The sequence below is a fragment of the Sphingomonas sp. NPDC079357 genome, assembly GCF_044901155.1.
Taxonomy (GTDB): domain Bacteria; phylum Pseudomonadota; class Alphaproteobacteria; order Sphingomonadales; family Sphingomonadaceae; genus Sphingomonas.
In genome coordinates this window covers 1-93,984 of sequence record NZ_JBJDOM010000010.1, presented here as the reverse complement: position 1 = coordinate 93,984, position 93,984 = coordinate 1, and the positions used below count along the sequence as shown (strand labels likewise).

Here is a 93,984-nt window from a genome sequence, read left to right as displayed (position 1 = left end):
CGGGCCGCGTCCGCATGCCACGCACATGAAGGTCGGCGACCATTATTATTTCGATGCGGTGCGCGGTTACGGGGCGCGGCACCGGGTCAAGCCGGGTATTACCGGTCTGGCGCAGGTGCGCGGGCTGCGCGGCGAGATCCAGACGATCGACCGCGCGAAGCGACGCGTCGAGCTCGATCGCTACTACATCGACAATTGGTCGTTGATGCTCGACCTGCGCATCATGGTCGAGACCGTCGTCAATCTGGCGTTCGACAAGAATGCCTATTGAGCCCGTGCCGGCCGGACGCCGCGCCTTCATCGGCATCGACTTCGACCCGCTCGACACCGACGCGGCGGTCGCGTGGCTCATGCGAATCACTTCTGAAACGCCGTTTCGGTATGTCGTGACGCCGAATGTCGACCATCTCGTCAGGCTGGAGTCGCTGGGCGAGCAGGAGCCGTTGGGGCGCGAATTGTGGCAGGCCTATCGTGGGGCGGCGCTGACCCTGTGCGACAGCCGGGTTCTGGCACGACTCGCACGATACTATGGCATCGCGTTGCCGCTGGCACCGGGCAGCGACCTGACAGTGCGCCTGTTCGCCGAGGTGGCGCAGCCTAGCGATCGGATCGCGATCATCGGTGGAGACGCGGCGTTGCTGGCGGCGTTGCGCGCGCGTTATCCAGGACTCGACCTGATTCAGCATATTCCGCCGATGGGGATGTTGCAGAATCCGACCGCGATCGAGGCAGCGGTGACGTTCGGGCGAGACTCGCGAGCGCGCTTCCTGCTGCTGGCCGTAGGGTCGCCACAGCAGGAGGTGCTAGCGGCGCGGATCGCGCAGGCGGGCGGCGCGTACGGGTGCGCGCTGTGCATCGGCGCGTCGCTCGACTTCATCACCGGGCGGCAACGTCGTGCGCCGCTTGCCGTGCAGCGGCTCGGTCTCGAATGGGCACACCGGCTCGCCTCGCAGCCCGGACGTCTTTGGCGGCGATATCTAATTGACGGGCCGCGCATTTTTCGGCTCGCGCACCGCTGGCACCGGGAGCGGTGAGCCCGCGCTGGACACCGGGGATCGGTGATCCGGGCGCGATCGGGTGGGTGACGGTCGCGCTATACCTGATCGCTGCGGTGACGTGCGCAGCGGCGGCGAGTCGCGAGCAACGCGAGGGACACAGGGGATGGCGGCTCTGGACGGTCATCGCCGTGGCGATGTTCGCGCTTGGCATCAACAAGCAGCTTGATCTGCAATCCTTGTTCACGCAGCTGCTGCGCGATAATGCGCTACGTCACGGCTGGTTTGCCGAGCGCCGCGTGCTTCAGCTTGCGTTCATCGCCGGTGCCGCCGCTTTTGGAATAATATTGGCGACATTGGTGTGGCGCCATTTGTCCGTGCTGCGGCGCAACATGCGATCGGCGGCGTGGGGCGTTTGCTTAATCTATACTTATGTCATCATTCGTGCAGCTTCGTTTCATCATGTCGACCGCTTCATAAGTTCGTCTCTATTTGGCGCCAGGTGGAACTGGATCTTGGAGATCGGCGGGGTCTCGATCGTCGCCAAAGCCGCTGCTGGATCGCTGTTCACCCGCTCGCGCTGACTGCCGGACCGCTACGAAAACCGGCGACAATCCTGCATCCTAGCCGTAGCCGACATTCCGCCGTCCCATCTGCTTCATTCGTCCCAAAACTGGACTGCGTCGTCGATGTTGCGACGCATCCAAACGGCGTAGAAGCATGTTTATCAGGCCGTATCGCTAGGTGTCGCCTTCCCGGCAGTGCAAAATCAGCACAGGGCAAGGAAAGCGGGGTCTCGATAAAAAGATGATGGTTTTCGCGTCGTTAAGGTGCGATACATCGAATCATCAGGTGGCCGGTCAGAACGGTTCATCGCCGCCATCATATCGGCGGGTCGCGTGAGTGGTACGGACGGACGTCAACAGGGTGTAAGGGGAGTTTCAAGCATGAAGAAGATTTTTGCGACCGCCATCGTCGCGGCAGCAGTGGCATCGACGCCGGCAATGGCAGCGACGTTGGTCAATGAGCCGATCTCGCTTTCGCCCACGTCGCCGGGCGTGTGGACCGGTACGTTCGGCAACACGGTAACCACGGCGGACATCAACGCCGCGAAGTTCTACACCGACACCTACCAGTTCGTCGTTCCGACGATGGGCAAGGTCGGCGCCAGCGCCGTTACCCTGACCTTCGACGGCACGCTGACCTTCACCGAGATCCTGCTCAACGGGACCGCGCTGAAGATCAACCAGGTGCTGGACGGCAACAACAACGTCGTCGGCTATTCGGCGATCTCGCCGCTGGGCGGCCTGTCGTCGGCGACCAACCCGCAGAAGCTGTCGATCAAGGGTCAGCTCACGGGCGACGCCGGCACCTACACCGGCAACGTTCGCTTCGAGAGCGCCGTTCCGGAGCCGGGCACCTGGGCGCTGATGATCCTGGGCTTCGGCATCGTGGGTTACGCGATGCGCCGTCGCCCGTCGGTCCGGTTCGCGCAGGCGATCTGATCGCGGCATCGCACCGGCGCTTCCGCGCCGTGGCGGTGACGATCTGAAAAGCGGCGGCGTACCTTCGCAGGTACGTCGCCGTTTTTCTATGGCGCTTGCCGCGCTACGTGAGCTGTCGAATCGACCTGGGCGGTAGGGTAACGTTAGGATGGCGCTGCTATCCCGCCGCTGTGACCGGAGCCTGTCCCCTGACGAAACACCCGATCATCGGTTTCGTGATCCTGTCGCATCGCGATCCCGCACAGCTGCTGCGACTCGTCGGGACCCTGAATCGGCTGTACGACGATCCGCCGATCGCCTGCCATCACGATCACGCACAATGTCCGATCGATGTGAGCGCCTTTCCCGGCAATGTGCGCTTCGTCGAGCCGTCGATCCGAACCGGCTGGGCCAAATGGTCCGTGGTGCGCGGCTTTTTTGCGGCGCTGCGGCTGTTGTACGATCATGCCGCGCCTGACTGGTTCGTCCTGATGAGCGCATCCGACTATCCGATCCGCCGGGCGGAGGCGGTTCGCGACGAGCTGGTGAAACTCGGCGCCGACGCGCTGATCGACTATCGCCAGATCGGCGACACGGCCGACAGCGCCACCGCGCGCTTCGGCCCCCGCAATCCCGAACTGGACCAGTTCGAATCGGACGGCAATCGCCGCCTCAAGCGCAGTCATTATGAGGGCGCGGAAATCTGGTTGCCGATGCTTCGCTTCAACGACGGCGGACGGCGGGTGCGGCCGGGGCGCTTCACGGTGCATTTGCCGTTTGCAACGCCCTTCGGTCCGTTTTCGCGTTCCTTCCCGTGTTTCTATGGCGACCATTGGTTCACCGGCAATGCGCGGGTCGCGCGATTGTTGCTTCATCCAACGCCGCAACATCTGAAGCTGCAACAGCATCTGACGATGCGTAGTTGCCCCGATGAATGTTACTTCCAGACCGTGCTCTGCAATGAACCGGACCTCACGCTGGTGCGTGACAATCGCCGCTACGCGCAGTGGAATGGTGGGGGCGCGCATCCGCAATTGCTGACCGAGGGCGACCTTGGCGCGATATGCGCGTCCAATGGTCATTTCGCGCGCAAATTCGCGCACGGCGCGCCGGTGCTCGACCGGATCGACGCCATGCTGTTCGACTGAGTTGCTCCGCGCCGCGATGGGACGATGGCGCCAGTTGCTCGGTTGGCCGCCGCCGCGCCGCGCTTCGGTGCCGGCGGGGATGCGCGTCTATGCGGTGGGAGACGTCCACGGCCGCGCCGACCTTCTGCAGCCACTGCTGGGCTGGATCTCAGAAGATCATGCCAAGCGCGGCGGTGCGGCGACGCTGCATATCGTCTTTATCGGTGACCTGATCGATCGTGGAGCCGGGTCCGCCAAGGTGATCGACCTGCTGACCACCGGGGATCGCAGCGGCGCGCAATATCACGTTCTTAGCGGCAATCACGAGGAAATGCTGCTCGCGATCCTGGCGGGGGAAAGCGACGGGGTGGTGGGCTGGCTCGATCATGGTGGCGCCGAAACGCTGGAGAGTTACGGCGTCGATCCGGCGCGCTTCTGGGACGATCCAGAGGCACTGCCGCGCGTCCTTCGCTCGGCGATCCCGTCGCGCCACCTAGCGTTCCTTCGCGCGATGCTGGATCAGGTACGGATCGGCGACTATCTGTTCGTGCATGCCGGCATCCGCCCCGGCGTGCCGATCGAGGAGCAGGCGGCGCGGGACCTGCGCTGGATTCGCAAGGACTTCCTGACCAGCACCGTCGATCACGGGGTGGTGGTGGTGCATGGGCACACGATCGTGCCCAAGGTCGAGTACCGTCACAATCGCATCGCGATCGACACCGGCGCCTATCGCACCGGGCGCCTGACAGCGCTCGGGCTGGAGCGCGAGGCGCGCTGGACGCTGACCAGCCGGCTCGACCGGGCGTGACGGGTGCTTTTCTCACGGGCCATTCGCGCCTAGCGCGGCGCGCATGATCATCTTCGTTCTCGCGCGCGCAGACAATGGCGTCATCGGCATCGACGGCCGACTGCCGTGGCGGCTGCCGCAGGATCTCAGGCGGTTCAAGACGCTGACGATGGGCACGCCGATGGTAATGGGGCGCAAGACCTTCGAGAGCTTTCCCGCACCCTTACCGGGGCGGCGGCACATCGTATTAACGCGCGATCGCGGTTGGTCCGCCGGCGGGGCCGAGGTGGCGCACGACGTCGAGGGAGCGTTGGCGCTCGCTGGCGAGGGCGACGTGACGGTCGTCGGGGGCGCGGAAATCTTTGCGTTGCTGCTCGACCGTGCCGACCGGATCGAACTGACCGAGGTGCATTGCGCACCCGAGGGCGATACGGTGGTGCCGGCCTTCACCGGCTGGCGCGAGGTGGCGCGCGTCGCGCATCCGGCGGACGGCGAGCGCCCGGGCTATGATTTCGTGACGCTGGTACGGTGACGGTGCAGGCGCTAAGGGCGGCCGATGCAGCGGCTTGACGGCGGCGCGGCGGTGCCTGACGCCCTGGCGGGCGCGATCGTTGCGCTGGGCAATTTCGATGGTTTTCACCTGGGGCATCAGGCGGTCGTCGCGCGGGCGGTCGATCGCGCGCGCGCGGAGGGGCGGCCGGCGCTGGTCGCGACCTTCGATCCGCATCCGGTCCGCCACTTCCGCCCCGACGCCGAACCGTTCCGGCTGACGACGCTCGACCAGCGTGCGCGACTGTTCGCCGGGGCGGGGGCGGACGGCATGGTGGTTTTCCACTTCGACGCCGCGCTCGCCGCGCTGCCCGCCGACGTCTTCATCGCCGAGCGGTTGATCGGGGCGTTGCGGATCGGGGGCGTGGTGACCGGCGAGGATTTCACCTTTGGCCACGCCAAGAGCGGCAACATCGCGACGCTGCGCGCAGCGGGCGAGCGTGCGGGCTTTTCGGTCGATACGGTCGGCGCGGTGCTGCTTGATGGCGAGCCGGTGTCGTCGACGCGCATCCGTGCGGCGCTGAAGGGTGGCGATCCCCGCGGTGCGGCACGGTTGCTGACGCGGCCGTTCGCGATCGAGGGTGTCGTCCAGCACGGCGACAAGCTGGGGCGGACGATCGGCTATCCGACCGCGAACCTTGATATGGGGCCGTATCTGCGACCGGCGTACGGGATTTATGCGGTGCGGGGACGGCTTTCGGACGGCCGTGTGCTCAAAGGCGCAGCGAATTTGGGCGTTCGGCCCACGTTCGACCCGCCCAAGGAGCTGCTGGAGCCGTATTTCTTCGACTTCTCCGATGACCTGTACGGTCAGGTGATCGAGGTCGAGCTGATCGAGTGGCTGCGTGCCGAGGCGAAGTTCGACAGCCTCGACGCGCTGGTCACACAGATGGACCTGGACTGCGCCCGCGCGCGCGAGTTGCTGGCGGACTGACCCGCCGTTAAGGCTAATAGACACATGGCCGACGTATCCGACACCCCGCGCGACTGGCGCGACACCGTATTCCTGCCGCAGACCGGCTTTCCGATGAAGGCCGGGCTGGCGCAGAAGGAACCCGCGATCCTCGACCGCTGGAAGCGGATCGGGCTGTACCAGCAGCTGCGCGAGCAGCGGCTGGGGCGCGAGCGGTTCATCCTCCACGACGGCCCGCCCTACGCGAACGGCGACATCCACATGGGTCACGCCATGAACAAGGTGCTGAAGGACGTGATCGTCCGCAGCCGCTCGCTGATGGGCTATGACGCGCCCTACGTGCCGGGCTGGGACTGCCACGGCCTGCCGATCGAGTGGAAGGTCGAGGAAGCGTACCGCGCCAAGAAGCTCGACAAGGATCAGGTGCCGGTCGCGCAGTTCCGCGCCGAATGCCGCGCCTATGCCGAGAAGTGGGTGGCGGTGCAGCGCGACGAGTTCGAGCGGCTGGGCGTGATGGGTGATTGGGACGATCCCTATCTGACCATGAAGTTCGCGGCCGAAGCGACGATCGCGGGCGAGCTGCTCAAGTTCGCCGAGAGTGGCCAGCTGTATCGCGGTGCGAAGCCGGTGATGTGGAGCCCCGTCGAGAAGACCGCGCTGGCCGAGGCCGAGGTCGAGTATGAGGACGTCGTCTCGACGCAGATCGACGTCGGCTTCGAGGTGCTCGACTGCCCCGAATATCCGGGGCTGGCCGGCACGCTGGCGGTGATCTGGACGACCACGCCGTGGACGATCCCGGTCAATCAGGCGCTCGCCTACGGATCGGCGATCGATTACCTGCAGTTCGAGCATGACGGGCGGCGCTATCTGGTCGCCGAGCCGCTGATGCCGGCCTTCACCAAGCGCACCGGCATCCCGATGGGCAAGATCATCGCGCTCATCAAGGGCCCGGTGCTGGAAGGCGCGACCGCGCGCCACCCGATGCACCAGCTCGGCGGCTTCTTCGCGACGCCGCGTCCGTTCCTCGAGGGCGAGTTCGTCACCACCGACGCTGGGACCGGGCTCGTCCATATGGCGCCCGACCATGGCGAGGACGACTTCCTGCTGTGCAAGGCGCACGGGATCGAGCCGGTGTTCGCGGTCGACGGCGCGGGGATGTATCGCGCTGACTGGGCGTGGCTCGGCGGGCAGGGCAGCGTCATCAACAAGAAGTTCGTCAGCGCCGAGGGGCCGATCTGTTCGGACCTGCGCGCGGCGGGCGGGCTGCTGGCGGCGAGCGACGATTTCGCGCACAGCTATCCGCATTCGTGGCGGTCGAAGGCGAAGGTGATCTTCCGCGCGACCCCGCAATGGTTCATTCCGATGGACGATAAGCCCTCTCCCCTGCGGGGAGAGGGTTTGGGTGAGGGGTTGGAGCCTCGCAGAGAAACCGGTCTCGGTGAGACTCCGGCCCCTCACCCAACCCTCTCCCCGCAGGGGAGAGGGTTTGACGGCAACGCCGCCACCCTCCGCGAACTCGCGCTCGACGCGATCGCCCGTACGCAATGGGTGCCGACCCGCGCCGAGAACCGCATCCGCGCGATGGTCGAGGGGCGCCCGGACTGGGTGATCAGCCGCCAGCGCGCATGGGGCGTGCCGATCGCGCTCTACGTGCATCGCCAGAGCGGGCAGTATCTCAACGATCCGGCCGTCAACGCGCGGATCATCGCCGCCTTCCGCCAGAGCGGGGCGGACGCGTGGTTCACCGCCGACCATCAGGCGCTGCTCGGCGACACATATGATCTCGCCGATTACGAGCCGGTCAACGACATCCTCGACGTGTGGTTCGACTCGGGCTCGACGCACGCGTTCGTCGTCGAGGCGCGCTATGGCGAGGGCACGCGCGCGAACCTGTATGTCGAGGGCTCGGACCAGCATCGCGGCTGGTTCCAGTCGTCGCTGCTGGAAAGCTGCGGCACGCGCGGGCGCGCGCCGTACGACGCGGTGCTGACGCATGGCTTCGCGCTCGACGGGCAGGGGCGCAAGATGTCCAAGTCGCTCGGCAATGTCGTCGATCCGCTCAAGGTGATCGGCGAATCGGGCGCGGACATCCTGCGGCTGTGGGCGGTGTCGACCGATTATTTCGACGACGTGCGGATCGGTAAGGAAGTGCTGGCGACCTCCTCGGACGCCTATCGCAAGCTGCGCAACACCTTCCGCTACCTGCTCGGCGCGCTCGACGGCTTCACCGATGACGAGCGGGTGCCGGTCGCCGAGATGCCGGAGCTGGAGCGCTATATGCTCCACCTGCTCCACGCGCTCGACCGCGAGCTGAAGGACGCGGCGACCGGCTATGAGTTCAACCGGTACGTCCGGCGGCTGACCGACTTCTGCAACGAGGATCTGTCGGCGTTCTTCTTCGACGTGCGCAAGGACTCGCTCTATTGCGATGCGCCGGGTGACGTGAAGCGCCGTGCCTATCGCACGATGCTCGACGTGCTGTTCCATGCCTTGGTGCGCTACGCCGCGCCGGTGCTGGTCTTCACCGCCGAGGAAGTGTGGCAGGCGCGCTTCCCGGCCGACGACAGTTCGGTGCACTTCCTCGAATGGCCGACACTGCCCGACGAGGCCGGTGAGGATGTTGCACCGCGCTGGCTGAAGGTCCGCGCGCTGCGCGAGCGCGTGACCGAGGCGATCGAGCCGCTGCGCCGCGAGAAGACGATCCGCTCCAGCCTGGAGGCGGAAGTGACCGTTCCCGAACTGCCGCTGCCGGCCGACGCTTTGGCGGAGCTGTTCATCGTCGCCAAGGTGGGCGAGGCGGCGACCGTCGACGTTGCGCGCACCGACTACCACAAGTGCGGACGCTGCTGGCGGCATTTGCCGGAGGTGACCAGCGACGGTGACCTTTGCGCGCGCTGTGCCGATGTGACGGGAACGGCAGCGTGATCCCGCGTGCGGGATTGCTGCTGGCCGGCTTGGTGTTTGCGGTCGACCAGTTCGTCAAATGGCTGGTCACCGGGCCGCTGCGGATCGATTTTCTCGGCGCCTATCGTACGTTGCTGCCGATCTTCGACCTTCGCTTCACCAAGAACGAGGGCGTGTCGCTTGGGATGCTGCGCGCCGAGACCGACACGACGCGCTGGCTGCTGGTCGCGTTCACCGCCGCGATCGCGATCGCGGTGGCGGTGTGGATGTTCCGCGAGCGCAAGCGCGCCGACCAGCTCGCGCTCGGGCTGGTGCTGGGCGGCGCGCTCGGCAATATCGTCGACCGCGTGCGGCTGGGCTATGTCGTCGATTTCGCCGATCTGCACTTCGGCGAGTGGCGGCCGTTCCTGGTCTTCAACGTCGCCGATGCCGCGATCACGGTCGGCGTGCTGATTCTGCTGGTGCGCGCGCTCCTGATCCGCGAGAAGCGCGACGATGTTTCGGAGAATGTCCATGCGTAAGTCTGTGGTGGTGGTGGCCGGGATGGCGGCGCTGGGGCTGCTCGCCGGCTGCGGCAAGCGCGGCTACGACCGCGCCCGCCCCGACGAGTTCGCGGTGGCGCGGCAGGCGCCGCTGATTATCCCGCCCGATTTCGCGCTGGTGCCGCCGCAGCCGGGCGCCGCGCGCACGCAGGGCAACAACCCGCAGGCGCAGGCAATCGAGGCGCTGTTCGGCGGCCCGGCGGCGCGCAGCGCTGGCGAGGCGGGCGTGGTCGAGCAGGCCGGCGGGGCGAGCGCGTCGACGCCGGGCATCCGCTCGGGCGTCGGTGATCCAGCGACCAACGTCATCGACAAGGGGCAGACCACCAGCGACATCGTCGCCGCGCCGCAGGGCGACGGGCAGGATGCACGCGCGGCGGCTGGCGGGACGGCGGCTCCGGCGCAGCCGACGCCGGCGCAGCCCACGCCGCAGCAGTAAGCTCCCCGTCGCTCCTGCGAAGGCAGAGGCCCATGTCTGTTTCGTCCTATCGGGCCATCTGACACAAGCGCGTTGCGCCGTGTGTCAGATGGCTCGGTTGCATTCGGCAGACATGGGTCCCTGCCTGCGCAGGGATGACGGTGGCTCTGTCCGAGCCGCGCCGTCCGGATCAGGTTCGGGGCGACGGCTCGACTGGCCGCTCCGCGCCCGGCCAACTCCGCACATAGATGTCGCGCTGTGCGAACGGCATGCCGATGCCGGCGTCGCGGAACATCGTCCACAAGCGGTTGAGCACATCCGACCGGACATTGCCGACGCCGCTCTCCGGATCGCTGATCCATGCGAGGATCTCATGCTCCGCGCCATCGGTGCCGAAGCCGGTCAACCACACGTTCGGCTTGGGCGAGTCGAGCACACGCGGCGATTCGCGAGCGGCGCGGAGCATTAGCGCCTGCGCCGCCTGCAGATCGCAGTCATACGGCACGCGCACCGGGATGCGGACGCGGACGTTGCGGTCGGAATAGGACCAGTTCTCGACCTCGCGGGTCATCAGATCCTCGTTCGGGATCAGATGCTCCTTGCCGTCGCGGGTGACCACCGACACCGCGCGGACGCCGATCTTGTTCACCCAGCCGAAGCTGGTGCCGACCGCGATCACGTCGCCGGGCTTGATCGAGCGGTCGAGCAGCAGGATGATCCCGGCGATCAGGTTACCGATCGTCTTTTGCATCCCGAAGCCGACCGCGAGCCCGAACGCGCCGGAGAAGACGGCGAAGGCGGTTAGGTCGATCCCGAGCAGGTCGATCCCGAACAGGAAGGCGAACACGACAACCGCGATCCCGGCGATCTTCTGCGCCAGCACCTTCTGCGTCGGATCGAGCGCGCGGGCGTGCGCGATGGTGTGCGCAGTCAAGCGGTTGGCGACACGTACCGCCGCCATCAGCGCGACGACGATGACCAGCACCTCGATCAGCGAGAGCAGTGACAGCCGGCGGCTGCCGACCCGCACGCCGATCGCGTCCAGCGTGGTGGTGAGCGGCTCCAGCCCGCCGACCGCATGACTGAAGATCGCGGTGAACACGACCAGCTCGACGATATAGGCGGCCCAGCGCGGGATACCGACGCCGCGCATCAGCTGGTGCGCGGTGAGCGTCCCCGCCGCCGCCATCGCGAAGCCGATTGCGGCGGCGGGCAACGGCCCCCACGGCCACACGGCGTAGATCAGCGCGAGCAGCAGCGCGGCGCTGCCGTGTCGGATGATCGTCGCGATGCGCGGGCCGAGCCCCTCGACATGCGCCCCGACGCGCGCGCGCCACCAGGCGGCGGTACGGGCGCCGACGATTCGCTGCGCCATTACGCCCAGCGCCAGCGCCGCAATCACCAGCGCACCGGCCGCCGCCAGCTCGATCAGGTCGGCCTGCGCCGGCACCATCTCGAGCAGGGCGCCGACATCGGTCACGCCTGCGCCGCGCGCCACGCCGCCAGCCCGCGTTCGAGGTCGGCGATCAGGTCGTCGGGGTCTTCGAGCCCGATCTGCAACCGCACCAGCGGCCCGGCGAAGGCGGGGGTGGTGGCGGTACGGTGGCGCTGCGGGTCGATCGGCACCGCGAGGCTCTCGAACCCGCCCCAGCTATAGCCGATCCCGAAAAGGTCGAGCGTGTCGATGAACGCGGTACGCGCCGCATCGTCACCGCCCGCCAAAACGAACGCGAACAGCCCCGCGGCGCCCCTGAAGTCGCGCCGCCACAGGTCGTGACCGGGACAGGAGGCGAGCGCAGGATGCAGGACACGCGCGACTTCGGGACGGGCCGCCAGCCATTCGGCGATGCGCAGCGCGCTCGCCTCGTGCCGGTCTAGTCGCACGCCCATGGTGCGCAGGCCGCGGCTGGCGAGATAAGCGTCGTCGGCGCTCACCACCTGCCCAAGCTGGAAGCTGGTGTCGCGCAACGCCGCGAAGCAGCCCGGCCCGGCGGTGACCGAGCCCATCATCACGTCGGAATGGCCGCCGATATATTTGGTGCAGGCGAGGATGGAATAATCGACACCCCGTTCGATGACCGGGAACAGCAGGGGTGTCGCCCAGGTGTTGTCGATAACGGTCGCGACCCCGCGCGCCTTTGCGGCGGCGACGATCGCGGGCACGTCCTGCACCTCGAAGGTCAGGCTGCCGGGACTTTCCATGAAGATCACGCGCGTGCGCTCGCCGATCAGGTCGGCGATGCCTCCGCCGATCAGCGGGTCATAATAGCGCGTCGTCACCCCCATCCGGGCGAGCAGCTTGTCGGCGAGCGCGCGCGTCGGGTCATAGGCGCTGTCGACCAGCAGTAGCTCGTCGCCGGGCGACAACAGCGTTAGCAGGCACGCCGAAACCGCCGCGACGCCCGACGGGTAGAGGAACGTGCCCTCCGCGCCCGGCTCCAGCTCGGTCAGCGCGTCGGCGAGGCTCCATTGCGTCGGCGTGCCGCGGCGACCGTAGAACAGCCGGTGGTGGGTGTCGCGGGCGCCGGTCGCGCGCAGATGCGCGACATCGTCGTAAAGGATCGTCGAGGCGCGCCATACCGGCGTGTTGACCACGCCAGCGGTCCACTCCTTGCGCCGTCCGCCAGTGACCAGCCGGGTTGCCGGTCGAATGTCATCACGCGCGCTCATGCGTCCCCCGTCGCCTTGGGCGTGGCAGGATCGCCGCCCCATTCGGTCCAACTGCCGTCATAGACCGCCGCCTCGCGGCCAAGCAGGTGCGCGCCGAACGCGAGCACGCTGGCGGTGATCCCGGAGCCGCAGGTCATCGCCAGCGGGCGGTCGAGATCGACCCCCGCGGCGGTGAAGGCGGCGGCGAGCGCGTCGCCCTGTTTCCACGTTCCGTCGGCGTTGAAAAGCTGCGGATAGGGCAGGTTTCGCGATCCCGGGATGTGGCCGGGCGCGACGCCGGGGCGCGGATCGGGCTCCGCGCCGGTGAAGCGCGCCGCCGACCGCGCGTCGACGATCTGTGCGCTGCCGTCCTGCTGGAGCGCGCGCATCGCGGCGAGATCGAGCAGGCCGATCCCCGAAGTGGGCACGTCGATCGTGGTCGACACTGGCGTCAATGCACCCTGCGTCAACGGACGCTCCTCCACCCTCCACTTCGCCAGACCGCCGTCGAGGAGCGCGACATCGGTGAATCCAAACGCGCGCAGCATCACCCAGGCGCGTGCTGCGGTGCGGTGCGGCGCGTCGTCATAGAGCACAATCCGAGCGTCGCGCCGCAGCCCGAGCCGCGCTGCCAGATTTGCGAAATGCGCTGGCGCCGGCATCGTGGAGGGGAGCGGCGCACCCGGTTCGGCGAAGGCGGCGAGGTCCATGAAGGTCGCGCCGGGGATGTGCGCCGCGTTGAATTCGGCGGCGGCGTCGCGCGGCGGCTCGCCGGGCAAGCCTATGTGATAGCTGGCATCAAGGATGCGCAGCCCCGGTGTCTCGATGTTTGCGGAGAGCCATTCGGTGGAGACGAGAGCGGTCATGCCCCTCTCCATAGCGCCAGCGCGCCGGCTTGGAACAGGTCGCAATTACCCACGCTGCGCCTTATGTGCGCACGCATGACCCCGATGCATCTTGGCCAGTCCAGCACGTTGCCCGCTTCCCCGGACGAAGCGGTGCTCGATTACGTTCCTAATCCGCGCCCGGCGCAGACCTATCTGGTGCGCTTCACGCAGCCCGAATTCACCTCGCTCTGCCCGGTGACCGGCCAGCCCGACTTCGCGCACCTCGTGATCGACTATGCGCCGGGCGAGACGATCGTCGAATCCAAGTCGCTGAAGCTGTTCCTCGGCTCGTTCCGCAACCACGCGGCCTTCCACGAGGATTGCACGGTCGGGATCGGCGAGCGGCTGTTCCGCGAGATGCAGCCGCAATGGCTGCGGATCGGCGGCTATTGGTATCCGCGCGGCGGAATGCCGATCGACGTCTTCTGGCAATCGGGGGCTGCACCGGCGGGGTTGTGGCTCCCCGATCAGGGCGTCGCACCCTATCGCGGTCGCGGCTGATTGATCGCGATCAGTCCGTTGGGCTATGCTGCAATGCAGAATTCCAGCAACCTTTCGTCTGAATAACGGTTCACCATTTCGAACACGCGCGCATTGGGCGCCGTATCCATCGGCAGAGGCAAGGGGATGAAGCAGTCGACCGGAGCGCTGAACGTCGGGCACATTGCGCTGATCGGTAATTTCCTGCCGCGAAAGTGCGGGATCGCGACCTTCACGACCGATACCTATCAGGCATTGCGGGCCCGCTTTCCGGACATGCAGGTCGACGTCTATGCGATGGACGACCATCCCGGTCGCTACGGTTATCCCGAGGCGGTGGTCGGTACGATCCCGCAGCACGACCGTGACGCCTATGTCGCCACCGCGCGCGCGATCGAGAACAGCGGCGCCCAGGTGCTGTGGCTTCAACATGAATATGGCATTTTCGGCGGTGAGGCGGGCGGGCACATCCTCGCATTGCTTGACCGCGTGTCGCTGCCGCTGATCGTCACGCTTCATACCGTTCTCGAAAAGCCGAGCGCCGCCGAGCGGACCGTGCTCGAGGGACTGTTGCGCCGCGCCGCGAAGGTGATCGTGATGGCCGAGCGCGGGCGCGAGATCCTTGAGCGCGTCTATGGCGCCAACCCGAAGCAGATCGCGACCATCCCGCACGGCGTCCCCGACCGCCCGTTCGCGGACCCGGACACGTTCAAGGCGCGGTTCGGCTGGGACGGTCGCCGCGTGATCCTGACCTTCGGGCTGCTCGCGCCCGGCAAGGGCATCGAGACGATCATCGAGGCGATGCCTTCGGTGGTAGAGCGTCATCCCGAGGCGATGTATGTCGTGCTGGGTGCCACGCACCCCAATCTCGTCGCGCATGAAGGCGAGAAGTATCGCGATTCGCTCAAGGCGCGTGCCGAGGAACTGGGCGTCGGCGCGAACGTCGCGTTCATCGACGCGTTCGTCGACCATGACGATCTGATCGACTATCTACAGGCGGCGGACATCTATGCCACCCCCTATCTGAACCCCGCACAGATCACGAGTGGGACGCTCAGCTATGCGGTCGGCGTCGGCAAGGCGGTGGTCTCCACCCCCTACGTCCATGCCACCGAAATCCTTGCCGATGGACACGGCGTACTGGTCGATTTCCGCGACCCGGCCGCGTTCGCACGCGAGATCAACGACCTGCTCGGCAGCGCGCGCAATCTCGCGCGGCTGTCGGCCCGGGCTTATGCGCGGGGCAGGACGATGATCTGGCCGCGCGTGGTGGAGAAGGCAATGGATGAACTGACGGCCAGTCTGTCGACACGGACGCAACGGCTTCCTCATCCCGGCAAGGCCGACAAACAGGTGTTGGCTCCCGACATCTCGGCCGTCGAGCGAATGAGCGATGCCACGGGGATGCTCCAGCATTCGATCTTCTCGGTGCCGGATCGCCGCCACGGCTACTGCATCGACGACAATGCGCGTGCGCTGATGCTGATGAGCGCAGTCGAGGACCTCGACGCTGACACACGCGACAAGTGGACGACGATCTATGCATCGTTCGTGCAGTTTGCGTGGAATCCGGAGGCGCGGCGTTTCCGCAACTTCATGAACTTCGACCGGACATGGTGCGAGGACGTCGGGTCGGAGGATTCGAATGGTCGCGCGCTCTGGGCGCTGGGCGTCACTGCGCGTGACGCGCACGAGCCCAAGCATCGCGATTGGGCGACGGCGATGTTCGACAATACCGCCAGCCTGGCGCTCGACCTCGGCAGCCCGCGTGCGCAGGCCTTCGCGATGCTCGGCGCGGCGGCGATGCTGGAGGCATCTCCCGGGCATGAAATGGCACTGCAGATCCTGCGGCGCTTTCCCGACGAGCATCTCGCCTTACTCGACGCGGCGCGGCGACCGGAATGGTGCTGGTTCGAGATCGTGCTGGCTTATGACAATGCGCGGCTGCCCGAGGCAATGCTGCGCGCCGGGCTGGCGCTCAACCGCGCCGATCTGATCGCGTGCGGGCTCGATACGCTCGACTGGATCGTCGCGCGCCAGACCGCGCCGGAGGGGCATTTCCGCGCGGTCGGGTCGGAGAGCTTCGGGCGCGTCTATGCCGATCCGCTGCCGTTCGATCAGCAGCCGCTTGAGGCTCAAGCGACGATCGACGCCTGTGCCGCCGCCTTCGACGCCACCGGCGATTCGCGTTGGTATGCCGAGGCGAAACGGGCATACGACTGGTACTTGGGGGTCAATGATCTGGACCTGCCGCTGGCGACGCAGCGTGACGGTGGCTGTTTCGACGGGCTGATGCCGACCGGCCTCAACCGTAATCAGGGTGCCGAGTCGATCCTAGCGTTACAAATGGCGTCCTGCGCGATTTCGGGGCTTTCAAAGCGCGTCGGAAAAGTGGCAGGGACGATGCGCGTCTCCGCCTGACGGCGACGACGCGCACGTTCGACGTCCCTAAAGACGAGGCTGGTCCTTGGAGCTGTTCAACCACCGGCTGCGTTTGCATGCCGATCCGTCGCGCGTCGTGGTGCGCCCCTTCCATATCGGCTGGATCGCCAATGCCAATGGCGTCAGCCGTTCGCAGCGGCTGATCAGCGAGGTCATGGACATGTCGCCGCAGGAGGCGCGTGACCAGCTTGACCTCGTGCTGAAGGATTTCGAGGCGCGCCACTGGCAGACGCGTCGCGTCTTCATGACCCGCTATGATGAAATCGCGGCGGCGCACGATCTCGACGGCAGCCGCATCTCGGACGAAAAACGGCAGCTGATCGGCGCCTATTTCTGTCACGAATACAGTTATGCCGCCGCCGCACTGATGAATCCCAGCGCAGTGCCGCATCCCGATCAGTCGGGCATGGAGGATGGCGCGCAACGCATCGTCATGTCGCTGCGCGCCGTGGGTGAGGGGCATATCTCTTCGGTCGCCTTTCGCGAGGGGATCATCACCAGCGACAACGAACTGAAGCTGGCTCCCGAGCCGCCATTCGCGACCGCCACCGACGCGACCGGCACAGACGAGGAAGCGCCGCCGAGCGGGCCGGTGACGGTCTACCGCCATCGCGACAGCACCTTGTCGGGCACGGTGATCTTCCCGATTACCGATGCGCAGTCCAAGGGCCTAGAAGACTTGCGGCTCGTACATTTCACGCACGATGACGGGACACAGGAATGGTTGGGGACCTATACCGCCTATAACGGCGCGACGATCCAGTCGGAGCTGCTGCGGACACGTGACTTCCGCGCGTTCGACCTGATCCCGATGACCGGCAGCGCGGCGCGCAACAAGGGCATCGCCTTGTTTCCGCGCAAGGTCGGCGGCGAGTATCTGTCGATCGGGCGGCAGGACGGCGAGAACCTCTATCTGCTCCGCACCAGCGACCTGACGCACTGGGATGACGGCGAGCTGATCCTCAAGCCGGTGTTTCCATGGGAGTTCGTCCAGATCGGCAATTGTGGTCCGCCGATCGAGATCGACGAGGGCTGGCTGTTGCTGACGCATGGCGTCGGGGCGATGCGGAAATACTCGATCGGCGCGGCCTTGCTCGACAAGGACAATCCGGCGCGCGTCATTGGTCGCACGCGCTCACCGATTTTGGCGGCGGCGGATCAGGATCGCGAGGGCTATGTCCCCAACGTCGTCTACACGTGCGGCGCGATGAAGCATGGCGACAAGCTGTTCATGCCGTACGGGATTGCCGACAGTTCGGTCGGGTTCGCATTCGTGTCGATCAAGGAATTGCTGGGGAAGATGTGACCGGTCGCCGTCGCGGCGACGCCCGCGGCGGTGTGCGGCCAAGGGGCCGCGTAACGACCGGTCCGGCCGGCGAGTCGGCGTAGTCGAACTCGTCCGACGTCATGCCGGCGGCTTGGCCGTCGGCGTTGTTCGCCATCGTCATTGCGAGCGTAGCGACGCAATCCCGTAACGGACCACGACGCCCTGGATTGCTTCGCTACGCTCGCAATGACGGTATTGGGGGACGTTTTGCCGTTTACTCTTTCGCCGCCGTCTTCTTGACGGCGATCTTTTTGGCAGGCGCCTTCTTTGCCGCGGGCTTCTTCTCCGTGGCGGGCTTCTTCGCCGCAGCCTTCTTGGCCGGTGCCTTCTTCTTCGTCTTGCCCGCCGGCGCTGCCGCCGCGCGGTCATCGATCAGTTGCGCGGCTTCCTCCAGCGTCAGCTGGTCGGGCGCGATCGTTTTGGGCAGCGTCGCATTGGTCGTGCCGTCAGTGACATAGGGGCCGTAGCGGCCTTCCATCAGCTTGATCTCCGCCTCGGTACGCGGATGCGCGCCGAGTACCTTGAGCGGGGCGCGGGCCGCACCGCGTGCCGGGCGCCCGCCGCCCGCCGCCGCTTCGGCGAGCTTGACCACGGCGGCGTTCATGCCGGTCTCGAACACCTCCGATGTTGACGAAAGTCGCGCATATTTGCCGTCGTGCACGAGGTACGGCCCATAGCGGCCGATGCTGGCGTTGATGGGGAGACCGGTTTCCGGATGTTGCCCGATGGTGCGAGGAAGGTTCAGCAAACGCAGCGCCATCTCAAGGTCGAGTTCGCCGATGTCCTTCGGGATCGACGCGCGCTTCGCCTCCTTGCCCTCGCCGAGCTGGATGTACGGGCCGAACCGCCCGCTCTTGCGCTCGACCGGCAACCCGGTCTCGGGATCCTGCCCGAGCGTTTCCGGCCCGGCATCCTCCGCCGCCGCGTCGCCGCCCTGCGCGAAGCGGCGCGTGAACTTGCAGTCGGGATAGTTGCTGCACGCGATGAACGCGCCGAACTTGCCGCCGCGCAACGCGAGCTGCCCCGCGTGGCAGGCCGGGCACAGCCGCGGATCGCTGCCATCGGCCTTTTCGGGGAACAGGTACGGCGCGAGGAACTGGTCGAGCGCGGCGGTGACCTCGCTCGGCTTCTGCTCCATTACCTCGGCGGTGCGCGGCTTGAAGTCGCGCCAGAACGCCTCGAGCACTGCCTGCCATTGCGCGCGGCCGCCGGACACGTCGTCCAGCTCCTCTTCCAGCTCGGCGGTGAAGTCGAAGCCGACATATTTCTCGAAGAAGCGTTCGAGGAACGCCGTCACCAGCCGCCCGCTCTCCTCGGCGAAGAAGCGATTCTTCTCGACGCGCACATAGGCGCGGTCCTTGAGCGTCTTGATGATCGAGGCATAGGTCGACGGCCGACCGATCCCCAGTTCCTCCATGCGCTTGACCAGCGATGCCTCGGAGAAGCGCGGCGGCGGCTGGGTGAAGTGCTGCTCTGCGAGCACGTCCTTCTTGGCCGGGCTGTCGCCCTCGCGCATCCGCGGCAGACGCTTTGCATCCTCATCCTGGGAGTCGTCTTGCCCTTCCTCGTAGAGCGCGAGATAGCCGGGGAAGAGCACGACCTGGCCGGTCGCGCGCAGCACGTTGCGCCCGGTGCCGTCGGCCAGCTCGATCGTGGTCCGCTCCATCCGCGCCGACGCCATCTGCGATGCGAGCGCGCGCTTCCAGACGAGGTCGTAGAGCCGGGCGTGGTCGCCCGAGCCGACGCGGTCTTTCGTAAAATCGGTCGGGCGGATCGCCTCGTGCGCTTCCTGCGCGTTCTTGGCCTTGGTCTGATACTGCCGCGGCTTGTCGGGGACGTAGCCGCCGTCATAGCGATCGGCGATCGCGGCGCGCGCGGCGGAGATGGCGCTGCCGTCCATCTGCACGCCGTCGGTCCGCATATAGGTGATCGCGCCATCCTCGTAGAGCTGCTGCGCGATCCGCATCGTGTGATCGGCGGAGAAGCCGAGCTTGCGCGCCGCCTCCTGCTGAAGCGTCGAGGTGGTGAACGGCGGCGGCGGGTTGCGCGTCGCGGGCTTGGTCTCGACCGACTGGACCGAGAAATTGCCGGCCTCGACGTCCGCCTTCGCCTTGAGCGCGTCGCCTTCGTTGCCGATCGACAGGCGGTCGAGCTTCTTGCCCTGCCATTGCACCAGCCGCGCGGCGAACGGCGTGCCGTCCTGCTCCATGCTCGCGATGACCGACCAATATTCCTGCGCGCGGAACGCCTCGATCTCGCGCTCGCGATCGACGATCAGCCGCAGCGCGACCGACTGGACGCGCCCCGCCGACTTGGCGCCGGGCAGCTTGCGCCACAGCACCGGCGACAGAGTGAAGCCGACCAGATAATCGAGCGCGCGGCGCGCCCGGTACGCGTCGATTAGATCGGTATCGAGATCGCGCGGCGCCTGCATCGCCTGCGTCACCGCCTGTTTGGTGATCGCGTTGAAGGTGACGCGCTGCACGTCCTTGGGCAGCGCCTTGCGCTTGGCCAGCACCTCCTGAACATGCCACGAAATCGCCTCGCCCTCGCGATCGGGGTCGGTGGCGAGAATCAGGCGGTCGGCGGTCTTGGCGAGATCAGCGATCGCTTTCAGCTGCTTGGTCTTGTCGGCGTAGTTTTCCCACTCCATCGCGAACCCCTCGTCGGGGTTCACCGAGCCGTCGCGCGGCGGCAGGTCGCGGACGTGGCCGTAGCTGGCGAGGACGCGATAGTCCGAGCCGAGATACTTCTCGATGGTTTTGGCCTTGGCGGGCGATTCGACGATAACGAGCTGCATTGTGCCTAACTAGGAAGCCTCATACGTACGCACGAGGGTGGTTGGCGTTCAAAGAAGCGTCAAGCGCTTCGGCAGTGGGGGGCGATCATGTTCAGGATATTGGTGGCTGTTGTCGCGCTGGCGACGGGGAGCGTAGCGCTGCCGCAGGCAAGCGACACGGGATGGCAGGGCGAATTTCTTGCGCCGACTGCCAATGCTGGAATGGTGCTCGGGTGGATCAACCCGCGCGACCCGACCATGCGCGAATTTGTTGCTCGTGGAGAAACCGTCAAGGACTGGACCCGGATGTTGACCGTGCAGACCTTGCCGTGGCGGATGGGTCTCACGCCGACGGGCGTATTGAGGATGGTCGCGAACGGGATGGAAGCGGCTTGCGGTGGAGCAACGTCCTCGCCGATTGACGCGGCGACTCTGGACGGACGTGACGGTGCGACGATCCGGGTCGATTGCCCACGCAACCCGCAGACCGGCAAGGCGGAGACGATGTTCGCGCGCGCCGTACAGGGGGATCGTTCGATCACCATGGTGCAGGCAGCGGTACGGCGGGCACCGGCCGCGGAAGATGTCGCCTGGGCGACGCAGGTGCTGTCGTCGCTTACCTTCTGCGGTGAAGCCGATCAAAGCGGGCGATGTGGAACGCTGCGGAGCGGGCAGGTCGGCAAGCCTCTTTAGCGTCACTGCAGACTGACCCGGCCACCGGCGTGGCGTTCGAGGCGGGCGGCGAGTTCGAGTTCCAGCAGCACCATCTGCACCACCGCCGGGGCGCAGCCGGATTGCCGCACCAGTTCGTCGACCGCGACCGGAACCGGGCCGAGCAGCGACTCGATCCGTGCGCGCTCGGCATCGCTGGCGTCCTCGGGCGGGGGGGCACCCCAGCCACCGTTGGGCGCGCGAACCGCGGCACGCGCGTCGATCGGGCGGACCTGTTCGAGCGCGTCGGCGGCGGTCTGGATCAGCGTCGCGCCGTCGCGGATCAAGGTGTTGCAGCCCTGCGCACGCGGATCGGACGGGTGGCCAGGCACCGCCATCACCTCGCGCCCCTGCTCGCCGGCCAGCCGCGCGGTGATGAGCGAGCCGGATTTCGGCGCGGCCTCGATCACGACGGTGCCGAGCGCCAGCCCGGCGATGATGCGGTTGCGGTGCGGAAAGTGGCGCGCGCGCGGCTCGGTGCCCGGCGGCATCTCGGCGATCAACAGCGCGTGGGTGGCGATTCGGTCCTGAAGTGTTTGGTTCTCGGGCGGATAGACGACGTCGATCCCGCCCGCGATCACCGCAATCGTCGCGCTGCCCGCGCCCTCGTGCGCGGCGGTGTCGATGCCGCGCGCCAGTCCGGAGACGACGCTCGCCCCCTCGGCGGCAAGGTCCTGCGCCAGCCCGCGCGCGAAGCGGCACGCCGCCGCCGAGGCGTTGCGCGCGCCTACCAAAGCCACCGGCGTGCGCCGCACCAGCGACAGGTCGCCGCGCACCGTCAGCACCGCCGGCGCGTTGTCGATCTCGGCAAGCAGAGCGGGGTATTCGGCGTCGCCTAGGAAGAGCAGCCGCGCGCCGAGCCGCTCGACGTGCTGCCGCTCGCGCTCGACCGCCGCGATCGGGGGTGGCGCGGGGACCCGGCCGCCACCGCGTCGGGCAAGATCGGGGAGTGCGTCGAGCGCCGCTGCGGCAGTGCCGAAGCGCGCCAGCAATTGCCGGTAGCTGACAGGCCCGATCGACGGCGTCCGGATCAACCGCAGCCGTGCGGTCGTGTCATCCACCGGCGTCCTCGCCCGTCGCCTCGGAATCGGTCGGCGCGGCCTTGCTGCCGCCAATGCGCGGCTCGGTGCCGTCGATCAGCCGCGCGATGTTTGCGCGATGCTTCCACAGCACGATCGCCGCCAGTGCGAGCAGCAGCGGCACGAGGTCGAAATCGCCGAGGATCGCGGCGGTGACGGGCGTGCTGATCGCCGCCGCCATCCCGGCCAGCGACGAGACGCGCGTGATCGCCAGCAGCCCGAGCCACAGGATCGCGAACACCAGCCCGAGCGGCCAGCCGAGCCCCAGCGCGACGCCCATCAACGTCGCGACGCCCTTGCCGCCGCGAAAGCGCAGCCACACCGGATAGCAATGCCCGATCATCGCACCCGCGGCGGCGAGCGGCTGCTCGCCGGGCCACAGCCAGGCGACCAGCAGGACCGCGACCAGTCCCTTGGCGAGATCGAGCAGCAACGTCGCCGCCGCCAGACCCTTGCGCCCGGTGCGCAGCACGTTGGTGGCGCCGATGTTGCCAGAGCCGATCTGTCGCAGGTCGCCCGCGCCCGTCATCCGCGTCAGCACGACGCCGAACGGAATCGAGCCGAGCAGATAGCCGATCAGCAATGCCGCGGCCGGCGAAATCCATATGATGTCGGTCGGCAGTGTTCGATCCCCCTCGAGCGTGAGCTTTAGCCGAAACATTTCGGGTACGCCACCGGCAGCGTTGCCCTGCATCATCGATACGGACTAGGTGGCGGTGTGATGGACTCCGGACCGATCCTGTTCTTCGATTCCGGTGTCGGCGGGCTGTCGGTGGTCGCGCCGACGCGTGCGCTGCTGCCGCGCGCGCCGATCGTCTACGCCGCCGATTCGGCGGGCTTCCCCTACGGCACGCGGAGCGAGGCGGAGATCGCGGCGCGGGTGCCGGCGTTGCTGGGCCGGCTGGTCGAGCGGTATCGACCCCGCTTGGTGGTGATCGCGTGCAACACCGCCTCGACGATCGCGCTGGCGGCGGTGCGGGCGGCGCTCGACGTCGCGGTGGTGGGAACGGTGCCGGCGATCAAGCCGGCGGCGGCAATGAGCCGGTCGCGGGTGATCGGCGTGTTGGGCACCGCGGCGACAGTGCGCCAGCCCTATGTCGACGATCTGGCGGCGCGGTTCGCGCGCGACTGCACGGTCCTGCGCTATGGCTCGGCGGCGCTGGTCGAGATGGCGGAGGCGAAGCTGGCGGGAGACGCGCCCGACCCGGCGGCGCTGGCGCGCGAGCTGGACGGGCTGTTCGCGCAAGCCGGCGGGGCGGCGATCGACGTGATCGTCAATGCCTGCACCCACTTTCCGTTGCTGGAGGCGGAAATGGCGGCGGTCGCGCCGGCGGGGGTGCGATTCGTCGACGGGGGGCCGGGGATCGCGCGACGGGTCGCGCATCTGACCGCCGGGCAGCTGTGGCCGGCGCAGGCGGAAGATGTGCTGGTGTTCACAAGGCTTGGTGATGCCGAGCGGCGGCTGGCGGCGGCGCTGGGCTTTGCGCGGATCGAGGCGCTCTAGTCGCGAAAGCGTGGGGGTAGGGCAATTTGTCCACCCTTTTCGATTAGTGAGAATGCGGTTCTGCGCTGGCCATTGCCGGTCGGAGGGAGTAATCGCGAGCGCCATGAAGACGGAGAGCATCGAAGCGCGCGGCGTCGATTATTCGCGTGTGTTCACCCAGGCGATCGACCGGCTTCATGCCGAAGGCCGGTATCGCGTGTTCATCGACATCCTGCGCAACAAGGGCATGTTCCCCAATGCGCGGTGCTTTGCCGGACATAACGGGCCGAAGCCGATCACCGTCTGGTGCTCGAACGACTATCTCGCGATGGGCCAGCATCCCAAGGTGATCGCGGCGATGGAGGAAGCGCTCCACGACGTCGGCGCCGGGTCGGGCGGCACGCGCAACATCGGTGGCAACACGCATTATCACGTTGATCTCGAAGGGGAGCTGGCCGACCTGCACGGCAAGCAGGCAGCGTTGCTGTTCACCTCCGGCTATGTCTCGAACGAGGCGACGCTGTCGACGCTCGCCAAGGTGCTGCCGGGCTGCATCATCTATTCCGACGAGCTGAACCACGCCTCCATGATCGCGGGAATCCGCAATTCCGGGTGCGAGAAGCGCGTGTTCCGGCACAACGACCTTGCGCATCTCGAGGAATTGCTCGCTGCCGACGACGCGGCGGTGCCGAAGCTGATTGCGTTCGAAAGCGTCTATTCAATGGAAGGCGATGTCGCGCCGATCGGTGCGATCTGCGACCTGGCCGACAAGTATAATGCGCTGACCTATCTCGATGAGGTCCACGCGGTGGGAATGTATGGCCCGCGCGGGGGCGGCATTTCGGAACGGGACGGCGTCGCGGACCGGCTGACGATTATCGAGGGGACGCTCGGCAAGGCGTTCGGGGTGATGGGCGGCTATATCGCGGCCGACCGCACGATCGTCGACGTGATCCGCTCCTATGCGCCGGGGTTCATCTTCACGACCTCGCTGTCACCGGTGCTGGTCGCGGGGGTGCTGGCGAGCGTGCGGCACCTGAAGCAGTCGAGCGCCGAGCGCGACGGGCAGCAGGCGGCAGCGGCGACGCTGAAGGCGATGCTGCGCGACGCCGGGCTGCCGGTGATGGCGGGCGAGACGCATATCGTGCCGGTGATGGTTGGCGACCCGGTGAAGGCCAAGAAGATCAGCGACATCCTGCTCGCCGAATATGGCGTGTACGTGCAGCCGATCAATTATCCGACCGTGCCACGCGGCGCCGAGCGGCTGCGTTTCACACCGGGGCCGGCGCATAGCGAGGCAATGATGCGCGAGCTGGTTGCGGCGCTGGTCGAGATCTGGGACCGGCTGGAGCTGCGCGCGGCGGCGTAAGGGGCGACGTCATTGCGAATGTAGCGCGGCAATCAAGGGCGTCGCTGCGCTCGCACTGACGGGTCTAATTTCGTTACCCCGGACTTGATCCGGGCTCAAGCTTCCGGTCGCGGGTTGAGGACGAAGAAGCGGGGTCCCGGGTCAAGCCCGGGATGATGGGTTGGTTACTTGAGGTTCTCATCCCTTCTAGCCAGCAGCGGTGGCTGATACGGCGTCGGCGCGTTCATGGGCATCGTCGCCAGCTCCCGCTCGATCGCGCCGGCACGATCCTTCGCCGAGGGGTGGGTGCGGCTGTGGAACATGCCGCCGTCGATCTTGCTGCCGTACTCGCGCCAGAACCGCACTGCGAGCTGCGGATCCCAGCCGGCGTTGCGGAGCAGATACGCGCCGAGCAGATCGGCTTCGGTCTCCGTCTGACGGAACAGCCGCGCGTTGCGGCCGAATTCGGAGAGCAGCCCCCATTTGACCCCTGCCGCCTCCAGCCGGACGCGGTGGCGGAGAATCGCATGCGCCAGTTCGTGCGCGACGACGACCGCGATCTGATCGTCGCCGAAGCGCTCGAACAGCGCGCCGCCGACCTGCACGACATGGCCGTCCGAGGAAGCGCCGAGCTTGCTGCCGGTGAGCACCTCGAACTCGACGCGGCAGCCGGCGCGCGGCTGGACCGTCACCTTGCGGATCGCGCCGTCGCGACGCAGCGTCAGCGCGATCGGTGCGGTGACCGGCAGCGCCGCGAGCCGCACCTGTGCGGCGTCGCGGGTCGCGCTGGTCATCGCGTCGCCGGTGGTCGCGGGCGGGAGTGGCTGCTCATCGATCGCGGTGACGCCGTCGTTGGCCAGCACCCCGGCCTGCGCGGCGGGCGCGTCGGCCACGACCAGCTCGACCGCGACCGGCGCGGCGAAGGCGCTGCGCAATTCCGCCGGATATTGGTCGGCGGCGTGGAGCGTCGCGCCAATCACCGGTTGTTGCTCGCGGCAAAGGGGCGCGTTGGCAGTGGTCAGCCGCCACGCAATCGCCGCCAGCCGCTGGTCAACCTCAAGCAGAGTGGGCGCGGCGGCGGCGGGCACCGCGACAAACGCGAGCAGAACGGCCAGGGAACGGGACAACATACGCTTTACTCGGGCTGGCGGGCGGTTGGGCGGAAGGCGGCGGGCTCGATGCCGTGGCGCTGCATCCGGTCGTACAGGCTGCGGCGCGGCAACTGCAACTCCGCCGCCGCCGCGCCGACATCGCCGCGTACGCGCTCCAGCGTGGCGCGGATCGCCGCCGCCTCGAAACGGTCGACGCGTTCCGACAGCGGCAGCTGGTCGGCGGGCTGGGTCGCACCGCCGTCGACGCCGAGCACGACCCGCGTGGCGAAATTGCGCAATTCACGGACATTGCCTGCCCAGTCATCGCTGACCAGTCGCGCCTCGACCGCCGCGTCGATCATCGGCCGCTCGCGTCCGAACCGCTCGGCGGCTTCGCCGAGAAAATACGCGAACAGCAGCGGGACGTCAGCGCGGCGCTCGCGCAAGGGCGGGATGCGCAGCCGGACGGTTTCCAGCCGATAGAGCAGGTCGGCGCGGAAGCGGCCCTCCGCGGCGGCGACCGACAGATCGGTCTTGGCCGCGGCGACGACGCGCAGGTTGACGACGCGCGGTGCCGCGCCGGGTTGCGGCAGTTCGCGTTCCTCGACGACACGCAGCAACTTGCCCTGCAACGCCGGGGACATGCTGTCGATCTCGTCGAGGAACAGCGTGCCCCGATCGGCGTCGGCGATCCGTCCTGCCTGCGTGCGGTTGCCGAACAACGCCTCGTCCGCGATCGCGTCGGGCAGCGCCGCGCAATCGACCGCCACGAACTGCCGCGTGCGGCGGTGGCTCCAGCGATGGAGCAGCAGCGCGACCAGCTCCTTGCCGGTGCCGGTCTCGCCCTCGATCAGCACGTCGACATCGACATCGGCCAATTGCCGGATCGTCTCGCGCAGTCGCACCATCACCGGCGTGAACCTGGGTACGCCGGCGGCGAACATCACCAACAAGCTGACGCTGCAACAGGGCTTTGGCGAGGTGATGGGCCGGATCGGCGGGGTCGAGGTCGGCGTGCGCGGCGGGCGGCAGGAGTTTTCGGACGGTCCGAATTTGCTGACGTCGGTCCGCGACGATCCCACGCTGCATTTCGTGCTGGACGGCGTGCGCGGTTATGCGCGCGGCAAGCGCGTCCGTGCGGACGTCTTCGACCTGCGCTACGTCAATTACGGTAGCGAGGGGCTGGGCGACGATCGCACCGACGGATCGCGGCGCTTCAGCGGCGTGACGCTCGGTTACGCCATCCCCAGCGACTTCCTCGGCACGTCGAAGCTGTTCTTCGATCCGTTCGTCTGGCGGCTGCGCAACCGCAGCACGACCTGGGGACGGCAGACCGCGCGCGAGGAGCGGATGTTCTACGGCCTGCACCTGTATGGCGACGTCGATCGCGCGACGATCGACTGGACGGTCAACTATCAGGGCGGCGACTTCAACGATCGCAAGATCAGCGCGTGGCAGGCGTTCTTCGCGCAGACCTGGCGCGTCGCGAAGGCCGCGAGCGCACCCCGTGTCGGCGTGCACGTCGATTACGGCAGCGGCGGCGGCGGGGTGAGCGGGCAGGGCGACCTGCGCACCGCCAGCGGGCTGTACGGCAACAACATCTATTACAGCTACCAGTTGTTCCTGACCCCGACCAACCTGCTGGCCATTTCTCCGAACGTGACGGTGCAGCCGGTCAAGAACCTGCGCGTCACCGGCGAATATACGATGGCCTATCGCCCGAACGAGAACGAGGCGGTGTATCGCGCGTCGGGTGCGGCATTCGCCAATACGCAGAACGTCGCGGGCAAGCATATCGCCGACCTGATCCGCCTGCAGGCGGTGTGGGCGCTCACCCCGCGTATCTCGCTGACCGGACGCTATGAGCATATGATGGTCAAGGACGCGCTGGCCAATGCCGGCTTCAAGAACTCGGACTTCCTGGCCGGCTGGGTCAGTTTCCGGTTCTGACGATTACGAGGAGAAGAGGAATGGCGGGAACGCCGACGACCGACAATCGACTGAAATCCATCATCGGAGGGTCGACCGGCAATCTGGTCGAATGGTTCGATTGGTACGTCTATTCGGCGTTCACGCTGTATTTTGCGCCGCACTTCTTCCCGTCGGGCGACCAGACCGCACAATTGCTGAGCGCCGCCGCGGTGTTCGCGGTTGGCTTCGTGATGCGACCGATCGGCGCGTGGATCATGGGGATCTACGCCGATCGCAAGGGGCGCAAGGCCGGGCTCACGCTATCGGTGACGCTGATGTGCGCCGGCTCGCTGATCATCGCCTGCACGCCGGGCTACGAAACGATCGGGCTCGCCGCGCCCGCGCTGCTGGTGCTCGCGCGGTTGATGCAGGGGCTGTCGGTCGGCGGCGAATATGGCGCGAGCGCGACCTATCTGTCGGAGATGGCAGGCAAGGAGCGGCGCGGCTTCTACTCGGCCTTCCAGTATGTCACGCTGATCTCCGGGCAGCTGCTCGCGATCATGGTGCTGCTGATCCTGCAATCGGTGATGCCGAAGCCCGAGCTGGAGGCGTGGGGCTGGCGCATTCCGTTCGTGGTCGGCGCGTTTCTCGCGGTCGTCGTCTTCTATCTGCGCCGCGGGCTGGCCGAGACGCAGAGTTTCAAGAATGCCCATGCCAACGCGGCACCCAAGTCGGGCTTCGTCGCGCTGTTGAAGAACCACCCACGTGAGACGGCGCTGGTGATGCTGCTGACCGCCGGCGGTACGCTCGCCTTCTACGCTTACTCGATCTACATGCAGAAGTTCCTGGTCAACACCTCGGGCTTCTCCAAGGAAGTCGCGACGCAGATCAACGCCGTCACGCTGTTCGTCTTCATGCTGCTCCAGCCGGTCGCGGGCGGACTGTCGGACCGGATCGGGCGCAAGCCGCTGATGGTCGCGTTCGGGGTCGCGGGGGTGCTGTTCACCTACCCGATCTTCTCGGCGCTGGAGGCGACGCGGAGCCCGATTACGGCCGGGCTGCTGGTGATGGCGTCGCTCATCATCGTCACCGGCTATACCTCGATCAACGCGGTGGTGAAGGCGGAGCTGTTCCCCGCGCATATCCGCGCGCTGGGCGTTGCGCTGCCCTATGCGCTGGCCAACACGCTGTTCGGCGGCACCGCCGAATATGTCGCGCTCAGCTTCAAGAGCCACGGGTGGGAGCAGGGCTTCTACTGGTATGTCACGGTGATGATCGGCATTTCGCTGCTGGTGTACCTGCGGATGCGCGATACCGGTCGGAACAGCCTGATCAGCGAGGATTAATCGTCCTCGCCGCCCCTGCGGAGGCAGGGGCCCATGGCTGTCGAATGTTGCGGAACGGCTGACACACGGTCGTCATCACTGTGTCAAACCACTCGACGTCCGACAGAGACATCGGTCCCTGCCAGCGCAGGGACGACGGTGATTGCGGCGGGCGGGTGGTTCCCCTTGCGCCAGCGGATCGCTACATCGGCGCGCATGACCGATACGCTGCTCGACCCGCTCGTCCTCCCCGATTTCGCCGCACTGACCCCGGAGGCGATCGCCCCCGCACTCGATGCCGCGATCGCGCGCCATGCCGAGGCGGTCGAGGTCGTCACGCGCGACCGGCCGACGACGTTCGATCACGCGTGGCTGCCGCTCGAACGCGCCGAGGCGGGGGTCGATGCGCTCTGGTCGGCGGTGTCGCACCTGCGCGGGGTGGCGGACACACCCGAGTTGCGCGCCGCACATGCCGCGGGGCAGGAGAAGCTCGTTCAGCATTTCATGGCGGTGGCGCAGAACCGCGACCTGTACGACGTGCTGACCGCGCTGGAGGCGTCGCCGGCCTTCGCCGAATTGCCGCAGGCCGATCGCGTCGCGGTCGAACATGCGATCCGCGACTTCCGGCTGGCGGGCGTCGCGCTCGACTCGGTGGAGCGTGAGCGGTTCGCGGCGGTGTCGGTCGAGCTGTCCGCGCTGTCGACCGAGTTCGGCAGCGCGGTGCTCGACGCGACGGATGCGTGGACCTGCCACATCACCGACGAGGCGCGGCTGGCGGGGATCTCCGCGCCCGACAAGGCGATGTTCGCCGCGGCCGCGCAGGCCAAGGGGCTGGACGGCTGGCTGGTCACGCTCCAGCAGCCGAGCGTCAATGCGGTGCTGACCTTCGCCGAGGATCGCGACCTGCGCGCCGACGTGTACCGCGCCTATGGCACGCGCGCGTCGGATCAGGGGCCGAACGCCGGCACGCACGACAACGGCCCGCGGATCGCACGCATCCTCGAACTGCGACGCGAGGCGGCGGCACTGCTCGGCTTCACCGATCCGGTCGCGCTGTCGCTGGAAACCAAGATGGCGCCGAATGCGGGCGAAGTGCTCGCCTTCCTGCGCGATCTCGGCCAGCGCGCGAAACCGGCCGCGCAGCGCGACCTCGACGCGCTGCGCGCCTTTGCGGCGGAGGAGCTGGGGATTGCCGACCTCCAGCCGTGGGACGCGGGGTTCGCCGCCAACCGGCTGCGGCAGGCGCGCTATACGGTCGATGAGCAGGAGGTGCGCGGTTACTTCCCGGTCGAGCGCGTCACTGCGGGCTGGCAGGCGCTGCTCGGGCAATTGTTCGGGCTACGGCTCACCCGGCGCGACGACGTGCCGCTCTACCACCCCGACGCGCATTACTATGACGTCGCCGATGACAGCGGCACGGTGTTCGCTGGCCTGTATCTCGATCTCCATGCGCGCGCCGGCAAGCGCGGCGGGGCGTGGATGGCGCAGGCGCGGCCAAGGCTGCGCGACGGCAACAACGTGCGGGTGCCGGTCGCCTATCTGGTCTGCAATTTCGCGCCGAAGGGCGACGGGCAGCCGTCGCTGCTGAGCCACAGCGATGTCGTGACGCTGCTCCACGAGACCGGCCATTGCCTCCACCATCTGTTCACGCGCGTCGACCGGCCGTCGATTGCGGGAACCAGCGGGTTCGAATGGGACGCGGTCGAGCTGCCCAGCCAGCTGATGGAGGATTTTGCCTGGGATCGCGAGGTATTGACCGCGATGTCGGGTCATTACGAAAGCGGCGCACCGTTGCCGCCCGACCTGTTCGACCGGATGGTCGCGGCGCGGCGCTTCCAGTCCGGGATGTTCATCGTCCGCCAGCTCGAATTCGCGCTGTTCGACCTGCTGCTTCACCTCGGCACGATGGGCAGCGATCCGATGGAGGTGATCGAGGCGGTGCGCGACGAGGTGTCGGTGCTGCGTCCGCCGGCATGGCATCGCTTCCCGCATGCGTTCAGCCATGTCTTCGCGGGCGGCTATGCCGCGGGCTATTACAGCTATCTGTGGGCCGAGGTGCTCGCAGCCGACGGCTTCGGCCGGTTTGCGGAAAACGGGCTGGTCGACCGCGCGACCGGCACCGCGCTGCGCGAGGAAGTGCTGTCGCGCGGTGCGACGCGCCCGGCGGCGGAGAGCTTCCGTGCGTTTCGCGGTCGCGACGCTGATCCGGTCGCGATGCTGGTCCGTCACGGGCTGCTGGAGGATGCGCAGTGAGCGTGCTGATCCTCACCACCGGCGGGACGATCGACAAACTCTATTTCGATGCGCTCAGCGAATATCAGATCGGCGAAAGCGTGGTCGACCGGTTGCTCAAGACCGGGCGCGTCGCTTTGCCGTTTCGGGTGCACGAACTGCTCCGCAAGGACAGTCTGGAGCTCACCGATGACGACCGGGCGCTCATCTTGAGGGCTATTTTGGACGCGGATGAGACACGGATCGTCATTACACATGGCACCGACACGATGACCGACACCGCCCGCGTGCTGGCGGGTCGGACCGACAAGACGATCGTGCTGGTCGGCGCACTCGCCCCCGCACGCTTCGCGGAGAGCGACGCGTCGTTCAATCTCGGCATGGCCTTCGCCACCGCGCAGGTCGCCGGCCCCGGCGTCTGGATCGCGATGAACGGGACGATCTTCGACGGGACGAAAGTGCGAAAGGATCGTTCGATCAACAGCTTCGTCGCCGCGGAATGACGCGCGACTGGCTGGCGGAGGCGGTCCGGCGGATCGAGGCGGATTACAACCGCAGCGCCGACACGCACCTGATTCAGGTCGATCTGCCGCACCACGACGGCATCCAGCTGTACCTGAAGGACGAGAGCAGCCACCCGACCGGCAGCCTCAAACACCGGCTGGCGCGCTCGCTGTTCCTCTACGCCTTGTGCAACGAGTGGATCGGGCCCGAAACCTGCGTGATCGAGGCGTCGTCGGGGTCGACCGCGGTCAGCGAGGCGTATTTCGCGAAGATGCTGGGGCTGCGCTTCATCGCGGTCGTGCCGGCGGCGACCGCCGCGCCCAAGCTCGACGCGATCCGCTTCCACGGCGGCGAGATCCACGCTGTCGACGATCCACGCACCGTCTACGACGTCGCACAGCGGCTCGCGCGCGAGACGGGCGGGCATTATCTCGACCAGTTCACCTATGCCGAGCGCGCAACCGACTGGCGCGGCAACAACAATATCGCCGAGAGCATCTTCGCGCAGATGGCGGAGGAGGAGCATCCGGTGCCGTCGTGGATCGTTTGTGGCGCGGGGACCGGCGGCACCTCGGCGACGATCGGGCGCTTCATCCGCTATCGCCGTCACGCGACGCGGCTGTGCGTCGCCGATCCGGTCCATTCGATCTTCCACCGTCATTATGCGGACCGGGCGGCGGTGGCGCTGCCCGAAGGATGCGCGTCGCGGATCGAGGGGATCGGGCGGCCGCGCGTCGAGCCGAGCTTCGTGCCGGGGGTGATCGACCGGATGATCGCGGTCGAGGACGGCGACAGCATCGGTGCGATGCGCGCGCTGGGGCAGGTGCTGGGGCGGCGCGTCGGCGGATCAACGGGGACGAACCTGTGGGCGTGCGCGCACTTGATCCGCGAGATGGCGGCGCACGGCGAGCGCGGGAGCATCGTGACACTGCTGTGCGACGGCGGCGATCGCTACGGGTGTACGTATCACGATCCGGCGTGGCTGGCGGAGAGCGGGCTGGCGTGGGAGCGGGCGGAGGCGGAGATGGCGGGGTTGCTCGCCTGACTTCGTCGTTCCCGCCTGTTTGGGAGGGGCGGATGGGGGAAGGTGAAACTTCGACCCACATCAACCACGGGCCTTTACCGCTTCCCCGCGCCCGCCCCATCGGTTAACAGCCCTGCCATGACGGCGGTAGATCAACCCGCGCAGGGACGTTTCGAGGGGAACAGCCACCTCTTCGCACTGCGCGTCTACTTCGAAGACACCGATTTGTCGGGCGTGGTCTATCACGCCAATTACCTGCGCTATCTGGAACGCGCGCGCTCGGACATGCTGCGCGTCGGCGGGATTGACCAGCGCGCGACCTTCGAGAGCGGCGGCGGTGCCTATGCGATCACCGATCTGACGATCAAATATCGCGCGCCCGCAAAGCTCGACGACGCATTGCTGATCGAAAGCCGCGTGACCCGCATCCGCGGCGCGAGCGTCGTCATTCATCAGACAGTCAGGCGCGGCGCGGAAATGCTGGCGGACGCCACGGTGACCGCGGCGCTGGTCGGCCCCGACGGGCGTCCGCGTCGCCAGCCCGCCGCCTGGGTCGACACATTCCGGCGCCTCGCGTCATTGGGGGAAGAGACACCGTGAATCCGATTTTGCAGACCGAAGCGGCCACGCTGTCGCCGATCGCGCTGTTCATGGAAGCCGATTGGGTGGTCAAGGCGGTGATGCTGGGGCTGCTGCTCGCCAGCATCTGGACCTGGGCGATCATCATCGGCTTCTGGCTGAAGCTGGGCCGGACGCGCCAGCGCACCGAGGCGTTCGAGCGCGATTTCTGGAAGGCCGAGGATATCGACGCCTTCTACAAGTCGCAGACGCACACCGATCTGCCCTCCGCGCGCGTGCTGAACGCCGGTGTCACCGAATGGCGGCGTTCGACGCAGGGGCAGAAGATCGACCGCGAGGGCACGCGTGAGCGGCTCGCGACCGTGATGGGCTCGGCGGTGGCGCGCGAGATCGACCAGCTCTCCGACCGGCTCAACGTGCTGGCGACGGTCGGCTCGGTCGCGCCGTTCGTCGGGCTGTTCGGCACCGTCTGGGGGATCATGCGCAGCTTCACCGCGATCGCCAGTCAGCAGAACACCAGCCTGTCGGTGGTCGCGCCGGGTATCGCCGAGGCGCTGTTCGCGACCGCGATCGGGCTGTTCGCGGCGATCCCGGCGGTGATCGCGTACAATCGCTTCAGCCACGCGATCAATCGTATCGAGGCGCGGCTCAACCGCTTCGCCGACGGTTTCCACGCCACGCTGTCACGTCAGCTCGACGGCGAACGCTGATGGCGATGAACCTGCCTTCCGCGCGGGGGAAAGGCCGCCGCGCGCCGATGGCCGACATCAACGTCACGCCGCTGGTCGACGTGATGCTGGTGCTGCTGATCATCTTCATGGTCACCGCGCCGTTGCTGACACAGGGCGTGCCGGTGAACCTGCCCGACAGCCGCGCCAAGCCGCTCGACCAGGAGCAGCAGCCGACCGAGATCTCGCTCGACGAACAGGGGCGGATCTTCATCGCCAAGGAAGAGGTCGCCGCCGACGCGTTGCCGGCGCGGCTCGCCACGATCGCCGAAACCGCGAAGGGGAACGAGCCGCCGCAGGTTTTCCTGCGCGCCGATCGCGGGCTGGATTACGGGCGCGTGATGCGCGTGATGGGCGAGCTGAACCGCGCGGGGCTGAACCGCGTCGCGTTGGTGACGGTCGGCGAGGACTAAGTGGAGCGCGGTGAGAAGATCGGGCTGGGGCTGGCCGTTGCGGGACACGTCCTGCTGTTCGGCGTGCTGTCGGTCGGGTTTCTCGCCACGCCCAATCCGGCCAAGCTGAAGCAGAATCCGGTCGAGGTCAGCCTCGTCAAGGATGTCGCGCTGGAAGCCGCCGCCCCGCAGCAGACCGAGGCGCCGTCGCAGGCGGTCGCGCCCGATGTCGGCGAGCCCGAGGAAGCGCCGCCACCCGCCGAGGCACCGCCACAGCCGGTGCCCGCGCCGGTCCCCGACCCCGCGCCGCAGCCTGAGCCGAAGCCGGTCGCCAAGCCTGCGCCGCCCAAGCCGGCGCCGCCGAAACCTGCGCCCAAGCCTGCCCCCGCGCCAAAGCCAGTCCCGAAGCCGCAGCCGAAGCCCAAGCCCGCGCCACCCGCCGCGGAGAAGGCACCGGCCAAGCCCGTGCCGACCAAGCAGCAGAGCGCCGCAGCGTCGAGCAAGTCCTCGGCGGCGCCCGCCGCGTCGAAGGGCAAGGGAAAAACCGAGAACGCCAAGGGCGAGAAGCCGCGCGGCAGCCGGCTGGGCAGCGATTTTCTCAAGGGGCTGACTGCCGAGAAGAGCGATGCCAAGCCCAATGACGCGCCGCCCTCCGCCGCGCGCGTCGACGGCAAGGCGCTCGCGGCGATCCAGCAGGCGATCGCGCGGCAGATCCAGCCGTGCGCCGACCGGCAGGTCGATCCCGGCCCCGGCGCGAACCAGATCGTCACCACGCTCAACCTGCGACTCAACCGCGACGGCACGCTGTCGGCGACGCCGACCGTGGTGCGGCAGAACGGCGTCGACGACGACAACCGCCGCTACGCACGGCGCGTCGTCGATCTGGGGATTGCCGCCTTTAAGGGCTGTTCGCCGTTGAAATTGCCGGCAGAATATTATTCCACCGCCAATGGGGGGTGGAGCAACATCAACTATAATTGGAAACTGCGGTGATGCGACTCCGGCTGCTCCTCCTCGCCACGCTCGTCTCCAGCCCTGCGCTGGCGCAGCAGGTGCCCGCGCCTGCCATTCCCGATGCGGCGGCACCGGCCGGGCAGACCCCGCCGCCGCTGGAGGTCGACGTCACCGGCGGCATTTCCGCGCCGATGCCGATCGCGATCCCGCCGATGCCGACGCAGGCGGTGGTGCAGACCGCGGCGGGCTCGACCGACCAGCTGGGGCGACAATTGGCGGAGATCGTCAGCAACGACCTGCGCAATTCCGGGCTGTTCAACCCGCTCGCGCCCGGCCGGATGCGAGCGATCGGCTTTCCGGAAGTGACCGCGCCGGCGTTCGATTACTGGGCGGGCTCGGGCGCACAAGCGTTGGTGCAGGGCTATATCCGCGCCAACGGCGACGGCACGCTGACGGTCGGTTGCTACCTGTACGACGTGTCGGCGCAGACGCAGCTGACGCGTCAGGGGTTCGTGGTGCCGCCGTCCGACTGGCGGCGCGCGGGGCACAAATGCGCCGACATGGTCTACACCCGGCTGACCGGCGAGGGCGCCTATTTTGACAGCCGCGTCGTTTACGTCAGCGAAACGGGGCCGAAGGCGAACCGCATCAAGCGGCTGGCGATCATGGACCAGGACGGCGCGAATAGCCGTTTCCTGACCACTGGATCGTCGATCGTGCTGACCCCGCGCTTCGCGCCGAACCAGCAGTCGATCGTCTATATGAGCTATGTCGGGAAGACGCCGGCGATCTACGTCTACGATCTCGGTTCCGGGCGGCAGCGGCTGGTTGTGCAGAATGTCGCGACGACCTTCGCGCCGCGCTTCTCGCCGGATGGTCGCTATATCCTGTTCTCGATGGCGCAGGCCGGCAACACCGATCTGTACCGCGTGTCCGCGTCGGGCGGCACGCCCCAGCGGCTGACCACCTCGCCGGGGATCGACACCGGCGGCAGCTATTCGCCGGACGGATCGAGAATCGTGTTCGAGAGCGATCGCTCGGGCGGGCAGCAGCTCTACGTCATGAACGCCGACGGATCGAACCAGCAGCGGATCAGCTTCGGCGGCGGGCGTTACGCCACCCCGGTGTGGAGCCCGCGCGGCGACCTGATCGCCTTCACCAAGATCCAGGGCGCGTTCCGGATCGGGATCATGAGCCCGAGCGGGCAGGGCGAGAAGTTACTCACTAACAGCTGGCAGGACGAAGGTCCCTCTTGGAGCCCGAACGGTCGTGTGCTCATGTTCTTCCGTCAGGGACGCGGCAACGCCGGCAAGGCCGATCTGTGGTCGGTCGATCTGACCGGGGTCAACGAACGCCGCGTGCCCACCCCGCTCGACGGATCGGACCCCGCCTGGGGTCCGTTGCGTCCATAAGTTTCACGAACGACCATAGAGGAGACACCCGATGGCCCGTCTGACCACCACCCTGTTGATGGCGACCGCGCTGGTTGCGACCGCCGCCTGCTCCAAGAAGCGCCCCGAGGTGCTGCCGCCCGCGCCGGGCGCTGCCCCCGCGCAGCCGACCCCGACCGGCCCGGTCGATCCCAATGGCGGCGTCACGCCTGGCTCGGCAGCCGATTTCAAGCGCTCGACGCAGGGCGACACTGTGCTGTTCGGGCTCGACCAATATGACATCGACGCGACCGCGCGCGGGATTCTCGATTCGCAGGCCGAATGGTTGCAGCGCTACAACAACGTGACGATCACGATCGAAGGCCATGCCGACGAGCGCGGCACGCGTGAGTATAACCTGGCGCTTGGCGACCGTCGCGCCAATGCCGCGAAGAACTACCTTGCCGCGCGCGGGATCGCCCCGTCGCGGATCACCACCATCAGCTATGGCAAGGAACGTCCGGTCGCGCTGGGTTCGGACGAGCAGAGCTGGGCGCAGAACCGCCGTGCGGTGACAGTGGTCGTCGGAGGTTAAGGCTTATTGCTCCCTCTCCCCCTCGGGGAGAGGGCGTGTCGGGCCGTCCATGCTCCCGCATGGACGGCCCGACACTGGTGAGGGGTTGGAGCCTGGCAGAGAGGTCCGTCTCGGTAAGACATTGGCCCCTCATCCAACCAGTTCCGGGTCGAATGTGCCGGGGGCACATTCGATCCGGAATTCCCCGGAGGAGAGAGGGCTAGCACACTATCTCAAGCCGGCGTGATCGGCGGGTGCTCCATTTCGGCCTTGATCTCGGCGATCAGATCCTTGCGGCTCAGCTTGCCGATCATCGTCTTGGGCATCGTCGCGCGCACCACCACGCGGTCGACGCGTTCGTGCTTGCCCAGTTGCGGATTGAGCCACGCCGCCAGCGCCGCGCCGTCCGCCGCTACGCCCTCATTGAGCGTGACATAGGCGCGCGGCACTTCGCCGCGATATGGATCGGGCAGCCCGATCACCAACGCCTCGCGTACCGCTTCGTGATGGTAGAGGATCGCCTCGATCTGGCTGGGGAAGACCTTGAACCCGCCGACCGAGATCATGTCCTTCAGCCGGTCGACGATCGCGATAAAGCCGTCGTCGTCGATCGTGCCTACGTCCCCGGTCCGCAGCCAGCGCCGTCCCTCCGCATCGACCGCGAAGGTCGTCTCGTCGGCTTCGGGGCGGTTCCAGTATCCGGCCATGATCTGCGGGCCCATAGCGACGATCTCGCCGGGTTGTCCCTCTGGTGCCGGGCGCGTGGCGTCTTCCTTGTCGACCAGCCGCAGCCATGTCGCGGGAATGGGTTGACCGATCGTTCCGGCTTTCTGCCCGCCCTCGTACGGGTTGGTGGTCAGCACGCCGGTGCTCTCCGACAGGCCATAGCCCTCGATCAGCGTCGAGTGCGTCGCCGCCTCCCAGCGCGTTTTCAGCTCGGCATTGAGCGGCGCGCCGCCGGAGATGCAGACGCGCAGCGAGGCAAAGTCGGTCTGCGCCAACTTCGGATGGTCAAGCAACGCCTGATACATGGTCGGAACGCCGGGAAGCGAGGTCGGCTTGGTGCGCGTGATCGTCGCCAGTGCCTGCGCGGCGTCGAAGCGTGGCAGCAGCACCATCTCGCCGCCGGTGACGATCGTGCGGTTCATCACGCAAGTGTTGGCGAAAACGTGGAACAGCGGCAGCACGCCGAGAATGCGGTCGCATGCCTCCGGGTGCGGATCGAGCTGAGCGACCTGCCGCGCATTGGCGCTGACATTGGCGTGGGTGAGCATCGCGCCTTTCGGCACGCCGGTGGTGCCGCCGGTGTACTGGATCAGCGCGACGTCGCGCTCGGGATCGATTGCGGGAGGGGGAAGCGCGCCGTCGTTGGCGATCAGTTTCGAGAAGGCGATGACGCGGGGATCGTCAGGGCGCTGCGTGGTCTCGGCGCGCTTGAACAGGCGATAGGCGATCGACTTGGCGGGGGGCAGGACGCCGGCGACCGATCCGACCACCAGTCGTTCAAGCCCGCTTTTCTCCAGCACCTTGAGCGCGTTCGGCAGCAACGCGCTGGCAGAGACGGTGAACAGTACGCGAGCCCCCGAGTCCTCGACCTGATGGCACAGTTCCTCGACCGAGTAGAGCGGCGAGAAATTGACCACCGTCGCGCCGAGCCACAGCGCGCCGTGATAGGCGGCAAGGTAATGCGGGACGTTGGGGAGGAACAGCCCGATGCGGTCACCCTTGCCGTAACCGAGCGCCGCCAGCCCGGTCGCGACGCGGCGTACGCCATCGGCGAGTTGTGCATAGCTGTAACGGCGGCCGAGGAAATCGATCGCGGGCCGATCGGCGTAGTGCGCCGCGGCGGCGTCGAACAACGCCGGCATCGATAGCGGCGGGTAATCGGTATCCCATGGCACGGGATGGCGATAGGCGGTGCGCCAGGCATGCTCTCCAGTCATTGACATGGTTGTAAGCAACAAACCGGGGCGCGCAAGCGGTCAGCGCTGAAGCAGCGTCCCGAGCACGGTCGCCACCTGTCCAATCCCGGCGATTACCAGCGCCAACGGGGGAGACCATTCGGCGTCGATCTGCGCGGTTTGATGATCGAGTGAGATCGAGAGCGTCCCGATCATCGGAGTACGATGGCCGGCGCAGACCAGCATCAGCGCCCCCAGCGCGACCAGGGCGGCGCGGCGACGGCGGTAATCCGGCGGTTTCGGCATGATGGCGTTCCTCTCCAAGGCAGCCACGATCTTACCATGGATGAGGACTGGGAGACAGCCAGTCCGGGATCGATAAATTGCGGCAGACGTAGGTTTTATGCCGCCTCGGCCCAGCGCAGGCGGTCGCGGCCGGCACGCTTGGCGGCGAACAGGGCATCGTCAGCGCGGCGGTATAGCAGCTTCCAGGCCGCCTCGTCGGCGATCGCGCCGCGCTCACTGCCCAGCGATGCCGTGACCGCGAGATCGAACGGCATCGGCGTGGCGCGGATCTGCGTGAGGATCCTCTCGGGCATCGTGGTCGCCGAGGCAGGGGCGAGCACCGCAAATTCCTCGCCACCAATCCGCGCGAGCAACGCCTCCGCCGGCACCGCCTGACGTAACGCGTCGGCAAAGACGCGCAGCACCTGATCGCCGCCGTCGTGGCCAAGCGTTTCGTTGACACGCTTGAAATGATCGATGTCGACCAGCACCAGCACGTGCGGCTCGACACGCCCAATCGTCTCGCGCAGGAAGCTGCGGCGGTTCATCAACCCGGTGAGCGGATCGCTGTCGGCCAGCAGCCGCGCCAGCATCTCCTGTTCGCGCGCCTGATCGCAGTCTTCGTTGAGTTGCTTGATCCGCCACGCAATCGCCAGTGCGCTGCACCCCGCTTCCAGCGCCATCGCGATCAGCGTCGAATTGTCGATCCAGAAACTCCATTGCAGCACGCCCAGCGCCTGCAGCACGCGCGCGGTGGCGGTGAGCAGCGGCAGCCCCCAGGCGAACGCGAACACCCGCGCGTAGCGATCCTCGGCGTGCCAGCCGCGCCACAGCAGCGGCAGCGTGAGCAGCAAGGTCGCGAAGAAGCTGAGCGACATCACCCGGTCGAGCAGCCGCACGTGAAGCGGCATGAACACCACATAGGCCAGCGAGGCGGCGAGCAGGGCGATGGTGGCGATGTCGATCGCCGGGCGCAGCCAGCCGCGCGTGACCTGCGGCGTGAAAAAGCGGCGCGCGAACATCATCGCGCTGCACAAGGTGACGGCGAGCAGGAACACGTTGAGCCGCAGCCGCAGATTGTTGTCGAGCTCCAGCATCTGCCCCGCCAGCCCCGAACTGCTGCCGGCATAGCCGATCAGGAACAGCACCATCGCGCAATAGGGCAGGTGGAAGCGCTGCCGCAGCGCGGCGCCAAGCGCGATATTGAAGATCAGCAGCGCCACCGCAAGCCCGACGAACCCGGCGTAGAAGGCGGTCAGTTGCAGGGAGTAGCGTTGCGAGACGTCGGGCGAGAGCAATTGTGGTTGCAGCACCAGACCCCGCAGGTTCGCCGCGCCGCGAACGTGCCACAGCAACTGAACGGGGCGTGCGGAGCCGGGCGGCAGCGGAAGCTCGAACGCAGCACCGAGTTGCAGGTAGCGCCATGCACTCGCGCTGGTGAAGCCCAGTGAGCGGATCGAGCCATCGGCATAGCGGACATAGAGTGTCAGACTGTCCTGCCACAGGCTGCCCGAACGCACCGCCACTCCGGGTCCAGAAGGTGGAAGTAATTGCGATCGCACCCAGTAATCGCCGGGCGGCGCGGCGCGCTGCGCACGGGTACAATCAAAATCGCCGCCGCTGCCAAACAGCCGTTCGGCCCGATCGTCGTCTGCCGCAGGGCGGAAGCAGGTATGCAGAAGCAAGTTGGTGCTGGCGGAGGCCGCGGGCGAGAGCGCCAACGCCATCAGGGTCACGACCAACGCCGCAACGATCCGATCGATGAGCCTCCCAAACATGCCAGGAGGCTAAATAGAAATAGCAAACAGAAGGTTAACGGAGGCGGCGGAAGCGTAAACGCGACTGGCGCGCGGTTCAGGCTCGTGGTCGGAGCGGAAGGGGGGAAAGCGACGTTCTTCCGCGACTTGCCGTACCGCGGATGCGCGCTTGAGGAAGGATCAACGTGTTACGGGCCGAGGACAACAAGCCCCGGCCCGTTAACAGGTTAGTCGGCGGCAGCAGGGGCCGTTTTGCCCTTCTTGCCCGACTTCTTCGGTGCCGCGGGCTCGATCGCGAACGTCAACGCGCCGTCCTTGAGATTGACGGTCACTTCGCCACCATGGACCAGCTTGCCGAACAGCAGTTCCTCGGCGAGCGGCTGCTTGATCTTCTCCTGAATCAGCCGGCCCATCGGGCGCGCGCCGTAGAGCTTGTCGTAGCCCTTTTCGGTCAGCCACTTCTTCGACTCGTCGCTCAGCTTGATGTGAACGTCGCGATCGGCGAGCTGCAGTTCGAGCTGGAGGATGAACTTGTCGACGACGCGCGCCACCACCTCGGTCGGCAGATAACCGAACGGCACGATCGCATCGAGCCGGTTGCGGAACTCCGGCGTGAACATCTTCTGCACCGCCTGCTCGTCCTCGCCCTCGCGGGTGAGATTGCCGAAGCCGACTGTCTCACGCGCCATGTCCGACGCGCCCGCGTTGGTCGTCATGATGAGGATGACGTTGCGGAAGTCGACGGTCTTGCCGTGCTGGTCGGTCAGGCGGCCGTTGTCCATCACCTGCAACAGGATGTTGAACAGGTCAGGATGTGCCTTCTCGATTTCGTCGAGCAGCAGCACGCAATGCGGGTTCTGGTCGACCGCATCGGTCAGCAGCCCGCCCTGATCGAACCCGACATAGCCCGGGGGCGCACCGATCAGCCGGCTGACCGAGTGGCGCTCCATATATTCGCTCATGTCGAAGCGCTGGAGCGGGATGCCGAGGATCGTCGAGAGCTGCTTGGCGACCTCGGTCTTGCCGACACCCGTCGGGCCGGTGAACAGGTAATTGCCGATCGGCTTCTCCGGCTCGCGCAACCCCGCGCGCGCCAGCTTGATCGCCGACGACAGCTTCTCAATCGCCGCATTCTGCCCGAATACGACGCGCTTCAGATCGGTTTCGAGCGTTTCGAGCTGCTTCTTGTCGTCGCTCGACACGCTCTTCGGCGGGATGCGCGCCATCGTCGCGATCACCGCCTCGATCTCCTTCGCCGTGATCGTTTTCTTGCGCTTGTTTGGCGCCACCAGCATCTGCATCGCGCCGACCTCGTCGATGACGTCGATCGCCTTGTCGGGCAGCTTGCGATCATTGATGTAGCGCGCGGACAGCTCAACCGCCGACTTGATCGCCTCGGGCGTATACTTGACCGAGTGATGCTCCTCGAAGGCCGAGCGCAGGCCAGCAAGGATCTTGATCGTATCCTCGATCGTCGGCTCGTTGACGTCGATCTTCTGGAAGCGCCGCAGCAAGGCGCGGTCCTTCTCGAAGTGGTTGCGGAACTCCTTGTAGGTGGTCGAGCCGATGCAGCGGATCGTGCCCCCCGACAGCGCCGGCTTGAGCAGGTTAGACGCGTCCATCGCGCCGCCGCTGGTCGCACCGGCACCGATCACGGTGTGGATCTCGTCGATGAACAGCACCGCGTCGGGCAGCTTTTCCAGCTCGTTGACGACCGCCTTCAGCCGCTCCTCGAAATCGCCGCGATAGCGGGTGCCGGCAAGCAGCGCGCCCATGTCGAGCGAGTAGATCACTGCCGGCTTCAGTACGTCGGGCACGTCGCCCTCGACGATCTTACGTGCCAGACCTTCCGCGATCGCGGTCTTGCCGACGCCGGGATCACCGACATAGAGCGGGTTGTTCTTCGAGCGGCGGCACAGGATCTGCACGGTGCGATCGACCTCGGCCGAACGCCCGATCAGCGGGTCGACCTTGCCGATCTTGGCCTTTTCGTTGAGGTCGACGGTGAACTGCTTGAGCGCGCTTTCCCCCTTCTTGCCCGGCGCCTCGGCCTTTTCCTTTTTCTCTTCCTCGGGCGCGCCCTTGGCGCTGGTCGCCTCGGGGGTGGCTGCGCCCTTGCCGACGCCGTGGCTGATGAAGCTCACCGCATCCAACCGGCTCATGTCCTGCTGCTGGAGGAAATAGACCGCATAGCTCTCGCGCTCGGAGAACAAGGCGACCAGCACGTTGGCGCCGGTCACTTCGTCTCGGCCCGAGGACTGGACGTGCAGGATCGCGCGCTGAACGACGCGCTGGAAGCCGCTGGTGGGCGAGGGATCGGTCGCGGCATCGACCTTGAGCGCGCCCAGTTCGGTATCGAGATAGTGCGCGACGGTGGTCTTCAACTCGCCCAGGTCGACGCCGCACGCGGACATCACCTGTCCGGCGTGTTCGTCGTCGATCAGCGCAAGCAACAGATGTTCGAGCGTCGCATATTCGTGGCGGCGCGACGAGGCGGCCTCGAGTGCCTTGTGCAGCGTGGTCTCGAGAGCGCTGGCAAATGACGGCATCAGGTTACTCCTTGCAGGCCGCGTGAAGCCACGCGACCTCTTGCCACGAATGTCGTGATGATGGGGCTCCGCATCAAGCGGCCCTTCTCATCACCATCTCGATCCTACACCCATAACCCTGTGACCCGCGGTAAGGTGCCGGTCTTATTTTCTGAATATCGCGTCGGCACTTGCGCGATGGTTAACGGCGCCTTCGATCTTCTTGCGCGTACGGGCGATCTCGCCCTCCAGCGCCTTTACCCGCGCCTCAAGCTCGACGACTGACAGGCGATCGAGATCCTCGCGCAGCAGCGCGGTCAGCGGGTCGTCGGGGCGTGCGCCGAGGATGTCGTCCAAGTCCACGGGGAGCATCGTTGACGCTGGGGGACACGGAGTCAATATGGTCACTGACCGCAAGACAGGGCTTTCCGACACGATGACCGACGTCCCCGATACGATGCTCGCGATCGACCCTGCCGAGGCGGGTGGCCCCGAGGTGCTGATCCCGGTGCGCTGCGCTGTCCCGGTACCGGGCGACGGCGAGCTGCTGGTGCGCGTCGCCGCCGCGGGCGTAAATCGGCCGGACGTGATGCAGCGGCAGGGGTTGTACCCGCCGCCGCCCGGTGCGCCCTCGACGCTGGGGCTTGAGATTGCGGGCGAGGTGGTCGCGCTTGGCGAAGGCGTCGATCCCGACATGCTGGGGCAGCGCGTTTGCGCGCTGATCGCGGGCGGGGGGTATGCCGAATATGCGGTCGCTCCGGCGGAGCAATGCCTGCCGGTGCCGGATGCGCTGACACTGGAGGAGGCGGCGGCGCTGCCCGAGACGTTATTTACGGTGTGGACGAACCTGTTCGAGCGCGCCTTCGCGGTCGAGGGCGATACGGTGCTGGTGCATGGCGGCACGAGCGGGATCGGGACGATGGCGATCACGCTCGGCAATCTGTTCGGGCTGGAGGTGATCGTGACGGTCGGCTCGCCGGAGAAGCAGGCCGCCGCGCTGCGGCTCGGGGCGGATCATGCAATCGACTATAAGAAGGAGGATTTCGTCGCGCGGGTGAAGGAGATCACCGGCGGGCGCGGCTGCGCGGCGGTGCTCGACATGGTCGGGGGCGATTATGTGCCACGCAACCTGCAATGCCTTGGCGAGGACGGCCGGCACGTCTCGATCGCGGTGCAGCGCGGCGCATCGGCAACGGTGCCGCTGTTCGAGATCATGAAGCGGCGGCTGACGCTGACCGGCTCGACGTTGCGCGCGCGTGATGCGGGGTTCAAGGCGCTGGTGACCGAGGAGATCGCGCGGACGGTGTGGCCGTTCGCGGCGGCGGGCAAGCTGAAGCCGGTAATGGACCGCAGCTTCCCGTTCGCGCAGGCGGCGGACGCACACCGGCGGATGGAAGAGGGCAGCCATGTCGGCAAGATCGTGCTGACGATGGGATAATTTTCAAATCGTCATTGTGAGCGTAGCGCTGCCACTTAGGGTCGGATCAGGACGCCCGGGATTGCTTCGCTACGCTCGCAATGACGTGGGTCACCGCCGCTCGTACGCCTTGGGCAGCGCGCTCTCCGTCGGTGTCAGGTAGCGGTCGCGCAGCTCGGTCTGGCGCGAGCGCATTGGCTGCGAGACACCGTCGATCCACGTCGCGACCGGCACCGAGGACAGTTCCAGCGGATCGCCGTCCCAGATCACCACGTCCGCGCGACGTCCCGCGCGCAACGATCCGATCTCGCCGCCCATGCCGATCGCCTCGGCCGGGCCGCTGGTGATCGACGCGAACGCCTGCCCCCAGTCGAGCCCGGTCGCGCCGGGGATGCGCGCAATCGCGACGAGATTGCCCGCGAACTGCCGCAGCACATGGTCGCCGCCCGATGCACCGGTCGAGGCGAGCGCCACCGGCACCCCGGCGGCGCGCAGCCGCCCGACGTTCGACTCGGTTGCCGCCAGATTCTCGAATTGTGCGGGCAAATCGGCGAGCGCCGCCGCGATCACGGGCACCTTCGCCGCCGCGATCTCGCGCGCGACCAGCCAGCCCTCGGTCACGCCGACCAGCACCAGCCTGAGCTTCGGATAATCTCGCGGCAGCGCCAGCACGTTGCGGATATCCGCCGCACGCTCGACATGGACCAGCAGCGGCACCTGCCCGTCGAGCACGCGCAACAACGCCTCGGCATCGGCGCGCGTCACCAAGGCGTCGCGCGAGCGGCCGTCGAACGCGGCGGGATTTCGGCGGAAGTCCTGCGCCTGCGCGAAGGCGTCCCGAAGTAGCGCATAGGCCGCCGGGCGACTGCCGCCCGCCAGCTTGCCGCCGCCTTCGCCCAGTTCGACGAACTGGAAGGCGCGCGGGCGGGTCACCGCATCCGGGTCCGCGCCGAGGTCGATGATCGCGCCCTGCCCGGCGAAGATCGAGCCTTCGGCGCTCGGCGTCACGATCGCGCGGGTCACGCCGCCCAGCCGCTCGTTGGCGACCTTCACCGCTGCCGGGTTGACCCCCAGCGACACGTCGATCGCGGCCTTGAACGGCGAGTTGCGTGCACCGGCGTCATTGCTTTCCTGCACGCCGTCGGCGTCGACCAGCGAGAGGTCGGTCAGTGCCGAGACGACCCCCGCCGACACCCATTTGCCGGCCGCGTCGATCACCTGCGCGCCGGCCGGCACCGCGACGCCGCGCCCGGCGGCGACGATGCGACCGTTCGCGATCACGACCGTGCCGCCCTCGATCGGCGCGGAGCCGTCGCCGATTGCGACCGTGCCTCCGGTGATCGCGACGGTCTGCGCGACAGCGGGGGTCGCCAGCATGGTGGCGAGGAGGAGCAGCGCGCGCTTCACTTGACGTCTCCCGAGCCGGGCTGGCCGAGTTCGAAGTCGCTCACCGGGCGACGTTTCGGATCGTTGGCGTCGTAGAGCAACGCGCCGTCGATCCAGACTTTCTCGGGACGCGTGTAGACGCTGAACGGATTGCCGTTCCACATCACCACATCCGCCATCTTGCCCGGCTTCAGGCTGCCAGTCTGCGCGTCGATACCGAGCGCCTTGGCCGGCGCGAGCGACAGCCACTTCCACGCCGCCGCATCGCTGATCTTGATGCCCGAGTGGCGAGCCGACGACAGCACCTTGGCGACTTCCTGGTTAAGTCGCTGGATGCCGTTCTCGTCATCGGAATGGATCATCGCACACGCACCGGCATTTTCGAGGATTGCGAGGTTCTCACCGATCCCGTCATAGCTTTCCATCTTGAAGCCGTACCAGTCCGCCCACACCGCCGCGCAGGTGCCGCTCGCCTTGAGCAAGTCGGCGATCTTGTACGCCTCGACCGCGTGGTGGAAGGCGGTGACGTGGTAGCCGAACTCCTTGGCCATATCGAGGACGATCGCCATTTCGTCGGCGCGGTAGCAATGGTTCTGGACCATGATCTCGCCCGACAGCACGCCACGCAGCGTGTCCATGCCGATGTCGCGATCGGGAGCGTCGCCGCCCTCGGCCTCGTATTTGTCCCACTTGCGCTTGTAAGCGACCGCCTTCGCCCAGGTCTGGCGATCGACGGCGACATTGCCCATCCGCGTCGAGGGTTCGCGGTTCTTGCTGCCGTAAACGCGTTTCGGGTTCTCGCCGCACGCCATCTTCAGGCCATAGGGCGCACCGGGGAATTTCATGGCCTGCATCGTGCGCGCATAGACGTTCTTGAGCACCACGCTGCGCCCGCCCATCAGGTTTGCCGAGCCGGGCAGGATTTGCAACGTCGTCACGCCGCCGTTCGCCAGCGCGCGGCCGAAGCCGGGATCCTGCGGCCAGACGCTGTGTTCGGCCCAGACGTCGGCGGTAATCGGCGCGGTCGCTTCGTTGCCGTCCGAATGCGCCTGCACCGACGGTGTCGGGTAATCGCCAAGGTGGCTGTGGATGTCGACAATCCCGGGGGTTATGTACTTGCCCTGCCCATCGATCACCGTCGCGCCGGCCGGGGCGTCGAGCGTCTGCCCGACCGCAACCACTTTGCCGTCGGCGAACAGCACTGCGCCCCCGTCAATCCTGTTGCCCTCACCGTCGAACACCGTGACGTTGCGCACCAGCGTCGGCGTCCCCGAATAGGCGTGATAGGTGGAAGGGTAAGGATCGCGTGCATAGCGAACCGGTGGCGCCTTCTTTGCGGCCGTCGCGGGCTTATCGTTGGCGGTAGCGCAGGCCGATAGCGGCAGCGCCAGCATTGCGGCCGATAGCAAAGCACGCCGGGCGTGGTGCGTATTCATGGCGAGACCCCTTTTTTATTCACTCTTTAGTTGTCCCGATCATGGACGCGGTCTTGCGCTGCGGTCAAGCGAGCGTCGCGTCATTCGGGTTGCAAAGCGGAGCAGGGAAAAGGTTCCTCGCCGATATTTGATTACGCAAATAGATACATGTTGATTTCATTTAAGGGACGCGTTGACCTGTATGAAAACCCTGTCTAGTGCGAGGCACGTAAATAAGGGAGCGCCCCATGTCCGAAGATACCATGACCGCCAACGCTGTTGAGCTTGCCACCGAACTGACCATCGCGTGGCTCGCCAATCCCAACACCCGCGCTTCGGGTGAGGATGTCCCGGCGTTTCTGCGCACGATGCATGATGCGGTGACGAACCTGTCATCGTCGACTGCGCCCCCCGCCCCGGAAGAGCCCGCTGCAGAGTATACGCCGGCGGTGTCGGTGCGGAAGTCGCTCGCGTCGAAGGATCATCTGATCTCGCTGATCGACGGCAAGCCGTACAAGACGCTGCGCCGCCATCTGGCCGGCCATGGTCTTACCCCGGACGACTATCGTCAGCGTTATGGCCTGAAGCCCGACTATCCGATGGTCGCCGAAAGCTATTCGGAAGCACGTCGTGACATGGCCAAGAAGATCGGCCTCGGCCGCAAGCCCGGCGCCCGCCGTGGCGAGACTACGGCTGCTGCCGAGCCGACGACCGGTGGACGTGGCCGCCGCAAGACGACGCAGGCGGAGGGCTGATCGCCCGCTCCGCACGGGACGGCCCGCCGATGTCGATCGTCGATCCGATGATCGCCCCGGCGGTTGACCGCGCCCGTGCGTCGCTAGCGCAAGCGTTGCGTGAGATGGTGGGCAGCGGCGAGCTGGATCTCGCCCGCCCGCCCGGCGACCGCGGGTTGATCGCTGATACGTCGCCGGCGTGGCGGGTACATGGCGACTTCTCCGCGATGATGATCGGCGGCATTTCCGCCTTGCTGCTCCAGATGCTGCACCCGGCCGCACTTGCGGGAGTCTGGGATCACAGTGACTTCCGCCGTGACCGGCTCGGCCGCTTGCGGCGCACCGCACAATTCATCGCGGTCACCACTTATGGTCCGACCGATCTGGCCGAGCGCACGATCGCGCATGTCCGCGCCATCCACGATCGCATCCACGGACAATTGCCCGACGGCACGTCATACGATGCGAATGATCCCGCGTTGCTGACGTGGGTGCACGTTGCCGAAACCGACAGCTTCCTTCGCGGCTATCTACGCTATCGCGACCCGTCGTTGTCGCCTGCGGAGCAGGATCGTTACGTCGCGGACGTCGCCATCGTCGCCGAGCGGCTGGGCGCGCGCGACGTGCCTCAATCGCGCGCCGACATTGCCGCTTACTACCGCGTCGTCCGTCCGCAGTTGCGCGGCGATCACCGCGTGCGCGAGGTCGCCGATGCGTTGCTCGCTCCTGGCCCGGATCGTGCGCAGGCGGCCGGGCTGGCGGTGGCGGCTGCGGCGGCGCTCGATCTGCTGCCCGACTGGGCAGCGGCGCTTCACGACCGGCGTCCGCCGCCGCTTGCGCGGCCGGCGATCCGGGCAGGGGCGGACGGTATGAGCCGCGTCCTCCGCTGGGCGTTGCGCGCGCCCTGAACCGTTCGGCATGATGGCTCGTTCTGCAAGGAAAGGAGCCGGGACAATGCCGCTTACCACCGATGCCGAGATCAGGACGTTGCTGGAAGAGGTGCGCACGATCGCGCTGGTGGGTGCGTCGGATCGCCCGACGCGACCGTCGAATGGCGTGATGGCGACGTTGCAGGGGCACGGCTATCGCGTCATCCCGGTCAACCCGCAGATCACGGGCACGCATGTTCACGGTGAGTTCGTGTTTCGCGATCTCGAACAGCTGGGCGACCGGATCGACATGGTCGATATTTTCCGCCGCTCGTCGGAGGCCGGCGCGGTGGTCGATCAGGCCATCGCGATCGGTGCCGGGGCGGTGTGGATGCAACTCGGCGTCGTCGACGAGGCCGCCGCCGCGCGGGCCGAGGCGGCGGGATTGAAGGTGGTCATGGATCGCTGTCCGGCAATCGAGATACCGCGGTTGGCGGTTGGCGGTTGGCCCCGTCGGTGACTGACGGCGGCAGCGCCATCGCGATAACGATCCGCACGACACGGTGTGTACCAGAGCCTCCCCAATAATTGTCGCAACTGTTACATCCCCTTTCCAACGCCACAAAAAAGGGGAGTGCATGTCCAGTCTATTCCGGCGCAAGCCGATCGCCGTCGATCATGGCGACGGGCACGTCCTCGCCCGGACGCTGTCGTGGCCACATCTGGTTGCGTTGGGCGTCGGCGCGATTGTCGGGACCGGGATCCTGACGCTGATCGGCGTCGGTGCGGATCGCGCCGGGCCGGCGGTGATGCTCAGCTTCGTCATCGCGGGGGCGATCTGCGCCTGTGCAGCGCTCGCCTATGCCGAAATGTCGACGATGATCCCGGCATCGGGCAGTGCATACACGTACAGCTATGTCGTGCTCGGCGAGGTCATCGCCTGGGTGATCGGCTGGTCGCTGATCCTCGAATATTCGCTGGTCGTCTCGACCGTTGCGGTTGGCTGGTCGGGCTATGCCTCGGCGTTGCTGACACCGCTCGGCTTCCCGGTCACGCTGACCAACGGACCGGAACTGGGCGGAATCGTCAACGTACCCGCGGTGTTCATCATCGCGGTCGTCGCCGGGCTGCTGTGCTTCGGCACCAAGGAGAGCGCGACGCTCAACGCGGTGCTGGTGGCGGTTAAGCTCGTTGCGCTGACGGTGTTCGTGTTCGTCGCGCTGCCGCATTTCGACGCCGCCAACCTCCACCCGTTCATGCCGCACGGCTTCACTGCTTCGGTTGACGCCGACGGCAAGGAGCGCGGGGTGATGGCCGCGGCGGCGATCATCTTCTTCGCTTTCTACGGGTTCGACGCAATCTCGACCGCGGCGGAGGAGACCAAGGACCCGGGGCGCGACCTGTCGATCGGAATCATCGGGTCGATGTTCGGGTGCATCATCATCTACGTCGGCGTGGCGATCGCGGCGGTCGGCGCGCTCAGTTATACGCAGTTTGCGGGTTCGCCCGAGCCGCTGGCGCTGATCCTGCGCGATATCGGGCGGCCGGGGTTCGCGACCTTTCTCGCCGCCAGCGCCGTGATCGCGCTCCCGACGGTATTGCTCGGCTTCCTCTTTGGGCAAAGCCGAATATTCTTCGTGATGGCGCGTGACGGACTATTGCCGGCGGGGTTGGCGAAGGTGTCGCCACGCGGTGCGCCGGTGCGGATTACACTGATGACCGCGGCGCTGGTTGCGGTGATCGCGGGGGTGATGCCGATCGACGCGATTGCCGCGCTCGCCAATGCCGGGACGCTGGCGGCTTTCGTCGCGGTATGTGTGTGCATGATGGTGATGCGCCGCCGTGCGCCCGATGCCGAGCGGACATTCCGCGCGCCACTGGCGCCGCTGGTCGGGACGTTGGGCGTGCTGGGCTGCATCTATCTGTTCTTCAGTTTGCCGCTGAAGACGCAGGAGTATTTCCTGCTTTGGAACGTCGTCGGGCTGGCGCTGTACTTCGTGTACGGGCGCAAGCGCGCGGCGGTGGCTTGAGTGTAGCCGTCATCCCCGTCGCTGCGGGGATGACGGTGGAACGTCAGCGTTTCTTCACGAACTCCGCGCGCAGGACCAATCCCTTGATCCCATCGAAGCGGCAGTCGATTTCCTGCGGGTCGCCGGTCAGCCGGATCGACTTGATCGCGGTGCCGCGCTTGAGCGTCTGGCTGGTGCCCTTGACCTTCAGGTCCTTGATGAGCGTCACCGCATCGCCGTCGGCGAGCAGATTGCCGACCGCGTCGCGGACCTCCATCCCCTCGGTCGTCGGTGCAGCGGCGCTGACCTCGCCTGCCGGCACCCATTCGCCGGTCGCCTCGTCGTAAACGTATTCCTCGCTCAACCCCGTGTTCCCCCCAAAAGCAGAAAGGGAGGACCAGCGGCCCTCCCTTCCCGAAATCATCCTGATCGTCGCAACTTACGCAGCGAGGTTCCGCAACACGTACTGCAGGATGCCACCGTTCAGGAAATATTCCAGCTCGTTGACCGTATCGATCCGGCAGCGGGTCTGGAACTGCTCGGTCGACCCATCCTGGCGCTTCAGCGTGACGGTCACGTCCTGACGCGGACGGAGGTCGGCGACGTGGTGGATGGTGAACGTCTCGTCGCCAGTCAGCTTGAGCGTTTCGCGGGTCACGCCGTCGGCGAACTGGAGCGGGAGGACGCCCATACCGACGAGGTTCGAGCGGTGGATGCGTTCGAAGCTCTCGGTGATAACCGCCCGCACGCCCAACAGGTTAGTGCCCTTCGCCGCCCAGTCGCGCGACGAGCCGGTGCCATATTCCTTGCCGGCGATGATGACGAGCGGGGTGCCGTCGGCCTTGTGACGCATCGCGGCGTCGTAGATCGGCATCACCTGACCCTCGTAACGGCTCATGCCGCCCTCAACCCCCGGCACCATCCCGTTTTTAATACGGATGTTGGCGAAGGTGCCGCGCATCATGACCTCGTGATGGCCACGACGCGCGCCATAGCTGTTGAAGTCGGCGCGGCTGACCTGATGCTCCTGCAACCACGTCCCGGCCGGGCTGTCGGCCTTGATGCTGCCGGCCGGCGAAATGTGGTCGGTGGTGATCGAATCACCGAGGATCGCCAAAGGCTTGGCCTCGATGATGTCGGTCACCGGCGCCGGGGTCATCTCCATACCCTCGAAGTACGGCGGGTTGGCGACATAGGTCGAGCCGGCGCGCCAGGCGTAGGTGTCCGAGCCGGTCACGTCGATCGCCTGCCACTTCGAGTCGCCGGCATAGACGTTGCCGTAGCGGGCGCGGAACATACCGTCGTCGATGTTGGCGGCCATGAGGTCCGAAACCTCCTGGTTGGTGGGCCAGATGTCGCGGAGGTACACATCCGTGCCATCGGTGCCCTGACCGATCGGCGTCTCGTTCATGTCGGTCGTCACGGTGCCCTTCAGCGCATAGGCGACGACCAGCGGCGGCGAGGCGAGGAAGTTGGCGCGCACGTCGGGTGAGACGCGGCCCTCGAAGTTGCGGTTGCCCGACAGCACCGAGGCGGCGACGAGATCGTTCTCGTTGATCGCCTTGCTGATCGGCGCGGCGAGCGGGCCCGAATTGCCGATGCAGGTGGTGCAGCCGTAGCCGACGAGGTTGAAGCCGATCGCGTCGAGATCTGCCGACAGCCCGGCCTTGTCGAGATAGTCGGTGACGACCTGCGACCCCGGCGCGAGCGAGGTCTTCACCCACGGCTTCGGCTTGAGCCCCAGCGCATTGGCCTTGCGCGCGACCAGACCGGCGGCGACCAGCACCGACGGGTTCGAGGTGTTGGTGCAGCTGGTGATCGCGGCGATCACGACGTCGCCATCGCCGATGTCATGCCCGCGCTCGTCGACTGCGACGCGCTGCGGCTTTTCGCGATGGTAGAGCTTGAACAGGTCGCCGTTGAACACCTCGTCGACGGTGTCGAGGCTGACCTTGTCCTGCGGGCGCTTCGGGCCGGCGAGCGAGGGCACCACCGTGCCCATGTCCAGCTCGAGCGTGTCGGTGAAGACGGGATCGGGCGCGTCGGCATAGCGCCACATGCCCTGCGCCTTGGCATAGGCCTCGGTCAGCGCGACGACCTCGTCGGGACGGCCGGTGAGGCGCATGTAGTCGAGCGTCTTGTCGTCGACCGGGAAGAAGCCGCAGGTCGCGCCATATTCGGGCGCCATGTTGGCGATCGTCGCGCGATCGGCGAGCGTCATCTGGTCGAGACCCGGGCCGTAGAACTCGACGAAGCGGCCGACGACGCCCTTGGCGCGCAGCATCTGCGTGACGGTGAGCACGAGATCGGTGGCGGTGATGCCCTCGCGCAGCGCGCCGGTCAGCTTGAAGCCGACGACCTCGGGGATCAGCATCGACACCGGCTGGCCGAGCATCGCGGCCTCGGCCTCGATCCCGCCGACGCCCCAGCCGAGCACGCCGAGACCGTTGATCATCGTCGTGTGGCTGTCGGTGCCGACCAGCGTATCCGGATAGGCGATCGTCGCGCCGCCATTGGCGTGGTCGCCCGTCTCCTGCGATGCCCAGACCGCATGGCCGATATATTCGAGGTTCACCTGGTGGCAGATGCCGGTGCCCGGCGGCACGACCTTGAAATTGTCGAGCGCCTTGCTGCCCCACTTCAGGAACTCGTACCGCTCGGCGTTGCGGGCATATTCGAGATCGACGTTATCCTCGAACGCCTTGGGCGTGCCGAATTCGTCGACCATCACCGAGTGATCGATGACCAGGTGGACGGGCACCTGCGGATTGATCTTCGCCGCGTCGCCGCCCAGCTTGGTGATCGCATCGCGCATCGCGGCGAGATCGACCACGCACGGCACGCCGGTGAAATCCTGCATCAGCACGCGCGCGGGGCGATACTGGATCTCGCGGTCACTGCGGCGCTCCTGCTGCCAGTCGACGATCGCCTTCACGTCCGCCTCGGTGACGGTCACGCCGTCCTCGAAACGCAGCATGTTTTCGAGCAGCACCTTCATCGAGAAGGGCAGGCGGCTGATGTCGCCGAACTTCTCCTCGGCGGTCTTCAGCGAGAAATAGTCGTAGGACTTGCCCCCGGCCTGCAGCGTCTGGCGGGCGTTGAGCGTATCCTGGCCGATGGCCGTCATGGGCAAAGTCCTTTCTTCAAGGGCCGTCGAGCGGCAGCGCGCAAATAGGCGCGCGCGGGCGCAGCGACGGGAGCGAAACTCTCGGTCGCCGCGGGCGATAGCAGCCGTGCCGCATGTGCGAAAGGGGGGAGGGATGTTGCTAATATGGCGAAATTGGCGGATCGCTGTTTCGGGTGCTGCAGGGGAATGTGCGAGTAATCGCTGTCGCCAAGAACGCAGAAATGGGCGCGCCGGCAGGCGCACCCATCCTTGTTCTGCTTCAGTGGTACGGTTCAGACGAGGCTGACGCGCACGGCGCGACGCTGCCGACGCAGCGCGGCACCCGCCACGCCGATCCCGACGATCATCATCGCCCAGGTCGAGGGTTCGGGCACAGCCGGCGCTGCCGTCACCTTCAGCGACTTTAGCTGCATGTAATCATAGCCGCCGTATGCCAGCAACGTGAACGTCCGCGCCGCCGAAGGCGCGTTCTTGGTGGCATCGGCCTTCAAGACCGGATTGAAGGTGAGATCGCCGGCGAACTCACCGCTGTGGGGCTGGCCGAAGAAATGATCGGCATCGACGCGCTGCCCGACCAGATCCTTGCTGAGATCGAGCGCCGTGGGAAGGTAGAAGGTGAGATCGTTGAAGTCGGCGGTGGTGAACGTGCCGTTGCCCCATTTCGCGCCGGTCACGGTCATGACGAGGTTGCTGACCGCAGACCATTTGGCCTTTGTCAGATAGTTGGTCGATGTATTCAGCCGGGCGAGTTCGTCATCGGCAATATCGAAGGAACCGGTGGCCTGCGCATCGCTGCCCAGGATGCCGCCGTAGACGAAGTCCAGCGTGGCGGCATGCGCCGATGCCCCGAGCAGCGAGAGCGAACAAAAGGCGGCGAGGCCGGCAAATTTCTTGAAAAGTGTCATTGCTGCAATCCCCTTGCTTGTTCGTCGTCGAACGAAGGGACGATATGAAGTCTTGAAAAATCGTCGCAAATGTCGAGCTCGTTCCCGTTGTTCAATTTTGGTACTGACACCAGGGTCAATAATGCTAAATTGTTGTACTTGCTAAAATTATAAATCGCCAATTTGGGTCGGTCATGAAAACGTCTTCAAATAATCATCTAAACCAAGGTCTCAAGCTACCTTTTTTCCGCTCGTGGAGATGGTTTCGCCACTAATGATGCACACGGAGTGCTCCACGGACGTTACGTCGAGCAGCGATTCGTTTAAGCGAAAATAGCATTGATCGGGTGTCAAGAGTGCACCCCGGCGACGGTCGGCGCAGCGTCACGCCGTCGACCAAATCGCGTCTCACTGCGCGAACGAGGGGTACTAACAGAGCAAGCCGGGGCAATCCCCGATTCAACCCGCTCGCTTTATCAGCACGAATCGTCTCGCAACGGCTGGCGGGAGTGGGTCCACGGGCAAGGTCTGTCTGTTTAATCAACCGAGGTCGTGCCAGACAGACGCCCGGTCACGCCGGACCGGGCGAACCAACATCCCGCGATCGCTGCGACAATGATCCGGTACGAGCGGCAACGGGACGATTACATTGATGGAGGCTTGCGGGACTCGTTTTCCGAACCCGTTCCCGATCGTTCATTTCCGATAATGCGCTCGAGAGGCGGAGAAGCGGGACCGCCACGCGGGCTCGCGCTGTCCTGCATCTGCCAATCTGCGGTACTTGTCAGCAGAGCGGCGTGGCGGATCGCAGATGGATGGTGAAACGAACAACGAGGGCGCCGACCGTAAGGCAGCGTTCCGGTATCGGCAGGACGGGTGGACGCCGATGTGGCAGGTGGCGTTCCTGCGCGCGACCGCGTGCGTGCGTGCGCGATGCGTGCGCGCAGGTCGGGCTGAGTTCGCGACGTCCGCCTATCGCGTCAAGCGACGTCTCCCCGAGTTCGGCGCGCCGTGGGATGCGGTGTTCGCCTGTCAATTACCGGCGCTGGAGCGTGCGGCTTATGCGCGCGTGGTCGAGGGGTGGCTGGAGGCGAACGTCTACAAGGGCGAGATGGTGGCGCATCGGCGGCGCAATTCGGACGCGATGCTGCGGCTGTTGTTGCAGCGCGAGGATGCGCGCCCGATCCCGGTCGGGGTGAAGGCGAGCGGCGGGCGGCTGGTAACGTCGGGGCAGGAAGCATTAGGAGAGCTATGAGCGGCGCGGGGCGACTTTTGTCGACCGTCTCTTTCCTTCCGTCATCCCGGACTTGATCCGGGATCCCGCTTCTTTCTTACGTAGCGGAAGCAGCGGGGTCCCGGATCAAGTCCGGGGCGACGAACGAGGAGATGTTCGGATCAAACCATCGGCCACGCTGCAGCGACGCCCGACATGTCGATCGCGCCTATAGCGTCGCGATCATCCCGGTCAGCACTTCGAGGCAGGCGACGCCGAGCGCCTTCGAGCGTTCGGCGCTCCACCCGAACGCCGGATCGGGGTTGGCGTCGTGATCCTTGAACGGCATCTCCAGTGTCACCGATACCGCGCCGAACCGCTCGGCGAGCTGGTTGGTCGACATCGACAGATTGGCGTTGCCGGGGGCGGACTTCTCATAGCCGAGCTGGGTCTGGAAGTCGCGGGTGTGCGCCGCGAGCCGCCGGCCGAATTCCGTGAAGCTGTCGCCGCGCGCGTTGGTCCACGACGGAATGCCCTCGAACCCGGCGATGAAATTGGCGGCGATCGCCTCGTCGCCGTGGACGTCGATCGCGAAGGTGACGCCGGTCGCGTCCATCTCGCGCAGGACGCACAGCACTTCGGGGCTGCGCTCAGGCGTGGGGGCGTGCCATTCACGGTTGAGGTTCACGCCCGCCGCATTGGTGCGCAGATGCCCGCGGCGCGTGCCGTCGGGGTTCATGTTGGGGACGACGTGGACGGTCGCCGCGCGCAGCAGCGGCGCGGCGGCGGGGCTGGTCAGCCAGTCGAGCGCGCCCTCCATCCACCATTCCGTCATCGACTCGCCCGGATGCTGGCGCGCGTAGAGCCACACCTGCTTCGCGCCGGTGCCGAGGCGGAAATAGTCGATCGCCTGTCCGTCGAGTGTCTCGCCGAGCTGGCGGTGCGTGACCCCGGGGCGCGCGGCGATGCGCGCGACCAGCCGCGCGTGCATCTCCATCGTATAAGGCGCGAAATAGGCGAACCACGCCAGATCGGTCTGCCCGGTCCAATCGAAGCTGAGCACGCCGCCGTCGTAGCGTGTGTCGATCATCCTCCACTGGTCGAGATCGGCCGAGGCGCGCGTCTTGTAGCCAGGCCAGCCGAACGGATAGGCCGAATCGCCGGCGTTCAGGATGCGGAAATTAACGCGCTTGCCGCGCAACCCGGCGGCGCGGAAATAGAACCACTGGAAAAACTCGGACTGGTGATCGCGGACGATCTCCAGATCGCAGCGCCAGTCGTCGCCCGCGCCGTCGATGGCGACGACCTTGATGTTGCCGCCGTCGAAGGCAGCGTTGATGTCCAGCGTCATTTTACCTCGATCGTCCGTCCCGAATCGCCGGGGAAGTTCTTGAAGAGCGCACCGGCGAGCCGGCCGGCGACCGTGGCGGCGTCGGCATCGGGCGCGCTGGTGTCGGTCAGCGACTGCGCCTGTCCCTCCCAGATCGCGTCGCCGCCGTGGCGGATGCGGACCGCCAGCTCGGTGACGAGCCCGAGCCGACCGCCCGAATCACCGCCAACCGGGAAGCTAACGCCGCCGCCCAGTCCGGTGCCGCCGCGCCAGCCGCCCGAATAGCCGCCACCCCCGATTCCGATCTGGACCGGCGAACGCCGCGGCGGCAGTCCGCGCTCGGTGCGGGTGAAGCCGACGGTGGCGATGAACTCCGGCCTGGTGCCCGGCGGCGCGCTGGTGAAGCCGTTGCGGAGCAGCTCGGCCTCGACCGCGGCGGCATAGGTCTTGTATTCGAGGCTGGGCGAGGAAGGGCCGGGCAGCGGCTCGACCGCGATCGTTCCCCGCTGTGCCACCGCGTCATAATGGAAGCGCGTCGCCTGTACCGGGAAATGCTGCGGCCCGGTGGTGCAGGCGGCCAGCGGCGCCAGCGAAAGAGCCAGAAGAATCGCGCGACGCATGACACACCCTCGATAAGATCGTTGCGACATAACAACGCACGCTTGCGGTGCAAGCTCCCGCTCGGTTGACTTTCGCGGCCGTGCTCTCTAGGCGGCGCGCTTCCCAGTTTTCGAAGAAGCGCAGCCATGAAGATCCGCAACAGCCTGAAGTCGCTCAAGGACCGTCATCGCGATAATCGCGTGATCCGCCGTCGCGGCCGGACCTATGTTATCAACAAGACGAATCGCCGGTTCAAGGCCCGCCAGGGCTGATAACGGCCATGTCGCCGACGTCGGTCATCTTCGACGTCGGACACGTCCTGTACGACTGGAACCCGCGGGTCCTGTACGAGCGTCTGTTCGATGACGAACAGGCGCTCGACGTGTTCCTGAACGAGGTCGCCACGCGCGAGTGGCACTTCCAGCACGACGCCGGTCGTCCGTTTGCGGAGACCAGCGCGGAGCTTGGTGCGCGATTCCCGGAACATGCGGCAATGATCGCGTTGTGGGGGCCGCGCTTTGGCGAGCAGATCCCGGGACCGGTTCCCGGCATGATCGCGATCGTCGAGGAACTGGACGCGGCGGGCGTGCCGCTGTTCGCGATCACCAATTTCAGCCATGAATTCTTTCCGCCGTTCCGCGCGCGCGAGGCGGCGGTGTTCGACCGTTTCCGCGACATTGTCGTCTCGGGCGACGAGCGGCTGGTGAAGCCGGATGCGGCGATCTACCGGCTGGCGCTCGACCGATTCGGGCTGGCAGCGGACGAGGCGTTCTTCATCGACGACAATGCCGCCAATATCGCCGGCGCGCAGGCGTTGGGCATCCACGCGCATCTGTTCACCGACGCCGCGACGCTGCGGCCTGCGCTGGTCGAGGCGGGCCTGCTGCGCTGACGCGCGGCGGAACGATCGGGGGCATCACGGCTTTCTGGCTCTGACGTTATTCGGAGAGAGCCATGGAAGACGATCGCGTATGGGCGTTCGAGGAAAGCCTGTGGACCGGCGGCGCGGACCACTACCGCGAATCGATCGACGAATCGGCGCTGATGGTCGTGCCGCAGCCGCCCTATATTCTCGAAAGCCAGGCCGCGGTCGACGCCGTGTCGCAGACGCCGCGCTGGGAAAAGGTGACGTTCAAGGACGGCCGGATCGTGCGGCCGCAAGAGGGGCTGATCGTGATCGGCTATGGCGTGGAGGCGATCAAGGGCGACGAGCGCTACGTCGCGCATTGCACCTCCACCTACCGCCGGCTGGAACATGAGGTCTGGAAGGTCGTCCAGCATCAACAGACACCGCCGCTGACCGCGGAGGTGCGCGCAGCCGACGGATAACGGTCGCGAGGCGGCGGCCTAAGACGGGCTGCTAACGCCCGCGCTGAGATGTCTTTGATTGCGCGACCGAACGGACGGCGAACGAGGCTGCGCCCTGATGCAATTGTTCTTCCAGTTCGGAAATGTAGTCGCTCAACATGGTGATCGACAACGGATCGTTGATCATGCCGCGCGCGCGTCGCGCGGTCGCCAGATCGATTAGCAGATTTTTCTCGGCAGCAGCCCGCAGCATCTTCGTCTTACCCCACACCCGCGGCGGGCCATGGCCGATCGGTTGAAAGCCTGATTGTACAACTAGGTCAGGCTCTCGACCGAAACTTCCAATTTCACATGCTTTGCGATGAAGTGTTGCCAAACGTGACGGACCGTTGCGGCGCCCCATGGGAAACGTGGGGCATGTCGGAGTCGTAACCGGCTGCTGGATGTGAAAAGAGCCGGCACGCCGGGAAAAAATCCCAGGCCTGCCGGCTCCCGGTTTCGCATATCGCAGCGTTGCGGACGTGCAAGGCCGTTCCGCGTTACTGCGCGCTGGGCCCGCGATAGTCCTTCAACTCGTCGCCGACGATCTGCACGACGTGCAGCACGTTGGTCGAGCCCGGTGTGCGGAACGGCACGCCCGCCATCACGATCACGCGATCACCGGCCTTGGCGATGCCCTGGCGCAGCGCGATGCGCTTGGCCTTGGCGACCATTTCCTCGAACGACTCAACGTCGCGCGTATTGACGTTGTGCGTGCCCCACAGCAGCCCCAGCCGCCGCGCGGTATCGGTGCTCGGCGTCAGCACGAGGATCGGCACCGACGGGCGCTCACGCGCGATGCGGCGCGCGGTCGATCCGGACATGGTGAAGCAGATGATCGCCGACGCCGAGACGGTGTCGGCGATGTTCTTCGCCGCCTCGGCCAGCGCGTCGGCGGTGGTCGGATCGGGGCGGGTAACGGTGAAGTGGATGCGGTCGCCGTGCATCGGGTCGCGCTCCACCGCGTCGCCGATCGCGTTCATCATCGCGACCGATTCGACCGGCCACTGGCCCGCGGCGCTTTCCGCCGAGAGCATGATCGCATCGGCACCGTCGTAGATCGCGGTCGCGACGTCCGACACTTCGGCGCGGGTCGGCGACGGGCTCTGGATCATCGATTCGAGCATCTGCGTCGCAACGACGACCGGGCGCCCCATGCGGCGCGCGGTCTCGACGATGCGCTTCTGGAGCGGCGGCACCGACTGCGGCGGCAGCTCCACGCCAAGATCGCCGCGCGCGACCATCACGCCGTCGCACGCCTCGACGATTTCTTCGAGTCGCTCGATCGCGGCAGGCTTCTCGATCTTGGCGAGCAACGCCGCCTTGCCACCGATCAGCTTGCGCGCTTCCCACAGATCCTCCGGGCGCTGCACGAACGACAGCGCGATCCAGTCGACCCCCTGATCGATCGCGAAGGCGAGGTCGGAACGATCCTTTTCAGTGAGCGCGGCCATCGGGATCACGACGTCGGGGACATTGAGCCCCTTGTTGTCGGATAGCGGACCGCCGACTTCGACGATGGTGACGATCCGGTTCTCGTCATGGTCGGTAACGCGCAGCACCAGCTTGCCGTCGTCGAGCAACAATCGCGCGCCTGGTTCGATCGCGGCGAAAATCTCCTTGTGCGGCAACCGCACGCGCGACGCATTGCCCGGCGCCGGATCGTGATCGAGCACGAAGGTGCTGCCATGTTCGAGCACGACGCGGCCGCCGTCGAACTTGCCGACGCGCAGCTTCGGGCCCTGGAGATCGGCGAGGATCGTCGTCGGACGCTTGAACCGCTCCTCCATCGAGCGGATCGCCTGGATGACCGCAATCTTCGATTGCTGGTCGCCGTGGCTCATGTTGACGCGGAACGCATCTGCGCCCGCCTGAAAAAGGGTGGTGATCATCTCCAGCGTGTTGCTGGCCGGGCCGAGCGTCGCGAGCACGCGAACCTTGCGCGAGCGCGGAGCGATATGATTCGGGTTCAGGGTCATGCGCCTTCCTGCTTTGCCGGCACGGCCTTAGCGAGTAACGCGCTAGGATCAAATGACGGAGACAGTATGGATCGGCTCGATACGCTCGACGATGCCGCGGCAGCGGCGGCTTTCCGGCGGCTGGTCAGGCACTTGCGCCACCGCACCGACGCGCAGAACGTCGACCTGATGGGGCTGGCGGGTTTTTGCCGCAACTGCCTGTCCGACTGGGTGGGCGAGGCCGGCGGGCTGGACAAGGAAACGGCGCGAGAGACGATTTACGGCATGCCCTATGCGACATGGAAAGCGCAGCATCAGGGTGACGCCACCCCCGAACAGCTCGCGCGCATGGCGGAGAGTGTGAAGAAGAACGCGTGAGCGCGACCGGCACCGCCCTTGAGCATCGGCGCGCGCGGGCGTAGACGCGCCGCCGCACCCAATCAGGGTATCCACCACGCCGTCCCCGCCCGCGCGATTCGCGCCGGCGCCGCGGACGGCGTCGTTTTTTCTGGGGAAGTAAGATGGCGGAAGAGCGTGGCGAAGGCATGGGCGGCGGTTCGGTGGCAGCCGACGAGCTGCGGCTGCTGATCGAGCGGGCCGAGCGCCTGGAAGAAGAGAAGAAGGGCATCGCCGACGACATCAAGGACGTGATGGCCGAGGCCAAAAGCCGTGGCTACGACGCCAAGGCGATCCGCAAGATCCTGCAGATCCGCAAGAAGAAGCGCGAGGAATATCAAGAAGAACAGTCGATTCTTGAAGTCTATATGCAAGCACTTGGCATGATCTAGATCATATAACGCGCTCACAGAGCGGCGTTAAGATTATCTTTGCTCCCCACGCCGTATACGGTTCTGACGATCTTGGTGTGGGGGAAGACGCCCGGTGCTTGCGGCTTTACAGACCGGCTTCCGACCACGGGAGGAGCGGATCACCGTGCTCGTCCCGTCGCGGATGCGGCTGGAGTCGGCGTGGGTCGATATCGTGATCCACAATGTCTCGTCGCGCGGGCTGATGGCAGGTTGCGATCAGCCGCCGGCGGTGGGCAGCTACGTCGAGATCCGGCGCGGGACGCTCGTGATCGTCGGGCGCGTGCAGTGGAACAAGGGGCGCTTCTTCGGGATGCGCTCGCAGGACCGTCTGTCGGTCAAGGCGCTGATCGACGAGCCGCGCCTCGCCGGTCGACCGGCGCGCGGCGATGCGACGCCGGATAGCGACCGCCGCGCGGAACGCCGGCTGGCGCACGAAGCGCAGATGGCACGCAAGGTGGAGCGATCGCGCAGCTTCGCCTCGATATTCCAGTTTCTGGTGATCGTGGCAGTCGGCGTGGCGATGGCCGGGATCGCCGCGCATACCGTCTACACAATGCTCTCCGCACCGGCCGCGCAGATCGAGAATGCGCTGAAAGTGCAGTGAGGGTTGTGCGGGTTCAGGCGCTGATCGTCGGCGATGGAACGATGCCTCGCCCCTCGGTTCGTCCCGATCCGGCCCTGGATTGCTTCGCTACGCTCGTAATGACGGAGGAAGCGCCCTCATCCGTTGTTCCGGATCAAGTCTGGGGCAACGGCAAATCGGCAGGGCAACAGGGGCGGGGCGCTACGCCGCCTCGGCCGGGGCGGTCGTCCAGCCGAGATGCGGGATCGTGATCGAGCGCTTGCCGCCCATGTCGGTGCGGGTCACGAACAGGTCGCGCCCCTCGATATAGCCGATCAGCCGCTTGACCCGTCCGATCGAGCTGGTCCCATAGGTGTTCGCGATCGCCACGTCAGACGGGCAGGGCGCGCCGTCACGCGCCGCCTTCGCGACCAGCAGGAACGCGCCGAGCATGTCGTCGGGCAGTCCGCCGGCCAGCGCGAGCACGCTTGCCCATTCCTCGGCCTGCGGATCGAAGATGCCGGCGCGCGCGCACGACAGCCGGCGGCTGAACGCGGCGAGGTCGAGCGCCGGTTTGGCGATGCCGGCCATCCGGCACCGCACCTGAAAATCCTGAAAGAGCACCGCGGCCGGACGACCGCTGCTTTCGTCGTCGGTGACGATCGCGCGCAGCACCTCGGCATAGACCGCCTCGACCTCTTCCTCGTTGCGGTCGGGCAGCGAGGGGGCGGGGATCGTCGGCGTCGGTGCCTCGATATCGGACAGCAATTCGTCGGCGGGCACGCGCCGCGGGCGCGGGTCGAAGGTCATCGGCAGCGTCGGTGCGGCGTCGGGCGTGACGTCGAGCAGGCTCTGCAGATCGACCGAATCGGCCTGCGGCAGCGGCACCAGCTTGGGGCTGCCGCTGCGCGCCTGCGTCTCGACCGTGCCGATCCGCACCGTGATCGGCCGCCGCGACACCGCCGGTCCCAGCGCCATGAAGGTGCCGCGCGCCAGATCGCGAATCGATTCGGCCTGCCGCCGCTCCATGCCGAGCAGATCGGCGGCGCGCGCCATGTCGATGTCGAGGAAGGTGCGCCCCATCAGGAAGTTGCTCGCCTCGGCGGCGACATTCTTGGCGAGCTTCGCCAGCCGCTGTGTCGCGATCACGCCCGCGAGGCCGCGCTTGCGCCCGCGGCACATCAGATTGGTCATCGCCGACAGTGAGGCGCGGCGGACCTCCTCGGCGACCTCGCCCCCGGTGGTCGGCGCGAACAATTGCGCCTCGTCGACCACCACCAGCGCCGGATACCAATGTTCGCGCGGCGCATCGAACAAGGCGTTGAGGAAGCCGGCGGCGCAGCGCATCTGCCCCTCCGCCTCCAGCCCCTCGAGGCTCAGCACCACGCTCGCGCGGTGTTCGCGCAGCCGGGCGGCGATTCGCGCCAGTTCGCGCTCGGCATAGTCCGCGCCCTCGATCACGACATGGCCGTAGCGTTCGGAGAGCGTGACGAAATCGCCCTCGGGGTCGATCACCACCTGTTGCACCTGCCCGGCGCTTTTCTCCAGCAGCCGACGCAGCAGGTGCGACTTGCCGGACCCGGAATTGCCCTGGACGAGCAATCGGGTGGCGAGCAGTTCTTCGAGGTCCATGGTCACGGGCGCGCCGCGCTCGTCGCTGCCCATGTCTACGCTGACGGTCATGATCGCGCACCGTTTGGCCGATCATGCCCCGGTTGGGCAAGCGCTTTGCGCGCCCGCGGCACACGGCTACGGGGACGCGTCACGAAGGGGAACATTGATGGCGCACCGTCCACCGATCGCCGATCTCGCGCTGCGCATCATCGGCAAGCCGCGCCATTCGCTGGATGCCGAGGAACGCCGCGTCCTCGACAGCATGGATGCGGGGACTTTGGTCAGCCGCGACGCCGCCGACGAGGCCGATCTGCGCGCCAGCTTCGGCGACCGGCTGGCCGACAAGGTCGCGGCGGTCGGCGGGTCGTGGGGGTTCATCATCGCCTTCACGGTGGTGCTGATCGGGTGGATGCTGCTCAATACCGACGTGCTCCGCTATTTCGGGATGCAGTTCGACCCCTATCCGTACATCTTCCTCAACCTGATGCTGTCGACGCTCGCCGCGGTGCAGGCGCCCGTCATCATGATGAGCCAGAACCGGCAGGCGGCGAAGGACCGGCTTGCGGCCAGCCTTGATTACGAAACCAATCTGCGCGCCGAGCTGGAGATCCTGCGGCTGCATGAAAAGATCGACGGGCTGGTGGTCGAGCGGCTGGCGGCGCTGGAGGCGAAGATAGACGGGTTGGCGAATGGGGCTCCGCGCGCGTAAAGGCACGGGATTATCCGTCAGAGGCGATCATGGCAGGCCATTCCAAGTTCAAGAACATCATGCACCGCAAGGGCGCGCAGGATAAGAAGCGCTCCGGCATGTTCTCCAAGCTCAGCCGCGAAATTACCGTCGCGGCGAAGATGGGGCTCCCAGATCCCGACATGAACCCGCGGCTGCGCGCCGCGATCAACGCCGCCAAGGCGCAGTCGATGCCCAAGGACAATATCCAGCGCGCGATCGACAAGGCGAGCAAGGGCGATACCGAGAATTACGAGGAAATCCGCTACGAGGGCTTCGGCCCCGGCGGCGTGAGCCTGATTATCGAGGCACTGTCCGACAACCGTAACCGCACCGCGACCAACGTGCGCACCGCGGTGTCGAAGAACGGCGGCAACCTCGGCGCGAGCGGTTCGGTGAGCCACGGCTTCGACCGGATGGGGCTGATCAACTATCCGGCGAGCGCGGGGGATGCCGAGAAGGTGTTCGAGGCGGCGCTGGAGGCCGGGGCCGAGGACGTGACCTCGTCCGAGGAAGGCCATGAGATCTGGACCGAGCAGGGTTCGTTGCACGAGGTCGCCAAGGCGTTGGAGCCGGTGCTGGGCGAGGCCGAGGGCGCGAAGCTGGCGTGGCGCCCGCAGACGATGGTCGAAGTGACCGAGGCGGATGCGGCGACGCTGTTCAAGCTGATCGACGCGCTGGACGATGACGACGACGTGCAGACGGTGTGGGGCAATTACGAGGTGTCCGACGAGGTGATGGTAAAGCTGGGGTGATCATCCTCGGCCTCGATCCGGGGCTCGGCACGACCGGCTGGGGGGTGATCCGGGCCGAGGGAAACCGGCTGAGCCATGTCGGCAACGGCCAGATCCGCACCGATCCGTCGATGCCGCTGCCGCGTCGGCTCGCGAACCTGTACGCCGCGCTGATCGACGTGATCCGCGCCGAGCGGCCCGACGAGGCGGCGGTCGAGGAGGTGCTGGGCAACACCAATGCGCAATCGACGCTCAAGCTGGGGCAGGCGCGCGGGGTCGTGCTGTTGGCGGCGAGCGGCGCGGGGCTGACGATCGGGGAATATCACCCCTCGACGGTCAAGAAGGCGGTGGTCGGCACCGGCGGCGCGGAGAAGCGGCAGATTCAGGCAATGATGGCGGTGCTGCTGCCCGGCGCCAAGCTGGCCGGGCCGGATGCCGCCGACGCACTGGCGGTCGCGATCTGCCACGCGCATCATGTCGCGAGCGCGCAGGGGATGATGCGGCGGGCGCGGGCGGGGGCGTGATCTCGCCGCTCCGTCATTCCCGCGCAGGCGCGAATCCAGACGCGCGGGTCTGTCGATAGAAGCGAAGCGTCAGAGGTTCTGGATTCCCGCCTTCGCGGGAATGACGGAGTTGTTGGCTAGCGGCTATTGGGCGACCAGCCGTCGAGGTCGAAGAAATCTTTCCACTCGAACGCTGGATCGTGAGCGCCGGCCAAGTCTGGAACCAGCATATGCGCCGGTGCGTGGCTGCCCCTGCGGGGAACGCCATCGATCAGGTCATATGCGGCGTCGAAACCGAGATATTGCCTGTTGCCATGGGGGCGCGGCCCACCGTCCGGGCTGGGCGGCGTCCAACCTTTCGCGGTGACATCCTCCGTCGCGGCGACGTTCTCAAGGCCATCGGTGCCGCCATTCCATGGCAACCACCAAAATGTCTTGCCGGACTTTCGATTGTGGACCGCAGGGCAAGGCCGCTGGGCCACTCCGGTCCGCTATCGATGACGCGGAAACGAGCCGACCACTCAGGATGATGGCGCAATGTATAGTTGGCCCGTTCAACGGGACATTGCGTGACCGAAGAGGCGGCCAGCGCGAGCAGGGCAAGCATGGTCGGGACTCATTGTTGCCTTCCAAGTCTGCTCGAGATCACGATCTCCGTGAGGTCCAGACTGACCCGATTAGGCCGCCCCCCCCCGTCACCTCAGCGCGCAATACCCCCCGCCGCCAGCACCGCCAGCGTGACCAGATCGCCCGCAGTGGACGTCATCGGCGCGATCTGGACCGGCTTTTCCATGCCGACCAGCATCGGGCCGATCATGTCGTCGCCGCCCAGTTCGCGCAGCAGCTTCGCCGAGATGTTCGCCGATTGCAGCCCCGGCATCACCAGCACATTGGCCGGGCCCGACAGCCGCGCGAACGGGAAGTTCTTGAGCTGGCGCGGGTTGAGCGCGACGTCGGGGGCCATCTCGCCCTCATATTCGAAGCTCACCTTGCGGTCGTCGAGCACCTTTACCGCGCCGCGAATGTTGTCGAGCCACTGGCCGTTCGGGTTGCCGAAGGTCGAATAGCTGAGGAACGCGACACGTGGTTCCTGCCCAAGCCGGCGCGCGACCGCAGCGGTCTGTTCGGCGATATCGGCGAGTTCCTCGGCGGTCGGGCGCTCGTTGACCGTCGTGTCGGCGATGAAGACGGTGTGCGACTGGCCGACCAGCACATGGATGCCGAAGGCGGTGCGGCCGGGGGCGGGGTCGATCACGCGCTTGATCTCGCGCATCGACTGCGCGAACGGGCGCGTCACACCGGTGATCATCGCATCCGCCTCGCCGAGCTGCAACAGCACCGAGCCGAAGATGTTGCGATCCTGGTTGATCATGCGCTCGACTTCGCGGCGCAGGAAGCCGCGGCGTTGCAGGCGCGCGTAGAGGAAGTCGACCATCTTGGGCACCAGCGGCGAGACGCGGCTGTTGTGCAGCTCATATTCTTCCGGGTTGGCGATGCCGAGCGCGCGCAGCCGGTCGTAGACGTCCTCGCGCCCGACCAGCACCGGCGTGCCATAGCCGCCTTCCTTGAACGCGATCGCCGCGCGCAGCACGACTTCCTCCTCGCCCTCGGCGAACAGCACGCGCTTCGGATTGGCCTTCGCGCCTTCATAGGCGAGGCTGAGCACCGAGGTGGTCGGGTTGAGCCGCGCGCGCAGCGCCGCGGCATAAGCGGTCATGTCGAGGATCGGCTTGGTCGCGACGCCCGAATCCATCGCCGCCTTGGCGACCGCGGCTGGGACGATCTCCATCAGCCGCGGATCGAACGGCGACGGGATGATGTATTCGGGGCCGAAGCTGTGCTGGACGCCGTAAGCGATCGCGACCTCTTCCGGCACGCGCTGCCGCGCCAGTTCCGCGATCGCATTGGCGGCGGCGATCTTCATCGCGTCGTTGATGCCGGTCGCGCGCACATCGAGCGCGCCGCGGAAGATGAAGGGGAAACAGATCACGTTGTTGACCTGGTTTGGATAATCCGACCGCCCGGTCGCGACGATCGCATCGGGGCGCGCCGCCTTGGCGAGTTCGGGGCGGATCTCCGGCTCCGGGTTGGCCATCGCGAAGATGATCGGGGCGGGGGCCATGTCGACCACCATTTCCGGCTTCAGCGCGCCGGCCGCCGACAGGCCGAGGAACACGTCGGCGCCGTGCAATGCCTCGGTCAGCGTGCGGCGGTCGGTGTTGGCAGCGTGCGCCGACTGCCACTGGTTCACGCCGTCGCGACCCTGATAGATCACGCCGGTGCGATCGCAGATCAGCACATTGTCGTGCCGCACGCCCATCGCCTTGATCAGTTCGGTACAGGCGATCGCCGCCGCACCCGCGCCGTTCACGACGACCTTGATCTCGGAGAGCTGGCGCCCGGTGAGCAGGCAGGCGTTGATGACACCGGCGGCGCAGATGATCGCGGTGCCGTGCTGATCGTCATGGAAGACCGGGATGTTCATCCGTTCGCGCAGCGTCTGCTCGATGATGAAACATTCGGGGGCCTTGATGTCCTCGAGATTGATGCCGCCGAAGGTCGGCTCCATCAGTTCGACCGCGTCGATGATCCGGTCGACGTCCTCGGTCTTCAGCTCGATGTCGATCGAATCGACGTCGGCGAAGCGCTTGAAGAGCACCGCCTTGCCTTCCATCACCGGCTTGCCGGCGAGCGCACCGAGATTGCCCATGCCAAGGATCGCGGTGCCGTTCGAGATGACGGCCACCAGATTGCCTTTCGCGGTGTAATCATAAGCGGTTGCGGGATCGTCGGCGATCGCCTGCACCGGGATCGCGACGCCGGGCGAATAGGCGAGCGCGAGGTCGCGCTGCGACGCCATCGGCTTCGACGGTACGATCTCGATCTTGCCGGGGCGGCCCTCCGAGTGAAACAATAATGCTTCGCGCTCGAATTGGACGTTGCGCTCTTCGGCCTGGGTGCGATCGTCGGTCATGACGACAGCCCTTACGGAATGCGGGCGCGGTTGGGAATATCTCCTAGCGTTGCTCAAGCGCGAGCAGATGTTGCTTCGCCGCCAGCCCGCCCGCGAAGCCGGTCAACGCGCCCGAGCGGCCGATCACGCGGTGGCAGGGGGTGACGATAGAGATCGGGTTGCGCCCGTTCGCCGCGCCGACCGCGCGGGTGGCGGCCGGGCGGCCGATCGCCTGCGCGATGTCGGCATAGCTGCGCGTCTCGCCATAGGGAATGGCGTCGAGCGCGCGCCACACGTCGCGCTGAAAGGCGGTGCCGCGCGGGGCGAGTGGGAGGTCGAAAACGGTGCGCGTACCGGCGAAATAGTCGGTGAGTTGCGTCGCGGCGGCGGCGAGCACCGGATGGTCGGGGGTTTCGGCGGTCGCCTCCAGCCGCACGCGCCCCGGTCGATCGTCGGGCCAGAGGATCGCGACGAGCGCGGTGTCGTCGGCGACCAGCGTCAGGTCGCCGAGCGGGGAGGGGAGGGTGGCGTGGTGGAGCATGGCGATGCTTGTACCGGCTTCCGCTTGCGGTCGCATCCCGCGGCTTGCGGTCAAAGTGGCGGGTGGCCGCGGCCCGGCGGCCCGCCTATGCTTCCTGCATGGTTACGCGTCGCATCATCGAGGATTATCACCGATGGATGAACCGTGACGATGCCGCACTCGCCGCAGACCTCGCCCGCGCCGAAGCCGACGTCGCGGCGGGACGCGTTCATTTGCACGAGGTCGTCGGCGAATGGCTGAAGACGTGGGGCAAGCCTGGACGGCTGCCGTTCAAGGAGTGGCTTGCGCGCCGTGATGGCTGACGGCATCGCGATGCGACGTGCGCATCCCTGACCCGCCACGCGACTCTCGGACTTCTTCCATGACCACCACCCCCGCCCCGACGCCGATGATGGCGCAATATCTCGCGCTCAAGGCCGAGTCCGAGGATTGCCTGCTCTTCTACCGGATGGGCGACTTCTTTGAGCTGTTCTTCGACGATGCGCGGGTTGCGGCGCAGGTGCTCGACATCGCGCTGACGTCGCGCGGCGAACATGCCGGCGAGAAGATCCCGATGTGCGGCGTGCCGGTCCATGCCGCGACCGCGTATCTGCAACGGCTCATCAAGGCCGGGCACCGCGTCGCGATCGCCGAGCAGACCGAAAGCCCCGAGGCGGCGCGCAAGGCACGTGGGTCGAAGGCGCTGGTCAACCGGGCGATCGTCCGCGTCGTCACCGCCGGCACGCTGACCGAGGAGACGTTGCTCGACGCGCGCGCCGCCAATTGGTGCGTCGCGATCGGCGAGGCCGGGAGCGAGGTCGCGGTGGCGGCGGCGGACGTGTCGACCGGCCGGTTCGAGGTGATCGCCTGCGACCGCGCCTCGCTGGGGGCCGAGCTGGCACGGCTCGGCGCGGCGGAGGTGGTCGCGGCCGAGGGCGGCGACGCGCCCGCGACCGTGTGGCGCCCGCGCGCCGAGTTCGACAGCGCGCGCGCCGAGGAGCGGTTGAAGCGGCTGTTCGCGGTCGCGACGCTCGACGGCTTCGGCCAGTTCGGGCGCGCCGGGCTGGCGGCGGCGGGCGGGCTGGTCGCGTATCTCGACCATACCGCCAAGGGGCAATTGCCTTTCCTGCGCCCGCCGGTGCTCGCCGCCGCGCGCGACACGATGGCAATCGACGCCGCGACGCGCGAGAGCCTCGAGATCACCTGCACCGCGCAGGGGCAGCGCAAGGGCAGCCTGCTCGACGCGGTCGACCGGACGGTAACGGGGGCGGGCGCGCGATTGCTCGCCGCCGATCTTGGCGCGCCGCTGATGGACCGCGCGGACATCGAGGCGCGGCTCGATCTGGTGCGGCTGTTCCACGACGATGCGGCATTGCGCGACCGCATCCGCGCGGCGCTGCGCGCGTTGCCCGATATCGGCCGCGCGCTGGGGCGGCTGGCGGCGGGGCGCGGAAGCCCGCGCGATCTCGGGCAATTGCGCGACGGGCTCGACGGCGCATGGGCGATCGGCGACCGGCTCGGCAAGCTGGGCGAGGGGCCGACGCTGCTCGCGCAGCTCGCGCCGCGATTGCGCGGGCATGGCGAGCTGATCGACCTGCTCAAGCGCGCGCTCGTGCCCTCGCCGCCGATCGAGGCGAGCGACGGCGGCTATATCGCGGCGGGCTATGACCCGGCGCTTGACGCGCTGCGCGACACCGGCAGCGGCGGGCGGCGCGCGATCGCCGCGCTGGAGGCGACGTTCCGCGCGAAGACCGGGATCGCCGCGCTCAAGATCCGCCACAATGGCGTGCTCGGCTACCACATCGAGGTGCCGGCGCGCGCCGCCGATCCGTTGATGGCGGCGGATTCGGGGTTCACGCATCGCCAGACGCTGGCGGGGGTGGTGCGCTTCAACGCGCCGGAGCTGCACGAGGTCGCCGCGAGCGTGACGCAGGCCGGCGCGCACGCCCTCGCCGCCGAGGCTGCGCATCTTGAGGACCTGACCGCACAGGCGCTGGCCGGGCGGCTGGCGATCGCCGCGACCGCCGACGCGCTGGCACGGCTCGACGTCGCCGCCGCGCTGGCGGAGCGCGCGGTGGAGGGCGGGTGGTCGCGTCCCGCCTTCGTCGATCACGGCTGTTTCGAGGTCACCGGCGGACGGCATCCGGTGGTCGAGGCGGCGCTGGCGAAGAGCGGCGACCGGTTCGTCGCCAATGACTGCGTGCTCGGCGAGCGTTCGCGGCTGTGGCTCGTCACCGGGCCGAACATGGGCGGCAAGTCGACCTTCCTGCGCCAGAATGCGCTGATCGCGGTGCTGGCGCAGGCCGGCGCCTATGTGCCCGCCGCATCGGCGCGGCTCGGCCTGGTCGACCGCCTTTTCAGCCGCGTCGGCGCGTCGGACAATCTCGCGCGCGGGCGCTCGACGTTCATGGTCGAGATGGTCGAGACCGCTGCGATCCTGGCCCAAGCGACCGAGCGCAGCTTCGTGATCCTCGACGAGGTCGGGCGTGGCACCTCGACCTATGACGGTCTCGCGATCGCTTGGGCGGTGGTCGAGGCGATCCACGAGGACAATCGCTGCCGCTGCCTCTTCGCGACGCATTACCACGAGCTGACGCGGCTGGCGGAGCGCTGCGACGCGCTGTCGCTCCACCACGTCCGCGCGCGCGAGTGGAAGGGCGAACTGGTGCTGCTCCATGAACTCGCCGACGGGCCGGCGGATCGCAGCTATGGCCTCGCGGTCGCGCGGCTGGCGGGGATGCCGCCCGCGACGGTGTCGCGCGCCAAGGCGGTGCTCGCGAAGCTGGAGGCGGGGCGGGCCAAGACCGGCGGGCTGGCGGCGGGGCTCGACGACCTGCCGCTGTTCGCCGCCGCCATGCAGGCCGAGGAGGAGAAATGCGACGCCATCCGCGCCGAGGTCGAGGCGCTGGATGTCGACGCGCTGACGCCGCGCGAGGCGCTGGATACGCTGTATCGGCTGAAGGCGCTGGCGCGGGAGGGGTGAGGGAGGCGGCGCGCGGGCATCTGCGGGGGCGCTCCCGGCTTTCGTCCGTGACAAGCAATCCTACGGATGCTCTCTCACTTTCATTCGACAACCACGCTTCGATAATGTGGGGATTTCGGTGGTTAGCTGCCGAAGCGGTTAAGCAAGCGCATAAGCCAACCTGGCTGTTGCTCGATGATCTCACCCGTGCCCCAGACAGGGTTCGCATGCTCGCGATCAAGATAGCCATTGATGCGAATAAGGATTGGGCCATTCTTACGACCCTTCCAGTCGGCATCCCACGTCACGGCCATGTAAGGGCCTTCACTTTCCGGCCGCACGTAAGTTCGGCTAACGGGCAGTCGCTCGGCGAGATCGGGCCAACTGAACTTCGCGACCTCATACGCGACGTCGCTAACTCGCAACTCAAGTTCGCGGTCATCGTCCGACTGTATGGCCATCCTAGTAGCTTATCGACGAAGCGCGATGTCCGCTATTGGGCGTTATCGGAATGGCGGGGTTTCAAAAATCTCTATCGGGGGCGAACGTAGATCATGGCGAGATGGGCGAGCGCCGATTGCCAGATGTTTCCTGCCGAGATGCGTGTTTGATGCAGAGGATCGAGAGAGTTTACCTCCGCCGTCCCCAAAACACGCGACGCGTTAACCCCGACCCGCTATCTCGCCCCACATGACCGGCCGTTTCGACCACCTCCCCAATCGCCGCGCGATCGTCGACCGGCGCCTGCTCGCCGAGCAGGTCGCCGCCGCGACCGGCAAGGACACTTCAGCGCTGCGCCATCAGGTCAGCCTGTTGCTCAAGAGTGCGCTCGAGGCCGGGCGCGCCGAGATCGCGCGGCGGCTGACCGCCAATCCCTCGCGCGGGATCGAGGCCGCGAACGCGCAGGCGTATCTGGTCGACCAGCTGCTGCGCGTGCTGGCCGACTTCACGACGCAGCGGCTCTACCCGCTCGCCAACCCGACCACCGGCGAGCGGCTGCTGCTGCTCGCGGTCGGCGGCTACGGGCGCGGCGAGATGGCGCCGTTCTCCGACGTCGACATCGGCTTCCTCACCCCCGGCAAACAGACGGCGTGGGCCGAGCAGGTCATCGAATCGATGCTGTATGCGCTATGGGATCTCGGGTTGAAGATCGGCCATTCGAGCCGCTCGCTCGACGAGATGGTGCGGCAGGCGAAGGCCGACGTGACGGTGCGCACCGCGCTGCTCGAAGGGCGCTACGTCTGGGGTGACGAGGATCTGTACGGTGAGGCGTCGCGGCGCTTCCACGACGATGTGCGCCGCGGCACCGAACGGCAGTTCGCCGCCGACAAGCTCGCCGAGCGCAACGCGCGGCACGTGCGGATGGGCGACACGCGCTATGTCGTCGAACCCAACATCAAGGAGGGCAAGGGCGGCCTGCGCGATCTCCACGCGCTGTTCTGGATCGGCAAATATACCTATCAGGTGCAGCGCTCGAACGAGCTGGTCGCCGTCGGGCTGTTCACGCGTGAGGAATTTCGGCTCTTTCACCGCGCCGACAACTTCCTGTGGGCGGTGCGCTGCCATCTGCATCTGATCGCGGGGCGGGCCGAGGACCGACTGACCTTCGACTATCAGCGCGAAATCGCGCAGCGGATGAATTACGCCGACCGGCCGGGCAAGTCGGCGGTCGAGCGCTTCATGCAATTCTATTTCCTGCAGGCGCGCACGGTCGGGTCGCTGACCGGGCTGTTCCTCGCGCATATGGACGAGCGCTTCTCGCGCCGCCGCCGATTGGGGCTCAAGATGGCGCGGACGCCGCGCAAGCTCGACGGCTTCGCCAACGACGGTGGGCGGATCGCGCTGCCGTCGGACGATTTCTTCCAGCAGGACCCGCGCCGGCTGGTCGAGATCTTCGCGCTCGCCGCCGAGCAGGGGATGGAGATCCACCCGCTCGCCTTGCGCTGCGCGACGCGTGACGCGCGATTGGTCACGGAGGTGCGACGCGACGCGCGCGCCAATGCGCGCTTCCTCGACCTGCTTGCGGGGGCGCACGATCCCGAATTGCCGCTGCGCTGGATGAACGAGACTGGCGTGCTCGGGCGGTTCGTGCCGGACTGGGCGCGGATCGTCGCGCAGATGCAGTTCGACATGTATCATCATTATACCGTCGACGAGCATACGATCCGCGCGATCGGGCTGCTCGCGCGGATGGAGGCGGGGGCGCTCGCCGACGATCACCCGTTGCCCAGCGAGATCATGGCGCAGATCGTGTCGCGCCGCGTGCTGTATGTCGCGGTGCTGCTCCACGATATCGCCAAGGGGCGCGGCGGCGATCATTCGATCCTCGGCGCGGAGGTCGCGGAGCGGCTGTGCCCGCGCTTCGGGCTGACCCCCGCCGAAACCGAGACGGTCGCGTGGCTGGTGCGGCATCATCTATTGATGAGTTCGACCGCGTTCCGCCGCGACCTGACCGATTTCAAGACGATCCTCGACTTCACCGAGGTGGTGCAGAGCCCCGAGCGGCTGCGGCTGCTGCTGGTGCTGACCGTCGTCGATATCCGCGCGGTCGGGCCTGGGACGTGGAACGGCTGGAAGGGGCAGTTGCTCGGCGACCTGTACGATCGCGCCGAGGAGGTGCTGCGGCTCGGCCACAAGCAGAAGGGGCGCGGCGAGCGCGTGCTCGCCAAGCAGGAGGCGCTGCGCACCGCGCTGCAATGGGATGCCGAGACGCTGGCAACCTATGTGCGTCGGCTTCCCGAGCCTTACTGGATCGCCGAGCCGGACGACGTGCTGGCACACAATGCCGCCTTCGTCACGCAGACCGGCGACGTGCAACTCGCGATCGACGCGCAGGTCTATCCCGGGCGCGGCGCGACGCTGGTGACGGTCTATGCTGCGGATCATCCGGGCCTGTTCAGCCGCATCGCCGGCGCGATCCATGTCGCGGGCGGCAACATCATCGACGCGCGCATCCACACCACGCGCGACGGCATGGCGCTCGACAATTTCCTCGTGCAGGACCCGCTCGGGCGGCCGTTCGACGAGGCGGGGCAGCTCATCCGGCTCAAGACCGCGATCGAGGATGCGCTGGCCGGGCGCGGCAAGCTGACCGACCGGCTGAAGGCCAAGCCGCTGCCGCGTGCGCGCGCGGATGCGTTCCGGATCGAGCCCAACGTGCTGGTCGACAACAAGGCGTCGAACCGCTTCACGGTGGTCGAGGTGGCGGCGCGCGATCGGCCGGCGCTGCTCAACCAGCTTGCCTATGCGCTGTTCCTGTCGAAGGTGACGATCCATTCGGCGCATGTCGCCACCTATGGCGAGCGCGCGGTCGACGTCTTCTATCTGACCGATCTGACCGGGGACAAGATCGCCTCGACCACGCGGGTGCGCGCGCTGGAGAAACGGCTGCTGGCCGCGGCATCGGGGGCGCCGCAGGAGGAAGCGGCTTAGCGGTCCGTCATTGCTTCGCTACGCTCGCAACTGACGAACGGATAGCTAACCCCCGACAGCATAACGCTGAATACGTATGTGACTTTCTTGTGACGCGACCGACGTGCCGCCTACTTCGCCGCCCATGACACCCGAGGATCGTCCGCAGGAACGTGGACGCCGGGAGCAGGGGAGGATTTCCACATGAACGGCCTGTCTCTTATGCCGATCGCCCGCCGCCGCTGGGCTGGCGCCAGCGCGCTCGCGCTGCTGGTCGCCACGCCTGCGCTGGCGCAGGAAGCAACGCCGCAGGCGGATGCGCCGACCGGCAACCCGACCGCCAAGGTCACCGCGACGCAACCCGCGCCCGCCGCCGATCCCACCCCCGACGCCAACGCCAACCCCGATCCGACCGCAACCGGCGCGGACGAGATCGTCGTCACCGGCATTCGCGCCAGCCTCGCCAAGTCGGCGGACATCAAGCGCCGCTCGACGCTGATCGTCGACTCGGTGTCGGCCGAGGATGTCGGCAAGCTGCCCGACGTCTCGATCGCCGACTCGCTCGCGCGGCTGCCGGGCGTCACCGCGCAGCGCGTCGAGGGGCGTGACCAGAGCCTGTCGATCCGCGGGCTCGGCCCCGATTTCTCGACGACGTTGCTCAACGGTCGCGAGCAGGTGACGGTCGGCGACAACCGGGGCGTCGAGTTCGACCAATATCCGTCGGAATTCTTCAGCAACGTCAACGTTTACAAGTCCGCCGACGCCTCGCTGATCGCGGCGGGCGTGTCGGGCACGGTCGATCTGCGGATGCTGCGCCCGCTCGACCAGAAGGACCGGCTGTTCATCGTCTCGGCGCGCGGCCAGCTCAACGGGATCGGCAAGCGCAACCCGGACGGCGAGCGCTGGGGTTATCGCGCGACCGCCACCTATGTCGACAAGTTTGCCAACGATACGCTCGGGATCGCGCTGGGCGTCGCGGCGCAGGAATCGCCGACCAATTACGACCGCTACGAGGCATGGGGTTATCCCAACCTCAACAACCTGTCGCAGAATTGCACCGGCGACGCGGCGGGGCCGTGCGTGCTGGGCGGCGCAAAGCCCTATGTGCAGTCGAACATGCTCAAGCGTTACGGCGGTGTCGGCACGATCGAATGGGCGCCGAGCGACGCGTTCCACTCGACCTTTGACGCGCTCTACACGCACTTCAAGGAAACGCAGAAGCTGCGCGGGATCGAGTTCCCGCTCGCCTATAACGTCGCGCCGACCGCGGGCACGGTGACGGTCACCGATGGCTTCGTCGACAAGGCGACCTTCTCGCCGCAGTATACGGTGCAGCGCAACGATCTGAACGATCGCACGTCCGACATGTTCTCGCTCGGCTGGAACAACAATGTGCGGCTGAACGATGCGATCCAGCTCAACGTCGACGCCGCCTGGTCGCGCGCGACGCGGCAGGACGAGCTGATCGAGACCTATTCGGGCACCGGCTATGCCGGCTCCGGACAGCGCGACACGATCACGATCACGCGCCAGAACAACGGCACCTACCAGATCGTCCCGACGCTGGATTATGCCGACACCAACATCATCCGCATCACCGATCCGGGCGGCTGGGGCTATAACGGCACTAATGCGGTGGTGCAGGCGGGCTTCCAGAACCGGCCAAAGTTCAGCGACGACCTCAAGTCGTTCCGCGCGAACCTGACCGGCGATTTCCAGGGTGCGCTGGGCGTCATCAAGGGCTGGGAAATCGGTGGCAATTATACGCAGCGCGAGAAGAAGGCGCGCTTCACCTCCTATTTCTACTGCCCGCCGGGCGGCGGCACCAACTGCACCGTCGCGAGCGGCACGACGACATCGATCGCGGTGCCGAGCGACGTCGTGCTCGACGAGCAGGTGTCGCTCGCCTTCCTCGGCGTGCCGCGGATGCTGACGCTCGACCCGCGCGGCGTGCTCGGGCTGCTGACGCCGGTGTTCGACAATCGTCCGGAGTCGCTCGCCAAGGTTTGGGGCGTGAAGGAGAAGGTCACGACCGGTTACGCCAGGCTGGTGATCGACGGCGAGGCCGGCGGCAAGGCGGTGAAGGGCTCGATCGGCGTGCAGGTCGTCCACACCGACCAGAGCTCGGACGGGAGGATCGCCGGGCTGAACGGCGGTGTGGTCACGCTGTCCAACGTATCGGGGGGCAACACCTATACCAACGTCCTGCCCAGCGCGACCTTCTCGGTCGAGCTGATCCCGAACGGCTTCATCAAGATGGGCGCGTCGCAGACGATGGTGCGGCCGCGGCTCGATCAGGAGCGTATCTCGCAGAACGTCGCGATCAACCCGGCCAACGTCGGACTCGGCTCCGATCCGCTGCGCAGCCCGTTCTCGTCGGACGGCGGCAATGCGCAGCTGCGTCCGTACAAGTCGACCAATATCGACCTGTCGCTGGAGAAATATTTCCGGGCCGGCGGCTATGTCGCGCTGTCGGGCTATTTCAAGCACCTGACCGACTATGTCGATCCGAACAACAACGTGCTGTACGACTTCACGCCGTTGCTCTCGTCGCTGACGCCCGCGCAGCAGGCAATCGTGCAGGCGCAGAATGCGCAGTTCGGGCTGTTCAAGAACCCGGCCAATTCCGGCCGTGGCGAGATCATGGGCGCGGAGGCGACCGCGTCGCTGCCGCTGCGCATGTTCAGCACCGCGCTCGACGGCTTCGGCCTGTTCGGCAGCGGGAGCTACACGTATTCGGCGGTCCGCTACGACAGCGCGCCCGCGACGGTGCAGACGGTGCCCGGTCTGTCGAAGTGGGTGCTGAACGGCACGGCCTATTTCGAGAAGAATGGCTTCCAGGCGCGCGCGACCTATCGCTATCGCTCCAGCTTCCTTGCCGAAGTCCGCGGCCTGTCGGCGACGCCGGAGCTGAATACCGCCAAGGGCGAGACGATCCTCGATGCGCAGATCGGCTATGAGTTCCAGAGCGGCGCGCTGCAGGGCCTGACGATCCTTGCACAGGCCAAGAACCTGACCGATCAGGAATTCTTCCAGTACACCAACGGCGATCCGCGGCAGGTGCGACGGTATCAGCGCTACGGGACGGACTATTATCTGGGGCTGACCTACCGGTTTTAATCCCGACCCGTCATCCCGGACTCGATCCGGGATCCCGCTTCTCCGCGACGCCGGAAGAAGAAGCGGGGCCCCGGATCAAGTCGGGGCGACGGGCTGCGGAGGCTATGCCGACGCGCGCACCATCAAGGTCGCGGGGAGCATGACATTCTCGGTCGGCTCCCCCGCGATCCGTCGGACGAGCGTATCGACCAGCAGCGCCCCGGCGCGCGCATAATCCTGCGCCACCGTCGTCAGCGGCGGGCGCGTCAGCCGTGCGGCGGGGATATCGTCGAACCCCGCCACCGCGACATCCTCGGGCACGCGCCGCCCCGCCTCGTCGAGCGCGCGCAACGCGCCCAAAGCGATCAGATCCGAGGCGGCGAACAGCGCGTCGAACGGAATGTCGCGCGCGAGCAGCCGCCGGGTCGCCTCATAGCCGACCTGCTCCGACGACAGGGCATCAATGTGCAGCCCCGGATCGACCGGCAGCCCCGCATGGCGCAGCGCGTCGCACAGCCCGCGATAGCGGTCGCGGAATTCGGGATAATGATCGGTGGCGGTGCCGACGAACGCCACGCGCTGCCGTCCGCGCTGGATCAGGTGCCGCGCGACATCGCGTCCGCCGCCGAGATTGTCGCACCCCAGCACCGTGCCCAGCCCGTTGGGCTCGACGGATCCCCAACGGACGTAGCGCGTCGACTGGCCAACCAGTTGCTCCAGCCGGACGCGGTACAATTCCCAGTCACCGTATCCGAGCAGGATCAGCCCGTCGGCCTTGCGGCTGTCGGCATAATCCTTGTGCCAGTCGGCCGACAATTGCTGGAACGAGGTCAGCAGGTCGTAGCCGCGCAGCGCGCAGGTCTTCAGGATCGAGCCGAGCATCGACAGGAAAAAGGGATTAATCGTCGAAGCATCCGGCAGCGGGTCCTCGAAAAACAGCAGCGCCAGCGTCTTCGCCTCGCCACGGCGCAGCGACGAGGCGGCGCGATCGACCTTGTAGCCGAGCTGCTCGGCGATCGCCGCGATCCGCAGCCGCGTCGCCGCGCTCACCGTGCGATCGCCGCGCAGCGCGCGCGAGACGGTCGGTTGCGAGACGCCCGCGGCGGCGGCGATGTCGAAGGAGGTGACGCGGTCGGACAGCGGAGGCGGCTCTTGCGAGGGAAAGGCGCATCCTACCCTGCGGTGCATGAGCTGTGAATACGTATGCTGCACGCTTGGCAAAGCGGAGGCCGGCTGCGCATCACGCCGCGATCGGGAGAGAGAGCATGAAAAGCATCATCGCGGGCGCGCTGGCGGCGCTGTCGCTGGCCGGAACTGCGTCGGCGCAGGATTATCGCGCGCGCCTGCCGCAGGACGAGGTGATCTATTTCGCGCTCCCCGACCGCTTCGACAATGGCGACGCGGCGAACGATCGCGGCGGGCTGACCGGCGACCGGCTGCGCACCGGCTATGATCCGACGGCGAAGGGCTTCTATCACGGCGGCGACCTCAAGGGGCTGACGCGCCGGCTCGACTATATCGCGGCGCTCGGCGCGACCGCGATCTGGGTCGGGCCGATCTTCCGCAACAAGCCCGTACAGGGGCCGAAGGGGCAGGAAAGCGCCGGCTATCACGGCTACTGGATCACCGATTTCGCGCATGTCGACCCGCATTTCGGCAGCGACGCCGACTTTGCGGCGCTGGTGTCGGCGGCGCACGCTCGGGGGATGAAGGTCTATATGGACATCATCGTCAACCACACCGCCGACGTGATCCGCTATCGCGAGTGTGGCGACTGCGCCTATCGCTCGCGCGCCGATTATCCGTATCAGCGGCGCGGCGGGGTGAACGGCGCCGCGATCAACCCAGGCTTCGCGGGTGATCAGGTGCAGACCGCGGCCAATTTCGCGAAGCTGACCGATCCGACCTACGCCTATACCCCGTACGTGCCCAAGGGCGAGGAGCGCGCCAAGTCGCCGGCGTGGCTGAACGGCGTCACGCTCTACCACAATCGCGGGAATACCACCTTCCGCAACGAAAATTCGACGATGGGCGATTTCGTCGGGCTCGACGATCTGATGACCGAGAACCCGCGCGTCGTGGCGGGGATGATCGACATCTTCGGCGGCTGGATCGACCGCTTCGGGGTCGACGGCTTCCGCATCGATACCGCGCGCCACGTCAATCCCGAGTTCTGGCAGGCGTTCGTGCCCGCGATGCAGGCGCGTGCCACCGCCAAGGGCATTCCCAATTTTCACATCTTCGGCGAGGTCGCGTCGGATCAGCTCGATCCCGGCCCGCTCGCGGTCCATACCCGCGTCGACAAGCTGCCGGCGGTGCTCGATTTCGCGTTCCGCCGCGCGGTGCTCGACACTGTCGCGGGGACGCGCGGCACCGACGCGTTCGAAACGCTGATCGCGGGCGATGCGCTTTACGAAGGCGGCGCGGCGGCGGCGGAGCGCTTGCCGACCTTCGTCAGCAACCACGACAATGGCCGCTTCGCGTTCTTCGTGCGGCAGGCGTTTCCCAAGGCCGATGACGCCGAGGTGCTGAAACGCACAATGCTGGCCAACGCGATGCTGCTGACGTTGCGCGGCGTGCCGACGATCTATTCGGGCGATGAACAGGGCTTCACAGGTGACGGCGGCGATCAGGATGCGCGCGAGGATCTGTTCGCCAGCCGCGTCGCCAGCTACAACGACAATCGCCTGCTCGGCACCAACACCACCACCGCCACCACGCATTTCGGGCAGGACCATCCGTTGTTCCGGCAGATCGCGGCGCTGGCGGGCGTGCGACGCGCACAACCGGCGCTGACGCGTGGCCGCACGATCCTGCGCGCGCGCGAGGAGACGCCGGGGCTGCTCGCGGTGTCGCGCATCGATCCGGCGACCGGGCGCGAAATCCTGCTCGCCTTCAACACCGCCACCACTCCGCTCGACCGGCTGGTCGAGGTGACCGGCGCGGGCAGCGCAACGACGCTGGCCGGAGAGGGATGCGCCGCGCAGACCGCCGCGCCGGGAGCGTTGCGCATCCGCCTTCCTGCGCTAGGTTACGCCGTCTGCGCGATCGGAGAGACCCGATGACCTATCCGTGGTGGCAAGGTGCCGCCGTCTACCAGATCTATCCGCGCAGCTTCGCCGATGCGAACGGCGACGGGGTCGGCGATCTGCGCGGGATCACCACGCATCTCGACCATGTCGCGTCGCTGGGTGTCGACGCGATCTGGATCTCGCCCTTCTACACCTCGCCGATGGCCGACTTCGGCTATGACGTCGCCGATTATTGCGACGTCGATCCGGTGTTCGGGACGCTCGCCGATTTCGACGCGCTGATCGCGCGCGCGCACGATCTGGGCCTGCGCGTCATCACCGATCAGGTGTGGTCGCACACCTCGGATCGCCACCCGTGGTTCGTGCAGAGCCGCGCGACGCGCGATGGCGACAAGGCCGACTGGTACGTCTGGGCCGATGCCAGGCCGGACGGATCGCCGCCCAACAACTGGCAGTCGGTGTTCGGCGGCCCGGCGTGGACGTGGGACGCGCGCCGCCAGCAATATTATCTCCACACCTTCCTCAAGGAACAGCCGCAGCTCAACGTCCGCAATCCGGCGGTGCAGGAGGCTTTGCTCGGCGTCGGGCGCTTCTGGCTGGAGCGCGGCGTCGACGGTTTCCGGCTCGATGCGATCAACCATGCGATGGGCGCCGCCGACCTGCGCGACAATCCGCCCGCCGCGCCGTCGAACAAGCCGCGCACACGCTCGTTCGATTTCCAGCAGAAGACGCACAGCCAGGACCAGCCCGACATGCTGCCGTTCGTCGAGCGCATCCGCGCGCTGACCGACGAATATGACGCCCGCTTCTCGGTCGCCGAGATCGGTGGCGACGAGAGCGACTGGGTGCGCAAGGCCTATACGCAGCCGGGGCGGCTGGAGACGGCGTACGGCTTCGACTTCCTCTATGCCGATCACCTGACCCCGGCGGCGGTGCGCGCGGCATTGTCGCAATGGCCGGGAGCCGAAGGCGAGGGCTGGCCGAGCTGGGCGTTCGAGAATCACGACGCGCCGCGCGCGGTGTCACGCTGGGCGCTGCCCGACCATCGCGACGCCTTTGCGCGCGCCAAAATGGTGCTGCTGGCGGGGCTGCGCGGTAACATCTTCCTGTACCAAGGCGAGGAACTGGGGCTGACGCAGACCGCGGTGCCGTTCGAGAAGCTGCGCGATCCCGAAGCGATCGCCAACTGGCCGCTGACGCTCAGCCGTGACGGCGCGCGCACGCCGATGCCGTGGTCGGCCGAGGAAGCGGGGCATGGCTTTACCAGCGGTGAGCCGTGGCTGCCGTTCGGGAGCGATCATGCCGCGATGGCGGTCGATGTGCAGGAGGCGGAGGCGGGGTCGCTGCTGCACTGGACCCGGACCGTGCTGGCGGTGCGGCGGGCGCAGCCGGCGTTGCGATGGGGGACGCTGCAATTTCTGGACGCGCCGGCCGATGTGATCGCGTTCGAGCGCGAGCATGACGGCGAGCGGCTGCTGTGCGCGGTGAATCTGTCGCCGGAGCCGATCGAGCTGGCGGTGACATATGGCGAGGTGCTGCTGGCGTGTGGCGTCGAGGGCTCGCGCTTCGCGGGCTATGGCGCGCTGATCGCGAGGGCGGCGTGATGGCCGTCGCCCATTTCCTCATCCGTCACCCCGGCGCAGGCCGGGGTCCAGGTGGGGGACGTAGCAGCATCTCGCGAGCGGCTCGCCACTGGACCCCGGCCTTCGCCGGGGTGACGGATGGTGGCTGGGGTGATGGCGCGTGCCACGACAAGGAACCCGCCGCATGACCGCCCCCCGCCGCCGCCAGCAATCGCTCGCCGGACTGGCGAACATCTCGTTCGGCTTCTTCGGCATCCAGATCGGCTTCGCGCTTCAGAACGCGAACATGAGCCGGATTTTCCAGTCGCTCGGCACCTCGCTCGACGATCTCCCCGCCTTGTGGGTCGCCGCGCCGCTCACCGGGTTGCTCGTCCAGCCGGTGATCGGGCATTTCAGCGATCGGACGTGGCTCGGCCGCTTCGGGCGGCGGCGGCCGTATTTCCTCGCCGGCGCGCTGCTCGCCGCACTGTCGCTGTTCGTGATGCCGCTCAGCCCGGCGCTGCTCGTCGCGGCGCTGATGCTGTGGGTGCTCGACGCGTCGCTCAACATCTCGATGGAGCCGTTCCGCGCGTTCGTCGGCGACATGCTCGACCGCGACCAGCACGCCGCGGGCTATGGCGTGCAGACCGCGTTCATCGGCGCGGGGGCGGTGTTCGGGTCGATCTTCCCGTGGCTGCTCGAACAGGCCGGCGTGTCGAACGTCGCCGCGCCGGGGCAGATACCCGATTCGGTTAGATTCGCTTTCTGGTTCGGTGGCGCGGCGCTGCTCGCCAGCGTGCTGTGGACGGTGGTGACGACGCGCGAATATTCACCGGCCGAGATGGCGGCATTCGACGGGGCGGCGGAGGCCGACGACGGCAGTATCGCGCGCGCACTGGCCGCGCGACCCGCGACCACGCCGCTGCTGTGGATCGCGGCCGGCGCGGCGGTCGTCGTGCTGGTTGCGCTCGCCGGGCTGGAGAAGGAAATGTACCTGCTCGGCGCGCTGCTCGCCGGCTATGGTGCGGCAAGCCTCGTCGCGATCCGGGCGGCACGGGCGGGGCGCTCTCCGGGGCTGCTCGGGCATATCGTCGGCGATTTCGCGGGCATGCCGCCGCTGATGAAGCGGCTGGCGGTGGTCCAGTTCTTCAGCTGGTCGGCGCTGTTCATCATGTGGATCAACACCACGCCGGTCGTCACGCAGGTGTTCTTCGCCGCGCCCGATGCCGCCAGCCCGGCGTACCAGCGCGGCGCGAACTGGGTCGACGTGCTGTTCGCGACCTACAATGGCGTCGCGGCGCTGTCGGCGCTGCTGCTGCTGCCGTGGCTGTCGGCGCGGATCGGCAAGGCGCGGACGCATGTCGTCGGACTGCTGTGCGGGGCGGCGGGGTTTGCGAGCATCTTCGTCATGCCCGATGCGCGCTGGCTGCTGGTCAGCGAGATCGGGATCGGCGTGGCCTGGTCGACAATTCTCGCCATGCCCTATGCGATCCTCGCCTCGGCGCTGCCGCAGCGCAAGCTCGGCATCTATATGGGATTGTTCAACGTCTTCGTCGTGACGCCGCAATTGCTGGTCGCGACGGTGATGGGGTCGATCACCCGCCACTTCTTTCCGACCGAGCCGATCTGGACGATGGCCTTCGCCGCGGTGACGATGGCCGGGGCGGCGGTCGCGATGCTGCGGGTGCGGGAATAAGCCTGATCGTGGGCTGAGGTTCGATTACCCTCCACCGTTCGTGCTTCGACAGGCTCAGCACGAACGGTGGAGATGTGCACCGAACCGCCAGTATCGTCGCCCCGGATCAGGCCGGGGCGATGTAACCTCACTCCACGAACGGCTCGACGCTGATGTGCCGGCCGCGCAGGAACACATCCGCCACCGCGCGCAGCGGCGAGACGTCGACGTCCGACACACCGGCGCGCACGATCGCGCCGAAGCGGTGGTAGAGCCCCGGATATTCGCCGTGCAGATCGGCGTCGTGCGCCAGCGCTTCCTTGCCGTCGATCGTCAGCACCGAGCCGCCCTTCGACAGCAGCAGCGTGCCGTCGTCGGTTTCGACCTCGATATCCCAATGCTGCGGGCCTTCCTGGCGGAAGTCGAGGTCCATCGCGATCTCGGCGCCGGCGGTGTCGCGGAAGGCGACGCGCGCCGCGATCGGTGCCGCGCGGTTCGACGGCACGTCCAGCTCGGCGGTCTCGACGAAGAAAGGGCGCGGCAGGATGCGCGTTGCGATCGACAGCGCGTTGATGCCGGGATCGAACACGCCGAAGCCGCCCGGTTCCCAGATCCAGTCCTGCCCCGGGTGCCAGACGCGCACGTCCTCGCGCCACGTGATCTTGGCGCGCTTGACCTCACGCTCGGCGAGCCATGCCCGCGCCGGCTCGACCCCGTCGGCGAAGCGCGAGTGCCAGCTGGCGAACAGGCTGACGCCCTTCGCCGCCGCCGCGTCGCGCAGCGCGATCACCTCCGCCAGCGTCGCGCCCGGCGGCTTTTCGAGGAAGACGTGCCAGCCCTGCTCGATGCAGAATTGCGCGATCGCGCGGCGCACCTGCGGCGGGGTGCACAGCGACACCGCATCTACTTCCAGGCTACTCTTGGCGAGTTCGTAGACGTCGCGGAAGAACGGCAGGCCGTTCACGCTCTCGCCGCTGCGGCTGACGGTGGCGACGAGGTCGAAGCTCTTGCCGGCGGCGATCGCGGGCAGATGCTGGTCGTGGGCGATCTTGCCCATGCCGACCAGCGCAAGGCGGATCGGCGCGGTCACAGCGCGCGCACCACGACCGGCGCGGCAGCTGCATCGGTCAGCGTGTTGCGCAACGGCAGCGCGAACGGCGCGGCCGAGATCTCGAACACGTCACCAGCCCGCGTCTTCACGCCATCGGCGACCGACAGTGTCGCGGTGCCGAAGAAATGAACATGGACGTCGCCCGGCCGGCGGAACCCGGCATACTTGAAATGGTGGTGCTCCAGGTTAGCGAGGTGATGCGACATATTGTCCTCGCCGGTCAGGAACGGCTTTTCCCACAGCGTCTGGCCGTCGCGGACGATCTTGCTGGTGCCGCGGATGTCGGACGGTGGCGTGCCGAGCAGCAGCTCCGCGCCGAGCGACGCCTGCCGCAGCTTGCTGTGTGCGAGCCACAAATAATTGTGCTTCTCGGTCACATGGTCGCTGAACTCGTTGGCGAGCGCGACACCGAGCCGGTACGGCGTGCCATCGTCGCCAATCAGATAGATGCCGGCCAGCTCGGGCTCCTCGCCGCCGTCCTGCGCGAAGGCGGGGGATGCGAACGGCGCTTCCGGCGCGACCAGCGACTGGCCATCGCCCTTGTAGAACCATTCCGGCTGCTGCCCGACGACGCCTTCGCCGGGCTTGCCGCCCTCGACGCCTTCGAGGAACATCCGCATCGAATCGGTCTGGTGCTCACCCGACGACGCCGCCTTGTGCATCGCGTCTCGCCCGGAGGCCGAGCCGAGGTGGGTCAGCCCGGTGCCCGCCAGCATCAGCCGCGCGCTATCCTCATGATCGATAGCGGGGAGCAGGTGCCCGGCGTCCAGCTCGGCGGCGATGTCTACGCTCTCGTCGCTGCGGCGCTGCGTCGCGGCCTCGGCGAGCGTCGTGCCCGCGGCGATCGCCGCCAGCGCCAGTTCGCGGGTCGTCGCGACGCCGGTCAGGAAGACCGCGCGATCACCTTCGGCGAGGATCAAGCGGCGACGCCCGTCGTCACCGCGATGTTGAAGCAGACGGGTAGCGGTCATGCGATGTCCTTGAGCGCGGAAAGATAGCGGCGCGCCTCGGCGGCGACCGCGTCGGCAGACTTGCCGGGGCGATAGAGGTTGGAGCCGAGCCCAAAGCCATCGGCCCCGGCGGCGCGCCACTCGGCGACGTTCTCGGGCACGATCCCGCCGACCGCGAGCATCCGCACCGTCTTGGGCAACACCGCGCGTTGCGCCTTGAGATAGCCGGGGGTGGTGCCGTCGGCGGGGAACAGCTTGAGTGCGGTCGCGCCCGCGGCGAGTGCGGCGAAGCCCTCGCTCGGCGTGAAATAGCCGGGCATCGAGATCATGCCGCGCGCCGCCGTCGCCGCGATCACGTCGGTGTTGGTGTTCGGCGAAACGATCAGCGTCCCGCCGATGGCCTGCACCCGCGCGACGTCCTCGACCGTCAGCACCGTGCCCGCGCCGATCAGCGCGCGATCACCGACGCGCTCGACCAGCAGCCGGATGCTGTCGAACGGATCGGGCGAGTTGAGCGGTACCTCGATCAGCGTGAAGCCGGCGTCAACCAGCGCATCGCCGACCGCGGGCGCCTCGGCCGGGGTCAGCCCGCGCAGGATCGCGACGAGCGGCGCGGCGGCGAACGCCGCATCGAAGCGCGTATGTGTTTCGGTCATCGTGTCAATTCCCAGAGGCGGTGGATACCGGCGGCGAAGGCGCGCTCGCTGTCGAGCGTCACCGGCGTGCCGCCGCCGTGCCGGATCGCGGCGGCATACAGATCGGCGAGCGCACCGCCCGCGAGCAACTGGACCGTCCGTCCGGCGAGATCGTCGCGCGCGCCGACATCGGCGCCGATCAGCACGCCGCTCGCGAACGCCGCCGCATCGTCGGGCGCGAGCCGGCCGAGCAGCACGCGCGCGCGCGCCTCGAACAACGCCACCGTCAGGTCGCGCGCGCCCGCGCCGCGTGCCAGCCCCTCCTGGAACGCCGCGCCGTCCGCGACCGCGCCGTCGAGCATCCCCGACAGGATGCCGTGCCCGCGCAGCAGGGCGAACAGCTCGCCGGTCAGCGCGGTCGCGATATCGGTGACCCGCCCGGCTTCGGTCGCGATCCACTTGTTGTGGGTGCCCGGCTGGCAGAACAAGGCGTCGGCGGGGGCGAGACCGGCGGCGATCGCGCCGAGCACCTGCACTTCTTCGCCGCGCATCACGTCGGCCCGCGCCGCGCCGCGCAGCGCGACGCCCGGCACCAGCGTCGCCGTCGCCTCGTCGATCGTCAGACAGCCCGCCGCCAGCGTGTCGAGCCCGGCGGGCGCATTGACATAGGGCACCTCGCGCCACCCGCGGTTCGACCCGACCATCCCGGCCGCGATCACCGGCAGCTCGCCGAGTGCCGCGCGGATCGCGCGGATTTCGCCGGAATAATCCTCCGGCTTCAGTGACAGAATGCCGCGCGGATCCTTGAGCGACGCCTCCGCCACGCCCGTCGCGGACATCCGCCACGCGCGCCGGTTCGTCGTTCCCCAGTCAATGGCGATATAGCCACCCGACACGTCATCCTCCCATTTATTTGTAGGACATAAAGCCTTCCGCGACGAGGTCAAGGCTGTGCGCCGCGCGCATGATCCTGTAGGTCGTCGCGACGGGACAATGGAGAGAGAGATGACCGAAGTGCGGACGTTGTGGCGTGGTGCGGCGACCCTCGGGGAGGGGCCGGCATGGGACCCGGTGCAGCAAGTGCTGTGGTTCGTCGACATCAAGCAGCAGCGCGTTCATCGCTACGATCCCGTTTCCGGCGAGGTTGCCGCGTGGGTCGCGCCGGCACAGATCGGCTGGGTGCTTCCCGGTGCGGGTGGCGCGATGCTGGCCGGTTTGCAGACCGGGCTTGCGCGCTTCGATCCCGAAACCGGTGAGTTCTCGCATCTCGCCGACGTCGAGCCGGACCTGCCGGGCAATCGCCTCAACGACGCGACGGTGGCGCAGGATGGGTCGGTCTATTTCGGGTCAATGGATGATGGCGAAAGCGGGATCACCGGGCGCGTCCATCGCTGGAACGGGCAGCAGGTGACGACCACGGCAATCGATCCGGTCGCGATCACCAACGGCCCCGGCCTCTCGCCCGACGGCACGACGCTGTACCATGTCGATACGCTCGGCGGGGTGATCCATGCCGTGGCGCTGGAGCCGGACGGGACGACTGGCACGGCACGCGTGTTCGCGACGATCGATCCGGCCGATGGCTGGCCCGATGGCGTGACGGTCGATTCGGGCGGCAACGTCTGGGTCGGGCTGTGGGGCGGCTGGTGCGCGCGCTGCTATGCGCCCGACGGCTCGCTGCGACAGGAGGTGAAGCTGCCCGCCGCCAACATCACCAAGATCGCGCTCGGCGGCCCGGACCTTAGGACCGCATTCGCGACCAGCGCGCGCAAGGGCCTCGATGATGACGCGCTCGCCGACCAGCCGGATGCAGGCGGGCTGTTCGCGTTTGAGGTCGAGGTGCCGGGTCAGCCGCTCGCGCCGGCGCGACTCGCCTGACAGCAGAAGGCCGGCGGCTCGCGGGAGCTACCGGCCTTTTCTCGTCAGTCCCGCGCAGGGGGGAATCCAAACGCGCGGACGTCGGTTGGCGAACCGGAACGTCAGAGGTTCTGGATTCCCGCCTGCACGGGGATGACGGCGATCATCAGTGCACCGTCTCTTCGACCGGCACGTCGGGCAGCGCGTTGGTCGCCTTCGCGCCCCACAAGGCATAGAAGAGAATGTACAGTTCACACGCTGCGGTCAGCAGGAACGAGGGCTGCAGGCCATAGGCGTCCGCCAGCTTGCCCTGCACCACCACCAGCGCACCGCCGGCGATCGCCATGATCAGCAGCCCCGAGCCTTCCTCGGTCAGCGGCCCCAGCCCCTTGATGCCGAGCGTGAAGATCGTCGGGAACATGATCGAGTGGAACAGCCCGACCGAGATCAGCGCCCACATCGCGACCGGCCCGGTCGTGAAGACGGTGATGAGCATCACGATGAACGCGCCGATCGAGAAGGCGGCGAGCACCGTTTCCGCCGGGATGCGCTGCATGATCGCCGAGCCGGCGAAGCGCCCGATCATCATCCCGCCCCACAGGAACGTCAGATAGCGTCCGGCCTGTTCGGCGGTGATGTTGGCGATCTGCGGCTGGCTGACGAAGTTCACGAACAGATTGGCGACACCGATCTCGGCAATCAGATAGATGAAGATCGCCGGAATGCCGAACACCAGATTGCGGTGCTTCCACAGCGAATGGTTCTTGCGATCCTCCTTGGCGACGCGGCTCGTCGAGGAGCCCATCGCCGGCAACGGAAAGCGCGCGATCACGACGGCGAGCACGACCAGCACGATCGCGACCAGCACGTACGGCAGAACCACGGACTGCGCATCGGCGAGCCGCTCCGCCTCGGTCAGCACCGTACCCGTCGCGGCGGTGCCGCCCTTCGAGCGCCCCAGAATGAGATAGGCGCCGAACAGCGGCGCCAGCATCGTTCCCGCCGAATTGAGCGCCTGCACCAGATTGAGCCGCGACGACGCGGTTTCGGCCGGGCCGATCACCGCGACATACGGGTTGGCGGCGACCTGCAGCAGGGTGATGCCGCTGGCGATCACGAACAGCATCACCAAGGTCACGCCATAGCTGGGAAGGCTGGCGGCGAGCACCATGCCAAGGGCACCGGCGGCCATGATGAGCAGCCCGACCACCAGCGACTTCTGATAGCCGATCCGCTCGATCAGCTTGGCGGCGGGGATCGAGGCGAAGAAATAGGCGATGAACCAGACGCTTTCGATCAGCGTCGTCTGGGTGTAATTCAGGTCGAACACGCTGCGCAGGTGGGGCAGCAGCGTGTTGTTGATGACGGTGATGAACCCCCACATGAAGAACAGGCTGGCGAGCAGCGTCAGCGCGCGGCCATAGCCGGGCATCGCGCCCGTGCTGCCGCCCGCGCGCGCCGCGCCCGGTGAAATGGGGGGTCCGGCCATCATCCTCTCCTCAACCTGATCATGTTCGCGCGGCGGGGTTGCGCCGCAGAGATATGTCTGACTATATTCGCCGCGAAGAAGCGGTCAATGCGGGAAACGCCGTTGGCTGGCAAGTGCGGGAGGGGTGTCGGTGAGCATTTCAGTGGCGCGTTTTATGGTGGGCGCAAGCATGGCGCTGTCGGGTGTTCTGGCGACCTCATCGGCGCTCGCGGCGACCGCCGAGCGCGCCGCGTTCGGCACCTTGCCCGACGGCACCGCGATTGAGGCGGTGACGCTCAAGGGCAGCAACGGCGTCAGCGCGCGGATCATGACGCTCGGCGCAACGCTCCAGTCTTTCAACGCCCCCGACCGCAACGGCAAGGTCGCCGACATCACGCTCGGCTATGACGACGCCGCCAGCTACGTCACCAACCCCAATTTCTGGGGTCAGACGGTCGGCCGCTATGCCAATCGCATTGCGGGCGGCAAGTTCACGATCGACGGCAAGGCGTATCAGCTGCCGCTCAACGACAAGACCAACTCGTTGCACGGCGGCACCAAGGGGTTCGACAAATATATCTGGCGGATCACCTCGGTGAAGTCGGGTGCGCAGGCCAGCGTGACGATGGTCATCACCAGCCCGGCGGGCGATCAGGGCTATCCCGGTACGCTTCAGGTGTCGGCGACCTACAGCCTCGACGACAAGGGCGCACTGACCATCGACCTCGATGCGAAGACCGATGCCGCGACGGTCGTCAACCTGACCAACCACGCCTTGTTCGATCTGGCGGGCGAGGGCTCGGCGGCGGGCATCTATCCGCAATTGCTGACGATCCCGGCGGCGCGCTACACGCCCGTCAATGCGGCGCTGATCCCGACGGGTGAGCTGGCGCCGGTGGTGGGCACGGTGTTCGACTTCACCAAGCCGCGCGCGATCGGGCAGAGCGTGCGCGACGGCAGCGACGCCCAGATCGTGATCGGGCGCGGCTACGACCATAATTTCGTGCTCGACAAGGGCGCGACGAAGGAGCCGGGGCTGGCGGCGCGTGTTGAGGACCCGGCATCGGGCCGTGTGCTCGAAGTGCTGACCACCGAACCGGGCGTGCAATTCTATTCCGGCAACTTCATCGACGGCTCGTTCGTCGGCAAGCAGCGCCACGTGTATCGCATGGGCGACGGCTTCGCGCTGGAACCGCAGAAATTCCCGAACACCCCCAACCAGCCGTCGTTCGGCTCGGCGCGGGTCGATCCGGGCAAGCCCTATCATCACCGCATGGTGTACCGCGTCTCGGTGGCGCGCTGATCCCCGGAGTCTGCTGACATGACCGCCCCCCACGATCCGACGAAGCTGCGCAGCCGCGCGTGGTTCGACAATCCGGCGAACATCGACATGACGGCGCTGTATCTGGAGCGCTATCTGAACTTCGGGCTGACGCTGGAGGAATTGCAGTCGGG

The 93,984-nt window shown here is 67.0% G+C and carries 85 protein-coding genes; 52 read left to right on the top strand and 33 right to left on the bottom strand.

Annotated elements, in window-relative coordinates; translation table 11 throughout:
- From ACI2JO_RS18795 to ACI2JO_RS18745, 11 genes are all read left to right on the top strand, one after another.
- Positions 1 to 271, top strand: a 271-nt coding sequence (locus ACI2JO_RS18795) for a sugar transferase (RefSeq protein ID WP_404722132.1), incomplete at its 5' end; no start/stop codon positions are given.
- Entirely contained in the window at positions 261 to 1,034 is a 774-nt protein-coding gene (locus ACI2JO_RS18790; protein ID WP_404722131.1) for a WecB/TagA/CpsF family glycosyltransferase, read from the top strand. The genes ACI2JO_RS18795 and ACI2JO_RS18790, both read left to right, overlap by 11 nt.
- A gap of 152 nt (positions 1,035 to 1,186) precedes the next feature.
- The gene (locus ACI2JO_RS18785) at positions 1,187 to 1,579 is read left to right on the top strand and encodes a hypothetical protein (protein WP_404722130.1); all 393 of its coding nucleotides are present in this window, start codon (positions 1,187 to 1,189) and stop codon (positions 1,577 to 1,579) included.
- A 363-nt stretch (positions 1,580 to 1,942) separates the two neighbouring features.
- Complete coding sequence (locus tag ACI2JO_RS18780; protein WP_404722129.1) at positions 1,943 to 2,500, top strand: FxDxF family PEP-CTERM protein; 558 nt, start codon at positions 1,943 to 1,945, stop codon at positions 2,498 to 2,500.
- Positions 2,501 to 2,715: 215 nt separating this feature from the next.
- Positions 2,716 to 3,627 carry a beta-1,6-N-acetylglucosaminyltransferase gene (locus ACI2JO_RS18775; RefSeq protein ID WP_404722128.1) on the top strand — a complete coding sequence of 304 codons (912 nt, stop codon included), beginning with the start codon at positions 2,716 to 2,718 and terminating at the stop codon, positions 3,625 to 3,627.
- A 16-nt stretch (positions 3,628 to 3,643) separates the two neighbouring features.
- The gene (locus tag ACI2JO_RS18770; protein WP_404722127.1) at positions 3,644 to 4,414 is read left to right on the top strand and encodes a metallophosphoesterase; all 771 of its coding nucleotides are present in this window, start codon (positions 3,644 to 3,646) and stop codon (positions 4,412 to 4,414) included.
- Positions 4,415 to 4,457: 43 nt separating this feature from the next.
- On the top strand, positions 4,458 to 4,925 hold the full coding sequence (locus tag ACI2JO_RS18765; protein ID WP_404722126.1) for a dihydrofolate reductase: 468 nt from the start codon (positions 4,458 to 4,460) through the stop codon (positions 4,923 to 4,925).
- A gap of 24 nt (positions 4,926 to 4,949) precedes the next feature.
- Positions 4,950 to 5,876 (top strand): bifunctional riboflavin kinase/FAD synthetase, encoded by a 927-nt coding sequence (locus tag ACI2JO_RS18760; RefSeq protein ID WP_404722125.1) that lies wholly within the window; start codon positions 4,950 to 4,952, stop codon positions 5,874 to 5,876.
- A gap of 24 nt (positions 5,877 to 5,900) precedes the next feature.
- On the top strand, positions 5,901 to 8,780 hold the full coding sequence (gene ileS / locus ACI2JO_RS18755) for an isoleucine--tRNA ligase (RefSeq protein WP_404722124.1): 2,880 nt from the start codon (positions 5,901 to 5,903) through the stop codon (positions 8,778 to 8,780).
- Positions 8,777 to 9,280, top strand: a complete 504-nt coding sequence (gene lspA / locus ACI2JO_RS18750; protein ID WP_404722123.1) for a signal peptidase II — start codon at positions 8,777 to 8,779, stop codon at positions 9,278 to 9,280. Before ileS ends, lspA begins: the two co-directional genes overlap by 4 nt.
- Positions 9,273 to 9,737 carry a DUF3035 domain-containing protein gene (locus ACI2JO_RS18745; protein WP_404722122.1) on the top strand — a complete coding sequence of 155 codons (465 nt, stop codon included), beginning with the start codon at positions 9,273 to 9,275 and terminating at the stop codon, positions 9,735 to 9,737. Before lspA ends, ACI2JO_RS18745 begins: the two co-directional genes overlap by 8 nt.
- A gap of 169 nt (positions 9,738 to 9,906) precedes the next feature.
- Here the strand turns inward: ACI2JO_RS18745 and ACI2JO_RS18740 are convergent, their stop codons facing one another.
- The 3 genes from ACI2JO_RS18740 to ACI2JO_RS18730 are packed head-to-tail and all read right to left on the bottom strand — an operon-like array spanning position 9,907 to position 13,231.
- On the bottom strand, positions 9,907 to 11,196 hold the full coding sequence (locus ACI2JO_RS18740) for a mechanosensitive ion channel family protein (protein WP_404722121.1): 1,290 nt from the start codon (positions 11,194 to 11,196) through the stop codon (positions 9,907 to 9,909).
- Complete coding sequence (gene metC / locus ACI2JO_RS18735; RefSeq protein ID WP_404722120.1) at positions 11,193 to 12,386, bottom strand: cystathionine beta-lyase; 1,194 nt, start codon at positions 12,384 to 12,386, stop codon at positions 11,193 to 11,195. The genes ACI2JO_RS18740 and metC overlap by 4 nt, the downstream gene beginning before the upstream one ends.
- Positions 12,383 to 13,231, bottom strand: coding sequence for a sulfurtransferase (locus tag ACI2JO_RS18730; RefSeq protein ID WP_404722119.1), 849 nt, complete (start codon positions 13,229 to 13,231; stop codon positions 12,383 to 12,385). Before ACI2JO_RS18730 ends, metC begins: the two co-directional genes overlap by 4 nt.
- Positions 13,232 to 13,306: 75 nt before the next feature.
- Between ACI2JO_RS18730 and queF the strand changes: the two genes are divergently transcribed.
- From queF to ACI2JO_RS18715, 3 genes are all read left to right on the top strand, one after another.
- Complete coding sequence (gene queF / locus ACI2JO_RS18725; RefSeq protein ID WP_404722118.1) at positions 13,307 to 13,753, top strand: preQ(1) synthase; 447 nt, start codon at positions 13,307 to 13,309, stop codon at positions 13,751 to 13,753.
- A 126-nt stretch (positions 13,754 to 13,879) separates the two neighbouring features.
- Positions 13,880 to 16,153, top strand: coding sequence for a glycosyltransferase (locus ACI2JO_RS18720; RefSeq protein WP_404722117.1), 2,274 nt, complete (start codon positions 13,880 to 13,882; stop codon positions 16,151 to 16,153).
- 46 nt (positions 16,154 to 16,199) lie between these two features.
- Complete coding sequence (locus ACI2JO_RS18715) at positions 16,200 to 17,480, top strand: glycoside hydrolase family 130 protein (protein ID WP_404722116.1); 1,281 nt, start codon at positions 16,200 to 16,202, stop codon at positions 17,478 to 17,480.
- Positions 17,481 to 17,715: 235 nt separating this feature from the next.
- On the opposite strand, the gene topA is transcribed toward ACI2JO_RS18715, so the two are convergent.
- Positions 17,716 to 20,301 carry a type I DNA topoisomerase gene (topA, locus tag ACI2JO_RS18710; protein ID WP_404722115.1) on the bottom strand — a complete coding sequence of 862 codons (2,586 nt, stop codon included), beginning with the start codon at positions 20,299 to 20,301 and terminating at the stop codon, positions 17,716 to 17,718.
- 87 nt (positions 20,302 to 20,388) lie between these two features.
- Between topA and ACI2JO_RS18705 the strand changes: the two genes are divergently transcribed.
- Positions 20,389 to 20,973, top strand: a complete 585-nt coding sequence (locus ACI2JO_RS18705) for a hypothetical protein (protein ID WP_404722114.1) — start codon at positions 20,389 to 20,391, stop codon at positions 20,971 to 20,973.
- Positions 20,974 to 20,975: 2 nt separating this feature from the next.
- On the opposite strand, the gene dprA is transcribed toward ACI2JO_RS18705, so the two are convergent.
- Both dprA and plsY read right to left on the bottom strand, forming a co-directional pair.
- On the bottom strand, positions 20,976 to 22,052 hold the full coding sequence (gene dprA / locus ACI2JO_RS18700; protein WP_404722113.1) for a DNA-processing protein DprA: 1,077 nt from the start codon (positions 22,050 to 22,052) through the stop codon (positions 20,976 to 20,978).
- Positions 22,045 to 22,731 (bottom strand): glycerol-3-phosphate 1-O-acyltransferase PlsY, encoded by a 687-nt coding sequence (plsY, locus tag ACI2JO_RS18695; protein WP_404722112.1) that lies wholly within the window; start codon positions 22,729 to 22,731, stop codon positions 22,045 to 22,047. The genes dprA and plsY overlap by 8 nt, the downstream gene beginning before the upstream one ends.
- 60 nt (positions 22,732 to 22,791) lie before the next feature.
- On the opposite strand from plsY, the gene murI reads away from it, so the two are divergent.
- Both murI and hemA read left to right on the top strand, forming a co-directional pair.
- Positions 22,792 to 23,574, top strand: a complete 783-nt coding sequence (gene murI, locus ACI2JO_RS18690) for a glutamate racemase (RefSeq protein WP_404722111.1) — start codon at positions 22,792 to 22,794, stop codon at positions 23,572 to 23,574.
- 103 nt (positions 23,575 to 23,677) lie between these two features.
- On the top strand, positions 23,678 to 24,922 hold the full coding sequence (gene hemA / locus ACI2JO_RS18685; protein ID WP_404722110.1) for a 5-aminolevulinate synthase: 1,245 nt from the start codon (positions 23,678 to 23,680) through the stop codon (positions 24,920 to 24,922).
- 164 nt (positions 24,923 to 25,086) lie between these two features.
- Here the strand turns inward: hemA and ACI2JO_RS18680 are convergent, their stop codons facing one another.
- Both ACI2JO_RS18680 and ACI2JO_RS18675 read right to left on the bottom strand, forming a co-directional pair.
- On the bottom strand, positions 25,087 to 26,031 hold the full coding sequence (locus ACI2JO_RS18680; RefSeq protein WP_404722109.1) for a M48 family metalloprotease: 945 nt from the start codon (positions 26,029 to 26,031) through the stop codon (positions 25,087 to 25,089).
- Between the two features lie 5 nt (positions 26,032 to 26,036).
- Complete coding sequence (locus ACI2JO_RS18675; protein ID WP_404722136.1) at positions 26,037 to 26,936, bottom strand: sigma 54-interacting transcriptional regulator; 900 nt, start codon at positions 26,934 to 26,936, stop codon at positions 26,037 to 26,039.
- Here ACI2JO_RS18675 and ACI2JO_RS18670 point away from each other — a divergent pair.
- The 11 genes from ACI2JO_RS18670 (at position 26,908) to pal (ending at position 37,606) form a co-directional block, all read left to right on the top strand.
- Positions 26,908 to 27,942: an alginate export family protein gene (locus ACI2JO_RS18670; RefSeq protein ID WP_404722108.1), complete on the top strand. Its 1,035-nt coding sequence runs from the start codon at positions 26,908 to 26,910 to the stop codon at positions 27,940 to 27,942. The genes ACI2JO_RS18675 and ACI2JO_RS18670 overlap by 29 nt on opposite strands.
- Positions 27,943 to 27,962: 20 nt before the next feature.
- Complete coding sequence (locus ACI2JO_RS18665) at positions 27,963 to 29,249, top strand: MFS transporter (protein ID WP_404722107.1); 1,287 nt, start codon at positions 27,963 to 27,965, stop codon at positions 29,247 to 29,249.
- A gap of 195 nt (positions 29,250 to 29,444) precedes the next feature.
- The gene (locus ACI2JO_RS18660; RefSeq protein WP_404722106.1) at positions 29,445 to 31,481 is read left to right on the top strand and encodes a M3 family metallopeptidase; all 2,037 of its coding nucleotides are present in this window, start codon (positions 29,445 to 29,447) and stop codon (positions 31,479 to 31,481) included.
- A complete protein-coding gene (locus ACI2JO_RS18655; protein ID WP_404722105.1) occupies positions 31,478 to 31,963 on the top strand; it encodes an asparaginase domain-containing protein in 486 nt (161 codons plus the stop codon). Before ACI2JO_RS18660 ends, ACI2JO_RS18655 begins: the two co-directional genes overlap by 4 nt.
- The gene (locus tag ACI2JO_RS18650) at positions 31,960 to 33,009 is read left to right on the top strand and encodes a PLP-dependent cysteine synthase family protein (protein ID WP_404722104.1); all 1,050 of its coding nucleotides are present in this window, start codon (positions 31,960 to 31,962) and stop codon (positions 33,007 to 33,009) included. The genes ACI2JO_RS18655 and ACI2JO_RS18650 overlap by 4 nt, the downstream gene beginning before the upstream one ends.
- Before the next feature lie 117 nt (positions 33,010 to 33,126).
- Positions 33,127 to 33,588: a tol-pal system-associated acyl-CoA thioesterase gene (gene ybgC / locus ACI2JO_RS18645; RefSeq protein WP_404722103.1), complete on the top strand. Its 462-nt coding sequence runs from the start codon at positions 33,127 to 33,129 to the stop codon at positions 33,586 to 33,588.
- On the top strand, positions 33,585 to 34,277 hold the full coding sequence (tolQ, locus tag ACI2JO_RS18640) for a protein TolQ (protein WP_404722102.1): 693 nt from the start codon (positions 33,585 to 33,587) through the stop codon (positions 34,275 to 34,277). Before ybgC ends, tolQ begins: the two co-directional genes overlap by 4 nt.
- On the top strand, positions 34,277 to 34,708 hold the full coding sequence (gene tolR / locus ACI2JO_RS18635; RefSeq protein WP_404722101.1) for a protein TolR: 432 nt from the start codon (positions 34,277 to 34,279) through the stop codon (positions 34,706 to 34,708). Before tolQ ends, tolR begins: the two co-directional genes overlap by 1 nt.
- A complete protein-coding gene (locus ACI2JO_RS18630) occupies positions 34,709 to 35,680 on the top strand; it encodes a cell envelope biogenesis protein TolA (protein ID WP_404722100.1) in 972 nt (323 codons plus the stop codon).
- On the top strand, positions 35,680 to 37,053 hold the full coding sequence (gene tolB, locus ACI2JO_RS18625; RefSeq protein WP_404722099.1) for a Tol-Pal system beta propeller repeat protein TolB: 1,374 nt from the start codon (positions 35,680 to 35,682) through the stop codon (positions 37,051 to 37,053). Before ACI2JO_RS18630 ends, tolB begins: the two co-directional genes overlap by 1 nt.
- A gap of 31 nt (positions 37,054 to 37,084) precedes the next feature.
- On the top strand, positions 37,085 to 37,606 hold the full coding sequence (pal, locus tag ACI2JO_RS18620; protein ID WP_404722098.1) for a peptidoglycan-associated lipoprotein Pal: 522 nt from the start codon (positions 37,085 to 37,087) through the stop codon (positions 37,604 to 37,606).
- Positions 37,607 to 37,818: 212 nt separating this feature from the next.
- Here the strand turns inward: pal and ACI2JO_RS18615 are convergent, their stop codons facing one another.
- The 5 genes from ACI2JO_RS18615 to ACI2JO_RS18595 form a co-directional block, all read right to left on the bottom strand.
- Positions 37,819 to 39,528, bottom strand: a complete 1,710-nt coding sequence (locus ACI2JO_RS18615) for a long-chain fatty acid--CoA ligase (RefSeq protein ID WP_404722097.1) — start codon at positions 39,526 to 39,528, stop codon at positions 37,819 to 37,821.
- Between the two features lie 39 nt (positions 39,529 to 39,567).
- A complete protein-coding gene (locus tag ACI2JO_RS18610) occupies positions 39,568 to 39,792 on the bottom strand; it encodes a hypothetical protein (RefSeq protein ID WP_404722096.1) in 225 nt (74 codons plus the stop codon).
- A gap of 95 nt (positions 39,793 to 39,887) precedes the next feature.
- Positions 39,888 to 41,549: a diguanylate cyclase domain-containing protein gene (locus ACI2JO_RS18605; protein WP_404722095.1), complete on the bottom strand. Its 1,662-nt coding sequence runs from the start codon at positions 41,547 to 41,549 to the stop codon at positions 39,888 to 39,890.
- Between the two features lie 206 nt (positions 41,550 to 41,755).
- On the bottom strand, positions 41,756 to 44,077 hold the full coding sequence (clpA, locus tag ACI2JO_RS18600; protein ID WP_404722094.1) for an ATP-dependent Clp protease ATP-binding subunit ClpA: 2,322 nt from the start codon (positions 44,075 to 44,077) through the stop codon (positions 41,756 to 41,758).
- Positions 44,078 to 44,221: 144 nt separating this feature from the next.
- Positions 44,222 to 44,419, bottom strand: a complete 198-nt coding sequence (locus ACI2JO_RS18595) for a DUF1192 family protein (protein ID WP_404722093.1) — start codon at positions 44,417 to 44,419, stop codon at positions 44,222 to 44,224.
- A gap of 73 nt (positions 44,420 to 44,492) precedes the next feature.
- Here ACI2JO_RS18595 and ACI2JO_RS18590 point away from each other — a divergent pair, with 73 nt between their 5' ends.
- Positions 44,493 to 45,494 carry an NAD(P)H-quinone oxidoreductase gene (locus ACI2JO_RS18590; protein WP_404722135.1) on the top strand — a complete coding sequence of 334 codons (1,002 nt, stop codon included), beginning with the start codon at positions 44,493 to 44,495 and terminating at the stop codon, positions 45,492 to 45,494.
- 90 nt (positions 45,495 to 45,584) lie between these two features.
- On the opposite strand, the gene ACI2JO_RS18585 is transcribed toward ACI2JO_RS18590, so the two are convergent.
- Entirely contained in the window at positions 45,585 to 46,880 is a 1,296-nt protein-coding gene (locus tag ACI2JO_RS18585) for an amidohydrolase family protein (RefSeq protein WP_404722092.1), read from the bottom strand.
- A complete protein-coding gene (locus tag ACI2JO_RS18580; RefSeq protein ID WP_404722091.1) occupies positions 46,877 to 48,295 on the bottom strand; it encodes an amidohydrolase in 1,419 nt (472 codons plus the stop codon). The genes ACI2JO_RS18585 and ACI2JO_RS18580 overlap by 4 nt, the downstream gene beginning before the upstream one ends.
- A gap of 227 nt (positions 48,296 to 48,522) precedes the next feature.
- Here ACI2JO_RS18580 and ACI2JO_RS18575 point away from each other — a divergent pair, with 227 nt between their 5' ends.
- The 4 genes from ACI2JO_RS18575 (at position 48,523) to ACI2JO_RS18560 (ending at position 51,907) form a co-directional block, all read left to right on the top strand.
- Entirely contained in the window at positions 48,523 to 49,029 is a 507-nt protein-coding gene (locus ACI2JO_RS18575; protein WP_404722090.1) for a MucR family transcriptional regulator, read from the top strand.
- A gap of 29 nt (positions 49,030 to 49,058) precedes the next feature.
- Positions 49,059 to 49,916 (top strand): oxygenase MpaB family protein, encoded by an 858-nt coding sequence (locus ACI2JO_RS18570; protein ID WP_404722089.1) that lies wholly within the window; start codon positions 49,059 to 49,061, stop codon positions 49,914 to 49,916.
- 46 nt (positions 49,917 to 49,962) lie between these two features.
- Entirely contained in the window at positions 49,963 to 50,397 is a 435-nt protein-coding gene (locus ACI2JO_RS18565) for a CoA-binding protein (RefSeq protein ID WP_404722088.1), read from the top strand.
- Between the two features lie 118 nt (positions 50,398 to 50,515).
- On the top strand, positions 50,516 to 51,907 hold the full coding sequence (locus ACI2JO_RS18560; protein WP_404722087.1) for an amino acid permease: 1,392 nt from the start codon (positions 50,516 to 50,518) through the stop codon (positions 51,905 to 51,907).
- 43 nt (positions 51,908 to 51,950) lie between these two features.
- Here the strand turns inward: ACI2JO_RS18560 and ACI2JO_RS18555 are convergent, their stop codons facing one another.
- From ACI2JO_RS18555 to ACI2JO_RS18545, 3 genes are all read right to left on the bottom strand, one after another.
- Positions 51,951 to 52,310 (bottom strand): alkylphosphonate utilization protein, encoded by a 360-nt coding sequence (locus ACI2JO_RS18555; protein ID WP_404722086.1) that lies wholly within the window; start codon positions 52,308 to 52,310, stop codon positions 51,951 to 51,953.
- Between the two features lie 15 nt (positions 52,311 to 52,325).
- On the bottom strand, positions 52,326 to 55,013 hold the full coding sequence (acnA, locus tag ACI2JO_RS18550) for an aconitate hydratase AcnA (protein ID WP_404722085.1): 2,688 nt from the start codon (positions 55,011 to 55,013) through the stop codon (positions 52,326 to 52,328).
- A 272-nt stretch (positions 55,014 to 55,285) separates the two neighbouring features.
- Positions 55,286 to 55,918: a PEPxxWA-CTERM sorting domain-containing protein gene (locus ACI2JO_RS18545; protein WP_404722084.1), complete on the bottom strand. Its 633-nt coding sequence runs from the start codon at positions 55,916 to 55,918 to the stop codon at positions 55,286 to 55,288.
- Positions 55,919 to 56,708: 790 nt separating this feature from the next.
- Here ACI2JO_RS18545 and ACI2JO_RS18540 point away from each other — a divergent pair.
- A complete protein-coding gene (locus ACI2JO_RS18540; protein ID WP_404722083.1) occupies positions 56,709 to 57,152 on the top strand; it encodes a hypothetical protein in 444 nt (147 codons plus the stop codon).
- A gap of 187 nt (positions 57,153 to 57,339) precedes the next feature.
- On the opposite strand, the gene ACI2JO_RS18535 is transcribed toward ACI2JO_RS18540, so the two are convergent.
- Together ACI2JO_RS18535 and ACI2JO_RS18530 are read right to left on the bottom strand one after the other, a co-directional pair.
- On the bottom strand, positions 57,340 to 58,461 hold the full coding sequence (locus ACI2JO_RS18535) for a M14-type cytosolic carboxypeptidase (RefSeq protein WP_404722082.1): 1,122 nt from the start codon (positions 58,459 to 58,461) through the stop codon (positions 57,340 to 57,342).
- Positions 58,458 to 59,060 carry a hypothetical protein gene (locus tag ACI2JO_RS18530; RefSeq protein ID WP_404722081.1) on the bottom strand — a complete coding sequence of 201 codons (603 nt, stop codon included), beginning with the start codon at positions 59,058 to 59,060 and terminating at the stop codon, positions 58,458 to 58,460. The genes ACI2JO_RS18535 and ACI2JO_RS18530 overlap by 4 nt, the downstream gene beginning before the upstream one ends.
- Before the next feature lie 126 nt (positions 59,061 to 59,186).
- On the opposite strand from ACI2JO_RS18530, the gene ykgO reads away from it, so the two are divergent.
- The 3 genes from ykgO (at position 59,187) to ACI2JO_RS18515 (ending at position 60,369) form a co-directional block, all read left to right on the top strand.
- A complete protein-coding gene (ykgO, locus tag ACI2JO_RS18525) occupies positions 59,187 to 59,312 on the top strand; it encodes a type B 50S ribosomal protein L36 (protein WP_003046794.1) in 126 nt (41 codons plus the stop codon).
- An 8-nt stretch (positions 59,313 to 59,320) separates the two neighbouring features.
- A complete protein-coding gene (locus ACI2JO_RS18520) occupies positions 59,321 to 59,932 on the top strand; it encodes an HAD family hydrolase (RefSeq protein ID WP_404722080.1) in 612 nt (203 codons plus the stop codon).
- Between the two features lie 62 nt (positions 59,933 to 59,994).
- On the top strand, positions 59,995 to 60,369 hold the full coding sequence (locus tag ACI2JO_RS18515) for a DUF4440 domain-containing protein (protein WP_404722079.1): 375 nt from the start codon (positions 59,995 to 59,997) through the stop codon (positions 60,367 to 60,369).
- Positions 60,370 to 60,400: 31 nt separating this feature from the next.
- Here the strand turns inward: ACI2JO_RS18515 and ACI2JO_RS18510 are convergent, their stop codons facing one another.
- A complete protein-coding gene (locus ACI2JO_RS18510) occupies positions 60,401 to 60,601 on the bottom strand; it encodes a hypothetical protein (protein WP_404722078.1) in 201 nt (66 codons plus the stop codon).
- Positions 60,602 to 60,887: 286 nt separating this feature from the next.
- Positions 60,888 to 62,366 carry a pyruvate kinase gene (gene pyk / locus ACI2JO_RS18505; protein WP_404722077.1) on the bottom strand — a complete coding sequence of 493 codons (1,479 nt, stop codon included), beginning with the start codon at positions 62,364 to 62,366 and terminating at the stop codon, positions 60,888 to 60,890.
- A 66-nt stretch (positions 62,367 to 62,432) separates the two neighbouring features.
- On the opposite strand from pyk, the gene ACI2JO_RS18500 reads away from it, so the two are divergent.
- The 3 genes from ACI2JO_RS18500 (at position 62,433) to ACI2JO_RS18490 (ending at position 63,758) form a co-directional block, all read left to right on the top strand.
- Positions 62,433 to 62,723: a DUF1244 domain-containing protein gene (locus tag ACI2JO_RS18500; RefSeq protein WP_404722076.1), complete on the top strand. Its 291-nt coding sequence runs from the start codon at positions 62,433 to 62,435 to the stop codon at positions 62,721 to 62,723.
- Positions 62,724 to 62,866: 143 nt separating this feature from the next.
- Positions 62,867 to 63,133 carry a DUF2312 domain-containing protein gene (locus tag ACI2JO_RS18495; RefSeq protein ID WP_184036625.1) on the top strand — a complete coding sequence of 89 codons (267 nt, stop codon included), beginning with the start codon at positions 62,867 to 62,869 and terminating at the stop codon, positions 63,131 to 63,133.
- Between the two features lie 94 nt (positions 63,134 to 63,227).
- Positions 63,228 to 63,758: a PilZ domain-containing protein gene (locus tag ACI2JO_RS18490; protein ID WP_404722075.1), complete on the top strand. Its 531-nt coding sequence runs from the start codon at positions 63,228 to 63,230 to the stop codon at positions 63,756 to 63,758.
- A 180-nt stretch (positions 63,759 to 63,938) separates the two neighbouring features.
- On the opposite strand, the gene ACI2JO_RS18485 is transcribed toward ACI2JO_RS18490, so the two are convergent.
- Positions 63,939 to 65,399 carry an AAA family ATPase gene (locus ACI2JO_RS18485; protein WP_404722074.1) on the bottom strand — a complete coding sequence of 487 codons (1,461 nt, stop codon included), beginning with the start codon at positions 65,397 to 65,399 and terminating at the stop codon, positions 63,939 to 63,941.
- Positions 65,400 to 65,496: 97 nt separating this feature from the next.
- Here ACI2JO_RS18485 and ACI2JO_RS18480 point away from each other — a divergent pair, with 97 nt between their 5' ends.
- The 3 genes from ACI2JO_RS18480 to ruvC are packed head-to-tail and all read left to right on the top strand — an operon-like array spanning position 65,497 to position 67,315.
- Positions 65,497 to 66,039, top strand: a complete 543-nt coding sequence (locus ACI2JO_RS18480) for a DUF1003 domain-containing protein (protein ID WP_404722073.1) — start codon at positions 65,497 to 65,499, stop codon at positions 66,037 to 66,039.
- Positions 66,040 to 66,068: 29 nt separating this feature from the next.
- The gene (locus ACI2JO_RS18475) at positions 66,069 to 66,812 is read left to right on the top strand and encodes a YebC/PmpR family DNA-binding transcriptional regulator (RefSeq protein WP_404722072.1); all 744 of its coding nucleotides are present in this window, start codon (positions 66,069 to 66,071) and stop codon (positions 66,810 to 66,812) included.
- Complete coding sequence (gene ruvC / locus ACI2JO_RS18470; RefSeq protein ID WP_028967736.1) at positions 66,809 to 67,315, top strand: crossover junction endodeoxyribonuclease RuvC; 507 nt, start codon at positions 66,809 to 66,811, stop codon at positions 67,313 to 67,315. Before ACI2JO_RS18475 ends, ruvC begins: the two co-directional genes overlap by 4 nt.
- A gap of 116 nt (positions 67,316 to 67,431) precedes the next feature.
- Here the strand turns inward: ruvC and ACI2JO_RS18465 are convergent, their stop codons facing one another.
- The 3 genes from ACI2JO_RS18465 to ACI2JO_RS18455 all read right to left on the bottom strand — a co-directional run bounded on the left by ACI2JO_RS18465 (position 67,432) and on the right by ACI2JO_RS18455 (position 70,788).
- On the bottom strand, positions 67,432 to 67,776 hold the full coding sequence (locus ACI2JO_RS18465; protein ID WP_404722071.1) for a hypothetical protein: 345 nt from the start codon (positions 67,774 to 67,776) through the stop codon (positions 67,432 to 67,434).
- Positions 67,777 to 67,994: 218 nt separating this feature from the next.
- Positions 67,995 to 70,268, bottom strand: a complete 2,274-nt coding sequence (locus ACI2JO_RS18460; protein ID WP_404722070.1) for an NADP-dependent malic enzyme — start codon at positions 70,266 to 70,268, stop codon at positions 67,995 to 67,997.
- Positions 70,269 to 70,311: 43 nt separating this feature from the next.
- Entirely contained in the window at positions 70,312 to 70,788 is a 477-nt protein-coding gene (locus ACI2JO_RS18455; RefSeq protein WP_404722069.1) for a methylated-DNA--[protein]-cysteine S-methyltransferase, read from the bottom strand.
- Between the two features lie 98 nt (positions 70,789 to 70,886).
- On the opposite strand from ACI2JO_RS18455, the gene ACI2JO_RS18450 reads away from it, so the two are divergent.
- Positions 70,887 to 71,090, top strand: coding sequence for an antitoxin (locus ACI2JO_RS18450; RefSeq protein WP_404722068.1), 204 nt, complete (start codon positions 70,887 to 70,889; stop codon positions 71,088 to 71,090).
- 86 nt (positions 71,091 to 71,176) lie between these two features.
- Positions 71,177 to 73,750 carry a DNA mismatch repair protein MutS gene (gene mutS, locus ACI2JO_RS18445; RefSeq protein WP_404722134.1) on the top strand — a complete coding sequence of 858 codons (2,574 nt, stop codon included), beginning with the start codon at positions 71,177 to 71,179 and terminating at the stop codon, positions 73,748 to 73,750.
- 122 nt (positions 73,751 to 73,872) lie between these two features.
- Here mutS and ACI2JO_RS18440 read toward each other — a convergent pair whose 3' ends face one another.
- Complete coding sequence (locus tag ACI2JO_RS18440) at positions 73,873 to 74,190, bottom strand: hypothetical protein (protein ID WP_404722067.1); 318 nt, start codon at positions 74,188 to 74,190, stop codon at positions 73,873 to 73,875.
- A gap of 229 nt (positions 74,191 to 74,419) precedes the next feature.
- Here ACI2JO_RS18440 and ACI2JO_RS18435 point away from each other — a divergent pair, with 229 nt between their 5' ends.
- Positions 74,420 to 77,161, top strand: coding sequence for a [protein-PII] uridylyltransferase (locus tag ACI2JO_RS18435; RefSeq protein ID WP_404722066.1), 2,742 nt, complete (start codon positions 74,420 to 74,422; stop codon positions 77,159 to 77,161).
- Positions 77,162 to 77,344: 183 nt separating this feature from the next.
- Positions 77,345 to 80,260, top strand: coding sequence for a TonB-dependent receptor (locus tag ACI2JO_RS18430; RefSeq protein WP_404722065.1), 2,916 nt, complete (start codon positions 77,345 to 77,347; stop codon positions 80,258 to 80,260).
- Between the two features lie 102 nt (positions 80,261 to 80,362).
- On the opposite strand, the gene ACI2JO_RS18425 is transcribed toward ACI2JO_RS18430, so the two are convergent.
- Positions 80,363 to 81,427: a LacI family DNA-binding transcriptional regulator gene (locus ACI2JO_RS18425; RefSeq protein WP_404722064.1), complete on the bottom strand. Its 1,065-nt coding sequence runs from the start codon at positions 81,425 to 81,427 to the stop codon at positions 80,363 to 80,365.
- 77 nt (positions 81,428 to 81,504) lie between these two features.
- Here ACI2JO_RS18425 and ACI2JO_RS18420 point away from each other — a divergent pair, with 77 nt between their 5' ends.
- The 3 genes from ACI2JO_RS18420 (at position 81,505) to ACI2JO_RS18410 (ending at position 86,529) form a co-directional block, all read left to right on the top strand.
- Positions 81,505 to 83,304 (top strand): alpha-amylase family glycosyl hydrolase, encoded by a 1,800-nt coding sequence (locus tag ACI2JO_RS18420; RefSeq protein WP_404722063.1) that lies wholly within the window; start codon positions 81,505 to 81,507, stop codon positions 83,302 to 83,304.
- Positions 83,301 to 84,875 carry an alpha-glucosidase family protein gene (locus ACI2JO_RS18415; RefSeq protein WP_404722062.1) on the top strand — a complete coding sequence of 525 codons (1,575 nt, stop codon included), beginning with the start codon at positions 83,301 to 83,303 and terminating at the stop codon, positions 84,873 to 84,875. The genes ACI2JO_RS18420 and ACI2JO_RS18415 overlap by 4 nt, the downstream gene beginning before the upstream one ends.
- A gap of 163 nt (positions 84,876 to 85,038) precedes the next feature.
- On the top strand, positions 85,039 to 86,529 hold the full coding sequence (locus tag ACI2JO_RS18410; protein ID WP_404722061.1) for an MFS transporter: 1,491 nt from the start codon (positions 85,039 to 85,041) through the stop codon (positions 86,527 to 86,529).
- A 127-nt stretch (positions 86,530 to 86,656) separates the two neighbouring features.
- On the opposite strand, the gene ACI2JO_RS18405 is transcribed toward ACI2JO_RS18410, so the two are convergent.
- The 4 genes from ACI2JO_RS18405 to ACI2JO_RS18390 are packed head-to-tail and all read right to left on the bottom strand — an operon-like array spanning position 86,657 to position 90,100.
- On the bottom strand, positions 86,657 to 87,598 hold the full coding sequence (locus ACI2JO_RS18405; protein WP_404722060.1) for a Gfo/Idh/MocA family protein: 942 nt from the start codon (positions 87,596 to 87,598) through the stop codon (positions 86,657 to 86,659).
- Positions 87,595 to 88,590, bottom strand: coding sequence for an AraD1 family protein (gene araD1, locus ACI2JO_RS18400; RefSeq protein ID WP_404722059.1), 996 nt, complete (start codon positions 88,588 to 88,590; stop codon positions 87,595 to 87,597). Before araD1 ends, ACI2JO_RS18405 begins: the two co-directional genes overlap by 4 nt.
- Positions 88,587 to 89,225: a 2-dehydro-3-deoxy-6-phosphogalactonate aldolase gene (locus tag ACI2JO_RS18395; RefSeq protein WP_404722058.1), complete on the bottom strand. Its 639-nt coding sequence runs from the start codon at positions 89,223 to 89,225 to the stop codon at positions 88,587 to 88,589. Before ACI2JO_RS18395 ends, araD1 begins: the two co-directional genes overlap by 4 nt.
- On the bottom strand, positions 89,222 to 90,100 hold the full coding sequence (locus ACI2JO_RS18390) for a 2-dehydro-3-deoxygalactonokinase (RefSeq protein WP_404722057.1): 879 nt from the start codon (positions 90,098 to 90,100) through the stop codon (positions 89,222 to 89,224). Before ACI2JO_RS18390 ends, ACI2JO_RS18395 begins: the two co-directional genes overlap by 4 nt.
- 109 nt (positions 90,101 to 90,209) lie before the next feature.
- On the opposite strand from ACI2JO_RS18390, the gene ACI2JO_RS18385 reads away from it, so the two are divergent.
- Entirely contained in the window at positions 90,210 to 91,082 is an 873-nt protein-coding gene (locus ACI2JO_RS18385; RefSeq protein WP_404722056.1) for an SMP-30/gluconolactonase/LRE family protein, read from the top strand.
- Between the two features lie 145 nt (positions 91,083 to 91,227).
- Here the strand turns inward: ACI2JO_RS18385 and ACI2JO_RS18380 are convergent, their stop codons facing one another.
- On the bottom strand, positions 91,228 to 92,550 hold the full coding sequence (locus ACI2JO_RS18380) for a sugar MFS transporter (protein ID WP_404722055.1): 1,323 nt from the start codon (positions 92,548 to 92,550) through the stop codon (positions 91,228 to 91,230).
- A gap of 154 nt (positions 92,551 to 92,704) precedes the next feature.
- On the opposite strand from ACI2JO_RS18380, the gene ACI2JO_RS18375 reads away from it, so the two are divergent.
- On the top strand, positions 92,705 to 93,832 hold the full coding sequence (locus ACI2JO_RS18375) for an aldose epimerase family protein (RefSeq protein ID WP_404722133.1): 1,128 nt from the start codon (positions 92,705 to 92,707) through the stop codon (positions 93,830 to 93,832).
- The last annotated feature ends 152 nt before the right edge of the window (positions 93,833 to 93,984 follow it).

What these genes read in the sequence shown, in the direction of transcription:
- ACI2JO_RS18790 (WP_404722131.1), top strand. Translation starts at nt 261, where the DNA reads ATGCCTATTGAGCCCGTGCCGGCCGGACGCCGCGCCTTCATCGGCATC.
- ACI2JO_RS18780 (WP_404722129.1), top strand. Translation starts at nt 1,943, where the DNA reads ATGAAGAAGATTTTTGCGACCGCCATCGTCGCGGCAGCAGTGGCATCG.
- ACI2JO_RS18770 (WP_404722127.1), top strand. Translation starts at nt 3,644, where the DNA reads ATGGGACGATGGCGCCAGTTGCTCGGTTGGCCGCCGCCGCGCCGCGCT.
- ACI2JO_RS18765 (WP_404722126.1), top strand. Translation starts at nt 4,458, where the DNA reads ATGATCATCTTCGTTCTCGCGCGCGCAGACAATGGCGTCATCGGCATC.
- ACI2JO_RS18760 (WP_404722125.1), top strand. Translation starts at nt 4,950, where the DNA reads ATGCAGCGGCTTGACGGCGGCGCGGCGGTGCCTGACGCCCTGGCGGGC.
- ileS (WP_404722124.1), top strand. Translation starts at nt 5,901, where the DNA reads ATGGCCGACGTATCCGACACCCCGCGCGACTGGCGCGACACCGTATTC.
- ACI2JO_RS18745 (WP_404722122.1), top strand. Translation starts at nt 9,273, where the DNA reads ATGCGTAAGTCTGTGGTGGTGGTGGCCGGGATGGCGGCGCTGGGGCTG.
- metC (WP_404722120.1), bottom strand. Translation starts at nt 12,386, where the DNA reads ATGAGCGCGCGTGATGACATTCGACCGGCAACCCGGCTGGTCACTGGC.
- ACI2JO_RS18730 (WP_404722119.1), bottom strand. Translation starts at nt 13,231, where the DNA reads ATGACCGCTCTCGTCTCCACCGAATGGCTCTCCGCAAACATCGAGACA.
- queF (WP_404722118.1), top strand. Translation starts at nt 13,307, where the DNA reads ATGACCCCGATGCATCTTGGCCAGTCCAGCACGTTGCCCGCTTCCCCG.
- ACI2JO_RS18720 (WP_404722117.1), top strand. Translation starts at nt 13,880, where the DNA reads ATGAAGCAGTCGACCGGAGCGCTGAACGTCGGGCACATTGCGCTGATC.
- topA (WP_404722115.1), bottom strand. Translation starts at nt 20,301, where the DNA reads ATGCAGCTCGTTATCGTCGAATCGCCCGCCAAGGCCAAAACCATCGAG.
- ACI2JO_RS18705 (WP_404722114.1), top strand. Translation starts at nt 20,389, where the DNA reads ATGTTCAGGATATTGGTGGCTGTTGTCGCGCTGGCGACGGGGAGCGTA.
- plsY (WP_404722112.1), bottom strand. Translation starts at nt 22,731, where the DNA reads ATGTTTCGGCTAAAGCTCACGCTCGAGGGGGATCGAACACTGCCGACC.
- murI (WP_404722111.1), top strand. Translation starts at nt 22,792, where the DNA reads ATGGACTCCGGACCGATCCTGTTCTTCGATTCCGGTGTCGGCGGGCTG.
- hemA (WP_404722110.1), top strand. Translation starts at nt 23,678, where the DNA reads ATGAAGACGGAGAGCATCGAAGCGCGCGGCGTCGATTATTCGCGTGTG.
- ACI2JO_RS18680 (WP_404722109.1), bottom strand. Translation starts at nt 26,031, where the DNA reads ATGTTGTCCCGTTCCCTGGCCGTTCTGCTCGCGTTTGTCGCGGTGCCC.
- ACI2JO_RS18675 (WP_404722136.1), bottom strand. Translation starts at nt 26,936, where the DNA reads ATGTTCGCCGCCGGCGTACCCAGGTTCACGCCGGTGATGGTGCGACTG.
- ACI2JO_RS18665 (WP_404722107.1), top strand. Translation starts at nt 27,963, where the DNA reads ATGGCGGGAACGCCGACGACCGACAATCGACTGAAATCCATCATCGGA.
- ACI2JO_RS18660 (WP_404722106.1), top strand. Translation starts at nt 29,445, where the DNA reads ATGACCGATACGCTGCTCGACCCGCTCGTCCTCCCCGATTTCGCCGCA.
- ACI2JO_RS18650 (WP_404722104.1), top strand. Translation starts at nt 31,960, where the DNA reads ATGACGCGCGACTGGCTGGCGGAGGCGGTCCGGCGGATCGAGGCGGAT.
- ybgC (WP_404722103.1), top strand. Translation starts at nt 33,127, where the DNA reads ATGACGGCGGTAGATCAACCCGCGCAGGGACGTTTCGAGGGGAACAGC.
- tolR (WP_404722101.1), top strand. Translation starts at nt 34,277, where the DNA reads ATGGCGATGAACCTGCCTTCCGCGCGGGGGAAAGGCCGCCGCGCGCCG.
- tolB (WP_404722099.1), top strand. Translation starts at nt 35,680, where the DNA reads ATGCGACTCCGGCTGCTCCTCCTCGCCACGCTCGTCTCCAGCCCTGCG.
- pal (WP_404722098.1), top strand. Translation starts at nt 37,085, where the DNA reads ATGGCCCGTCTGACCACCACCCTGTTGATGGCGACCGCGCTGGTTGCG.
- ACI2JO_RS18615 (WP_404722097.1), bottom strand. Translation starts at nt 39,528, where the DNA reads ATGACTGGAGAGCATGCCTGGCGCACCGCCTATCGCCATCCCGTGCCA.
- ACI2JO_RS18610 (WP_404722096.1), bottom strand. Translation starts at nt 39,792, where the DNA reads ATGCCGAAACCGCCGGATTACCGCCGTCGCCGCGCCGCCCTGGTCGCG.
- ACI2JO_RS18605 (WP_404722095.1), bottom strand. Translation starts at nt 41,549, where the DNA reads ATGTTTGGGAGGCTCATCGATCGGATCGTTGCGGCGTTGGTCGTGACC.
- clpA (WP_404722094.1), bottom strand. Translation starts at nt 44,077, where the DNA reads ATGCCGTCATTTGCCAGCGCTCTCGAGACCACGCTGCACAAGGCACTC.
- ACI2JO_RS18590 (WP_404722135.1), top strand. Translation starts at nt 44,493, where the DNA reads ATGACCGACGTCCCCGATACGATGCTCGCGATCGACCCTGCCGAGGCG.
- ACI2JO_RS18580 (WP_404722091.1), bottom strand. Translation starts at nt 48,295, where the DNA reads ATGAATACGCACCACGCCCGGCGTGCTTTGCTATCGGCCGCAATGCTG.
- ACI2JO_RS18575 (WP_404722090.1), top strand. Translation starts at nt 48,523, where the DNA reads ATGTCCGAAGATACCATGACCGCCAACGCTGTTGAGCTTGCCACCGAA.
- ACI2JO_RS18570 (WP_404722089.1), top strand. Translation starts at nt 49,059, where the DNA reads ATGTCGATCGTCGATCCGATGATCGCCCCGGCGGTTGACCGCGCCCGT.
- ACI2JO_RS18565 (WP_404722088.1), top strand. Translation starts at nt 49,963, where the DNA reads ATGCCGCTTACCACCGATGCCGAGATCAGGACGTTGCTGGAAGAGGTG.
- ACI2JO_RS18560 (WP_404722087.1), top strand. Translation starts at nt 50,516, where the DNA reads ATGTCCAGTCTATTCCGGCGCAAGCCGATCGCCGTCGATCATGGCGAC.
- ACI2JO_RS18555 (WP_404722086.1), bottom strand. Translation starts at nt 52,310, where the DNA reads ATGATTTCGGGAAGGGAGGGCCGCTGGTCCTCCCTTTCTGCTTTTGGG.
- acnA (WP_404722085.1), bottom strand. Translation starts at nt 55,013, where the DNA reads ATGACGGCCATCGGCCAGGATACGCTCAACGCCCGCCAGACGCTGCAG.
- ACI2JO_RS18545 (WP_404722084.1), bottom strand. Translation starts at nt 55,918, where the DNA reads ATGACACTTTTCAAGAAATTTGCCGGCCTCGCCGCCTTTTGTTCGCTC.
- ACI2JO_RS18540 (WP_404722083.1), top strand. Translation starts at nt 56,709, where the DNA reads ATGGATGGTGAAACGAACAACGAGGGCGCCGACCGTAAGGCAGCGTTC.
- ACI2JO_RS18535 (WP_404722082.1), bottom strand. Translation starts at nt 58,461, where the DNA reads ATGACGCTGGACATCAACGCTGCCTTCGACGGCGGCAACATCAAGGTC.
- ACI2JO_RS18530 (WP_404722081.1), bottom strand. Translation starts at nt 59,060, where the DNA reads ATGCGTCGCGCGATTCTTCTGGCTCTTTCGCTGGCGCCGCTGGCCGCC.
- ykgO (WP_003046794.1), top strand. Translation starts at nt 59,187, where the DNA reads ATGAAGATCCGCAACAGCCTGAAGTCGCTCAAGGACCGTCATCGCGAT.
- ACI2JO_RS18520 (WP_404722080.1), top strand. Translation starts at nt 59,321, where the DNA reads ATGTCGCCGACGTCGGTCATCTTCGACGTCGGACACGTCCTGTACGAC.
- ACI2JO_RS18515 (WP_404722079.1), top strand. Translation starts at nt 59,995, where the DNA reads ATGGAAGACGATCGCGTATGGGCGTTCGAGGAAAGCCTGTGGACCGGC.
- ACI2JO_RS18510 (WP_404722078.1), bottom strand. Translation starts at nt 60,601, where the DNA reads ATGCTGCGGGCTGCTGCCGAGAAAAATCTGCTAATCGATCTGGCGACC.
- pyk (WP_404722077.1), bottom strand. Translation starts at nt 62,366, where the DNA reads ATGACCCTGAACCCGAATCATATCGCTCCGCGCTCGCGCAAGGTTCGC.
- ACI2JO_RS18500 (WP_404722076.1), top strand. Translation starts at nt 62,433, where the DNA reads ATGGATCGGCTCGATACGCTCGACGATGCCGCGGCAGCGGCGGCTTTC.
- ACI2JO_RS18495 (WP_184036625.1), top strand. Translation starts at nt 62,867, where the DNA reads ATGGCGGAAGAGCGTGGCGAAGGCATGGGCGGCGGTTCGGTGGCAGCC.
- ACI2JO_RS18485 (WP_404722074.1), bottom strand. Translation starts at nt 65,399, where the DNA reads ATGACCGTCAGCGTAGACATGGGCAGCGACGAGCGCGGCGCGCCCGTG.
- ACI2JO_RS18480 (WP_404722073.1), top strand. Translation starts at nt 65,497, where the DNA reads ATGGCGCACCGTCCACCGATCGCCGATCTCGCGCTGCGCATCATCGGC.
- ACI2JO_RS18475 (WP_404722072.1), top strand. Translation starts at nt 66,069, where the DNA reads ATGGCAGGCCATTCCAAGTTCAAGAACATCATGCACCGCAAGGGCGCG.
- ACI2JO_RS18460 (WP_404722070.1), bottom strand. Translation starts at nt 70,268, where the DNA reads ATGACCGACGATCGCACCCAGGCCGAAGAGCGCAACGTCCAATTCGAG.
- ACI2JO_RS18455 (WP_404722069.1), bottom strand. Translation starts at nt 70,788, where the DNA reads ATGCTCCACCACGCCACCCTCCCCTCCCCGCTCGGCGACCTGACGCTG.
- ACI2JO_RS18450 (WP_404722068.1), top strand. Translation starts at nt 70,887, where the DNA reads ATGGTTACGCGTCGCATCATCGAGGATTATCACCGATGGATGAACCGT.
- mutS (WP_404722134.1), top strand. Translation starts at nt 71,177, where the DNA reads ATGATGGCGCAATATCTCGCGCTCAAGGCCGAGTCCGAGGATTGCCTG.
- ACI2JO_RS18440 (WP_404722067.1), bottom strand. Translation starts at nt 74,190, where the DNA reads ATGGCCATACAGTCGGACGATGACCGCGAACTTGAGTTGCGAGTTAGC.
- ACI2JO_RS18435 (WP_404722066.1), top strand. Translation starts at nt 74,420, where the DNA reads ATGACCGGCCGTTTCGACCACCTCCCCAATCGCCGCGCGATCGTCGAC.
- ACI2JO_RS18430 (WP_404722065.1), top strand. Translation starts at nt 77,345, where the DNA reads ATGAACGGCCTGTCTCTTATGCCGATCGCCCGCCGCCGCTGGGCTGGC.
- ACI2JO_RS18425 (WP_404722064.1), bottom strand. Translation starts at nt 81,427, where the DNA reads ATGCACCGCAGGGTAGGATGCGCCTTTCCCTCGCAAGAGCCGCCTCCG.
- ACI2JO_RS18420 (WP_404722063.1), top strand. Translation starts at nt 81,505, where the DNA reads ATGAAAAGCATCATCGCGGGCGCGCTGGCGGCGCTGTCGCTGGCCGGA.
- ACI2JO_RS18415 (WP_404722062.1), top strand. Translation starts at nt 83,301, where the DNA reads ATGACCTATCCGTGGTGGCAAGGTGCCGCCGTCTACCAGATCTATCCG.
- ACI2JO_RS18410 (WP_404722061.1), top strand. Translation starts at nt 85,039, where the DNA reads ATGACCGCCCCCCGCCGCCGCCAGCAATCGCTCGCCGGACTGGCGAAC.
- araD1 (WP_404722059.1), bottom strand. Translation starts at nt 88,590, where the DNA reads ATGACCGCTACCCGTCTGCTTCAACATCGCGGTGACGACGGGCGTCGC.
- ACI2JO_RS18395 (WP_404722058.1), bottom strand. Translation starts at nt 89,225, where the DNA reads ATGACCGAAACACATACGCGCTTCGATGCGGCGTTCGCCGCCGCGCCG.
- ACI2JO_RS18385 (WP_404722056.1), top strand. Translation starts at nt 90,210, where the DNA reads ATGACCGAAGTGCGGACGTTGTGGCGTGGTGCGGCGACCCTCGGGGAG.
- ACI2JO_RS18380 (WP_404722055.1), bottom strand. Translation starts at nt 92,550, where the DNA reads ATGGCCGGACCCCCCATTTCACCGGGCGCGGCGCGCGCGGGCGGCAGC.
- ACI2JO_RS18375 (WP_404722133.1), top strand. Translation starts at nt 92,705, where the DNA reads ATGGTGGGCGCAAGCATGGCGCTGTCGGGTGTTCTGGCGACCTCATCG.